Genomic DNA, 113,766 nt, shown 5'->3' on the forward strand with positions numbered 1-113,766 from the left:
CCCCGCCGCCCCGCCCGGTGGGGTTTTTGGGGGGGCGCCCGCCGGCCCGGCCGGGCGGGGGGCACGCGGGGGGGGGGCCCCGCCGCGCGGCCCCCCCCCACAGGAGCGTCGAAGCCGGTCGGTTCAGCCGAAGACGGCGAGGCTCTTGGCCTTGCCCCGCTGGTCCTCGACCAGCGCGAGCAGCTTCCCTTCAGGACCGAAGACGGCGACCGGCCCCGCCGGGTACTCCGGCATCTCCAGGCGGACGCCGTTGAGCAGCAGCTTGGCCCGCTTCTCGTCGACGTCCCACCGGGGGAACGCCGCCGTGGCCGCGTCGGCGACCGGCATGACCGTGAGCTCCTCCTGGAGCTGGTCGAGCGTCTTCGCCGAGTCCAGCTTGTACGGGCCGACCCGGGTGCGGCGCAGCGCGGTCAGGTGTCCGCCCACACCGAGCCCGGCGCCGAGGTCCCGGGCGAGCGCCCGGATGTACGTACCGGAGGAACAGACGACGGAGACGACGAGGTCGACGACGGGGGTGCCGTCCTCGGCGGTCGCCTCGCGGACGTCGTACACCTGGAAGGAGGAGACGGTGACCGGACGGGCCGGGATCTCGAACTCCTCGCCGCCACGCACCCGCGCGTACGACCTCTTGCCGTCGATCTTGATGGCCGAGACCTTCGACGGGACCTGCATGATCGCGCCGGTGAGCTCGGCGACGCCCGCGTCGATGCCCTCACGGGTGACCTTCGAAGCGTCGACCGACGCCGTGATCTCGCCCTCGGCGTCGTCGGTGATCGTCGTCTGGCCCAGCCGGATGGTGCCCAGGTACTCCTTCTCGGTCAGCGCGAGGTGACCGAGAAGCTTGGTCGCCCGCTCCACGCCGAGAACGAGGACGCCGGTGGCCATGGGGTCGAGCGTGCCGGCGTGGCCGACGCGGCGGGTCCTGGCGATCCCGCGCATCTTGGCCACGACGTCGTGCGAGGTGAAGCCCGACGGCTTGTCGACGATGACAAGTCCGTCGGGGGTCTTTGCTGCGTTGCTCATTCGGCGGCTTCGTCCTCGCCCGGCTTCTTGTAGGGGTCGGCCTCGCCCGCGAAGGTGGCGCCCGAGGACGCCTCCCGCACCTGGGCGTCGGAGGCTCGCGCCTTGTCGAGGAGGTTCTCGATGGTCTTGGCGTTCTCCGGGAGGGCGTCGGCCACGAAGGCGAGCGTCGGGGTGAACTTGGTCCCGGCCGCGCGGCCCACGGCCGAACGGAGGATGCCCTTGGCGCTCTCCAGGCCGGCGGCGGCGCTGGCCCGCTCCTCGTCGTCGCCGTAGACCGTGTAGAAGACCGTGGCCTCCCGCAGGTCGCCGGTGACGCGGGTGTCCGTGATGGTCACGTGCGTACCCAGGCGGGGGTCCTTGATGCCGCGCTGCAGCTTCTCGGCGACCACCTCCCGGATGAGGTCTGCCAGCTTCTTCGCCCGCGCGTTGTCGGCCACTGGTCCTTCTCCTTCTTTGCCTTGCTCAAATCAGTCTTCATCAGTGTGGAGCCTGCGGCGCACCGACAACAGCTCCACCTCGGGGCGGGCGGCGACGAGCCGCTCGCACCGGTCCAGTACGTCGCTGAGGTGCCCCGGTTCTCCCGACACCATCGCGACGCCGATCTCGACCCGCCGGTGGAGGTTCTGGCCGCTGACCTCCGCCACGCTCACCGCGAACTTCCGCTGGAGTTCGGCGACGATCGGCTTGACCACAGAACGTTTCTCCTTCAACGAACGTACGTCGCCGAGGAGCAGATCGAAGGACAGTGTCCCCACATACATGTGTGTCCGGATGTCCCGCCGGTTCGGGTTCGGTGTGCCCGCCGACCACTCGGCGGGGACACCGGAAACCGTACACGCAACGGCCGGGGCCGATCGACGGAATACTTTCCGCCGACCGGCCCCGGCTCACGCTGACGATCGGACGCGATCAGGCGCGCGGCTTCTCGCGCATCTCGTACGTCGCGATGACGTCGTCGATCTTGATGTCGTTGAAGTTTCCGAGGTTGATACCGCCCTCGAAGCCTTCGCGGATCTCGGTGACGTCGTCCTTGAAGCGGCGCAGACCGTGGATCGTGAGGTCCTCGGCGACGACCTTGCCGTCGCGGATGAGGCGCGCCTTGGTGTTGCGCTTGACCTCGCCGGAGCGGATGAGAACACCGGCGATGTTGCCCAGCTTGGACGAGCGGAAGACCTCGCGGATCTCCGCCGTACCGAGCTCGACCTCTTCGTACTCCGGCTTGAGGAGACCCTTCAGGGCCGCCTCGATCTCCTCGATGGCCTGGTAGATCACCGAGTAGTACCGGACGTCGACGCCCTCGCGCTCCGCCATCTGCGCGGCACGGCCGGCCGCACGGACGTTGTAGCCGATGACGATGGCGTCGGAGCCCATCGCCAGGTCGATGTCGGACTCGGTGACCGCACCCACACCGCGGTGCAGGACACGGATGTCGACCTCTTCGCCGACGTCGAGCTGGAGCAGCGAGGCCTCCAGGGCCTCGACCGCACCGGACGCGTCGCCCTTGATGATGAGGTTGAGTTCCTGGACGAGACCGGCCTTGAGCACCTTGTCGAGGTCCTCGAGGGACACCCGGCGGACGCGCTTGGCGAAGGCGGCGTTGCGCTCACGCGCAGCGCGCTTCTCGGCGATCTGACGCGCCGTACGGTCCTCGTCGACCACCAGGAGGTTGTCGCCGGCACCCGGCACGTTGGTGAGACCGAGCACCAGGACGGGAGTCGACGGGGTCGCCTCCTCGACGTTGTTGCCCTTGTCGTCGAGCATCGCCCGGACGCGGCCGTACGCGTCGCCGACCACCACGGTGTCGCCGATGCGCAGCGTTCCGCGCTGGACCAGGACGGTCGAGACGGCACCACGACCACGGTCGAGGTGGGACTCGATCGCGATGCCCTGCGCGTCCTGGTTCGGGTTGGCCCGCAGGTCGAGCGAGGCGTCGGCGGTGAGGACGACGGCCTCGAGCAGGGAGTCGATGTGCAGACCCTGCTTGGCGGAGATGTCGACGAACATCGTGTCGCCGCCGTACTCCTCGGCCACCAGACCGAACTCGGTCAGCTGACCGCGGACCTTGGTCGGGTCCGCACCCTCGACGTCGATCTTGTTGACCGCGACGACGATCGGGACGCCGGCGGCCTTGGCGTGGTTGAGCGCCTCGATCGTCTGCGGCATGACGCCGTCGTTGGCCGCGACCACGAGGATCGCGATGTCGGTCGACTTCGCACCACGGGCACGCATGGCGGTGAACGCCTCGTGACCCGGGGTGTCGATGAAGGTGATGCGACGCTCTTCGCCGTTGACCTCGGTACCGACCTGGTAGGCACCGATGTGCTGGGTGATGCCACCGGCCTCGCCCGCGACGACGTTCGTCTTGCGGATCGCGTCGAGCAGTCGGGTCTTACCGTGGTCGACGTGACCCATGACGGTGACGACCGGCGGACGGGAGACCAGAGCCTCTTCGCCGCCCTCGTCCTCGCCGAACTCGATGTCGAAGGACTCGAGGAGCTCGCGGTCCTCTTCCTCCGGCGAGACGATCTGAACGGTGTAGTTCATCTCCTCGCCGAGCATCGTCAGCGTGTCGTCGGAGACGGACTGCGTGGCCGTGACCATCTCACCGAGGTTCATCATCACCGCGACGAGCGACGCCGGGTTGGCGCCGATCTTCTCGGCGAAGTCGGTGAGGGAAGCACCGCGCGACAGACGAATGACCTCGCCGCCACCGCGGGGAAGCATCACGCCGCCCACGGACGGGGCCTGCATGGCCTCGTACTCCTGGCGCCTCTGACGCTTCGACTTGCGACCACGACGCGCGGGACCGCCGGGACGACCGAAGGCGCCCTGCGTGCCACCACGTCCACCGGGACCGCCGGGACGGCCACCGAAGCCACCGGGACGACCGCCGAAGCCGCCGCCACCGCCGCCGGGACCACCCGGACGACCGCCGCCGCCACCGGGACCACCGGGACGGCCGGCGAAGCCGCCGCCGCCACCGCCGGGACCGGCCGGACGACCGGCGAAGCCGGGACGACCGCCGCCGCCACCGCCGGGACCACCCGGACGGCCACCGGGGCCGCCGGGACCACGGCCACCGCCGCCAGGACCGGGACGCGGGCCGGCAGCGGGACGCTGCGGCATCATGCCCGGGTTGGGACGGTTACCGCCGGGCGCACCGCCGGGGCGGGGAGCCTGCGGACGGGGCATGCCACCGGGGGTGGGGCGAGCGCCGCCCTGACCCTGCGGGCGCGGGGCGCCGCCGGGGCCACCCTGCGGACGCGGAGCGCCGGGGACGGCGCCGGGGCCGCCCTGCGGACGCGGGGCGCCGCCACCGGGGCGGGGCGACTGCGGTCGCGCCATGCCGGTGGAGCCACCCGAGGTGAACGGGTTGTTGCCGGGACGCGGACCGGCCGGACGGGCACCGCCCGGACGGGGAGCGCCCTGACCCTGCGGACGCGGAGCACCCTGACCCTGCGGGCGGGGAGCCTGCTGACCCGGACGGGCGGGACGCTCGCCGGTGGGGCGGGGACCCTGGGCGGCGCCACCGGAGCGCTGACCGGCGGCCGGAGCCGACGGAGGCGCGGTGAACTCGGGGGCGGCCGGAGCCGGCGTGACCGGCTTGGGCGCGGGCTTCGGGCCCGGGCGGGGGCCCGAGGCGGCCGGAGCCTGAGAGGGGGTGCTGCTCGCGGGCGCGGCCGGAGTGACCGGGGCCGGCGCCGCAGGCGCGGCGGGGGCCGGCTTGGGGGCCGGGGCGCCGGGCTTCGGAGCAGCGGGACGTGCTGCGGCGGCCGGAGACGGCGCCGCGGGGGAGGGCGCCGCCTTGCGGGGCGCGCCAGGCTTGGCAGGGGACTTGCCGGCGTTGCCACCGGGGCCCTGCAAAGCGTCAGTCAACTTGCGCACGACCGGCGCCTCGATCGTCGAGGACGCCGAACGGACGAATTCACCGAGTTCTTGGAGCTTGGCCATGACGACCTTGCTCTCCACACCGAACTCCTTGGCGAGTTCGTATACCCGGACCTTAGCCACTTTGCTCCTTTGTGAGGTCCGGTTACCGCCGGACCGTCGCTACTTCATGGGCGTACTCATCGCGTACTCATCGAGTGCTCATCGCAATCTCGACCTACTTCCAACTCGCGAGGTACCTGACCGCACGGTGTTCCGTGCCGTACTTCTTGTTCACTGCGGCGCCGGCCGCTCGACGTGGTGACGCAGTTCCGTCGTGTCGAGCGGGCCCTGGACCTTGAAGGCCCTCGGCAACGCCCGGCGACGGACCGCCAGGTCGAGACAGACCACGGCGGGGTGCAGGTACGCACCCCGGCCGGGCAGCGTACCGCGATGATCAGGAACACACTCGCCCTTGATCATCACGATCCGCAGCAGATCGCTCTTGGCCGCTCGCTCCCGGCATCCCACACAGGTTCGCTCAGGGCACGCGCAGGCATGCGTCCGGCCAGACACTATTAAGTCTACCTCCCCGTGCCGACCTCACCCGTTCGGGGCAAGAATCGAACACTTGATGGCCAAAAACGGTCTCAGTCCTCCGGACCGCTCGGCTCCGTGTCCGGCCGGATGTCGATCCGCCAGCCGGTGAGACGCGCGGCGAGACGGGCGTTCTGCCCCTCCTTGCCGATCGCGAGCGACAGCTGGTAGTCCGGCACCGTCACCCGCGCGGAGCGGGCGGCCATGTCGACGATCTCGACCCGGGAGACCCGCGCCGGGGACAGCGCGTTCGCCACCATCTCGGCCGGGTCGTCCGACCAGTCGACGATGTCGATCTTCTCGCCGAGCAGCTCCGCCATCACGTTCCGGACACGGCTGCCCATCGGGCCGATGCAGGCGCCCTTGGGGTTCAGACCCGAACGGGTGGAGCGGACGGCGATCTTCGTACGGTGACCGGCCTCACGGGCGATGGCCGAGATCTCGACCGAGCCGTCAGCGATCTCCGGCACCTCGAGGGCGAAAAGCTTCTTCACCAGATTGGGGTGGGTGCGCGAAAGGGTGACGGACGGACCGCGGACACCCTTCGCCACCCGGACGACGTACGTCCGCAGCCGCAGACCGTGCGTGTAGTCCTCGCCCGGCACCTGCTCCTGCACCGGCAGGATGGCCTCCAGCTTGTCGTCCAGGCGGACCAGGACGTTCTTCGGGTCCTTGCCCTGCTGCACCACACCGGCGACGACATCGCCCTCACGGCGCGCGTACTCACCGAACGTCACGTCGTTCTCGGCGTCGCGCAGCCGCTGCTGGATGACCTGGCGGGCGGTGCTCGCCGCGATCCGGCCGAAGTCGGACGGGGTGTCGTCGAAGTCCTTGGGCTCCTGGCCCTCCTCCAGATCGGAGGGGTCTTCCTTCGCCCACACCGTCACGTGACCGGTGGCCCGGTCCAGCTCCACGCGCGCGTGGCGGCGGGCGTCGGGGGTGCGGTGGTAGGCGATGAGGAGGGCCGACTCGATCGCCTCGACCAGCAGGTCGAAGGAGATCTCCTTCTCATGCGCCAAGCCCTTGAGCAGCTTCACGTCGATGTCCACGGCTACGCCTCCTCTTCCTTCTTGTCCTTGCGGTTGAACTCGATCTCGACACGCGCCTTGACGATGTCGGCGAACGCGACCCGGCGGGCGGTGGGCTTGCGCCCCTTCACGCCCGGCACTTCGAGGTCGAGGCCGTCCTCGTCCACGGCGAGGATCCGCGCGACCAGCTCTTCGGCGGCGCCGTCGGCGGTCAGCTGGAGCTTGACCAGCCGGCCGGTGGCGCGCTCGTAGTGGCGGGTCTGCGTCAGGGGGCGGTCCGCGCCGGGGGAGCTGACTTCGAGGACGTACTCGCCCTCGCCCATCGCGTCGGTCTCGTCGAGCTTCTCGGAGATCGCGCGGCTCAGCTCGGCACAGGCGTCCAGCTCCACGCCCTCGTCCGAATCGACGACGATCCTCAGCAGTCCGCGGCGGCCGGCCCGGGAGACCTCGATCTCTTCCAGATCCAGGCCCTTCGCGTGGACCAGCGGTTCCACGAGTCCGCGCAGCCTGTCGCTCTGGGTGGTGCTCATCCGGGTGACTCCTCGGCCGCGTGTGCTGTTGTGTGTTCGTCGCGTGTCAGACCAAAGGGTATCCGGTCCCGGAGGGTGTTGCCGTCCATCGCCCCGGGGCCCGCGGGTACGCTCGCCTGCGGTGATCCGACGATCTTCGACGACATACCACGGCTGAGGGAGAGAGCGTGACGACGACGGGCAGGCGCGCCCTCCTGACGGCGGGCGTCTCGGCCGCCGCCGCGGCGGCCCTCGCGGGCTGCACCTCCGAGGATCCCGGGCCCCGGAAGCCGAGCGCGGCCGAACGGGAGGCCGAACGGGTGGCGCGCGCCGAGGCGGCGCTGCGGCTCCGTTCGGTGACCGCCTCCCGGACCCTGCTGGAACGTTACGACGCGGTGCTCGCCGCCCATCCCGCCCTGGCGCCCCGGCTGACGCCGCTGCGGCGCTCGGTGGCGGCACACGCGAAGGCCCTCGGCGAGGGCGGTACGACGGTGAGGCCCGCGACGGCCTCCCCGACCGCCACTCCGGCGACGACCACCCCCTCCCCCGCGCCCGTACCCGTCGCGGCCGACCCCGGGGCCGCGCTCAAGGAGCTCGCGGCGGCCGAGCGCACCGCCTCCGACGCGCACACCGCCGCCCTGCTCACCGCCCCGCCCGAGTACGCCCGGCTGCTCGCCTCCGTCGCCGCCGCCGGCGCGGCGCACGCCTATCTGCTGACCGAAGGAGCACGGGCATGAGCGCCCTCGACGCGACCCAGGCCGCGCTGGCCGCCGAGCACGCGGCGGTGTACGGGTACGGGGTGGTCGGCGGCCGGATCGGTACGGAACGGCGGGCCGAGGCCACCGCCGCGTACGAGGCCCACCGGGCACGCCGGGACGCGCTGCGCAGGGCCGTGCGCGATCTCGGCGGCACGCCGGTGGTGGCCGCGGCCGCGTACGGGCTGCCCTTCCGGGTCGCGGACGCGGCCGGTGCGGCGCGTCTCGCGGCCGTCCTCGAGGACCGGGTGGCCGGGGTGTACTCCGACCTGGTCAGGGCCTCCGAGGGCCCGCGAAGGCGCGAGGCGGCCGCCGCGCTGAGGGAGGCGGCGGTACGGGCCGTCCGCTGGCGCGGCAGCGACGTAACCTTTCCTGGGCTCGCCGAGCGGGCATGAGCCCCGCCCCCGACCGAAGGAACAACGCACGTATGGGTTTCGAACCGCCGCAGCGACTGACGAAGGCGCTCGGTGAGACGTACGGGGACGCCGCCGCCACCGAGTGGCTCGGGACACTGCCCGCCCTCGCCGACCAGGTGCTCGACCGCGCGTCCCTCGCCGCCGAGCGGGTGATGGCGCCCGGCGGGCGGAGCAGCCTCGTCGTGCTCGTCCGGCGGTCCGACGGCACCCCGGCGGCCCTCAAGATCGCACCCTCGTTCGCCCGGCCGGACCGGGAACGGGAGGCGCTCGCGCACTGGAACGGCTGGGGCGCGGTCCAGCTCCTCGGCGAGGCCGGGGAGGGCGCGCTCGTCCTCGAACGGCTGCATCCCGAGGTCTCGCTGCGCTCGCTGCCGGAGGCCAAGGCGCTGCTGGAGGCGGCGGGGACCGTACGCAAGCTGTGGGTCGAGCCGCCGGGGGCGGGGCACGGCTTCGAGACGGTGGCCGAGCGGACCGCCCGGCAGGCCTCTGCGATGGAGTCCCACCTGGGCGACGGTGGGACCGGGGGCCTGACGGCGGCGGCGCTCGCGGCACGCGGGGAGCTGGTGGCCGGTACCTCCGAGACGGTGCTGCTGCACGGGAACTTCCGGCAGGGCAAGGTCCTGGCCGGGGACCGGGCGCCCTGGCTGGCCGTCGGCCCGGAGCCGCTGGTGGGCGAGCGGGCGTACGACCTGGCCCGGCTCGTACGGGACCGGGTCGAGGACCTGGTGGCCGCCTCCTCGGGCGCCTCGGCGGCCCGGCGCCGGGTCAACAAGCTGGCCGACTCCCTGGACCTGGACCGGGAGCGGCTGCGCGGCTGGACCCTGTTCCGCGCGGTCGAGTCGGGCACGCGGGCGCTGACGGCGGGGCGTCGGCAGGACGCCGAGCTCCTCCTGGAGTTCGCGAGCTGGCTGTAGGGGAATACCCTTTTTGTACCGTTCGCCGGTTCGCGGCGTTCGGCGGCTCGACTCCAGGGGGCCGTGATGATCGAAGAGCTGCTGATGGCGGCGGCCGGCGCGGGCGCGGCGATCGCGGTCTACGTGGGCGCCGCGATGCGCGTGGTGAAGCAGTACGAGCGCGGGGTGGTCTTCCGCTTCGGCCGGCTGCGTGACGACGTGCGCGCTCCCGGCCTCACGATGATCGTTCCCGCGGTGGACCGCCTGCACAAGGTGAACATGCAGATCGTGACGATGCCCGTGCCCGCGCAGGAGGGCATCACCCGGGACAACGTGACGGTCCGGGTCGACGCCGTCGTCTACTTCAAGGTCGTCGACGCGGCCGAGGCGCTCGTCCGGGTCGAGGACTACAAGTTCGCCGTCTCGCAGATGGCGCAGACCTCGCTGCGCTCGATCATCGGCAAGAGCGACCTCGACGACCTGCTGTCCAACCGGGAGAAGCTCAACCAGGGGCTCGAACTGATGCTTGACTCCCCCGCCATCGGCTGGGGCGTGCAGATCGACCGGGTCGAGATCAAGGACGTGTCCCTGCCGGAGACGATGAAGCGCTCGATGGCCCGGCAGGCGGAGGCGGACCGGGAGCGGCGGGCGCGGGTGATCAACGCGGACGCCGAGCTGCAGGCGTCGAAGAAGCTGTCGGAGGCGGCGGAGGTCATGTCCGAGCAGCCGGCGGCGCTCCAGCTGCGGCTGCTGCAGACGGTGATGGCGGTGTCGGCCGAGAAGAACTCGACGCTGGTGCTCCCGATCCCGGTCGAGCTGCTCCGCTTCCTGGAGCGGGCGACACCGGGGGCGGCGGCCGGGGGGCATGCCGAGATGATGCCGCCCCACGCGATGCCGCCGCCGGTGCCGCCGAGGTCCGCGGCCTATCTGGCGGGGCGGGCGGACGCGGAGGACGCGATCGAGGACCTGACGGGGACGTCGGTGGAACCGTCGACGCACCGGGAGGACGAGGGCTGAGCGCGCACGTGGCGCACGTCCAGGCCCTGGAGCCTGGGCCCGGCAAGGGGCGCCGTCCCGTGGTGCCCACCCGTTCCGCCCCGGCGGAACGAATGCCCATGACGGGGGCGCAGCCTACGACGGGGGCGGTACGGCGACGCGCGGGGCGCGGGGGGCTGAGCCCCCGCGCCCGCGTGGTGTCACGCCGTCAGGCGGGCGATCGCCTCGTCGACCGTGAGCTCCTCGCGCTCGCCCGTCCGGCGGTCCTTCAGCTCCAGGACGCCCTCGGCCGCGCGGCGGCCCGCCACCAGGATCTGCGGGACGCCCATGAGCTCCGAGTCGGTGAACTTGACGCCCGGGGAGACGCCCGCGCGGTCGTCGACCAGGACACGGAGCCCGGCGGCGGCCAGCTTGTCGGAGACCTCCAGGGCCAGCTCGGTCTGGAGCGCCTTGCCGGCGGCGACGACGTGGACGTCGGCCGGGGCGACCTCGGCCGGCCAGCACAGGCCCTTCTCGTCGGCGGTCTGCTCGGCGAGCGCCGCCACCGCGCGCGAGACGCCGATGCCGTACGAGCCCATGGTCACGCGGACCGGCTTGCCGTTCTGGCCGAGGACGTCGAGCTTGAGGGCGTCGGCGTACTTGCGGCCCAGCTGGAAGATGTGGCCGATCTCGATGGCGCGGTCCAGCTTCAGGCCGGTGCCGCACTTCGGGCACGGGTCGCCCTCCTGGACGACGACGACGTCGACGTACTCGGAGACCTCGAAGTCACGGCCCGCGACGACGTTCTTCGCGTGCATGCCCTCCTTGTTGGCGCCCGTGATCCACGCCGTGCCCGGGGCCACCCGGGGGTCGGCGATGTACGTGACCTTGTCCAGGCCCTGCGGACCGACGTAGCCCCGGACCAGGTCCGCGCGCTCGGCGAAGTCCTCCTCCGTCACCAGCTCGACGGTGGCCGTCGGTCCGAAGTGCTCCTCGACCTTGCCCATGTCGACCTCGCGGTCGCCCGGGACGCCGATGGCGACGATCTCGCCGTCGACCTTCACCAGAAGGTTCTTCAGGGTGGCGGAGGCGGGCACGCCCAGCGAGGCGGCGAGCGTCTCGATGGTGGGGGTGTCGGGGGTCGGGATCTCCTCGGCGGCGGGGACCCCGGCGGCGTCGACCGGCTTCACCGCCTGGTGCACGGCCTCGGTGTTCGCCGCGAAGTCGCAGTTCGGGCAGTCGGCGAAGGTGTCCTCGCCGGCCTCGGCCGGGGCCAGGAACTCCTCGGACTTGGAGCCGCCCATGGCGCCGGCGGTGGCGGCGACGATGCGGTAGTCGAGGCCGAGGCGCTCGAAGACCCGCTGGTAGGCCTGGCGGTGCAGGGCGTACGACTGGGCGAGGCCCTCGTCCTCCGTGTCGAAGGAGTACGAGTCCTTCATCAGGAACTCGCGGCCGCGCAGGATGCCGGCGCGGGGGCGGGCCTCGTCACGGAACTTGTTCTGGATCTGGTACAGGATGACCGGCAGGTCCTTGTACGACGAGCACTGGTCCTTGACCAGGAGCGTGAAGATCTCCTCGTGCGTCGGGCCGAGGAGGTAGTCGCCGCCCTTGCGGTCCTGGAGACGGAAGAGCTCGGCGCCGTACTCGTCCCAGCGGCCCGTCGCCTCGTACGGCTCGCGGGGCAGCAGCGCGGGGAGGGTGACCTCCTGGGCGCCGATCGCGTCCATCTCCTCGCGGACGATGCGCTCGATGTTGGAGAGGACCTTCTTGCCGAGGGGCAGCCAGCTCCAGATGCCGGCGGCGGTGCGGCGCACGTAACCGGCGCGGACGAGGAGCTTGTGGCTGAGGACCTCGGCGTCGGCCGGATCGTCGCGCAGCGTCTTCGCCATCAACTGGGACATGCGCTGGACCGGTGCGTTGGCCATGGTTCTCGTACTCCTGCTGGGCTGGGGGTCCCCCCTGCTCGAACGGAGCCGAGAGCTTGGGGGAGGGTGATGGCTAGGAGGTTAGCCGGGCGGCACGGGCGACGAGAAATCAGTTCCGGCGCTTGAGCGGCAGGGGCGCGCCCATCACGGCGTACGGGCGGGCGGCGCTCGGGAAGTGCACCTGGCGTGCGAGGTCGGTGTAGCCGAGGGACCGGTAGAGGCCGCGGGCCGGGCTGTCCGTGTCGATCGCGGAGAGGATCGAGCGCGGCTCGGCCGCCGTGTCGGTGATGGCGGTGATCAGTTCGCGGCCGATGCCGCGCCCCTGGTGGGCCGGGTGGACGTGCAGTTCCGTGATGACGAAGGAGTCGTCGAGCCAGTCGGCGGTGCCGGTGGCGCGGAGGTACGTCTCGACGACGGTGGACCACCAGTGGGTGCGGTCGTTGGGCATCCCGTACACGAATCCGGCGAGCGTCCCCTCGGGGGTGGTGGCCCCGTAGGCGCGGGCGCCCGGGCTGAGCAGGTGGCGCAGCACGATGTGGCGGCGTACGGCGATCTCGTCCTCGTCCAGGCCGAAGGCGAGCGCCTGCACGGCGAGGGCCTCGTCCACCCGGGCGGCGAGATTGACCGGCCCGATCATGACCTCTGCGTCATCCATGCGGCGCACCCTACAAGCGGCCGGGGCCTCAGAACAGCACGCTCATGAAGGCGCCGGTCTCCCGGAAGCCGACGCGGCGGTACGCGGCCCTCGCGGGGGTGTTGTAGTCGTTCACGTACAAGCTGGCGACGGGTGCGATGTCGGCCAGGGCGTACTGGAGGACGGCGGCCATGCCCGTCTCCGACAGGCCCTTGCCTCGGTGCTCGGGGGCGACCCAGACGCCCTGGATCTGGCAGGCCTGGCGCGTCGCGGCGCCGATCTCGGCCTTGAAGACGACCTTGCCGTCCTCGATGCGGGCGAAGGAGCGGCCGGCGCCGACGAGTTCGGCGACCCGGGCCTGGTAGAGCAGGCCGCCGTCGTTGGCGAGCGGGGAGATGCCGACCTCCTCGGTGAACATGGCCACGCAGGCGGGCATGATCACGTCCATCTCGTCCCTGCGGACGCGGCGGACCAGCGGGTCGGGCGTGACGGTGCCGGAGGGCTCCTCCGCGACCATCAGCGGCTGGTGGGCGCGGACGTCCCGCGCGGGGCCCCAGCTGGGCTCCAGGAGCCGCCACAGCTCGCTGGTGGGCTCGGCGGGGCCGACGATCGAGGAGCAGCGGCGGCCGGTCCTGCGGGCCCGGTCGGCGAAGGCGCGGACGGCCTCGGGAGTGGCGCACAGGGGCACCAGGTTGGCGCCGGAGTAGCAGAGGGAACGCAGCCGGCCCTCGCTGTACCAGCCCCACATCTCGCCGCCGAGACGCCAGGGGTCGAGTCCGGCGACCTGGACGCGGGCCGCCACGAAGGCGTTCTCGACGGGGGCGCTCTCCAGGACGGCGAGTGCGGCGCCGAGGTCGGCGGGTTCGAGGACCCGGGTGGCGGGGTGTGTCAACACGAGGGGGCCTCACCGTGCGGTTCTGCTGATTCCCGCACTGTACCCGGAGGGTTCGGGAGCACGCCTCCGGCAGCACGACGCCCCGCCACCCGGAGCGGGCGGCGGGGCGTGCGAGAACCGGAACCGGGCCCGGCGGGACCTGCCTCAGCCGGCGACGGCGACCGACGGCTCGCCGCTGGCGACGCCGTCCTTCTCCATCTGCTCGGCGATCTTCAGCGCCTCTTCGATGAGCGTCTCGACGATCTTCGACTCGGGGACGGTCTTGATGACCTCGCCCTTCACGAAGATCTGGCCCTTGCCGTTGCCGGAGGCGACGCCGAGGTCGGCCTCACGGGCCTCGCCGGGGCCGTTGACGACGCAGCCCATGACGGCCACGCGCAGCGGGACGGTCATGCCGTCGAGGCCGGCGGTGACCTCCTCGGCGAGCTTGTAGACGTCGACCTGGGCGCGGCCGCAGGACGGGCAGGAGACGATCTCCAGGCGCCGCTGGCGCAGGTTGAGCGACTCCAGGATCTGCATGCCGACCTTGATCTCCTCGGCCGGCGGCGCGGAGAGCGAGACGCGGATGGTGTCGCCGATGCCCTGGGAGAGCAGGGCGCCGAAGGCGACGGCCGACTTGATGGTGCCCTGGAAGGCCGGGCCCGCCTCGGTGACGCCGAGGTGCAGCGGGTAGTCGCACTGGGCGGCGAGCTGGCGGTAGGCCTCGACCATGACGACCGGGTCGTTGTGCTTGACCGAGATCTTGATGTCGCGGAAGCCGTGCTCCTCGAAGAGGGAGGCCTCCCAGAGGGCGGACTCGACGAGCGCCTCGGGGGTGGCCCTGCCGTACTTCTTCAGGAGCCGGGCGTCGAGCGAGCCGGCGTTGACGCCGATCCGGATCGGCGTCCGGGCGTCGGAGGCCGCCTTGGCGATCTCCTTGACCTTGTCGTCGAACTGCTTGATGTTGCCGGGGTTGACGCGTACGGCGGCGCAGCCGGCGTCGATCGCGGCGAAGACGTACTTCGGCTGGAAGTGGATGTCGGCGATCACGGGGATCTGCGACTTCCGGGCGATCGTCGCGAGGGCGTCGGCGTCGTCCTGCGTCGGGCAGGCCACGCGAACGATCTGGCAGCCGGAGGCGGTCAGCTCGGCGATCTGCTGGAGCGTCGCGCCGATGTCGGAGGTGCGGGTCGTGGTCATCGACTGCACGGAGACGGGCGCGTCACCGCCGACGGCGACACTGCCCACCTGGATCTGGCGGCTCTTGCGCCGCTCGGCGAGCCGGGTGGGAACGGTCGGGATACCGAGAGCAATCGCGGTCATCTTCTGTGCAACCTCAAGGTTGTGCGTCGGCGGGCTCAGGTCTCCGAGGTTACCGCCCTGGGGGCGGGAGGCCGGACACCACCGGGTCCGGCCTCCCCTGGAGCTACGTCAGTTTCACCGGGTTGACGATGTCGGCGGCGAGGACGAGCAGGGTGAAGCAGACGAAGACACCGGCCACCACGTAGGCGGCGGGCATCAGCTTGGCCACGTCGAACGGGCCGGGGTCGGGGCGCCGGAAGATCCGGGCCGTGTGACGGCGTACGGACTCCCACAGGGCGCCCGCGATGTGGCCGCCGTCGAGCGGCAGCAGCGGGAGCATGTTGAACAGGAACAGCGAGACGTTGAACATCACCAGGATGTTCATGAACCACACGAGGATCCGCTCGGGCGGGGCCTCGACGTTCATCAGCTCGCCGGTGAGCCGGGCGGCACCGAGGACGCCGACCGGGGAGTCGTCCGCGCGCTCGCCGTCACCGAAGGTGGCGTCCCAGAGGCCGGGGATCTTGCCCGGGAGGGCGATGACCGAGTGGACGCCGTTCTCCAGGAGATCACCCATGCGGTCGGTGGTCTCGACGAAGGTGAGGGGCGCGACCTCGGTCTTGGAGGCGAAGCCGAGGTAGCCGGCGTGGCCGTAGGCGACGGGCTGGACGACCTTGCCGTCCTCGTCCTTGAGCGGCACCTCGTTGGAGACGAGGGTGGGGTGCAGGTCGAGGCGCTGTCCGGCGCGCTCGACTGTGACCGTGGCGGGGCCGATGGTGTCGCGGATGCGGTCGGAGAGGGTGTCCCAGTCGTTGACAGGTGTGCCGTTGAAGGCGACGATCCGGTCGCCCTCCTTCAGACCGGCCTTGAACGCCGGGGAGACGGCGTCGCCCGCCGCGCACTTCTCGCGCTTCTCGCTCTGCTTGATGACGCACTTCTGGACGCCGGCGACCTGGGTCGTCTGGCCCTCGATGCCGAGGGTCATCATCGAGCCGAAGAACAGCGCGGCCGCGAGGACCAGGTTCATGAACGGTCCGGCGAACATCACGATCACGCGCTTCCACGGCTTGCGCGTGTAGAAGAGCCGGGTCTCGTCGCCGGGCTTGAGCTCCTCGTACGAGGCCTCGCGGGCGTCCTCGATCATCGAGCGCCAGGGCGAGGTGGAGCGGGCCTCGATGCGGCCGTCGTCGCCCGGCGGGAACATGCCGATCATGCGGATGTAGCCGCCGGCCGGGATGGCCTTGATGCCGTACTCGGTCTCGCCGCGCTTCTTCGACCAGATCGTGGGGCCGAAGCCGACCATGTACTGCGGCACGCGGATGCCGAAGAGCTTGGCCGTGGAGAGGTGGCCGAGCTCGTGCCAGGCGATGGAGACGAGCAGACCGAGGGCGAACAGCACGATGCCCAGGGCGTACAGGAGCATTTCGGTCATGCGCGGGCCTCCGCTGTTGCCTTCGCTGCGAGCTCTCGGGCCCGGGCGCGCGCCCAGGTCTCCGCTTCGAGGACGTCCGGCACGGTGAGCGAGGTTCCCGTACCGGGAACGCCGTGCTCGGTGACGACCGCTGTGACCGTATCCATGATTCCGTTGAACGGCAGCCGTCCGGCGAGGAACGCCTCCACGCACTCCTCGTTCGCCGCGTTGAAGACGGCGGGGGCGGTGCCGCCGAGTTCGCCGACGTGCCGGGCGAGCCCGACGGACGGGAACGCCTCGGTGTCGAGGGGGAAGAACTCCCAGGTGGAGGCCTTGGTCCAGTCGAAGGCGGGGGCCGCGTCGGGGACCCGCTCGGGCCAGCCGATGCCGATGGCGATCGGACCGCGCATGTCCGGCGGGGTGGCCTGGGCGAGCGTGGAACCGTCCGTGAACTCGACCATCGAGTGCACGTACGACTGGGGGTGGACGACGACCTCGATGCGGTCGAAGGGGATGTCGTAGAGGAGATGCGCCTCGATGACCTCCAGGCCCTTGTTCACCAGGGTCGCGCTGTTCACCGTGATCACCGGGCCCATGGCCCAGGTGGGGTGGGCGAGGGCGTCCTCGCGGGTCACGTCGGCGAGCTGCTCCCGCGTACGGCCGCGGAAGGGGCCGCCGGAGGCGGTGACGACCAGCTTGCGGACGTCCGCGCGGGTGCCGGCGGCGAGCGCCTGGAAGAGAGCCGCGTGCTCGGAGTCCACCGGGATGATCTGGCCCGGCTTGGCGAGCGCCTTCACCAGGGGGCCGCCGACGATCAGCGACTCCTTGTTGGCGAGGGCGAGCGTACGGCCGGCTTCCAGGGCGGCCAGGGTCGGCGCGAGGCCGATGGAGCCGGTGATGCCGTTGAGGACGGTGTGGCACGGCGAGGCGGCGAGCTGCGTGGCGGCGTCGGGGCCCGCCAGGAGCTCGGGCAGCGGCTCGGAGCCGTACAGCGCCTTCAGCGCGTCACGCAGCTCCGGCAGCACCTCCTCGCGGGCCACGGCGACCGCGGCGACCTTCAGCCGGTGCGCCTGCTCGGCGAGCAGCCCGACCCGGCCGCCCGAGGCGGCCAGGGCGGTGACCCGGAAGCGGTCGGGGTTGCGCAGCACCAGGTCGATGGCCTGGGTGCCGATCGACCCGGTCGAGCCGAGGACGACGATGTCCCGGCGTCCTGCGTCCACATCCACGGGGGAGAAGACGCTATGGGGATCGGCGAGAGGAGAGGGGCGGTCGCTCATGCCCCCATTCTCACCGCAAACACCGGGCGCTCTTCACGGGGTGTGGACGAACGTGTCGAACACCCGGTGGAAGTCGGGGAACGTCTTCTTGACGCAGCCGGGGTCGTCGAAGGTGATGCCGGGGGTGCGCAGGGCGGTGACCGCGAAGGACATGACGATCCGGTGGTCGCCGTGGGTGGCGATCTCGGCCGGTCCGGTGGGGGCGCCGGGCTGGATCTCGATCCAGTCGGGGCCGGTGGTGACGGTGACGCCGAGGCGGCGGAGGTTCTCGGCGCAGGCGTCGAGACGGTCGCACTCCTTGACGCGGGTGTTGGCGACGTCCTCGATGCGGACCGGCCCGTCGGCGAAGGGCGCGATGGCGGCGAGGGTCGGCATGGTGTCGGAGATGTCCCGCATGTTGACGGTGAGGCCGCGGAGCCGGCCGGTGGAGCGGACGGTCGTCCCGGTGGCGGTGATCTCGACGTCGGCGCCCATGCGGCGCAGTACGTCGACGAAGGCCAGGTCGCCCTGGAGGGCGCCGGTGCCGAGGCCGGGGACGGTGACGGAGCGGCCCGGTTCGAGCGCGGCCGCGGCGAAGAAGTAGCTGGCGGTGGAGGCGTCGGGCTCGATGTCGTACGTGCGGGCGCGGTAGCCGGTGGGCGCGACCCGGTACGTGCGGCCATCCTGCCGGACCTCGGCGCCGAAGGCCCGCATCATCGCGAGGGTGATCTCGACGTACGGCTCCGAGACCAGGTCGGTGACGGTGATGTCGAGGCCCTCGGCGGTGAGCGGGCCCAGCATGAGCAGGGCCGTCAGGTACTGGGAGGACTGCCCGGCGTCCAGGGTGAGCGCGCCGCCCTTCACGCCGTGGGCGTGGACGGCGAGAGGGTGGTGGCCCTCCTTCCCGCCATGCCGCAGATCGACGCCGAGGGCGCGCAGCGCGGTGGTGAGCGGGCCGAGGGGACGTCGCCTCATCTGGGCGGAGGCGTCGAAGCGGTACGTGCCGTGGCCCGCGGCGGCGAGGGTGGGCAGGAAGCGGGCGGTGGTGGCGCCGTCGCGGCAGTAGACCTCGGCGGTGTCCGCGCCGGGCCCCGCGGGGCGGCCCTCGATGTGCCAGGCGCCGGTCTCGCGGCGGACGCCGTAGCCGAGGGCGGTGAGGCCCTCGGCGAAGCCCTCGGTGTCGTCGGAGACGAGGGGCCTGAGGAGGGTGGTGGTGCCCTCCGCGGCGGCGGCGAGGAAGAGCGCGCGGGCGGTGACGGACTTGGAGCCGGGGATGTTCATGACGGTCACGGGTCCATGGTGCCGTGGGCGACGGTACTGTCGCGGCCCGGTCCGCCACGTGGACGGGGCGTCGGCGGGGGGCCCTGGGGCCTCGGCCCGGCCGACGGTCCGCCACGTGGACGGGGCGTCGGCGGGGGGCGGTGGGGCCTTGACCCGGCCGGGGCCTGTGCCCGGGCCCCGTGCGGGCCTTGCGCCCCGGCCCGCGTGGGCCTGGCCCGGCCGAAGCCTGTGCCCAGACCCGTGCGGGCCTTGCGCCCCGGCCGGTGGGGGCGTGCGCCCCGGCCCGTGTGGGCCTTGGCCCGGCCGGGGTGGGCCTGCACCCCCCGGCCCTGGTCGGCGTGCGCCCCGGCCCACCCCCGGTGCGGCCTACGCCGCGGCCCACCCCCGTGTGGCCTGCACCCCGACCCCCACCGCCGTGTGGGCAATCGTCCCGCTGGGGCGGGACGGGTGGACACACGGGACGGCGCCCTTCGGCGGGCGCCTCCGCCCCCTGTGCCTGGACCCGCCACCGACTTGTGCGGCGCACGACGGGTGCGGGTTCAGGCCCGGAAGCCTGGGCCCGGCAAGGGGCGCCGTCCGTTGTGCCCACCCGTTCCGCCCCAGCGGAACAGATGCCCACAACGGGGGTGGGCGGCGGCCGCACGGGTGGGGCCCGCCCCGGCGGAACAGGTGCCCACAGCGGGGCAGGCGGGGACAGCAGGGGTGGGGCCACCTCGGCGGAACAGATGCCCACAACGCGGGTGGCGGGCGGCGGCAAGGGTGGGGCCCGCCCCAGCGGAACAGGTGCCCACAGCGGGGCAGGCGGGGACAGCAGGGGCGGGCCACCTCGGCGGAACAGATGCCCACAACGGGGGTGGCGGGCGGCGGCAAGGGTGGGGCCCGCCCCAGCGGAACAGGTGCCCACAGCGGGGTGGGCGGGGCAGCAGGGGTGGGGGCCGCCCCAGTCGAACAGATGCCCACAACGAGGGGCGGCGGAGGTCGACGGGGTGGGTGAAGGCGTCGGGGTGGGTGGGGGTTATCGGATTTCGCGGTGGACGTCGGGGTGCGGCGACGGGCCCGGGGTCGCGTCGGCGATCCAGGGGCCCTCGCCGCTCGGGTCGACGATCCCCGCCTCCAGCCATGTGTACCGGCCGGTGAGGACCCCGTCGACGACCCGCCGGTCGAGGTCGTCCGTGTTGGACCAGAGGCGCCCGAACAGCTCCTCGATCCGCAGCCTGGCCTGCCGGCAGAACGCGTCCGCGAGCTGGTGGGCCTCGCGGCCGTGCTCGCCGGTGGTGCGGAGGAGTTCGGCCCGTACGCAGGCGGCGCTCATCGCGAAGAGCTCGGCGCCGATGTCGACGATCCGCCCGAGGAAGGCCTGCTTGAGCTCCATGCGGCCCTGCCAGCGGGACATCGCGTAGAAGGTGGAGCGGGCGAGTTTGCGGGAGGTCCGTTCCACGTACCGGAGGTGGGCCGCGAGCTCGCCGAACTCCGCGTACGCCCCCGGCCGCTGTCCCGGTCCCGTGACGAGGCCGGGCAGCCAGCGGGCGTAGAAGCCGCCGGCCCGCGCACCGGCCCGCGCCTTGTCGGCGAGCGACTTCCCGGGGTCGATGAGGTCACCGGCGACGGACAGATGGGCGTCGACGGCCTCGCGGGCGATCAGCAGGTGCATGATCTCGGTCGAGCCTTCGAAGATCCGGTTGATCCGCAGGTCGCGCAGGAGCTGCTCGGCGGGGACGGCGCGTTCGCCGCGGGCGGCCAGCGAGTCGGCGGTCTCGTATCCGCGGCCGCCCCGGATCTGGACCAGTTCGTCGGCGACGCGCCAGGCCATCTCGGAGCCGTACAGCTTGGCCAGGGCGGCTTCGATGCGGATGTCGTTGCGGTCCTCGTCGGCCATCTGGGAGGCGAGGTCGACGACGGCCTCCAGGGCGAAGGTGGTGGCCGCGATGAAGGAGATCTTGGTGCCGACGGCCTCGTGCCGGCCGACGGGCCCACCCCACTGTTCGCGGACGCCCGCCCATTCGCGGGCGATCTTCAGACACCACTTGCCCGCCCCCGCGCAGGCCGCGGGGAGCGAGAGCCGGCCGGTGTTGAGGGTGGTGAGGGCGATCTTGAGGCCGGCTCCCTCGGGGCCGATCCGGTGCGCGGCGGGGACGCGGACGCGGTGGAAGCGGGTGACGCCGTTCTCCAGGCCGCGCAGGCCCATGAAGGCGTTGCGGTGCTCGACGGTGATGCCCGGCGAGTCGGCCTCGACGACGAAGGCGGTGATGCCGCCGTGGTGCCCCTCGGAGACGGGGACGCGGGCCATGACGACGAGCAGGTCGGCGACGACCCCGTTGGTGGTCCAGAGCTTGACGCCGTCGAGGACGTACGTGTCCCCGTCGGGTACGGCCGTGGTGGCGAGGCGTGCCGGGTCGGAGCCGACGTCCGGCTCGGTGAGCAGGAAGGCGGAGAGGTCGGTCCTGGCGAGCCGGGGCAGGAAGGCGTCCTTCTGTTCCTGGGTGCCGAAGAGTTTCAGCGGCTGCGGTACGCCGATCGACTGATGCGCGGAAAGCAGGGCGCCGACGGCGGGGCTCGCGGAGCCGACGAGGGCGAGGGCGCGGTTGTAGTACAGCTGGGTGAGGCCGAGGCCTCCGTACTTCCGGTCGATCTTCATCCCGAGCGCGCCGATCTCCTTGAGGCCGGTGATCGTCTCGTCGGGGATGCGGGCCTCGCGTTCGATGCGGGCGCCGTCGATCCGGGTCTCGCAGAAGTCGCGGAGGGTCGCGAGGAAGGCCTCGCCGCGGCGGGCGTCCTCCTCGGCGGGGAGCGGGTGGGGATGGATGAGATCCAGGCGGAACCGGCCGAGGAAGAGCTCCTTGGCGAAGCTGGGTTTGTGCCAGTCCCGCTCCCGTGCGGCCTCGGCGGTCTGCCGGGCTTCGTGTGCGGTGACCTTGGGCTGCCGGGTGGGCGCGGACATGGAACCTCCTGGGTCTCTTTGTCCGTCGTACCCGATTTCCGGAGGTCCGGAAAGACGAGAAGACGGCCTGAGCCCCCGCACAGTGGGCTCAGGCCGCCTGGTCTCGTGGACCCGTACCGGCGGGGGTACGGGTTACAGGGCGAGGCCCGTCAGGACGAGGACGCGCTCGTAGGTGTAGTCGTCCATCGCGTACTTGACGCCCTCGCGGCCGACGCCGGAGCGCTTGGCACCGCCGTACGGCATCTGGTCGGCGCGGTACGACGGGACGTCGCCGACGATCACGCCGCCGACCTCGAGGGCGCGGTGGGCGCGGAAGGCGGTCTGCAGGTCGTGGGTGAAGACACCGGCCTGGAGGCCGAAGTCCGAGTCGTTGACCGCGGCGAAGGCCTCGGCCTCGCCGTCGACCTTGGTGATGGTCAGGACCGGGCCGAAGACCTCGGCGCGGGCCAGGGTGACGTCGGCCGGGAGGTCGGTGAGGACGGTCGGGGCGTAGGTCGCGCCCTCGCGCTTGCCGCCGGCGAGGAGCTTGGCGCCGGCCGCGACGGCCTCGTCGACCCAGGACTCGACGCGCTGGGCGGCGGCCTCGTCGACGAGCGGGCCGACGTCGGTGGCGTCGTCCGCGGGGTCACCGGTGACCTGGGCCTCCACGGCTGCGACGATCTTCGGCACCAGGCGGTCGTAGACGGAGGCGTCGGCGATCACGCGCTGCACGGAGATGCAGGACTGGCCGCCCTGGTAGTTGGAGAAGGTGGCGATGCGGCTCGCGGCCCAGTCCAGGTCGGCCTCGGAGGACCAGTCGGGGAGGACGACGGCCGCGGCGTTGCCGCCGAGCTCCAGGGTGCAGTGCTTGTGCGGCACCGACTGCTGGATGGCGTAGCCGACCTTGTCGGAACCGGTGAAGGAGATGACGGGGAGGCGCTCGTCCTGTACGAGGGCGGGCATCCGGTCGTTCGGCACGGTGAGGATCGACCAGGAGCCGGCCGGCAGGTCGGTCTCGGCCAGGATCTCGCCCAGGATCAGGGAGGAGATCGGCGTCGACGGGGCCGGCTTGAGGATGATCGGGGCGCCGACCGCGATGGCCGGGGCGACCTTGTGGGCGCTGAGGTTCAGCGGGAAGTTGAACGGCGCGATGCCGAGGACGACGCCCGTGGGGATGCGGCGGGTGAGGGCGAGGCGGCCCGCGCCGCCGGCCTCGGTGTCCAGGCGCTGGGCCTCGCCGGCGTTCCAGCGGCGGGCCTCCTCGGCGGCGAAACGGAAGACGGAGACGGCACGGCCGACCTCGCCGCGGGCCCACTTGATGGGCTTGCCGTTCTCGGCGGAGATCAGCTGGGCGATCTCCTCGGTGCGCTCGGCGAGCCGCTTCGACACGTGGTCGAGGGCGGCGGCGCGGACGTGCGCGGGGGTCGCGGCGAACTCGTCGACGACCGCGTGGGCGGCGGCGACGGCTTCCTCGACCTGGGCCTCGGTGGGCACGCTGACCTTGCCGACCAGACGTCCGTCGTACGAGTTCGTGACGTCGAAGGTGGCGTCGCCGGTGGCCTCGCGGCCGGCGAGCCAGAAGGCGTGGGTGGTCGTCATTGCGTACCGGCCCTTTCCGTTTCGGGGGGTGGTGCGAGGGGGTGCTCTCGCGCTCTCGTGACACGTTAGGGCGAAGCGGGCGGGCGGTCGCTTGTCCGCCGTGGAGTGGTGGGCGGGGACTCCTGTCCGCCTTGGCTGAAAGGGCCGGGCAGGAGCGCTCGCGGAGCCACGCCGATCCCGGAAGGGGCCGAGCTCAGCGTGACGCGCTGCCTCAGCCGCGCCGCCGGGCGACGCGCCGCCGGATGGTGCGCTGCCTCAGCCGCGCCGCCGCGTGGCGACGCGCTCGCTCATCCCCGCCGCTCGGTGGAGACGATCAGACAGACGCCGCCGACGACGATCGCGCCGCCGAGGACGATCGGCCACGACAGGGCCTCGTTCAGGACCAGGGCGCCGAGGGCGACCGCGACGACGGGGTTGACGTACGCGTAGGTGGCGACGAGCGAGAGGGGCGCGGCCTGGAGGAGCCAGGCGTACGCGGTGAAGGCGATCAGGGAGCCGAAGACGATCAGGTAGGCGAGGGCGGCCCAGGAACGGGTGGAGACGTCCGCGAGGTCGAGGCCGTGCTGTTCGCCCCTGACCAGGCCGACGGCCAGACCGCCGAGACCGCCCGCGATCATCTCGTACGCGCTGGCCGTGAAGGGGTTGGCGGGCATCGGGAGACGGCCGGAGGAGAACGAGCCGAGGGACCACAGGAAGGTGGCCACGACGACGAGGACCACTCCGGCGGCCTTCACGTCGCCGCTGAGCCCGGGCAGGGTGAGCACGGCGAGCCCCGCGAGGCCCAGGAGCACACCGGCGAGACCGCCGGCGCTCGGCCGCAGGCCCGTGGCGGCCTTGAGGACCACGACCCAGGCCGGGACGACGGAGATGAGCAGCGCGGCGAGACCGGACGGGATGGACGTCTCGGCGAGGACGACGAGGCCGTTGCCGCCGAGGATCAGGAGCAGGCCGACGAGTACGGCCGAACCGAGCTGCCGGCGGGTGACCTTGAGGGCTGCGGGGCCCTGGCGCCAGGCGATGATCCCGGCGAGGAGCAGACCGGCGGTGACGAAACGGGTGCCGGCGGAGAGGAACGGCGGCATCGTCTCGACGGCGATCCGGATACCGAGGTAGGTGGAGCCCCAGACGACGTACACGATGCCGAGCGCGACCCATACGGCGCCGGTGATGCGGCGGGAGGGGCCGGCGGCGGTCACGGGGACGGCGGTACGGGACCCGGGGGCGGCCTGGCGTGCCTCGGGGGCCGGATCGACGGCGGGGCGTGTCATGAGCAGGAGAGTAGGGAGCATGAGGCCCGATGACCAAGAAAATTGCCCGTTTTCGGGCAGGGGTAGCGGGATTCGGACGGCGGGACGAGGGTTTAGGGGGATCCCGGGGGCCGTTTCTCAGGGGTGACAGGATGGCCGCGACCGCAACGAAGGAGGGGGAAGAACATGATCGTTCTCGCCTTGACGGGAGTCCTGGTGCTGGCCGTCGGAGGGTGCGTCTGCGTGGTGTGGGCGGCGAGGGGCGGCCCGCCCGTGGTCCGCGCGGTGGCCGCGGTGACGCTGGCGGCGGGGCAACTGGTGCGCGGCAGCGGGCGACGGAGTGGCGGGCGGGGCGGCGGGGACGGGGGCGGCGGGGACGGGGAGGGCTAGGGGCGCGAGAAGCGGCGTGTGTGGGCGGACGCGGGCCCGGGCGGAGGCCGGGCCCGGCCTCCGGTTACGCCCGGCTGGGCAGGCACGGCTAGGCGGGCACGGCGGGGCGGGCACGGCGGGCGGCGGTTCTCCGCCGCCCTCCCCCTACACCGTGCCCTCCCCCGTCGCCTTCAGGGCCAGCCACAGTTCCATCCGTACGTCCGGATCGTCCAGGGAGCGGCCGAGGATCTCCTCCACCCGCCGCATCCGGTAGCGCAGGGTGTGCCGGTGGACGCCCAGGTCCGCCGCCGCCGCGTCCCACTGACCGTGCCGGGAGAGCCAGGCCCGCAGGGAGGCGACCAGGTCGCCGCGGCCCGTGGCGTCGTGGTCCCTGAGCGCGCGGAGCATCCCGTCGGCGAACGCGCGTACGGCGTCGTCAGCGAGGAGCGGCAGGACCGAGCCCGCCGCGAGGTCCTCGTGCTCGACGAGCGCCTTCCCCCGCCTCCTGGCCACCGAGAGCGCCTGCTCGGCCTGCTTGTACGCCGCGGCGGCCACGATCGGTCCGGCCGGGGCCGACAGGCCGATGGCGACACCGGCCTCCTCGGCGTCCCGCTCCGCGTACCGCTCGCAGGCGGCGACGACCGCGCCGCCGTCCGCGGCGAGGACGACGAGCCGCTGCTCGCTCTCGGAAACGGCGAGCACCGCCTCGCCGGCGCGAGCGGCGGCCGCCTCCAGGGACTCGGCGAGCACCGGCAGGGGCGGTTCGCCGGCCGGTTCGCCCCCGGCGGGCTCCGCGACGATCAGCCGGAAGGGGGCGTCGAGCAGCCCGCCGTACACGTCACCGGCCACCGCGCGCGCGTGGTCGGGCTGACCCGCGAGCAACATCCGGAGGACCGCCGCGCCCAGTCGCTGTTCGGCGGCCTGGAGAGAACGGGAGCGTTCCGTCGTGAGGGTGAGGAGGGCGATCGCCGAGTGCACCGCGTACCGCTCGGCCGTCCCGAGGGGTGCGCCCGTGCCGACCGCGAGGGCGCCCCGCACCCGCCGGCCGGTCCCCAGCGACTGGAGCTCGACGCGGTCGTCCGTACCACCGACCACCGCGCTCGCGGGCGCCGGCCTGTCGCGCAGCCGCTCCACGTCGGGGGTGAGCCGGGCGGCCCTGCGCGCCGCCCAGTCCGGCGAGACGGCGACGACCGTGCCGGAGGTGTCGTAGAGCGCGGCCCAGCCGTCGACGTGCGCGGCGAGCCGGGCGACGACGGCCTCGGGACCCTCGGCGAGCGCCGCCCTGGTCAGCTCGCGCTGGGCCTCGAAGCCGGCCGTGACGGCCCGGTACTGGTCGGCGGAGATGGCCGCCGACACCGCCTTGCTGATGGCGAGGAAGGGGGTGCGGCGGGGCACTTCGAGGAGCGGCAGATGCTCCTCGCGGGCCGCTTCGAGCAACGCCGGCGGGATCTCCTCGTAGTTGACGCCGACGGCGAAGCCGAGCCCGACGACCCCCGCGCCGAGCAGCCGCCGCGCGTAGCGGCGCATCGCCTCCAGGTCCTCCGCGTCGAGCGTGAGCGCGGTGGTGAGGAGGAGTTCACCGCCCTCCATGTACGGGACGGGGTCGGCGAGCTCGCTGACGTGCGCCCAGCGGACGGGGGTGTCGAGGCGGTCCTCACCGGCGCGGACGACGAGCTTCAGGGAGGAGTGCTGGACGAGCGAGGCGAGGGTGGGCGGCATTGGGGACCGTCGGACCTTTGAGCGAGGGGGCGCCGCTCAGCCGAGCGGCGTCCCCGATTGTGCCAGGGCCGATGGATGCCCGCTCCGCCGCGCGAGCCGACCGGAGGCAGACCGCCGCCTCGGTGACCCGCGGCCGCTCAGCCGCGCAGGTCGACGAGCAGGGGCGGCGCGTGTTCTCCACGCACATGGGTGAGGGAGACGACGGCGTGCCCCGGCGGTACGGCGTGTGCGAGGTCGGAGGGCGACCACCGCTGCCGCTCCGTCTCGCGCACGGTGACGGCCTCAGTGGTCACGGCCTTGCCGGTCACCAACTTGCGCAGGGCGTGGAAGGCCCGGGTCATCGGTTGATCGGCGAAGACGGTGTGATGGGCCACCTCCGTGGTCTCGACCCGTTCGGTACCCCACGCCTCGGCGAAGGCGCGACCGTCCCAGGTGGGCAGTCCGGCGAACGCCATCCGGCAGCCGACCCCCGCGAGGAGCGGCCCGTGGAGGGCCTCGGGCACCTCGGCGAGGGTACGGACGGCGAACACGACCGCCGCCTTCTGGGCACGCAGCCGCTGGAGCGCCCGGACCGTCCCGTGCGTCAGTGCGCTCGCCGCGTCGTCGAGCACCAGGAAGGCGACGTGGCCGCGCCCGGTACGGTCCCGGGTGACGGACTGGAACTGGGCCAGGAGCAGCCGGTTCAGGAGCCGGGCGGCCTCCTCGTGGCCGCCCTCCGGCAGGCTGATCCGCACCCGCATCGGGTGCTGGGCCACGGCTGCCAGGGAGAAGGGGCGGCTGTCGCGGCCGCCGCCGAAGAAGTCCGCGAAGACGGGCCGGTCGAGAGCGGCCAGCCGGTCGGCGAGCACCGGTCCCAGGTCGGTCGCGGCGCCGACCTGGCGGATCCGGGAGTCCAGCTCGCGACGCATGGCCTGCGCGCTGTCGGCCGGCAGCAGGTCCAGCAGGTCCCGGAGGCTCTCCGCACGGGCTTCGAGCAGCTCCCGCAGGACCGGAACAGTCGGAAAGCATCCGTACGCCGTCCGGTAAGGGCCGATGAGCTGGGCGAGGACGGTGGCGGCGCGCCGGGTCTCCACACCGTCCAGGTCACCGACGAGCCCCTCGGCGAGGAAGCCGGCGGCCTCGTCCGGGTCGGTGGCCCCGGCGTACAGGTCGAGGTCGAAGCGGGAGGCGGGGTCGCCGAGCCGGACGACGACGTCGTACGCCTCGTCGGCACCCAGGGGTGCCGAGGCCGCTCCGACGGCGACGACTGCGCAGGTGCCCGTGAGCGCCTGCAGGGTGAGTGCTTCGACGACGGGCGCGATGAGGGCGCGGGTCTTCCCGGCGCCGGAAGGGCCGACCGCGAGGAGGGAGGTTCCGAGAAGTCCGGGGTCGAGTGCGAGACCGGCGCCGTGGTAGGCGTGCGGTGTGCGCTCGGCGGGCACGTACCGGCCGATCCGGACCTGGTCGAGGAGCAGGTCGTGCATGAAGGAGCGGTGGGGCAGGTCGCGGTCGCCCGACGGGTGGGCGCCGGCGGCGGCGCCCTGCTCGATCAGGCTTCTGACGACGGCGACGCGGCGGTCGGCGTCCCGTTCGCTGTCCCGCCAGGCCCGGCGGACACGGGCGCAGTCGACGTCGTTCATCCGGCCCGTGACCAGTTCGCCGACGAGCCGCTCGGCCGCGCGGTGCTGACCGGCTTCCCGCAGCTCGGGCCACTGGGAGCGGGGGACACCCGGGGCGGCGGGAGCCGGGACAGTGGCGCCGGCGGCAGAGCGGGCGCGCCAGGCGCGGTAGAGGCTCGCCCATGCTCCGACGCGGGCGAAGGGCCATACGACGATCGCGGTGACGAGCGCGTACAGCGGATATACCAGGAGCGGGGCCTCGAGAACGTCGTAGCCGCCTCCGACGAGGGAGACGAGGGAGAGAACGGGCGAGGCCACGGGCAGCGGGTCCCAGACGAGCCCGAAGGCCTCGGGCCAGACGAACGACAGGGCGATCAGGGCTCCGGCGCCCGCGAGCGCGGCGCGGACGGGTGCGCGGAACCGGCCGAGATAATGGCGGACGATCCTGCCCCAGGCGCCGAGCGCGGCGATCGCGCAGACGAGCCCGACGAAGACGACACCGCCGAAGACGTCGTGCGCCGCGGCCCCGTGCCAGTCCCGTGGCGCGGTGGTGCCGTGGTACCACCAGTCGCCCGGGGTCAGGGTCTGGAGCACCGCGTACATGTACGGGAGCGTCCCGCGCCGGTAGGCCGACCAGATGAGCAGGCCGACGGCCACCGGGATCAGCATCCCGGCGACGGTGGCGGGGGCCAGTCGCACGGGCGCGCCGGGCGGCGGCGGGACGTGCCGGAACCGCCAGATGCCGAGACCGGCCGTAGGGCGCGGGGCGTCGAGCCACTCGACAACGGGGTGTCGCACCCCGGCGGCGCCGGTCGGCCGAGGCAGGTCGGTCGGGGCCGGTGCCGGGGTAGGTGCGGAGGCTGCCGGATCCGGGTTGTGCGTGGGTGCGCCGGGGGCCGGGCTGTGGGTGGGGACGGGTGGGAGCCCCGCCCCCTGCGGAACGGAGGGCGGTGAAACGTTCGGCGGCCCCGTTGGGCGGCGAACCGGCGGGACCGGGGGCGCCGGCGGGAAGCCCCTCGAGGGGGGTGGTGCCGCGCCGCCGAACGTGTCGCGTGACTCGTACGTGCCGTCGGTCTCCATGAACCCCTGCCCCCTGACCAGCCAGGTCGCCGTCTCTGTGCCACCGTCAATCTAGTGGCCCCGGGGCGCCCCGGAGGGGTTTCGACCAGCCGTGTGGCCGGGCGACGCCGCGGCGGCCCCGGGGCGCCGAAACGGGGGTGCTCTGTCCAACGCGGACAACGACACGCCGCCACCACTCCCGATCGGCGCATGCCTCCGGCCCTCCGCCCCGCCTAGCCTGCGGAGGAAACCCGCAAGTGCGTCCAGAACACCCCCAGGAGCCCCGCATGAACGCTGTCCCGCAGGAGCGGCGCGTCGTCACCGCCATCCCCGGTCCGAAGTCGCTGGAGCTTCAGGCCCGCCGTCTCGACACGGTCGCCGGCGGCGTCGGCTCGACGCTTCCCGTCTTCACCAAGCGGGCCGGCGGCGGCATCATCGAGGACGTCGACGGCAACCGTCTGATCGACTTCGGCTCCGGCATCGCCGTGACCTCGGTCGGCGCCTCCGCCGAGGCCGTCGTGCGCCGCGCCTCCGCGCAGCTCCAGGACTTCACCCACACCTGTTTCATGGTGACGCCGTACGAGGGTTACGTGGAAGTCTGCGAGGCCCTCGCCGAGCTGACCCCGGGTGACCACGCCAAGAAGTCCGCGCTGTTCAACTCGGGCGCCGAGGCCGTCGAGAACGCGGTCAAGATCGCCCGTTCGTACACCAAGCGCCAGGCCGTCGTCGTCTTCGACCACGGCTACCACGGCCGTACGAACCTCACGATGGCGCTGACCTCGAAGAACATGCCGTACAAGCAGGGCTTCGGTCCGTTCGCGCCCGAGGTCTACCGTGTGCCGGTGGCGTACGGCTACCGCTGGCCCACCGGTGCCGAGAACTGCGGTCCCGAGGCCGCCGCCCAGGCGATCGACCAGATCAGCAAGCAGATCGGTGCCGACAACGTCGCCGCGATCATCATCGAGCCGGTCCTCGGTGAGGGTGGCTTCATCGAGCCGGCCAAGGGCTTCCTGCCGGCGATCGTGAAGTTCGCCAACGACAACGGCATCGTCTTCGTCGCCGACGAGATCCAGTCCGGCTTCTGCCGTACCGGCCAGTGGTTCGCGTGCGAGGACGAGGGCATCGTCCCGGACCTCATCACCACCGCCAAGGGCATCGCGGGCGGTCTGCCGCTCGCCGCCGTGACGGGCCGCGCCGAGATCATGGACTCCGTCCACGGCGGCGGTCTCGGCGGCACCTACGGCGGCAACCCGGTGGCGTGTGCCGGTGCGCTCGGCTCCATCGAGACGATGAAGGAGCTCGACCTCAACGCCAAGGCGAAGAACATCGAGTCCGTCATGAAGACCCGCCTGGCCGCGATGGCCGAGAAGTTCGACGCCATCGGTGACATCCGTGGCCGCGGCGCCATGATCGCCATCGAGCTCGTCAAGGACCGCGCGACCAAGGAGCCGAACCCGGAGGCCGCCGGCGCCCTGGCGAAGGCCTGCCACGCCGAAGGCGTGCTGGTCCTGACCTGTGGCACCTACGGCAACGTGCTGCGCTTCCTGCCGCCGCTGGTCATCGGCGAGGACCTGCTGAACGAGGGCCTCGACGTCATCGAGAACGCGTTCGCCCAGATCTGACGCCCCGTGAGGGTCGCGGTGTGAAGACTCTGTGGGGGGCCGATGGCGGGATGCGTTTCCCGCTGTCGGTCCCCTCTTCTCTGCCGTACGGTTTCTGCAGATGAGAGAAACACCCCGGGCGGAGCCTCCCCAGCCCCGCCCACACCGTGCCGTCGCGCACACCACTGGAGCCTCGTGCTCCGGAACTCCTCACCGATCGGATGGCCGCCCGCCCCACACCCCCCGGGGCGTGCGGCAGCCCGATCCCCTCGGCCGCCCTGGAACCACCCCCCCTGTTCCAGGGCGGCCGGCTCTCTTCTCGGCGCTCGTCGCCCTCGCCGTCGTGACCTGGCAGGTGCTCGTCCACGGCCCCTTGGCCAGGCTCGACGAGCGGGTGTCCCGGGCCCTGGTGGACACGGTCCCCCGGCCCCTCTCCGAACTCGGCGCCGACCTCGGCAACATGACCGTCGCCCTCCCCGTCCTCGCCTGCGCGATGGCGTACGCGGTGTGGCGCGGCCGACGGATCGCCGCCCTGTACGCGGGGCTCGCCATGGCCCTCGTACCGCTCCTGGTGATTCCGCTGAAGGAGTGGACGGCCCGCCCCGGCCCCCTTGAGCCGTGGGCGCAGGGCTACTACCCCTCGGGGCACACGGCGACGGCCGCGGTCGCCTACTTCGGCGCGGCCTTCCTCGTCTCGAACCGCCTGGTCCCCGTCGCCGCCGTACTGACGGCGGTGACGGGGACCGGACTGATCCTGCGGGGCTACCACTGGCCGCTGGACGTGCTTGCCAGCCTCTGCCTCTCGTCGCTGGTCCTGGCCGTCAGCTCCATGTGTACGCGTCGAAGTTCCGGCTGAACTCCCAGGCGTTGTAGCGGTCCCAGTTGATCGACCAGGTCATCAGGCCGCGCAGGGCGGGCCAGGTGCCGTGGGTCCGGTACGTGCCGCAGTCGACCTTCTTCGTCAGGCAGTCCAGCGCCTTGTTCACCTCGGCGGGGCTCGTGTGGCCGTTGCCCGCCTGGGTGGAGGCGGGGAGGCCGATCGCGACCTGGTCGGCGCGGAGGGCCGGGAAGAAGCGGTCCGTGTTGCCGGCGACGGGGAAGCCGGTGAGGAGCATGTCGGTCATGGCGATGTGGAAGTCGGCGCCGCCCATGGAGTGGTACTGGTTGTCGAGGCCCATGATGGAGCCCGAGTTGTAGTCCTGGACGTGGAGCAGGGTGAGGTCGTCGCGCAGGGCGTGGATGACCGGCAGGTAGGCGCCGGCGCGCGGGTCCTGGCCGCCCCAGGGGCCGGAGCCGTAGTACTGGTATCCGAGCTGGACGAAGAAGGTCTCCGGAGCCATCGTCAGGACGAAGTCGGAGCCGTACTTCGCCTTGAGGGTCTTCAGCGCCGAGATCAGGTTGACGATGACCGGTGAGGTCGGGTTGCGGAAGTCCGTGTCGCCGGTCTGCAGCGACAGGGAGTGGCCCTCGAAGTCGATGTCGAGGCCGTCGAGGCCGTACTCGTCGATGATCTTCGAGACGGAGGAGACGAAGGTGTCGCGGGCGGCGGTGGTGGAGAGCTGGACCTGCCCGTTCTGGCCGCCGATGGAGATGAGGACCTTCTTGCCGACGGCCTGCTTCGCCTTGATCGCCGCCTTGAAGTCCGCGAGGGACTCGACGTTCGGGCACTCCGTCGCCGGGCAGAGGCTGAAGCGGATGTCGCCGGAGGTCACCGAGGTCGGTTCGCCGAAGGCGAGGTTGATGACGTCCCAGGAGGCGGGGACGTCGGCCATCCGGGTGTAGCCGGAGCCGTTGGCGAAGCTGGAGTGGAGGTAGCCGACGAGGGCGTGCGCGGGGAGGCCCGGGTTGCCGCCGCCATCGCTGGTCGTCGTCGCCGTCACGGCGGCCGACTTCGGGGACTCGCCCGCGCTGTTCGCCGCGGAGACCTGGAAGGTGTGGGACGTGGCAGGGGCGAGGCCGGTGGCGGTGTACGAGGTGCCGGTCACGGTCGTGAGGAGTGCGCCGCCCTTGTAGACCTTGTACGAGGTGGCTCCCGGGACCGCGGCCCAGGTCAGCGGTACGGAGGTGGAGGTCGGGGAGCCCGCGGCGAGGCCGGTGGGGGTGGCGGGGAGCTGCACGGGGTCGCCGCCGGGGCCGTACAGGGAGAGGTCGTCGGCCTGGTAGGCGGGGGTGCCGTACCAGCCGTGGGTGTAGATCGTGACGGAGGTGGTGGAGGCGCCCGTGGTGAAACCGGTGCTGAGCTTCTGCCAGTCGGGGGCGGAGCCCGTCCAGGTGGAGACGTCGGTGGTGCCGGTGCCGGTGGCGCCGAGGTAGACGTAGCTGCCCCGCACCCAGCCGCTGAGCGTGTACGTGGAGTTGGGCTTGACGGTCACGGTCTGGGAGCAGCGGGCGTTGTCGCTCCCGGCGGGGGTGGCCTGGAGCGCCTTCGTACCGCTGCGCACAGGCGAGGAGACGGTGGCGCCGCTGCCGGCCGTGCAGGTCCAGCCGTCGAGGCCGGCCTCGAAGCCGCCGTTGCGGGCGAGTTCGGTGTCGGCGGCCCGGGCCGCGGGGGTGAGCGCGGTGAGTCCGCCGACGGCGAGGGCGCCCGCGAGGAGCAGGGTGAGAGGTCTGGCGCGTTCCACAACTGCCTCCGGGGGCGGGGGAATCGAGGTGCGAGCGCGCCACAGCATGGTCCAGACCAATCAAGTGGTCAAGACCTCTGCGCGAACCTCGCCTCCACTCAGCCCCCGTCGGCTCCCCGCTCCCTGGCGAGTCGCCCGGCCGCCTCGTGCATCGCCAGTTCGAGGAGGGCCGCGTCGGTGAGGGTTCCCGTCCCGTCGGGGGCGACCAGCCAGCGGGCCGCGCCGGCCCTCCGCCCCGGGTACGGGACCACGATCCAGGTCCCGGCACCCGCCCCGCGCACTCCGGTGCCGAGCCAGCGGGTGGCGGTGCCGGGCGGGACGAAGAAGCCGACGCGGGCGTCGCCGAAGTCGGCCAGTACCGGGCCCGGCCGGTCGACCAGGCGGATCAGTACGTCGAGCGTGGGGCAGCCGAGCTCCGCCGGCAGGATCAGGACGTCCCAGCGCCTGCCGGCGGGCAGCAGCGCGACCCCGTGCGGATTGCGCTCCCACTCCCACCGGCAGGCGTCGGGATCGGGCGCGACCGAGACCAGCCACTCCACCGCGCTCCTGGCGCCCGAGGTCCCCGTACCAGCCATCACAACGGTCTCCTTCCGTAGGACACGATGTCCGTACGGAGAGAGCGCGGACGGCGCCTGCTCTTACGCGGTTTCAGCTACCCGCCAATTGTGACCTGCATCACATTGGCGGTTCAGCTGTCGAAGCCGAGGCCCATCCGATCCATGGCCTTCAGCCACAGGTTGCGCCGCCCACCGCGCTCGTCGGCACGCGCCATCGACCACTTGGTGATGCCGATGCCGGCCCAGGCGATCGGCTCGGGCGGGAACGGCAGGGGCTTGGAGCGGACCATCTCCAGGTCGGTGCGCTCGGTGCGCTCCCCCGCGAGCAGGTCGAGCATCACGTCCCCGCCGAAGCGGGTGGCGCCGACGCCGAGGCCGGTGAACCCGGCCGCGTACGCCACCTTGCCCTGGTACGCCGTACCGAAGAAGGCCGAGAAGCGGGAGCAGGTGTCGATCGCGCCGCCCCAGGCGTGACTGAAGCGCAGGCCCTCCAGCTGCGGGAAGCAGCGGAAGAAGTGCTCGGCGAGCTTGAGGTAGGTCTCCGGGCGGTGGTCCATCTCGGCGTTCAGCCTGCCGCCGAAGGGATAGACCGCGTCGTAGCCGCCCCAGAGGATCCGGTGGTCGGCGGTGATCCGGAAGTAGTGGAACTGGTTGGCGGAGTCGCCGAGTCCCTGCCGGTTCTTCCAGCCGACGGAGGAGAGCTGCTCGGGGCTGAGCGGCTCGGTCATCAGGGCGTAGTCGTAGACCGGCACGGTGTACGGGCGGACCCGCTTGACCAGCGAGGGGAAGACGTTGGTGCCGAGGGCGACCCGGCGGGCGACGACCCGGCCGTACGGGGTGCGGACGCCCATGCCGGCGCCGACGGAGACGAGTTCCAGCCCGGGGGTGTTCTCGAAGATCCGTACACCCAGGTCGAGGCAGACCCGCTTGAGGCCCCAGGCCAGCTTGGCCGGGTTCAGCATGGCGACGCCCCGGCGGTCCCAGAGGCCGCCGAGGAAGGTCGGGGAGTCGACCTCGGCGCGGACGGCGTCCCGGTCGAGGAGTTCGATGCCGTCGGCGAGCCCGAGCCGGTCGATCTCCTCGTACATCCCGGTCAGTTCCTCGACCTGGTACGGCTCGGTGGCGACGTCGATCTCGCCGGTGCGCTCGAAGTCGCAGTCGAGGGAGTAGCGGGCGACCGCCTCCTCGATGGCGTCGAGGTTGCGCTCGCCGAGCTCCTCGAGCTTCGGCAGCTCGCCCGGCCAGCGGGCGAGCCCGTTGCCGAAGCCGTGCGTGAGGGAGGCGGCGCAGAAGCCTCCGTTGCGGCCCGAGGCGGCCCAGCCCACCTCGCGGCCTTCGATCAGTACGACATCCCGGGCGGGGTCGCGCTCCTTGGCGAGGAGCGCGGTCCACAGTCCGCTGTAACCGCCACCGACGACGAGGAGATCGCACTTCTCCGTGCCGGTGAGGGCGGGCAGGGTGCCCGGCTTGCCCGGGTCTTCCAGCCAGAAGGGGACGGGCTGGGCGTCGGAGAGAGATCGTGCAGCGAGACGCATGGCGACTGGGGCCATGGTTTCCAACTCCTTCGGTGCCTGAGCTGCCTTTTGCTCAGGCCGTTGCTGTTTTCTTGCGCCGGTTCGTGATGATCTGGCCGGCCATGACCATCAGTACCGCGAGGACGAACATCGCGGTGCCGATGACGTTGATCTGAACGGGCGTTCCGCGCTGCGCCGAGCCCCAGACGAACATGGGGAAGGTGACGGTGGAGCCCGCGTTGAAGTTGGTGATGATGAAGTCGTCGAATGAGAGCGCGAAGGCGAGCAGCGCGCCGGCGGCGATGCCGGGTGCGGCGATCGGCAGGGTCACGCGCAGGAAGGTCTGCGTGGGCCCGGCGTAGAGGTCGCGCGCCGCCTCTTCCAGGCGCGGGTCCATGGACATGATCCTGGCCTTGACCGCCGTCACGACGAACGAGAGACAGAACATGATGTGGGCGATGAGGACCGTCCAGAAGCCCAGCTCGATCCCCATGTTCAGGAAGAGGGTGAGCAGCGAGGCGGCCATGACGACCTCGGGCATCGCCATCGGCAGGAAGATCAGCGAATTGATCGCGCCGCGCGCCCGGAAGCGGTAGCGGACCAGGGCGAAGGCGATCATCGTGCCGAGGACGACCGCGCCGACCGTCGCCCAGGCGGCGAGCTGGAGCGAGAGCGACAGCGACTCGCACAGGTCGGCGACGCCGCAGGGGTCCTTCCAGGCGTCGAGCGAGAACTCCTGCCAGGAGTAGTTGAAGCGTCCCTTCGGCTTGTTGAAGGAGAACGCCATCACCACGAGGTTCGGCAGGATCATGTACGCGAGCGTCAGCAGGCCCGCGATGACGACGAGGTTGCGTCGTATCCAGCGCATCAGACCAGATCCTCCGTTCCCGCTCGGCGGATGTAGACGGTGACCATGGCAAGCACGACCGCCATGAGGATGAAGGAGAGCGCGGCGGCCGTCGGGTAGTCGAGGACCCGCAGGAACTGCGACTGGATGACGTTGCCGACCATCTTGGTGTCGGTGGAGCCGAGGAGTTCGGCGTTGACGTAGTCGCCGCTCGCCGGGATGAAGGTGAGCAGGGTGCCGGAGACGACGCCGGGCATCGACAGCGGGAAGGTCACCTTGCGGAAGGTGGTCGCCGGGGAGGCGTACAGGTCCTGCGCGGCCTCGTGCAGCCGTCCGTCGATCCGCTCCAGGGAGGTGTAGAGGGGCAGGATCATGAAGGGCAGGAAGTTGTAGGTGAGACCGGCGACGACGGCCATCGGGGTGGCGAGGACGCGGTCGCCCTCGGTCCAGCCGATCCAGCTGGTCACGTCGAGGACGTGGAGGGCGTTCAGTACGTCCACGACGACGCTGTCGTCCGCGAGGATCGTCTTCCAGGCCAGGGTCCGGATGAGGAAGCTGGTGAAGAAGGGCGCGATGACGAGGACGAGGAGCAGGTTGCGCCAGCGGCCGGCCTTGAAGGCGATCAGATACGCCAGCGGGTAGCCGAGCAGCAGGCAGAGCAGGGTCGCGGTCCCGGCGTACAGCAGGGAGCGGACGAACTGCGGCCAGTACTCCTTGAAGGCGTCCCAGTAGGTCTGGAAGTGCCAGGTGACCTCGAAGCCCTTCTCCAGGGAGCCGGTCTGCACCGAGGTCGAGGCCTGGTAGACGAGCGGCAGCGCGAAGAAGACGAGCAGCCAGATGATGCCGGGGAGCAGCAGCCAGTAGGGGACGAGCCGCTTGCGGGCGGAGGGCTTGCGCAGAATCGGTTCGTCGACCGATTCGGGAGCCTCCTTCGCCACGGTGGAAGCACTCATCCGGCGTCCTCCACCGTCTCCACGCCCGCGGAGCCCACTGTCCCGGCAAGCAGGGACTGGGCCGCGTCGAGACCGAAGGTGTGCGCCGGATTCCAGTGCAGGACCACCTCGGCGCCCGGGAGGAGACCCGCGCGCCTCTCGACGTTCTGCTCGTACACCTGGAGTTCGGCCCCCGCCGGGCTGTTCACCACGTACTGCGTGGAGACCCCGATGAACGAGGAGTCGACGATGCGGCCGGTGACCCGGTTGCGGCCGTCGGCGATCTGTCCCGCGTCGTCGGCGTGCGCGAGCGAGATCTTCTCGGGCCGGACGCCCACGAGCACCTTGCCGCCCTGGCGGACGGCGGAGGTACAGCGGTCGCCGGGGACGCGGAGCGTGCCGCCGCCCGCCGTCACCACCACGTCGGCGCCGGTCGCGACGACCTCGGCCTCGATGAGGTTCGAGGTGCCGAGGAAGTTCGCGACGAAGGTGGTCTGCGGGTTCTCGTACAGGTCGGCGGGGGCTCCGAGCTGCTCGACCCGGCCGCCGTTCATCACCGCGACCTGGTCGGCCATCGTCATGGCCTCCTCCTGATCGTGGGTGACGTGCACGAAGGTGATGCCGACCTCGGTCTGGATCCGCTTGAGCTCCAGCTGCATCTGTCGGCGCAGTTTGAGGTCGAGGGCGCCGAGCGGCTCGTCGAGGAGCAGCACCTGCGGGTGGTTGATGAGCGCGCGGGCCACGGCGACGCGCTGCTGCTGGCCGCCGGAGAGCTGGTGCGGCTTGTGCCGGGCCTTGTCGCCGAGCTGGACGAGCTCCAGCATGTCGTCGACCTGCTTCTTCACCGACTTGATGCCGCGCCGGCGCAGCCCGAAGGCGATGTTCTCGGTGATGTCCATGTGCGGGAAGAGCGCGTAGGACTGGAAGACGGTGTTGACCGGCCGCTTGTACGGCGGGAGGTCGGTGACGTCCGTGTCGCCGAGGAAGACGGTGCCGGTGCTGGGGTCCTCCAGGCCGGCGATCATGCGCAGCGTGGTGGTCTTGCCGCAGCCGGAGGCGCCGAGGAGGGCGAAGAAGGAGCCCTGCGGGACGGTGAGGTCGAGCGGGTGGACGGCGGTGAAGGAGCCGTACGTCTTGCTGATCCCGGTGAGACGGACGTCGCCGCCGCCCGTGTTCTTTCCAGTGTGAGCAGTCTTGTCAGTCATGGGTTCTGATCCCAGGGGAGTGAGAGAGGTGGACGAAGGGGGCCTCAGGCGCCGATGAGCTTGGCGAACTTCTCCTCGTACGCCGTCTCCTCCGCGCTGGTGAGCGAGCGGAAGGCGTGCGACTTCTTGGCCATGGCCTTGTCCGGGAGGATCAGCGTGTTGTTCGCGAGCTCCGGGTCGATCTTGGCGAGTTCGTCCTTCACCCCGTCGACGGGACAGACGTAGTTGATGTACGCGGCGAGCTGGGCGGCGACGGGAAGCTCGTAGTAGTAGTCGATGAGCTTCTCGGCGTTCGTCTTGTGCCGGGCCTGGGCGGGGACGAGCAGGTTGTCGCTCGAGGTGATGTAACCGGCGGACGGGATGGCGAACTTGATGTCCGGGTTGTCCACCTGGAGCTGGATGATGTCTCCGGCCCAGGCGAGGCAGGCCGCGATGTCGCCCTTGTCGAGGTCCGAGGTGTAGTCGTTGCCGGTGAAGCGGCGGATCTGGTTCTTGTCGACGCCCTTCTGGAGGCGTCCGATCGCCGCGTCGTAGTCGGCGTCGGTGAAGTTCCCCGGGTCCTTGCCCATGTCGAGCAGGGTCATGCCGACGGAGTCGCGCATCTCGGTGAGGAAACCGACGCGGCCCTTGAGGGCGGGGTCGTCCAGGAGCTGGGTGACCGAGTCGACCTTCTTCCCGCCGGTCGCCTTCGCGTTGTACGCGATGACGGTGGAGATGCCGGTCCACGGGTACGAGTAGGACCGGCCCGGGTCCCAGTCGGGGCGGCGGAACTGGCTGGAGAGGTTCGCGTACGCGTTGGGGAGGTTGGCCGGGTCGAGCTTCTGCGCCCAGCCGAGCCGGATCATGCGGGCGGCGAGCCAGTCGGTGACGCATATCAGGTCACGGCCGGTGTCCTGGCCGGCCGCGAGCTGCGGCTTGATCTTGCCGAAGAACTCGACGTTGTCGTTGATGTCCTCGGTGTACTTGATCGTGATCCCGGTGCGTTTCGTGAACGCCTCCAGGGTGGGGCGGGTCTTCTCGTCCTCGCTGACGTCCATGTACTCGGTCCAGTTGGAGAAGGCGATGCTCTTCTCCTTGGCCGAGTCGTCGATCGAGGCGGTGCCCTGGCCCTCCCGCTTGGCCGGCGGGATGCCGCAGGCGGTCAGACCGGCGAGGCCGCCGACCGTGAGCGCTCCGACGCCGCCCGCGCGCAGCACCGAACGGCGGGTGAGGGCGCCGCGGCCGCTCGTCATGCTGCGCCGTATCGCCGCCAGCTGCGCGGCGGACAGGCTTTCGGGCTCGTACTGCTCCATGCGCTGTGCCCTTTCGGGATGGTTCGCCGCTGGTCGGGCGACGGTCTGCTATCGGTCCCCGAAGATCGTGCGGTGCCAATCCTTCGCGGCGACCGCCGTGTTGTCGAACATCACGTGCTTGACCTGCGTGTACTCCTCGAAGGAGTACGCGGACATGTCCTTTCCGTAACCCGAGGCCTTGGTGCCGCCGTGGGGCATCTCGCTGATGATCGGGATGTGGTCGTTGACCCAGACGCACCCGGCCTTGATCTCCCTGGTGGCGCGGCCCGCCCGGTAGACGTCACGGCTCCAGGCCGAGGCGGCCAGGCCGTAGGGGGTGTCGTTGGCGAACCGGATGCCCTCGTCGTCGCTGTCGAAGGGCAGGGCCACCAGGACCGGGCCGAAGATCTCCGACTGCACGACCTCACTGTCCTGCGCGGCGCCGGTGATCAGGGTCGGACGGTAGTAGGCACCGTCCTTGAGGTCACCGCCAGGAGCTTCGCCGCCGGTGACGACGGTGGCGTAGCCGCGGGCGCGCTCGACGAAGGCGGCGACGCTGTCGCGGTGGCGGTGGCTGACGAGGGGGCCGAGGTCGGTGGTCGGCTCGAAGGGGTCGCCGATGCGGACGGTCTCCATGAGTTCGGCGACGCGCGCGACGAAGGCGTCGAAGAGCGGGCGCTGGACGTACGCGCGCGTGGCGGCGGTGCAGTCCTGGCCGCTGTTGATGAGGGAGGCGGCGACGGCGCCGTGGGCCGCGGCCTCCAGGTCGGCGTCGTCGAAGACGACGAACGGGGCCTTGCCGCCGAGTTCGAGGTGGAGGCGCTTCACGGTGGCGGTGGCGATCTCCGCGACCCGCTTGCCGACCGGGGTGGAGCCGGTGAAGGAGGTCATGACGACGTCGGGGTGGCCGACGAGGTGTTCGCCGACGGTCCGGCCGGCGCCGTTGACGATGTTGATGACGCCGTCGGGGATGCCGGCGTCCGTCGCGGCCTGCGCGAACATCAGGGAGGTCAGCGGGGTGAGTTCGGCGGGCTTGAGGACGATCGTGTTGCCGGCGGCGATGGCCGGGAGGATCTTCCAGGCGGCCATCTGGAGCGGGTAGTTCCAGGGGGCGATGGACCCGACGACACCGATCGGTTCGCGCCGGATGTACGAGGTGTGGTCGCCGCTGTACTCGCCGGCCGACTGGCCCTGGAGGTGGCGGGCGGCCCCCGCGAAGAAGGCGGTGTTGTCGACGGTGCCGGGCACGTCGAACTCGGTGGTGAGCTTGAGCGGCTTGCCGCACTGGAGGGACTCCACGCGGGCGAAGTCATCGGCGCGTTCGGCGAGGACGGCGGCGAAGCGGTGCAGCGCGTCGGAGCGCTCGCCGGGGGTGGCGCCCGCCCAGCCGGGGAACGCGGCCTTGGCGGCGGCGACGGCCGCGTCGACGTCGGCGGTGGAGGCGAGCGTGTACGTGCAGACGCTCTCCCCGGTCGCCGGGTCGATCACCTGGTGTTCCTGATCTGACGTTCCGGCGCGGAGCCGACCGCCGATGTACTGTGCGCCGTCCGCGAAGCGGTCCGTCACCTGGAAGCGGTTGCCCATGACGCTCTCCGTTGTTCCAGCTCGAATTGAGTGCCGATCCTGACAGAGGTATGGCATGCCAACAAGGGATTCCGTTGTTGCCTTTTGGTTACGCGACGGAATCGGTCGACCATGTGTCGAGGCGCCCCGAATATCTCCGTACGGTGTGTCCGTGGCGGCTGTCAGACTCGCATGCATGAGCAAGATCGAGGAGCTGACGCAGCAGGTCAACAGGGGTGACAAGGTGAAGTGGCTGCACTTCTGGGGCCACCGCCCGCACCCCGGGGGACAGCTCTCCGCGAGCTGTCTGAGCCAGTGGTGGCCCTCGCCCTTCGTGGTCGACGGCGTCCCCTACGCGACGGCGGAGCACTGGATGATGGCGGCCAAGGCCCGCCTCTTCGGGGACCCGGACGCCGAGCGGGCCGCGCTGACCGCGCGCACCCCCGCCGAGGCCAAGAACGCCGGGCGCCTTGTGCGGGACTTCGACGCGACGGTGTGGGAACGGGAGCGCTTCGCGATCGTCGTCGAGGGCAGCGTCCACAAGTTCTCCTCGGACGAGGCCCTGCGCGGCTACCTCCTGGGCACCGGCACCCGCGTCCTGGTGGAGGCGAGCCCCGTGGACCGTGTCTGGGGGATCGGCCTCGCGGCCGGCGACCCCGGCGCCCACGACCCCGCCCGGTGGCGCGGCCTCAACCTCCTGGGCTTCGCCCTCATGGAGGCGCGGGAGCGGCTGCGGGGCGCGTGAGACGCGGAGGCCCCGCACCGGAACCGGTGCGGGGCCTCCGCGTCGCCTGACCCGGGGGCGTCGTGCTGATCAGGCCGGACACCCCCGGGCGCACGGTCTCAGCGGTCGCTCTCGACCACCAGGCTCGACGCGAACGGGTCCTCGGACCCCGAGTCGTCGAAGGACGAGGACTCCTGCGTCACCGCCCAGATGACGAAGCCCAGGAAGACGGCGCTGACCAGGGTGCCGATGGCACCGAGGATGACGCCCGCGAGCGCCATGCCCCGGTTGGTGGCCTCGCCCCGGCCCGCCTTCTTCAGGCCGATAATGCCGAAGATCAGCGCCAGGATGCCGAGGATCGCCCCCAGGCCGTACAGGCAGAAACCCGCCACCGCGACGATGCCGAGCACCATCGAGGCCGTCCCCATGCCGTTGGACGGGGACTGCTGCCAGCCGGGCTGGCCTCCGTACGACGACGGGTATCCGGGATAGCCGTACCCGGAGGACGCCGCGGTGACCGGCGGCGTCGGGGCCGCCGGGTAGCCGTACCCGCCGGACGTGCCCCCCGCCGGGTAGCCGTACGCGCCGGGCGTGGCAGCGGGGCCGCCGGGTGCCACCGGCGGCGGTGGCACCGCGCCCGTGTCGGGCGTGAGCGGCATGGACGTGACGGTCTGCTGGTCGTGCACCGGCGACGGCGTCACCGGCTTGCTCAGTTCCACCCCGTCGCGGTTCGGCGGAGCCCACGGGTCCGTCGGGTCGTACCCGTCCCGCGACTGGTCTCGATTGTCAGACATGGGCCTCCCCCATCATGGTCCCGCCATGCTAAGGCCTCACCCCTCGGGGGGAACCGTCCGGCCTACGATGATCCGATGACCGACCTCCATCCCTTCATCGCGGGCCTGCCCAAGGCCGAGCTGCACGTCCACCACGTGGGCTCCGCCTCGCCCCGTATCGTCGCCGAGCTGGCGGCACGGCACCCCGACTCCAAGGTCCCCACGGATCCGGAGGCGCTGACCGACTACTTCACGTTCACGGACTTCGCGCACTTCATCGACGTGTACCTGTCGGTCGTCGACCTGGTCCGCACCCCGGAGGACGTCCGGCTGCTCACCTTCGAGGTCGCCCGTGACATGGCCCGGCAGAACATCCGGTACGCCGAGCTGACCATCACCCCCTACTCCTCCACCCGCCGGGGCATCGACGAGCGTGCCTTCATGGCGGCGATCGAGGACGCCCGCAAGTCCGCCGAGGCCGAGTTCGGCACCGTGCTCCGCTGGTGCTTCGACATCCCGGGCGAGGCAGGCCTGGTCTCCGCCGAGGAGACCGCGCGCCTCGCCACGACCGACGGCCTGCGCCCCGAGGGCCTGGTCTCCTTCGGTCTCGGCGGCCCGGAGATCGGGGTGCCGCGCCCGCAGTTCAAGCCGTACTTCGACCTGGCGCGGGCGGCCGGTCTGCACTCCGTGCCGCACGCGGGCGAGACAACCGGCCCGCAGACGGTCTGGGACGCGATCCACGACCTGGGCGCCGAGCGCATCGGCCACGGCACGAGCTCGGTCCAGGACCCGGCGCTCCTGGCGTACCTGGCGGAGCACCGCATCGCCCTGGAGGTCTGCCCGACCTCGAACATCGCCACGCGCGCCGTCGCCACCCTGGACGAGCACCCGATCCGGCAGATGGTGGACGCCGGCGTCCTCGTCACGGTCAACAGCGACGACCCGCCGATGTTCGGCACGGACCTCAACACCGAGTACGCGGTCGCGGCCCGTCTCCTCGGTCTCGACGAGCGCGGGGTCGCCGCCCTCGCGAAGAACGCGGTGGAGGCCTCGTTCCTCGACGCGGCCGGCAAGGCCCGGATCGCCGCCGAGATCGACACGTACACCGACGACTGGCTCGGACGCTGACGGCGACGAGAATGGGGGCCATGGACTCCGACACCGCCATGGACCCGACCGCCGCCCGGGAAGCCCTGGAAGCCCGGGAAGCGAGGGAGACCGAGGAGGCCCGGGAGGCCAGGCAGGCGTCGGGGCGGCCGCCCGTCGTCGTCGTGGGCCATCGCGGCGACCCGTACCGCGTCCGTGAGAACACCCTCCGCTCGATCGCCTCGGCGATCGAGCGGGGGGCGGGCGCGGTCGAGGTCGACGTCCGGCTGACGAAGGACGGGGTGCCCGTCCTCCTCCACGACGACACGCTGAAGCGCCTCTGGCGCCACGACCGGCCGCTCGCCTCGCTCACGTACGAGCAGGTCCGCGAGCTGACGTACGGCGGCGTGCCGACCCTGCGCGAGGCGCTGCTGACCGCCGGGGAGCGCCGCCTGATGCTCGACCTGCCGGGCGGCGACGAGAACTCGGTCCGCACCATCGTGGGCACGGTCCGTGAGTGCGGCGCCGGGGAGCGGGTGTACTACTGCGCGGGGGCCGTCGCCATGCTCCAGGTGCGCGCCGCGGACCCGGCCGCCGAGATCGCCCTGACATGGACCTCGCTCGCGCCGCCCCGGCCTGTGCTGCTCGACGCGGTACGGCCGCGGTGGCTCAACTACCGTTTCGGGCTTGTCAGTCGGGAGCTGAACGAGCGGGTGCACCGGGATGGGCTGCTCGTCTCGGCCTGGACGGCGGACACGACCCGCACCATGCGTAAGCTGATCATGAACGGTGTCGACTCCGTCACCACGAACCGGGTCGACACACTCGCCGACGTCCTGCGAAAGGCCCGCGCGTGAACGACCGGATCCGGACCGACATCGCCCACAACGCCCGCGTGTGGAACTACTGGCTGGGCGGCAAGGACAACTACCCGGTGGACCGCGCCGTCGGCGACCAGGTCACCGCCTTCTACCCGAGCATCGGTGAAGTGGCGCGCGCCGACCGGGCGTTCCTCGGACGCGCGGTGACCCATCTGGCCGCCGAGGCCGGCGTACGCCAGTTCCTCGACATCGGTACGGGCCTGCCGACCGCCGACAACACCCACGAGGTGGCCCAGCGGGCCGCCCCCGACGCCCGGATCGTCTACGTCGACAACGACCCGATCGTCCTCACCCACGCCCGCGCGCTCCTGACGAGCGCGCCGGAGGGCGTCACCGAGTACGTGGACGCCGACGCCCACGATCCGGAGCGGATCCTGGCGGCGGCCGGAGCGACGCTCGACCTCTCCCGTCCGGTCGCGGTGATGATGCTCGGCATCCTCAACTTCGTCCTCGACACCGACGAGGCCCGGTCGATCGTGCGGGCCCTGATGGACGCCGTCCCCTCCGGCAGCTTCCTGGTCCTTACGCATCCCACCCTGGAGCCGGAGCTCGGCGGCGAGGGGAACAAGGCCGCGATGGCCTTCTGGAACGAGAACGCGACACCGCCGATCACCGCCCGCGACCGCACCGAGTTCGCCTCCTTCCTCGACGGCCTCGACGTCCTGGAGCCCGGCATCGTCTCCTGCGCGCGCTGGCGCCACGCCGCCTCGGAGGCGTACACCGTCGCACAGTTCGGCGCCGTGGGCCGCAAGCCGTAATGGGCATACGGGGGGAGTTGCGCGTCCGGTGGGAGCATGCGCGGACCTGGGGCGCGGCGAACCCGTGGGCGGTGGACCTCGGGATCGCGCTGCTCGTGCAGGCGGCGATGACCATGCCGTTCGTGGTGCCGCGCCCGCCCGGGCTCGAACCGGCGACCTGGGCCGCGTACGGGCTCACGACGCTCACCGTGCTGCCGCTGGTCTGGCGGCGGCGTGCGCCCTTCGCCGTCCTCCTGGCGATCATGGCGGCGAGCGCGCTGTACAAGCTGGCCGTGGAGGGGCCGGGGCAGCCGCTGCCGTACACCGGGCTCGTCATCGTCTACACGATCGCGCTCCTGTCTCCGCCGTGGAAGCGGCTCGTGGCGGCGGGGCTCCTGGTGGTCGCGGTGCCGGTCTCGGTCTGGCTCAACACGCGGTCGGCGCGTGAACTGACCTTCTCGCTCTTCGTGTTCGGCGCCGCCCATGTCTTCGGCCGGCTCCAGGACGCCCGGCAGCGGGCCCACCGGGCCGACGCCGAGCGGGCCGCGGCGCGCGAACGGGCGAGGATCGCGCGGGAGATGCACGACATCCTGTCCCACGCGGTGAGCCTGATGATCGTGCAGGCGGAGGCAGGGCCGGTGGCGGTACGGACGGCGCCCGAGCGCGCGGAGGCCGCGTTCGAGGCGATCTCGGAGACCGGCCGAGAGGCGATGGACCAGCTGCGGCAGATGCTGGGGCTGCTGCGCGAGGGCTCCGAGACTGCCTCTCCCCGGGAGCCGCAGCCGGACCTCGCCGGGCTCCCCTCGCTCGTGGAGCGGGTCCGGAGCAGCGGTCTGGCCGTCGCGTACACGACGGAGGGCGGAGTACGGGCCCTGCCGGCCGCGACCGGCGCGCACGTCTACCGGATCGTGCAGGAGGCGCTGACGAACGTCGTCAAGCATGCGGACGCCCGCACGGTCGAGGTCCGGCTCGCCCGTGCCGACGACGTTCTGCACGTCACCGTGACCGACGACGGGCGCGGCCCGCAGGGCGGTTCGGGCGGCCACGGCCTCGCCGGCATCAGGGAGCGGGCCGCCGCGCACGGCGGGACGGCGGCCGCGGGGCCGGGACCGGGCGGCCGCGGGTTCGAGGTGCGGGTGCTGCTCCCCGTACCCTCCACGGCGGAGGTGGGGGCATGACGATCCGGGTGGTGGTCGCGGACGACCAGGAACTGGTCCGCAGCGGCTTCGCGATGATCCTCGACGCGCAGCCGGGCATCGAGGTGGTGGCGGAGGCCGGGGACGGGGCGGAGGCCGTCGAGGCGGTGCGTCGGCTCTCGCCGGACGTGGCGCTGCTCGACATCCGGATGCCCGGGACCGACGGCATCGAGGCCTGCCGGGCGATCAGCGCCCTGGGGTCCGGCTGCCGGACGGTGATCCTGACGACCTTCGACACCGACGCGTACGTGTACGAGGCGCTGCACGCGGGCGCGAGCGGCTTCCTCCTGAAGGACGTACGGCGGGACGACCTGGTGCACGCGGTGCGGGTGGTGGCGGCGGGCGACTCGCTGCTCGCGCCCTCGGTGGCCCGGCGGCTCGTGGAGCAGTACACGGCGGGCGGCCAGCGCCGGGCGTCCGTGGGCCCGGACCCGCGGCTCGACGTCCTGACGGGCCGGGAGCGGGAGACGCTGCTGCTGCTCGCGCGCGGTCTGTCCAACGCGGAGATCGCGGCGGAGCTGGTCGTCAGCGACCACACGGTGAAGACGCACGTGGGGAACGTGCTCGCCAAACTGGGGCTGCGCGACCGGATCCAGGCGGTGATCTGCGCGTACGAGACGGGCCTGGTGGCCGCGGGGTCTCCCCCGCCCGGGGGAGACGGAGGGCCCGGCCCCTCCCCCGCGTCGGCGAGGAAGTGACCGGCGGAAGACCGCCTGTGCGGGTGATCCGCTCGATCGTGCCCGGTCAGCAGGATGGAGCCATCGAGAACGAGGGCTCACACCACGGAGTTGACCATGAGGAATTCCACCCGCACGCTGCTCGCCGCGGCCCTGGTCCTGGGCGTCGCCGCAGGACCGGTACTGACCCCGGCCTTCGCGGGTGCCCCGGCGCCGACGGCCGTGTCCCGGACGACGAACCCTGATCTGAGCGCGGTGATCGCGGGTCTGCCCCGTGCCGACGCCACGGCCGCGCTCGTCCAGATCGGCGGCACCGAGGGCTCCTGGCGGGGCAGTTCGGGGGTCCACGACCTGGAGACGAGGGCTCCCGCGGACCCGGCCGGCCGTTTCAGGGCCGGTTCGGTGACGAAGGTGTTCACGGCGGCGACCGTCCTCCAGCTCGCCGCCGAGGGCCGCATCGACCTGGACCGCACGGCCCGCTCGTATCTACCGGAGCTCATCCCCGGCCGCTACGCGACGGTGACCGTGCGCCAGCTCCTGAACCACACCCATGGCATCCCGGCCCCCGACTTCCCGGGCGACACGGTGGAGGAGTGGTACGCGCGCCGCTTCGACGTCCACGACCCGAGGGACATGGTCCGCTCGGCGACGGCGAAGCCGCGCGAGTTCCGCCCGGGCACCCGGCAGCACTACCTCAACATCGGCTACACGATCGCCGGCCTGATCGTGGAGCGGGTGACGGGCGACTCGTACGAGCACCAGGTGGAGCGTCGGGTCCTGCGCCCGCTCGGCCTCCGGGACACCTACCTTCCGGGCACGGCCGCCGAGATCACCGGCCCGTACAACCACGGCTACCAGACGATGCGGCTCGACGACGGGACGACCGGGCTGCGCGACGTCTCGGTGTGGCGGTCGACGGACGGCTGGGCGGCCGGTGACCTGGTGTCGACCACCGCCGACCTGGAGCGGTTCACCCGGGAGCTGTTCGCGGGCCGGGTGGTGCGCGGGCCGCTCCTGGAGGAGATGTTCACGCTGCCGAGGGTGCCGGACGCGAAGACCGGCGACCCGGCCGCGTACTCCGCGGGGCTGTCGATGAAGCGGCTCGGCGGGCGCGAGGTGTGGGGCAAGACGGGCGGCCGCTGGGGGTACAACGCGGCCGTCGCCTCGACCCGCGACGGCGCGCGCACCCTCGTCTACAGCGTGAACTCGACCGACGCGAAGGGCCAGGACATGAACAGGACCGCCCTGGACATCATGGTGGCGACGTACGGCCTCCCGGACTAGGCGGCCACCGGCTCCGCGGTCGTCGCCGGCTCCAGCCGCTTGATCAGCCGGCGTACGTGGAGCAGCGGCAGGATCCCGATGACGCCGAAGGACATGTCGATGACCGACCACCAGAAGGGGATGCCCCGGACGGGTCCGCTGATCAGGGCGAGCGGGATGATGCCGACGCAGGCGATCATGCCGAACTCGACGACCCAGATGTTGCGGACGGGGTCGCGGTAGGCGCCGTAGAAGGCGACGGCGATGACGAGGTGGGCGAAGGCCAGCCAGTCGGTGCCGTAGAGCAGGTACGGCGACTGCTCGTCGGCGGCTTCGAGACCACCGCGGACGCGGTCGATCCACTCGGCGAGCCCCGGCAGGAGCTCGGCCACGGGCGCGGCCCAGCCGTCGAGCGAGGCGTCGAGGTACCGGAGTTCGGTGACGAGCGGGAAGGCGGTGACGCCGCTCAGGACCAGACAGACGACGAAGACGATCAGCCAGACGCGGATGCGCTTGAGAAGGGCTCTCGGCCCGTTCGTGTCGCTCATGACCGCAGCGTACGCCTCTTTATGAACGTGTTCAAAAGCAGGGGCTCCGGACCTCTCACAGCCCCACGGTCGCGTTCCACCTCTTCGCGAACGGCTGCCGCTCCTCGGGGGCGATGTCCCGGGCGAAGGACCGCGGCCCCGACACCCTGTCGATCAAGGTGCCGGGGCCGCGTGAGGAGCCGAGGGGGGTCAGCCCAGGGAGGTCATGACGTGCTTGATGCGCGTGTAGTCCTCGAAGCCGTAGGCGGAGAGGTCCTTGCCGTAGCCGGACTTCTTGTAGCCGCCGTGGGGCATCTCGGCGACGAGCGGGATGTGGGTGTTGATCCACACACAGCCGAAGTCGAGCGCCTTGGACATGCGCATCGCGCGCGCGTGGTCCTTGGTCCAGACGGAGGAGGCGAGGGCGTACTCGATGTCGTTGGCGTACGAGAGGGCCTGGGCCTCGTCCGTGAAGGACTGGACGGTGATGACCGGACCGAAGACCTCGTTCTGCACGATCTCGTCGTCCTGCTTGAGGCCGGAGACGACGGTCGGGGCGTAGAAGTAGCCCTTGTCGCCGACGCGGTGACCGCCGGCCTCGACCTTGGCGTGGGCCGGGAGGCGGTCGATGAAGCCGGAGACCTGCTTCAGCTGGTTGGCGTTGTTGAGCGGGCCGTAGAGCACGTCCTCGTCGTCCGGCCGACCGGTCTTCGTCTCGGCGGCGGCCTTGGCGAGGGCGGCGACGAACTCGTCGTGGATGGACTCGTGCACGAGGACGCGGGTGGCGGCGGTGCAGTCCTGACCGGCGTTGAAGAAGCCGGCGACGGAGATGTCCTCGACGGCCTTGTCGATGTCGGTGTCCTCGAAGACCACGACGGGGGCCTTGCCGCCCAGCTCCAGGTGGACGCGCTTGACGTCCTTGGCCGCCGACTCGGCGACCTGCATGCCGGCGCGGACGGAGCCGGTGATGGAGGCCATCGCCGGGGTCGGGTGCTCGACCATGGTCTTGCCCGTCTCGCGGTCGCCGCAGATGACGTTGAAGACGCCCTTGGGGACGATCTGCCCGATGATCTCGGCCATCAGGACGGTCGACGCGGGGGTCGTGTCCGAGGGCTTGAGGACGACGGTGTTGCCCGCGGCGAGGGCCGGGGCGAACTTCCACACAGCCATCATCATCGGGTAGTTCCACGGCGCGACCTGGGCGCAGACGCCCACCGGCTCGCGGCGGATCATGGAGGTCATGCCCTCCATGTACTCGCCGGCCGAGCGGCCTTCGAGCATCCGGGCGGCACCCGCGAAGAAGCGGATCTGGTCCAGCATCGGCGGCACCTCCTCGCTCGCGACGAGGGCGGTCGGCTTGCCGGTGTTCTGCACCTCGGCGGCGATGAGGTCCTCGGCGCGCTCCTCGAAGGCGTCCGCGATCTTGAGGAGCACCTTCTGGCGCTCGGCCGGGGTGCTGTCACGCCAGGCGGGGAAGGCGGCCGCGGCGGCCTCCATGGCGGCGTCGACGTCGGCCTGTCCGGAAAGCGGGGAGGTGGCGTACACCTCACCGTCGACCGGGTTGACCACGTCGATGGTGCGGCCGTCGGCCGCGTCGCGGAACTCCCCGTTGATGTAGTTACGCAGCCGGCGCAGCTCGGTGGTCACTTGGCCACCCCTCCTGTCACGTTCTGTCGTCGCACGTCCTTGTGCGCGTCCCGATGGGCGAGACACCCCAGAGTAGTCGCTCGGCAGACGCTTTCAACAGCCCCGACCCCTCTCAACTTCGGATTCGGTGAGATTGAGAGCGTCTCACAACGAATTACATCGCTCCGGGGTTGCACGACGGACAATCTCGGTGCACAGTGAAGTCGTGGCCAGTCGAAGCACAGACTCCAGAACCGGAACCGGTTCGTCCCCGACGATCGACGCCGTCTCCCTGGCGATCATCGAACAGCTCCAGCAGGACGGTCGCCGCCCCTACGCGTCGATCGGAAAGGCCGTCGGCCTCTCCGAAGCCGCCGTGAGGCAGCGCGTCCAGAAGCTGCTCGACCAGGGCGTCATGCAGATCGTCGCCGTCACCGACCCGCTCACCGTGGGTTTCCGACGGCAGGCGATGGTCGGCATCAACGTCGAGGGCGACCTCGATCCGGTCGCGGAGGCGCTGACGGCCATGGCCGAATGCGAGTACGTGGTGATGACCGCGGGCTCGTTCGACCTGATGGTGGAGGTCGTCTGTGAGGACGACGACCACCTGCTGGATGTGATCAACAAGCGCATCCGCACCCTCCCCGGCGTGCGCTCCACGGAGAGCTTCGTCTACCTCAAGCTCAAGAAGCAGACCTATATGTGGGGAACTCGATAACCGTGACCCAGTCCCGAAGCGACCTGTCAAAGTCCGCCTACGACCACCTGTGGATGCACTTCACCCGCATGTCGTCGTACGAGAACTCGCCTGTTCCCACCATCGTGCGTGGTGAGGGCACCTACATCTTCGACGACAAGGGCAAGCGCTACCTCGACGGTCTCGCGGGTCTCTTCGTCGTCAACGCCGGACACGGCCGCGAGGAGCTGGCCGAGGTCGCGTACAAGCAGGCCAAGGAGCTCGCGTTCTTCCCCGTGTGGTCGTACGCGCACCCCAAGGCCGTCGAGCTCGCCGAGCGTCTCGCCGACTACGCCCCGGGCGACCTCAACAAGGTGTTCTTCACCACCGGTGGCGGCGAGGCCGTCGAGACCGCGTGGAAGCTCGCCAAGCAGTACTTCAAGCTGCAGGGCAAGCCCACCAAGTACAAGGTCATCTCGCGTGCGGTCGCCTACCACGGCACCCCGCAGGGCGCCCTGTCCATCACCGGCCTGCCGGCCCTGAAGGCCCCCTTCGAGCCGCTGGTCCCCGGCGCGCACAAGGTGCCGAACACCAACATCTACCGCGCCCCGATCCACGGCGACGACCCCGAGGCCTTCGGCCGCTGGGCCGCCGACCAGATCGAGCAGGAGATCCTCTTCGAGGGTGCCGACACCGTCGCGGCCGTCTTCCTCGAGCCGGTGCAGAACGCCGGCGGCTGCTTCCCGCCGCCGCCCGGGTACTTCCAGCGGGTCCGCGAGATCTGCGACCAGTACGACGTGCTGCTCGTCTCCGACGAGACGATCTGCGCCTTCGGCCGCCTCGGCACGATGTTCGCCTGTGACAAGTTCGGCTACGTGCCCGACATGATCACCTGCGCCAAGGGCATGACCTCGGGTTACTCCCCGATCGGTGCCTGCATCGTCTCGGACCGCATCGCGGAGCCGTTCTACAAGGGCGACAACACCTTCCTCCACGGCTACACCTTCGGTGGCCACCCGGTGTCCTCGGCGGTCGCGATCGCCAACCTCGACATCTTCGACAAGGAAGGCCTGAACCAGCACGTCCTCGACCAGGAGGGCAACTTCTTCAACACCCTGAAGAAGCTGCACGACCTCCCGATCGTCGGCGACGTCCGCGGCAACGGCTTCTTCTACGGCATCGAGCTCGTCAAGGACAAGGTCACCAAGGAGTCCTTCACGGACGAGGAGACCGAGCGCGTCCTGTACGGCTTCCTCTCCAAGGCGCTCTTCGAGAACGGCCTGTACTGCCGTGCCGACGACCGTGGCGACCCGGTCATCCAGCTGGCCCCGCCGCTGATCGCCGACCAGGGCACCTTCGACGAGATCGAAGGCATCCTGCGCTCGGTGCTCACCGAGGCGTGGACCAAGCTGTAAGGGTCCCCAGCAGGTCAGAGGTCCCCCAGCATCACGCCGCCCTCACGGCGTGACTACCGGCCCGGGCATGCCGCCATCCGAGTGGATGGCGGCGGCCCGGGCCGTGTGCTGTCCGTACAAGCGGATCTGAATCCTTACGGTGCTTCCCTGTCCGTGCCCTGGATCCTCCCGGAGCCAGTGACCGACAGGCCCGTCTCTTCGTTCCCCCGCACGGGGGAACACAGATCGGATCCGACATCGAGGTGTACGCGATGGCCCCACCGGACAACGACGTGCTCTGGGCGCGTTCCCTGCACTGTGCCCTGGGCGGTTCGGACGCGCTCAGCGGCGTCTCCCTCGGCGTCCGCGAAGGCGAGATCCTCGCCCTCGTGGGCCCGCGCGGCAGCGGCAAGACCACCCTCATGCGCTGCCTGTCCGGCCAGCTCGTCGCCCAGCAGGGCGAGGTCTGGTTCAACAGCGGCCCCGTGCACACCCTCGGCCCCGCCGACCGCGAGCGGCTCCGGCGCGACCGCTTCGGCTGGATCGACCCCGAGCCCGGCCTCGTCCCCGAGCTCACCGGCTGGGAGAACGCGGCCCTGCCCCTGCTGCTCCGCGGGCTCTCCCACCGGGCCGCGAAGACCACCGCCCTGGAATGGCTGGAGCGCCTCGACATCGGCGCCTGCGCGCGGCAGCGCCCGCACGCCCTCACCCAGTCCCAGCGCCAGCGGATCGCCACCGCCCGCGCCCTCGTCACCACGCCCTCGGTGCTGTTCGCGGACGAACCCACCGCCACCCTGCACCGCGCCGACGGCGCCCAGCTCCTGCGCACCCTCGCGGCCGCCGCCCGCTCCCACGGCATCACCGTGCTCCTCGCCACCCACGACGCCGAGGTCGTGGCGCTCGCCGACCGCACGGTCGCACTCCTCGACGGACGCCGGGTCAACGCCGTACCCCCGGCGTCAGGGGCGGAGGGCGTCGCCGCGTGCTCGCTCTCCGTCTAGCCCGCGGGGCCCACCCCCTCGTCCTGGCCCGCCGGCTCCTCGTCGCCGCGGCGGCCGCGGGGGTGGGCTTCCTCCTGCTCTGCACCCTGGGATACGCCGTCGGTCACCCGGAGCACTCCTCGGCGTCCGTACTGCGCCTGCTCTGGTGCGCCCTGCCGCTCGCCGCGACCGTCCAGTTCGCCGTCGCCGTGGCCCGCACCGACCCCAGCACCCGCCCCCGTCCCGGGCTCTCCGCGGTCGGCCTCGGCCCCGCCCGCCTCACGGCCATCGCCGCCGCCTCGACCGCGGTCGCCTGCACCCTCGGCTCCACGGTCGCGCTGCTGTTCTACCTCCACCTGCGCGGCGACATCACCGGACTCCCCTTCGACGGCGCCGCCGCGGAACTCCTCGCCGCCGACCAGCCGATCCCGCTCGCGGCGGCCCTCACCCTGCTCGCGGTGCTGCCCGTCTCGGCCACAGCGGCCGCGGGAATCGCGCTGCGGCCGCGCTCCGCGCCTCCCCGGGCCGAGGGAGCGGAGCGGGCCGTGCCGTCCGGGCTGCCGTGGGGCGTCGCCCTGATCGCGGTCGGCCTGGCGGTCGAGACGTACGCGGGCCGGGACGGAGGCGGCGGCGGGCTCCCGCTGCCGGGCCGCTTCGACGGCAGCCCGGCGGGCGTCCTGGCCGGCTGGGTCCTCACGGCGGTCGGCCTCGCGGTGGCCGGCCCCGGCATCGTCCACGGCTGCGGGCGTCTCCTCCAGGCGGTCAGGCCGGGCGCCACCCGGCTGCTCGCGGGCCGTGTCCTGATGGACGAGTCCCGCCGTATCGGCCGCCCCCTCGGCGTCGTGTGCGCGGTGCTCTCCGGAATCCTCGCCGCGGCGGCACTGCACCGGACGGGCACGGACTCCGGCTCCTTCGGCCCCCTCACCGGCCTGGGCGCCACCCTCGTCCTGGCCTGCACCACCGCCACCCTGCTGACCGCGGCCCTGGAGTCCAAGCAGAGCCGCGCCCACACCACCGAGGCCCTCCTCCGCGTCGGCGCCCCGCCGACGGCCCTCCGCACGGCCGCCCTGATGCGCGCCGGCATCCTGGTCGCGGTCTTCCTGCCGCTGACCTGGGCCGTGGCGGAACTCGCGGCGCTGCCGCTCACCGGCTGAACCCCGCGCCGGGGCCGTTCGGCCCGCACTGCCCCTCTCGTGGACCCGTCGTACCGCTCCTGTCGCAGACGCGCGGGCCCCGTCTCCCCCGCGCGGCGGACCGGGACCCGACCCCGGGCCGACGTCCGCCGGGGCGCTGCCCGGGAGGCTCGGAGCATGACTCCGATGAGCCCCCTCGCCACCCTGCCGCTCCGGTCGGACAGGCCCGCCCGGGCGGGCCGCGCCGCTCTCCTCTGGTCGCTGCTGTACGCCACGGGTGCGGCCGTCGCCGCCGTCACCGGGCCCGCGTTCGGCTACGCGCTCCTCGGCAGGGGGACGGGCACGACCGCCGAGGCGATCGCGGCCGTGCTGTACGGGGCCGCCGCCCTCCTCGCGTATCTCCTCCTCCGCCGCCCGCACGCGCGGTGGCCCTCCACGGCGGCGTGGGCGGTCGTCGGGCTCTGTCTGACCTCGGGCTTCCCCGCCCTCCTCAGCCCGCTCCACCTGCTGTCCTTCCTCTCCCGTGGCCAGCCGCCGGTCGACGGGGCGGCCCTGGCCAACCAGGGCCTCGCCGTGCTCGGCGCGGTCCTGTGGGGGTACGCGGCCCTCACCCACCGGCGCGGGGCCCTCGGCACCTGCCCGTACTGCGGTGGACACGCCCCCGCGCCGACCGGGCGCCCCGCCACCCGCGCCGGCCTCGTCGCGGTCGCCGCCCTCGTCCCGTACACGGTCCTCAAGACAGCCTGGGCGCTGGGCCTCACCGTCGGCTTCACGGGCACGGGCCGCCCCGGCGCCGACCCGGAGTACACCAGTGACCTGGGGCTCTGGCTGTACGACCACGGGGTCGACGTCACCGCGGTCCTCGCCGTCCTCGGCATGGTCCTGGCCCTCGCACTGACTCGCCCCTGGGGGCGGCGACTGCCCCGGCTGCCGATGCTCGCGCTCGGCTGGGCGGGGGCGGGCGCGCTCGCGCCGTTCGGAGCCCTCCTGGCGGCCTTCGGCGTGCTGGCCTGGACGGGCGCGATCTCCGCCGGCCTGGAGGACCACGCCCCCTGGGTGGTCGCCGTCGCCTACGGCGGCTTCTCCTGCTACGGCCTCGCCCTGGCCCGGGCGACCCGCGACTACCAGCGCGCGACCCGCCGGGACTGCGAACGGTGCTAGGGGGTGTCTGACAATTCGCGCCGGCAAGAGTCCGGCCCGCTCACTTCCGCCAGAAGACGTGGTGCGTCACCCCGCCCCGGGGGCTGGGCACCACATCGCGGTGGAACCGGTCGAGCAGTTCGTCGGGCGACTCCCAGAGGCGCACCCCGGACCCGAGCTTCACCGGCGCGACCGCGACGTGCAGGGTGTCGACGAGGTCCGCTTCGAGGAACTCCCGGATCGTGGTGGCCCCGCCGCCGAGGCGGACGTCCTTGCCGCGCGCCGCCTCCCGCGCCCGGGCGAGCACCGTGGCCGGATCGGCGTCGACGAAGTGGAACGTGGTGTCGGAGAGCGTGAACGAGGGCCGCGGATGGTGGGTCAGGACGAACACCGGGGTCCCGAACGGCGGCTCGTCGCCCCACCAGCCCTGCCACTCGTGGTCCTGCCAGGGCCCGCGCTGCGGCCCGAACTTGTTGCGGCCCATGATCTCGGCCCCGATGTTCCGGGCGAAGTCCCGCGTGAAGTAGTCGTCGAGGCCACGGCTTCCTCCGGGCTCGGTACGCCTGGGCCAGCTCGCCGTGGCACCCGCCCAGGCGAACAGCTCCCCCGGATCCGCGTGGCCGAACGGCCTCTCCAGGCTCTGGCCCTCACCGGCACCGAACCCGTCGGACGAGACCATGAAGTTCTGGACTCTGAGCAGCTGGCTCACGGCTTTCCTCCTGCGCGATCGACGAAGAGACGACTCGAAGGAGACTCCCCCGGCGGGAGGAACTCATCGCAGGCGCCGGGGGCTGTCACCGCTACGGCGTGTCGTCGCCGAGCACCACCACGTCCTCCGCCCGGAAGGCCACCCCCGTCCGGGCGCCCTCCTCGGGCACCTCCCGCAGCGGGAACTCCGCCTCCAGCGAGGGCCCGTCCGCCGGGCGGAGCCGTACGGCCACCCGGCTGCCCCGGAACGTCCGGGACTCCACGGTCCAGACCCGCCCGTCCTCCGCCGGTACGAGACGCACCCCGCCCGGCCTGACGAGGAGCCGGCGCTCGCCCTGCGGCGAGCCCTCCGGCACCGGGACCCTCCCCCACACGGTGTCCGCGACGGTCCCGCTCACCCGGGCCGCCACCACGTTGTCGAAGCCCAGGAAGCGGGCCACGAACTCCGAGGCCGGCCGGGACCAGACCTCGACGGGCGCACCCGACTGGGCGATCCGTCCGTCCCGCATGACCACCACCCGGTCCGCGAGGGCGAACGCCTCGCCCTGGTCGTGGGTGACCGCGAGGACCGTCGTCCCGAGCCGGCCGAACAGCTGCCGCAGCTCCACGACGAGCCGCTCCCGCAGCCCCCGGTCGAGCTGGCCGAGCGGTTCGTCCAGCATGAGCAGCCGTGGCCGGGGCGCGAGCGCCCGGGCCAGCGCCACCCGCTGCTGTTCGCCGCCGGAGAGCGCGGCGACGGACCGCCGCCCGGCCCCCGGCAGACCGACGAGGTCGAGCAGCTCAGCGACCCGTGCGCTCTGTTCGGCGCGGCCCGCCCCCCGCATCCGGAGGCCGAAGGCGACGTTTCCGGTGACGTCCCGCTGCGGGAACAGCTGGTGGTCCTGGAACATCAGGCCGACACCGCGCCGGTGCACCGGCACCCCGCCCTGGTCGGCGCCGCCGAGCAGCACCCGGCCGCCGTGGAGCGGCTGGAGCCCGGCGACGGCCCGCAGCAGCGTGGACTTGCCGCTGCCGCTCGGACCGAGCACGCACACGATCTCGTGGTCGGCGACCTCCAGGTCCACGGCGTCGAGCGCGGTCCGCTCCCCGAACCGTACGGTCGCGCCGTCCAGTCTCAGCATCAGAACTCTCCCGAGGTGCGTTCGGTCCGGAGCCGTTCGAGCAGCAGCAGGGACACCGCGCACACCACCATCAGGATCGTCGAGAGGGCCATGGCCTGGCCGTAGTTGAGTTCGCCGGGCCGGCCGAGGAGCCGGGCGACGGCCACCGGGAGCGTCGGGCTGTCGGGCCGGGCGATGAAGACCGTCGCGCCGAACTCGCCGAGCGAGACGGCGAAGGCGAACCCTGCGGCGATGAGCAGCGCCCGCCGCACCAGCGGCAGGTCCACCTCCCGCCAGGCCCGCCACGGCGAGGCGCCGAGCACGGCCGCCGCCTCCCGCAGCCGCTCGTCCACCGCGCGGAGCACCGGCAGCATGGTCCGTACGACGAAGGGCACGCCGACCAGGGCCTGCGCGAGCGGCACCAGGATCCAGCTGGCCCGCAGGTCGAACGGCGGCTCGTCGAGGGTGATGAGGAAACCGAAGCCGACGGTCACGGCGGACACCCCGAGCGGCAGCATGAGCAGCGCGTCGAAGCCCCGTACGAGCCGCCCGGCGCGCCTGGTCAGGGCGGCCGCCGCGAGTCCGCCGATGACGAGGGCGATCAGGGTGGCGACGACGGCGTACCGGAGCGAGTTCCCGATCGTGTCGAGGAGGGGCACGAGGAAGGTGCCCGAGGGGTCCGGGGTCCGCAGGGCCCGGTAGTAGTCGAGCCCGTATCCGCCGGAGGTGGCGAAGGACCTCTCGACGAGCACACCGAGCGGCAGCACGATCAGCAGCGCCACGGACAGCAGGACGGCCGCGAACAGCGCCCACTGACCGGCGCCCCGGGGCCGGCGCGCGTTCTGTTCGGGCGCGACCAGCTTCAGGGCGGTCTCCCGCCGGCGGACCGTCCGGGCGTGCACGGCGAGCACGACGCCGACGGCGACGAACTGCACCGTCGTGAGGACGGCGGCCGTCGTCAGATCGAAGCGGATGACGGTCTGCCGGTAGATCTCCGTCTCCAGGGTCGAGTACGTCGATCCGCCGAGGATCTGGACGACGGCGAAGGAGCTCGCGGTGAAGAGGAACACCATGAGGGCGGCCGCTGCGACGGACGGGGCGAGCGCCGGCAGGGTCACGGTCCGCCACGCGGTCCAGCGGGACGCGCCGAGGACCCGGGCGGCCTCCTCCTGGCGCGGGTCGAGCTGCGCCCACAGACCGCCGACGGTCCGCACGACGACGGCGTAGTTGAAGAACACATGGGCGATCAGGATCGCCCAGATGGTGGTGTCGAGCCGGACGCCCCACAGCTCGTCGAGGAGCCCGCCGCGCCCGACGAGCGCCAGGAAGGCCGTGCCGACCATGACGGTCGGCATCACGAAGGGCACGGTGACGACGGCGCGCAGCAGTCCCTTGCCGGGAAAGTCGAAGCGCGCGAAGACATACGCGCCGGGCAGCACGATCAGCAGGGTGAGACCGGTGGAGGCGAGTGCCTGCCAGAGCGTGAACCACAGGACGTCGAGAATCTCCGGCCGGCTCAGCGTCTCGCCGAACCGGCCGAACCGCCACGCCCCCTCGACCCGCAGCCCGCGCTCGACGATCGAGAGGACGGGCCAGGCGAAGAAGAGCGCGAAGAAGGCGACGGGCACGACCATCAGGCCGAGCCGCGCCGCGCTTCCCCTGCGGTCGGGGATTACTTCAGAACGAGCGACGACCACTGCTGGATCCACGCCTCGCGCTTCTCGGCGATCTTCTCGGGCGCCATCGTCCCCGGCTTGTCGACGACCGCCCCGTGCTTCGTGAAGAGCTCCGGCAGTGCGGCGTCCTTCACCACCGGGTTGACGAACATCTGGAGCGGCATGTCCTCCTGGAACTTCTTCGAGATCAGGAAGTCGATCAGCGCCTTGCCGCCCTCGGGGTTCTTCGCCCCGTTCAGCAGGCCCACGAACTCGGTCTGCCGGAAGCAGGTGCCGGTGGAGACGCCGGTGGGCGCCACCTTCGGCTGCGGCTCGCCGTAGAGCACCTCGGCCGGCGGGCTGGAGGCGTACGACACGACGAGCGGCCGGTCGCCCTTGGCCTGCCTGCCGCCGGCCGAGCCGGAGAACTCCTGGTTGTAGGCGAGCTCCCAGCTGTCGACGGTCTTCACACCGTTGGCCTTGAGCTTCGTCCAGTAGTCCTGCCAGCCGTCGTCGCCGTACTCCGCGGCCGTACCGAGGAGGAATCCGAGGCCGGGGGACGAGCGCTCGGGGTTCTCGACGACGAGCAGGTTCCTGTACGCGGGCTCCGTCAGGTCGTCGAAGGTCACCGGCGGCGCCAGCTTCTTGTCGGCGAAGTACTTCTTGTCGTAGTTGACGCAGATGTCGCCGGAGTCGACCGGCGTGACCCGGTGCTCCTTGTCGAGGCGGTACTCCGCCGGGACGCGGTCCACGCCCTTCGCCTCGTACGGGACGAAGATCCCGTTGTCGAGGGCGCGGGAGAGCAGCGTGTTGTCGACGCCGAAGAAGACATCGCCCTGCGGGGAGCCCTTGGTCAGGATCTCCTTGTTGACGGCCTCGCCGGCGTCGCCGCTCTTCAGCACCTTGACGGTGAAGCCGGTCTGCTTCGTGAACTCGGCCAGCACCTCCTTGGAGGCGTTGAACGAGTCGTGACTCACGAGGGTCACGGTCTTCGGCGCGGGCGCGCCGGACTTGCCGGCGCCCTCGCGTACGTCATCCGTGCCGCAGGCGGCGAGGGTGGTGACGCCCAGCGCCGCGACGAGCGCGGCGGCGGCGGCCTTCTTGATGCTCACCGGATTGGTGCTCACTGAGATTCCTCCTGGGTATGACCAGGAAGAGACGCGGCCCTGCCCGCGACCGGCGGAACCGGTCGCGGGCAGGGCGCAACAGCTTGAGTTAACGACCGAACTTCCTACCCAGAATGACCTGGGCAAGGTTCAGAGGGTCTGCGGTCCTACGGTGACCGCACTCTCAGCGCTGTGGCGCTCCCCTGTCGGAATATGGAGATGTGTTCGAGCTCAGAGTACAAGGTCAGCGTTCGGCGGCGGCCAGCTGTCCACAGGCGCCGTCGATCTCCTGGCCCCGGGTGTCCCGGACGGTCACCGGCACACCGTGGCGCGCGATGGCCTCGACGAAGGCCTTCTCGTCCTCGGGGCGGGAGGCCGTCCACTTCGAACCGGGCGTCGGGTTCAGCGGGATCAGGTTGACGTGCACCCGACGGCCCTTGAGGAGCCGGCCGAGGAGGTCACCGCGCCAGGCCTGGTCGTTGATGTCCCGGATGAGCGCGTACTCGATGGAGATCCGGCGCCCGGACTTCTCCGCGTACTCCCAGGCGGCGTCGAGGACCTCTCGCACCTTCCAGCGCGTGTTCACCGGCACCAGGGTGTCGCGCAGCTCGTCGTCCGGGGCGTGCAGCGAGACCGCGAGCCGGCACTTGAAGCCCTCGTCGGCGAAGCGGAGCATCGCCGGCACCAGGCCCACCGTGGAGACCGTGATCCCGCGCTGGGAGAGGCCGAGACCGTCCGGCTCGGGGTCGGTGAGGCGCCGGATCGCACCGACGACCCGCTTGTAGTTCGCGAGCGGCTCGCCCATGCCCATGAACACGATGTTGGAGAGGCGCGCCGGCCCGCCGGGCACCTCCCCGTCCCGCAGGGACCGCATGCCGTCCACGATCTGGTGCACGATCTCGGCGGTCGACAGGTTCCGGTCGAGCCCGGCCTGGCCCGTCGCGCAGAACGGGCAGTTCATCCCGCAGCCCGCCTGCGAGGAGATGCACATGGTCACCCGGTCCGGGTAGCGCATGAGCACCGACTCGACGAGCGTGCCGTCGTGGAGCCGCCACAGGGTCTTACGGGTGGTGTCGTCGTCGCACGAGATGTGCCGCACCACTGACATCAGGTCGGGCAGCAGCTCCCCGGCCAGCTTCTCGCGCGAGGCGGCCGGGATGTCCGTCCACTCGGCGGGATCGTGCGCGTACCGCGCGAAGTAGTGCGTGGACAGCTGCTTGGCGCGGAAGGGCTTCTCGCCGATCGCGGCGACGGCCTCCTTCCGCTCGGCGGGCGTGAGGTCGGCCAGGTGCCGCGGCGGCAGCTTGGCTCCGCGGGGGGCGACGAAAGTGAGTTCTCCGGGCACTGGACGGGCCACGATCGGGTGTCTCCTCAGACGGCACGAGGTCTGGCATCCCCGGGAAGACGGGGACCGCGGCATCACGATGCCGGAGCCAGGAGACCTCACTGGAACATCCCCGCAGCGGCGAGGACGACGGAAGGGCCCGCGGCACGCGCCACGAGCCCTTCCAGAGTACCCGGTGTCCGTCAAGCCGTTCCGACGAACAGAGCGAGCAGCAGCCACACCACCGGCGCCGTCGGCAGCAGCGAGTCGAGGCGGTCCATGATGCCGCCGTGGCCCGGCAGCAGCGTGCCCATGTCCTTGATGCCCAGGTCACGCTTGATCATCGACTCGCCGAGGTCACCAAGCGTCGCGCTCGCCGCCACCGCGAGGCCGATGATCAGCCCCTGCCACCAGACGCCCTCGTCGATCAGGAACTCCATGCACAGCGCGCCCGCCGCCATCGCGAACGTCACCGCGCCGACCAGTCCCTCGCGGGTCTTGCCGGGGCTGATCCTCGGGGCCAGCTTGTGCTTGCCGAAGCGCCAGCCGACCGCGTACGCCCCGGTGTCGCTGACCACGGTCAGGAGCAGGAAGGTCAGCACCCGCTGCGGGCCGTCGTCGGCGGCCAGCAGGAGCGCCACGAAGGTCGCGAGGAACGGCACGTAGAACGCGGCGAACACGCCCGCCGTGACGTCCTTCAGATAGCCCTCGGGAGGCTCCGTCATCCGCCAGACGAGCACCGCGAGCGCCGTCAGCGCCATCGCCACCCAGGCGCCCTCGGCGCCCCTGACGTAGCCGGCGACGACCATCGCCGCGCCGCCGACCGCGAGCGGGACCAGCGGCGCCTTGATCGCCTTGCGCTCCTGGAGGCGGGAGGTGAGCTCCCAGAGCCCGACCACCACGGCGACCGCTATCACCCCGATGAACGCCGGCTTCCAGATGAACAGCGAGGCGATGATGACCGCGCCGAGCCCGACCCCGACCCCTATGGCCGCGCCCAGGTCACGCCCCGCGCTCTTCTTCTGCCGTGGCGCCGTCGGCGCGGGCGGCGGAGGCGGGGCGGGGTTGTGCATGGGCTCCTGCGGGTGCTCGTGCGGCGTCTCGTCACGGAACAGGGGACCGCTCTGGTGAGCGGCCCCCCGGCCGTGACCGTCCTGGAATCCGCCGGCGGGAACGTCGGGCACGATGGGCATGGGCCGAGTCTGCGCCGCCTGATGCCGATCGTATGCGGGACCCGCCGGGACGGGCCCCTGGTCGGGTCCCCTACGGCCGGAACCGGCCGGGGCCCCCCAGGAAGAGTCGTTCATCAGACCTCGAGCAGCTCGGCTTCCTTGTGCTTGAGCAGCTCGTCCACCTGCGCGACGTACTTCGCGGTGGTGTCGTCGAGCTCCTTCTCGGCGCGGCGGCCCTCGTCCTCGCCGACCTCGCCGTCCTTGACGAACTTGTCGATGGTCTCCTTGGCCTTGCGGCGCACCGAGCGGATCGAGATCTTCGAGTCCTCGGCCTTGCCCTTGGCGACCTTGATGTACTCCCGACGGCGCTCCTCGGTCAGCTCGGGGAACACCACCCGGATGATGTTGCCGTCGTTGCTCGGGTTGACGCCGAGGTCCGAGTCGCGGATGGCCTGCTCGATGTTGCGCAGCGCGCTCTTGTCGAACGGGGTCACCACAGCCATGCGCGGCTCCGGAACGGAGAACGACGCGAGCTGGTTGATGGGGGTGATGGCGCCGTAGTAGTCCGCCACGATCTTGTTGAACATCGCCGGGTGCGCACGGCCGGTGCGGATCGCGGCGAAGTCCTCCTTGGCGACCACGACGGCCTTCTCCATCTTCTCCTCGGCCTCGAGGAGGGTCTCTTCGATCACCACATGCTCCTGCGTGTCGTCGCGTTGTGTCCTGCACGGTGTACGACCGGCAGGGCTCTGTCCATCCCCTTGCGGGGCGGTTCCCCGGTTCGGGTCAGGCCCGGGTGCCCTGGTCGCTCACGAGCGTGCCGATCTTCTCACCCTTCACCGCGCGAGCGATATTGCCCTCGGTGAGCAGTTCGAAGACGAGGATCGGGAGGTTGTTGTCCCGGCACAGGGTGATGGCGGTGGCGTCGGCGACCTTGAGGTCGCGGGAGAGCACCTCGCCGTACTCGAGCGCGTCGAACCTGACCGCGTCGGGGTTGCTCTTGGGGTCGGAGTCGTAGACGCCGTCCACGCCGTTCTTGCCCATGAGCAGGGCCTCGGCGTCGATCTCCAGCGCACGCTGGGCCGCCGTGGTGTCGGTGGAGAAGTACGGCATGCCCATGCCCGCACCGAAGATGACCACGCGGCCCTTCTCCAGGTGGCGCACGGCGCGCAGCGGGATGTACGGCTCGGCGACCTGGCCCATGGTGATGGCGGTCTGGACGCGCGAGTCGATGCCCTCCTTCTCCAGGAAGTCCTGGAGGGCGAGGCAGTTCATCACCGTTCCGAGCATGCCCATGTAGTCGGACCGGGCCCGGTCCATGCCGCGCTGCTGGAGCTCGGCGCCACGGAAGAAGTTGCCGCCGCCGATCACCACCGCGATCTCCGCGCCGTCGCGGACGACCGCCGCGATCTCACGCGCGATGGCGTGCACGACGTTGGGGTCGACACCCAGGCCGGTACCGCCGGAGAAGGCCTCTCCGGACAGCTTCAGCATGTAGCGCCCGGCCGTCCTGCCGTTGTTGTCGTCGCCCTGTACGGCGCCCTGGTTCATGGAGATCTCCTCGTGCACATACGAAGGAGGCCATTGCCTTGGGTCCTCGCGGTTTCCCGTACGGCAATGGCCTCCTGTCAGATCTGCGGTCGTCCTGCGCGTGCGCGGACGACTGCCTCAGACCCTACCGGGGGGTCCGACGTCCGTCGCGTTCGCGTACGGACTCAGATGCCGACCTTGATGCGGGTGAAGCGCTTCAGGGTGACACCGGCCTCGTCCAGGATCTGCTGGACGGACTTCTTGTTGTCAAGGGCGTACGGCTGACCGAGCAGCGTCGCGTCCTTGAAGAAGCCGTTCACGCGACCCTCGACGATCTTCGGGAGCGCGGCCTCGGGCTTGCCCTCGGCGCGGGTGGTCTCCTCGGCGACGCGACGCTCGGTCTCGACGACCTCGGCCGGAACGTCCTCACGGGTGAGGTACTTCGGCGCGAAGGCGGCGATGTGCTGGGCGACACCCTTGGCGACGGCGGCGTCGGCCTTGTCGAACTCGACGAGGACACCGATCTGCGGCGGGAGGTCCGGCATCGTGCGGTGCATGTACGCGAAGACGAAGCCGTCGGCGTACTGCGCGAAGCGGTCCAGGACGATCTTCTCGCCGAGGTTGGCGTTGGCCTCGTCGACGAACGCCTGCACGGTCTTGCCGGCCTCGATCTCGGAGGCGAGCAGCGCGTCCAGGTCGGCCGGGGAGGTGGCGGCGACGTGAGCGGCGAGCTTGTCGGCGACGGCCTGGAACTTGTCACCCTTGGCGACGAAGTCCGTCTCGCACTTCAGCTCGACGAGGACACCGGAGGTGTTGTCGTCGGCGATGAGGGAGACCACGGCGCCGTTCTCGGCGGAGCGGCCCTCACGCTTGGCGACACCCTTCTGGCCCTTGATGCGCAGCGCCTCGACGGCCTTGTCGACGTTGCCGTCGGCCTCGTCCAGGGCCTTCTTGCAGTCCATCATGCCGGCGCCGGTGAGCTCGCGGAGCTTCTTGACGTCAGCGGCGGTGTAGTTCGCCATGAGTCTGTTTCTCTCTCGAAGTCTGAAAGATCGGGCGGGTCCACGGGTGGACGGCGGGGGCTTTGTGGGCCCCCGCCGTCGTCACCCGAAGGTCCTGAAGGGTCAGGCCTGCTCGGCGTCCGCGGCCGGGGCCTCGGTGGCCTCGGCAGCGGCCTCGGCCGGAGCCTCGACGGTCTCGGCGGCAGCCTCGGCCGGGGCCTCGGCGGCGGGGGCCTCGACGGTCTCGTCGGCCTTCTTCTCACCCTCGAGCAGGTCGCGCTCCCACTCGGCGAGGGGCTCGCCGGCGGCCTTCTCGCCCGGCTTCGAGTCGCCGGTCGCGGCGCCGGAGCGGGCGATGAGGCCCTCGGCGACGGCGTCGGCGATCACGCGGGTGAGCAGGGTGACGGAGCGGATCGCGTCGTCGTTGCCCGGGATCTTGTAGTCGACCTCGTCGGGGTCGCAGTTGGTGTCGAGGATCGCGACGACCGGGATGTGGAGCTTGCGCGCCTCACCGACGGCGATGTGCTCCTTCTTGGTGTCGACGATCCAGACGGCGCTCGGCACCTTCTGCATCTCGCGGATACCACCGAGGGTCTTCTCCAGCTTGGCCTTCTCGCGGGAGAGGACCAGGAGCTCCTTCTTGGTGAGGCCGGAGGCGGCCACATCCTCGAAGTCGATCTGCTCGAGCTCCTTGAGGCGCTGCAGACGCTTGTAGACGGTGGAGAAGTTGGTGAGCATGCCACCGAGCCAACGCTGGTTGACGTACGGCATGCCGACACGCGTCGCCTGCTCGGCGATGGCCTCCTGGGCCTGCTTCTTCGTACCGACGAACATGATGGAGCCGCCGTGCGCGACGGTCTCCTTGACGAACTCGTAGGCGCGGTCGATGTACGACAGCGACTGGAGCAGGTCGATGATGTAGATGCCGTTGCGCTCGGTGAAGATGAAGCGCTTCATCTTCGGGTTCCAGCGACGGGTCTGGTGACCGAAGTGGACGCCGCTCTCCAGCAGCTCCCGCATCGTGACGACGGCCATGGCCGTATCTCCTTGGGTTTCTCGGTTATGTCCTGACGCCCCGACGCGCCGTGCCACAAGGGACCGAAAAGGCGCTGCCATCGACCGGTGAGGGCCGGGTGGCGGGGCGTGCGAAGTCGACCCGGTGACCCGGGTCGCCATAGGAAGTGTACGGGACCCCGGGAGCGCCGGGTGACGGCACTGTCCACAACCGGCGAGCAGTCCACAGAAACCGTCCGTGACCGGTCCGGAACGGTCGTCGCGGGGAGCCTTTCGCCATGCGTCTCATGGCACTGATCCTCACCCTCGGGCTGCTGTGGCCCGTGGGTCCACCGCCCCCCGTGGTCGTCCGCGGCTGGCGGCCGCCGGCCGGGCCGTACGCCGCCGGGCACCGCGGCGTCGATCTGGCCGCCCCGCCGGACACCCCGGTCCTGGCCCCGGCCGCGGGCACGGTCACCTTCGCGGGCCCGGTCGGCGGCCGCGGGGTCGTCACCCTCACCCTCCCGGGCACGGGCACTCCCCCGCTCCGGACGACCTTCTCCCCGGTGACTCCGCTGGTGGCGACGGGCACACCGGTCCGTGCGGGCACCCCGATCGCCCGGGTCGCCGCCGGCTCCCACTGCGCGGAGTCCTGCCTCCACTGGGGGCTGCTCCGCGGCGAGGTCTATCTGAACCCCTTGGTCCTGACCGGGAGAGCCCCCTCACGCCTGCTGCCGACGGGCGGACGAGCAGGGGGGAGCGAGGACGTCAGGCCGGGGTTCCGTTGACGCCGTGGAGGGCCATCGTGACGGCCGCCTCGGCGATCTCGGCGGGATCCTCGGCGGCGCCGAGCTCGATACGGCGGACGGCCGCGTCGACGACGCCCTGGAGGAGCATGGCGCCGAGCCGTGGCCGGGGCTGGCCCAGCTCGGCGAGGGCTTCGACGATCATGGCGACGAGACCGCCGTGGGCGGCGCGGATCTTCTCGCGGGCGCCGTCGTCGAGCTCGCTCGCCGAGATGGCGACGACCGCGCGGTGACGCCGGTCCCCGACCAGCTCCAGCTGCTTGCGGACGTACGCCTCGACCCTGCCCTGAGGGGTCCCGGCCCCGTCCATGGCGACTTCGACCTCGGCGGCCCAGACGGGGAAGTCGACGGCGCACAGTTCTTCGACGACGGCCGCGCGCGACCGGAAGTACTCGTACACGGAGGAACGGGCGAGGCCCGTGCGCTCGGCGAGTGCGGGGAAGGTCAGCGCCTCCGTCCCGCCCTCGGACAGCAGGGAACGCGCGGCGTCCAGGAGGGCGCCGCGCTGCATCGTCCGGTGCTCGGCCACGGAGGCCGCTCGAATCCTGGGCACGGCTCCACTGTACGACCGGCTCGCACCGTGTCAGCGTCCGACGTCGGCCAGCTTCGCGCGGAGCTGGAGGACGGACTTGGTGTGGATCTGGCTGACGCGGCTCTCGGTGACGCCGAGGACGTGGCCGATCTCGGCGAGCGTGAGGCCCTCGTAGTAGTAGAGCGTGACGACGGTCTTCTCCCGCTCGGGGAGCGTGTTGATGGCGCGGGCGAGGAGCCGGCGCAGCTCGCGGTCCTCGGCGACCTCGACGGGGTTGTCGGCGGCGGTGTCCTCGAGGGTGTCCATCAGGGAGAGCCGGTCGCCGCCCTCGCCGCCGACGTGCAGCAGCTCTTCCAGGGCGACCACGTTCGCCAGGGACAACTGGCTGAAAACAGCGTGCAGTTCCTCCAGCGTGACGTCCATCTCCGCGGCCACCTCGCTCTCGGAGGGCGTGCGCCGGAGCTGGGCCTCGAGGGTCGCGTAGGCGCGTTCGACGTTGCGCGCCTTCTGGCGGACGGAGCGGGGGATCCAGTCGAGGGCGCGGAGCTCGTCGATCATGGCGCCGCGGATGCGGGTGATGGCGTACGTCTCGAACTTGATGGCCCGCTCGACGTCGAACTTCTCGATGGCGTCGATGAGGCCGAAGACGCCGGAGGAGACGAAGTCGGCCTGTTCCACATTGGACGGCAGCCCGACGCTGACGCGCCCGGCGACGTATTTGACGAGCGGCGAGTAGTGCAGGATCAGCTGCTCCCGCAGCCGCTCGTCGCCCGTGTCCTTGTACGACCGCCACAGTTCGTCGAGGGAGGTCGGTGCGGGTGGTCGCACGGCGCCCCGGGCTGCTGGGGGCACCGCAGCGCGGTCAGACCCGGAGGTGTGCTGGGGCATGCGTTGCCTTGAGCCGTTCTGCTGTCGGGTGTGTCGGTGGGAGTGTCCTGGACGGAATTCTGGTGAGCGTAGCGTGAGTGCGCGGTCGCGGTGCGCGAACATCGGCGGATGACGCCGCTCCGGGTGGACGCCGTCGGCCACATCTTCGAACCCGGGCCGTGGCGCGCGTCGGCCCCTCGGGCGCGGCCGAGAGAACTCGGTTGTTCATCGCCATCACCCTTTCACCCGAATGCTCCAGGTCAAGTACCGCCTCGCCGCGCGTTCGACGCCGACGTGGCCTCCTTCGTCAACTGCCAGCCCTCGCTGTGCCGTTCGACGAAACCTAGGGAGTGGAGTTCGTACAGCTTGGCGAGGGTGTCGTCGGGGGTGGTACCGGCGCGACGGGCGATGCCTGTCGTGGGGGTCGGGCCCCGGGCGGGGACCGCCTCCAGGACCTGGGCCGTCGCGGGGGCGAGGAGATCACGGGGAAGGACCGGCCCCCGGCGCGCCGGGGCGAGGTCGCCCATGTCGCCGACGAGTTCGACGATCTCGTCGGCGTCGGTGACGAGGGTCGCGTCGCCCCGCAGGAGTTCATGGACGCCCGCGGAGAGTGCGCTGGTGACGGGTCCGGGGACGCCCATGATGTGGCGGCCGAGGCGCGCGGCGGCGCGGGCGGTGACGAGGGAGCCGCTGCGGTGCTGGGCCTCGATGACGACCGTTCCCCGGGTGAGGGCGGCGATGACGCGGTTGCGCAGGATGAAGCGGCTGGGTGTGGGGTGACTGTCGGGCGGCAACTCGCCTACCACGAGCCCCTGTTCGGCGATGCGTCGGATGAGCTGGTCATGGCCTCGGGGGTACGGGGTGTCGACCCCGCAGGCGAGGACGGCGACGGTGGCTCCGGCTGCCGCGAGCGCGCCGCGGTGGGCGGCGCCGTCGATGCCGTAGGCGGCTCCGGAGACGACGACCCAGCCCCGGCGGGCCAGACCGGTGGCGAGGTCGGCCGCGGTGTGCGCGCCGTACGGGGTGCAGGCGCGGGCGCCGACGAGGGCGACGGAGCGGAGGGCCCAGGTGCGCAGGTCGGCCGGGCCTCTGACCCAGAGGCCGAGGGGGCGGGCGTCTCCGAGGTCGTCGAGTTGACGGGGCCATTCGGTGTCACCGGGGATGAGGAACCGGCCACCGAGTTCGTGGATGGCGGCGAGGTCGCGCTCGGGGTCCGCCGCGGTGGCGCGCAGCCGCCAGGAGGTGACGCGCTTCTGTCCCGTACCGGGAAAGGGATCGCCCCCGCCGGAACCACCGGAGCCGCCGGAATCAGTGGCGTCGGCGGGGTGGAGCAGTCGGTCGAGGAAGCCGGTGGCTCCGTAGCGGTGGAGCCAGCGGCCCGCGTGTTCGTCACCGGGTTCGACGGCCCGGCTGAGTGTGGCGCGGGCCCGCCGTTCGACGAGGCGGGTGGGGGCGGTCATGCGCGCTCCCCCGCTCCGACGGGCACACCCCGGGTGATGCCGGTGCGCAGTTCGAGGGCGAGGGCGATGTCCTGGCTGTCGGGACGGTCGTGTCCGGCGAGGTCGGCGACGCTCCAGGCGACCCGGAGCACGCGGTCGAGGCCACGGGCGGTGAGAAGGCCGCGTTCGATGTCGCGTTCGGCGGTCGCGAGGGCTCCGGGTGCGGCGAGGTACCGGGTACGGAGTTCGTGGCCGGGGATCTCGCTGTTGACGCTCCAGGGGGTGCCGGCGAGGCGGGCGGCGGCGCGGGCCCGGGCCTCGCGAACGCGGGCGGCGACGGTGGCGCTGGTCTCGCCCCGGCCGCCCTGGCCGAGGAGGTCGGCGCGGGTGACGGGTTCGACCTCCACGCGCAGGTCGACGCGGTCGAGGAGGGGGCCGGAGAGGCGTGCCTGGTATCGGCGGACGAGCGCGGCCGGGCATTCGCAGCCCGCGCCCTGCTGGGTGTGCCGGCCGCAGGGGCAGGGGTTGGCGGCGAGGGCGAGGAGGAAGCGGGCGGGGAGCCGTACGACTCCGGCGGCGCGGGCGATGACGACGTGCCCGGATTCGAGGGGCTGGCGGAGCGCGTCGAGGACCTTCCCCGAGAACTCGGGGGCTTCGTCGAGGAAGAGGATCCCCCGGTGGGCCAGGGAGACGGCGCCGGGCCTGGGGAGGCCGTTCCCGCCGCCGACGAGTGACTGCATGGTGGCGGAGTGGTGGGGCGCGCAGTAGGGGGCGCGGCGGACGAGGGGTTCGCCGGGCGGGAGGATGCCGGCGACCGAGTGGACGGCGGTGACTTCGAGGGATTCTTGTCGGGTGAGGGGCGGGAGGATGCCGGGGAGGCGCTCGGCCAGCATGGTCTTTCCGGCGCCGGGTGGGCCGGAGAGCAGCAGGTGGTGGCTGCCGGCGGCGGCCACTTCCAGGGCGCGGCGGGCGCGGTGCTGGCCGGCGACGTCGGCCAGATCGGGGCCTCCGGTGGGGTCGGCGGGGTCGGGGGCGAGCCCGGTGCCGATGCCGGCTCCGGGGACGAGGAGTCCCGCGAGCATGGCGTCGGGTCGGCCTTCCTCCGTCGGCTCCTCCTCGGGGACGGGTTCGTCGGTGAGGACGGCGATGAGCTGCCGGAGACTGCGGACGCCGAGGACGGAGACTCCGGGGACGAGCGCGGCTTCGCCGGCGGTCTGTTCGGGGACGACGACCTGGTGGTATCCGGCGTCGGCGGCGGCGAGGACGGCGGGCAGGATGCCGCGGACGGGCCGCACCCGTCCGTCGAGGCCGAGTTCACCGATGAGGACGAGGTCGGCGATGGCGCGCGGGTCGATCCGCTCGGCGGCTCCGAGCACCGCCGCGGCGACGGCCAGGTCGAAGCCCGAGCCGCCCTTGGGTACGGACGCCGGGCTGAGTCCGACGGTGAGCTTCTTCTGGGGCCATTCGGCGCCGGAGTTGACGATGGCGGCACGGACCCGGTCGCGGCTCTCGGTGAGGCTCTTGTCGGGGAGGCCGACGAGGGTGAAGGCGGCGACGCCGGGTTCGAGGTCGGCCTGGACCTCGACGACGACGCCTTCGACGCCGACGAGGGCGACGGAGCAGGTACGGGCGAATCCCATCTCAGGCCACCCCCTGGGCGTGGGTGAGGACGGGGGCGCCGCGGCGGGGCAGGACGATGCCGACGAGGTCGATACGGACGCCGCCGGGGGGTGCCGGATCGCCGTTGCGGTCGAGCCAGCAGGCGGCGAGGCGGCGGAGCCGGTCGGCCTTGCCCGGGGTGACGGCGGCCATCGGGTGTTCGTAGGAGCCGAGCCGTCGGGTCTTGACCTCGCAGACGACGAGGGTGTCGCCGTCGCGGGCGACGATGTCGATCTCGCCGGTGCGGCCGCAGCGCCAGTTGCGGGCGAGGATCTGCATGCCGGTCGCGGTGAGCCGACGGGCGGCGAGCTCTTCGCCGTACCGTCCGAGTGCCTGGGTCTTGTTCATGCGGTACCACCTCCGTCACTGACTGTGACGGAGCGGGGCGGATCGCGTGCGGCGCTGTGGACGGCGGGGGTGCTGTGAAGAACGGCCTCACCCGTGAGGGTGAGGCCGCGTTCACCGGTGTCAGCTGCCGGGTAGTTCGAGGTCGCTCTTGTTGAGCTCCTCGATGTTCACGTCCTTGAAGGTGAGGACCCGCACCTGCTTGACGAACCTGGCCGGTCTGTACATGTCCCAGACCCAGGCATCAGCCATGCTGACCTCGAAGAAAACCTCACCCTGCACCGAGTGCACCTGCATCTCGTAGTCATTGGTGAGGTAGAAGCGCCGCTCGGTCTCGATCACGTATTTGAACAGGCCGACGACATCGCGGTACTCCCGGTAGAGCTTCAGCTCCATCTCGGTCTCGTACTTCTCGAGGTCCTCGGCGCTCATGGCATGTTCCCCTTCAGCCGTGCGTCCCCCTATTGTGCGCCAGTCGAACGCGCCCCTAAACGATTTCCGGGGCGAGAACCAACGGTGCACTCGGAGGTCCCTCGTCGAGCAGCGTGCGGAGCAGCTCGGCGAGTCTGGTCGGGTACACCGTCTCACGCGCCGCCGACAGTTCCGCGGAGGTCCACCATCTCAGGCCGCCGAGACTGCGGTTCTCCAGCTCGGTGAGGGCCCGCGGGCGGGGCGCCGCCCCGGTTCCGCGCGTGCGGGCGAGGTAGTACCACTCGTCCTGGTCCCAGCGGCGACCGTCGAAGGGGAAGGAGCAGTACCGCTTCCAGAGCACCGGTCCGAGGTCGACATCGGTGATGCCGGTCTCCTCGGCGAGCTCGCGCAGCGCCGCCTCCTCGCGGGTCTCGCCGCCTTCGAGGCCGCCGCCGGGGGTGAACCACCAGGAGTCGGCCGGGTCGTCCGGCTCGTGTCCGTGAAGGAGCAGCACGCGGTCGTCGGGGTCGAGGAGCACGACCCGCGCGACCCGCCGCCGGACGTGCGCCGGGTCCGGGTTCGCCGGAGGCCGCGCGGAGGAATGCGTCATGTACCCACCTTCTCCCGCCGTCCGGTCCTGGGCCCCGCCGGGCGGCGCTTCGCGAGGAAGCCCGCCACCGGGCCGTACGCGGCTCCGGCCAGCACCAGGAAGGCTCCGGCGGCGACGGCGGTGAGGAGGGGGCGTACGGGCCCGGGTTCGGAGATGCCGCCGGGGAGTCCCGCGAAGCCGGCGGGGCGTTCCAGGAGGCCCTTGGCGGGCCAGACGACCGCGTCGACCCGGGCGACGACGGTGGAGCGGGGCACGGAGCCCTGGCCGGCCTCCTCGATGTGCGTACGGGAGTCGAGCGAGGTGTGCCGCTCGTCGCCGAGGAGGAAGAGGTTGCCCTCCGGGACGGTGACGGAGAACTCCTGTCCGGAGGCGACGGTCCGGCCGCCGGGTCCCGGCCTCAGGTAGGGCTCGTGGACGGGCGTGCCGTCGATGGTGAGGCGGCCGTTCCGGTCGCAGCAGGCGACGGTGTCGCCTCCGACGGCGGCGACCCGCTTCACCATGGGCGAGTTGCCCCAGAGCGGGTCGGTGAAGACGACGACGTCGCCGCGCCGGACCTCTTCGCCGTCGACGCGCTGGGCGAGGATCTTGGACCCGGTCTCGAGGGTGGGGGTCATGGAGTCGGTGGGGACGGAGTACGGCTGGTAGAGCAGGGCTCCCCAGACGAAGCCGCCGAGGAAGAGCACACAGCCGACGGCCACGGCCAGCCCCGACAGCGTGCTGCCGAGGCGGCCGTGGCCGCTCTGGGTCCGTATGTTTCCGCTCATGTGCGCACCCCGTAGGTCTGTCGACGGACCGTGGGTCTGTCGACGGTCCGGGACGGCACCCTACCCGCGGGTCACTATGCGGCGGTATGCCGCGCGGCGAGCTTCTTCCTGCGCCACAGCACCAGCGGGAGCGCTCCGGCGAGGCCTGCCGCGCCGACGGGGGCGGCGGTCATGGCCTGGCCCAGGCCGGGCTGGTCGAAGACGTCGGGGACGGGGAGGGTCGCCCAGCGGGTGACGGGCCAGGCGATCACGACGGCGCGGCCGACGACCTCGTCGTTGGAGACGGTGCCGCCGCCCGGGAGCTGCTGGTGGAAGCGGGAGTCCAGGGAGTTCTGGCGGTTGTCGCCCATGACCCAGATCCGGTTCTCGGGGACCTTGATCGGTCCGAACGAGTCCTGGCAGGGCAGGGAGCCGGGGTAGAGGTAGCCGGTCTCGTCCAGCGTCTTGCCGTTGAGGACGACCTTGCCGCCCTCCTTGCAGGACACGGTGTCCCCGCCGACGGCGATGACGCGCTTGATGAGGTCCTTCTCCTCGGCGGACGGCATGAGGCCGATGAAGCTGAGGAACTTCTGCACGACGTTGGGCGTGGGCGTCTTCTGGCCTTCGAGCCAGCCGCCCGGGTCGTGGAAGACGACAACCTCGCCGCGCTCGGGCTCGGAGCCGAACCAGGGGGTGAGCTTGTCGACGAGGACGCGGTCGCCCTTCTGGAGGGTGTTCATCATCGATTCCGAGGGGATCGAGAACGCCTGCACCAGGAAGGTCTTGATCAGCAGGGCGAGCACCAGGGCGATGCCGACGAGGAGGGGCAGTTCCTTCCAGAAGGAACGCTGCTTCCTGGGGCCCCTGCCGGAGCCGCCCGCCGTGTCGTCGTCGCCACCGCCCGGCACACCGCCACCCGGCGGTCGCGCCTGCTCGTCACCCGTCACGTCGTCACCCGCACTGTCATCGCCGAAGGCCCCGCCGGCCCTTTTGTCGGGCTCATCGTGTCCGGATCGTGCGCCGACGGCCAAATCCCCCACATCCACTCCTCAGTCCGTGCGAACGCCTGCCCCGGGTCAGGGACAGGCCCACCACTCCCATAACGAGCAGAAGTTCCGCAGGGGTCGGGAGCCCGGTGAATCCGTTCAGATTCCGCTGGGACACACTATGCGACAGACCGAGCGCGGACTCGGAACCCGTACGGGCGTCCGGTACGGCGGCGAAGGTGTCCCGCTCCTCGAGGCCGCGCCAGTGCCCGATCGGCCAGGCGATCACCACGGCACGTCCCACGACCTGCTTCTCCGAGACGGTTCCCTGGTCCTTCTCGTCGAGGTGGAAGCGGGAGTCCGCCGAATCGGAGCGGTGGTCACCGAGGACGAAGATCCGGCCCTGCGGGACCTTCACCTCGAAGGGGATGGTGGACGGCTCGTTCCCCGGGTGCAGGTACGGCTCGTCGAGCGGTACGCCGTTGACGGTGATCCGCCCGTCCGCGCCGCAGCAGCGGACGGTGTCTCCGCCGACGGCGACGACCCTCTTGATGAGGTCCCGGTCATCGGCGGAGGGCAGCAGCCCGATGAAGGTCAGGGCCTGCTTGGCCTGCTTGATGCCGACCGGGTCGTCGGCGGGCGGCGTGGCCTCCTGCTGGAGCCAGTTGCCGGGGTCCTTGAAGACGACGACGTCGCCGCGCTGCGGGCGGGAGCCGAACCAGGGGGTGAGCTTGTCGACGAGGACCCGGTCGGAGATCCGGATCGTCTGTTCCATGGAACCGGACGGGATGACGAAGGCCTGGACCAGGAACGTCTTGAGGACGAGCGCGATGAGGACGGCCACCGTGACGAGGATCGGGATCTCGCGGATCGCGGACCGCTGTCGGCGTCGCTTGACCTTGCGGGCGAGCCTGCGCCGCTCCGCCCGTCCCGGCAGGGCGGCGCCCTGGCCGGTGCCCTGCTCGCCGTCGTGACGCGGTCCGCCCGGGGGCCGGCCTCGGCTACCCATGGCCCCCCGTCCCGTGTCCGCCGGCCGGCGCGGCCGGTACGGCGTCGAAGGCGTCCGTGGCGGCGACGCCGGACCAGCGCCCGAAGGGCCAGGCGATCCAGTCGGCGCGTCCGACGACCCTGTCGACGGGGACCATTCCGCCGCCGGGGCTGCCCAGGTGGTCCCGGGAGTCGCTGGACTGGCTGCGGTGGTCGCCCATGACCCAGAGCCTGTCCTGCGGGACGACGATGTCGAAGGGCACGCTGGAGGGCTGGTCCCCGGGCATCAGGTACCGCTCCTCGACGGTGACGCCGTTGACGGTGAGCCGGCCGCCCTTGTCGCAGCAGACCACCCGGTCGCCGCCGATGCCGACGACCCGCTTCACGAAGTCGGTCTCGTCGGGTTCCGCGAGTCCGAGGGCGGCCGCGCCGTCGTGGAGCACTCCGGTCACCGGATTGCCCTGCGCCTGCTCGCGTACGAAGGATCCCGTGCCGTCGAAGACGATGACATCGCCCCGGCCCGGCTCGCTGCCGAAACGGTACGCCAGCTTGTTCACGAGGATCCGGTCGCCGACCTGGAGCGTCGGCTCCATCGAGCCGCTCGGGATGAGGAAGGGCTGCAGCACGAAATGGCTCAGGAGCAGCAGGAAGGTCACACAGACGCCGCCCAGAAAGGCCGTCCGCCGCCAGGAGGGCGCGGTCCCGCCGGACGTGGCCGCGTCCGGCACCGTCGCGTCCGGCGTGGTCCCGCCGGACGTGGTCGCGTCCGGCGTGGTCCCGCCGTCCTCGGAAACGCGCGCGGAGCGCGACCCGTCCTCCGTACCGGAAGAGGGGTCGCGCTCCGTGTGCTGTGCTTCGTTGTCCATCGGGGGCAGAGCCTATCCGGCCTGCCTGTGCGAGGGCTCGGAAGCGTCGAGCGTGCCGGGAGCCGAGGCTCAGCGGTCGCGCTTCTCCTTGATCTTGGCAGCCTTGCCGCGCAGCTCACGCAGGTAGTAGAGCTTGGCGCGACGGACGTCACCGCGGGTCACGAGCTCGATCTTCTCGAAGATCGGGCTGTTCACCGGGAAGGTGCGCTCGACGCCGACGGAGAACGAGACCTTGCGGACCGTGAAGGTCTCGCTGACGCCCGAGCCCTGGCGGCGGATGACGACACCCTTGAACTGCTGGATACGCGAGCGGTTGCCTTCGATGACGCGCACGTGGACGTTCACGGTGTCGCCGGGGCGGAAGGCGGGGAGGTCGGAGCGGAGCGAACCCGCGTTGACCTGGTCGAGCAGGGAGGCCATGGAGGTCTCTTTCCTCGCTGATGCCACAGGTCATCAGCGGTACGTTCGAAGATGATTCGGAGCGTCGTCCGCTCCTGGCGGCGTCGTTCCCCCTGTGGCAGGGGCGCGCGCCGGACGGACGACAGCGGCCTATTCTTCCACGTCTTCGCGCCTGCGCCAAAACCGGCCGCCGGGCTCCGGTGCCCACCCCATCATCGAGAGGATCTCGCGGTCCTTCTTGTCGAAGGCCGCGGGGTCGCAGCGCTCGATGAGGTCGGGGCGGTGGGCGGCGGTGCGCCGGAAGGCCTCGTCGCGCCGCCAGCGGGCGATCTTGCCGTGGTGCCCGCTGAGCAGGACGTCGGGGATGCCCCGGCCGCGCCACTCGGGGGGCTTGGTGTAGACGGGGCCCTCCAGGAGGTTGGCCATGGCCCCGGGGGCGAAGGAGTCGTCCCGGTGGGACTCGGCGTTGCCGAGGACACCCGGCAGGAGCCGGGCGACGGCCTCGGTGACGACGAGGACCGCGGCCTCTCCGCCGGCGAGGACGTAGTCGCCGATGGAGACCTCGTAGACCGGCATCCGGGTCGCGTACTCGTCCACCACGCGGCGGTCGATGCCCTCGTAGCGGGCGGGCGTGAAGATCAGCCAGGGCCGCTCGGAGAGCTCGACGGCCAGCTCCTGGGTGAAGGGGCGGCCGCTGGGGGTGGGGACGACGAGGACCGGGCCGTGGGCACCGCCCTCGTAGCCGTCGGCGAGCGTCTGGTCGAGCGCGTCGCCCCAGGGGTCGGTCTTCATGACCATGCCGGGACCGCCGCCGTACGGGGTGTCGTCGACGGTGTTGTGCCGGTCGTAGGTCCAGTCGCGCAGGTCGTGGACGTGGACGTCCAACTGTCCGCGCGCGCGTGCCTTGCCGACCAGCGAGACGTTCAGCGGTTCGAGGTACTCCGGGAAGATCGTGACGACGTCGAGCCTCATGCGTCGTCACCCGGTTCGTCGTCCCGGGAGGAGACGATCTCGGCGCGGTCGTCGATCAGGCCGGGCGGCGGGTCGATGACGGCCCGCTGCTCCTCCAGGTCGATCTCGGTGACGATCTCGCCGACGAAGGGGATCATCAGCTCGGTGCCGTCGGGCCGCTCGACGATGAAGAGGTCCTGGGACGGCAGGTGGGAGATCTCGGTGATCCGGCCGATCTCGGTGCCGTCGGCGAGGACCACGTCGAGGTCCATCAGCTGATGGTCGTAGTACTCGTCCTCCTCCTCGGGCAGCTCCGTGGGGTCGACCTCGGCGATGAGAAGGGTGTTGCGCAGGGCCTCGGCGGCGTTGCGGTCGTTGACGCCCACGAAGCGCAGCAACAGCTTGCCGCTGTGCACCTTGCCGGTCTCGATGGTCAGCGGCCCGGCGGAGGCCGGGTCGGTGAGCAGTACGGCACCGGGGCCGAGCCGCAGCTCGGGCTCGTCCGTCCGCACCTCGACGGTGACCTCGCCCTTGATGCCGTGGGCGCGGCCGATCCGCGCGACTACCAACTGCACTGCTCCACACTCTCCTGTCACACAGCTCGTACGACGAAAACGACAACGGGCCGGGGTGGGCTCGTAAGCCCTCCCCGGCCCGTGCCGGCACATCATTCAACCGATGCGGCCGACTTCTTCAGCGGACCTGGTCCACGTCGACGAGGTCGACCCGGATCCCACGGCCGCCGATGGCGCCCACGACGGTACGCAGCGCACGCGCGGTGCGGCCGTTGCGGCCGATCACCTTGCCGAGGTCTTCCGGGTGGACCCGGACCTCCAGCACGCGGCCACGGCGCAGGTTGCGCGAGGCGACCTGCACATCGTCGGGGTTGTCGACGATGCCCTTCACGAGGTGCTCGAGAGCCTCCTCGAGCATGATCAGGCCTCGGTCGACTCGGTCGACGCGGCCTCGGCCTCGTCAGCCTTCTTGTCGGCCTTCTTGGCCTTCGGGGTGATGGCCTCACCCTTGTCGTCGCCGGACTCGAGGGTCTTCGCGAACTCGTCGAACGAGGCGCGCTTCGCCTCCTTCGTCGCAGGGACGAGCAGGGCCTTCTCGGGGGCCGGGAGGCCCTTGGCCTTCTGCCAGTCGCCCGTGAGCTTCAGGATGGCGAGAACCGGCTCGGTCGGCTGGGCGCCGACGGACAGCCAGTACTGCGCACGCTCGGAGTCGACCTCGATACGCGACGGGTTGTACGTCGGGTGGTAGAGGCCGATCTCCTCGATCGCGCGACCGTCCCGGCGGGTGCGGGAGTCGGCGACGACGATGCGGTAGTGGGGCTGACGGATCTTACCGAGGCGCTTGAGCTTGATCTTGACTGCCACTGAAGTGGTGTCTCCTGGTCTTGACGTGGTTGGGCACTTTGAGATGCCACGTGGGGTTGCGGTACTCGGATGCCCGATGGACGCGTCAGCCGGAGGAGAGAGGGGTCCTGTGCGACTGTCGAGTACAGCTAGCCATTGTGCCACACGCCGCCGGCTCAGCTGGCGGCGCCCACCGTCTCCGGGATGCGGAACGGCTTGCCGCAGCCGCCGCAGACGATCGGGGCCTGGGCGAGCACCGAGGGCACCACACGCACGTTCCGCCCGCAGTCGCAGACGGCCTTGACGCGCACGCCGCCACCCGAGGAGCCGTGCCGGGCGGCCGGTCCGCGGAAGGAGCGCTTGGTGTCGGCCGCCGTGGCGACCATGTGGGCCTTCAGGGCGCGCTGGAGCCGCTCGATGGTGGGCCGGTAGCGCCGCCTCGCCTCGGGGTTGAGCGTGACCAGGGAGAAGCCGCTGCTGGCGTGTGGCTCCTCGGGGTGGTCGAGGCCCATCTCCTCGGCGATCGCGAGGAATCTGCGGTTGTGGTAGCGGCCGGCGCGGGAGGTGTCGCGGACACCTCGGGCGGCGGCGATGCCGTGGACTGCCTCGTGGAGCAGCCGTTCGAAGGAGAGCTCGGCGCCGCAGGCGGACGAGGACTCTCCGATCAGGGACTCGGGCGCGGCAAGGTCGGGCAGCTCGGGGTGGTGCCGCTGAATGTCGGCCCACGCCTGTGCCAGCTCTGCGGCGAGAACAGGTGGTGTCGTGCTCACGTCGGGTACAACGAGCCGGATCGCCTCCGGGTTCCATTCCGGGGCATCCCAAATATTTTGCACGTACCCGTCAGTTGCCGTTCATGCGTCCTGACGAGGGCCAGTGCGCCGATCTGCGGAGAAGCCGCGCAGCGGGCGTCAAGCTGGTGCGTAGTGGCGCATACGCCCCGGCGCGCGGCGAGGGCGCGTGCGCCCCGGGAGAACGTTCCCTCAGCGGACCGGGAAGCGTTGCACGGACATTACCGGGTCCGCGCGCGCGGTCGCGCGGCACCCCTCCCCCGGTTCCCGCTCCCTCACGCTTCCGGACGAATCGGTGCGGCGCGAGCACTGGACGCGGCCCGGGATGCGCAGTTCCCTGGCTACGGGGGCTGTCGTCCGAGCACGGATTGGGGCACTTTTCCATGACACCTACGCTCGTCCCGCACCACCCCGCGCGCGACTGGGCCGAGATCCAGGAACGCATGCTCGTTCCGCTCTACGAGGCGGTGTACGACCGCCTCGACGTGGGCGCCGGCTCGCGGGTCCTCGGCCTGGGCTGCGGCTCCGGCCTGGCTCTGCTGATGGCGGCCGCGCGGGGCGCACGGGTGGCCGGCGCGGACCGGGACCACGCACGCGTGGAGCTGGCCAGAGAGCGACTGCCGGAGGACGTCCCGGTCACGGAGGAGCCTCCGGAGGCCGGTCCGTACGGCGTGATCACGGCCTTCCACGCCACCGAAGGGCTCCTCCCCCAGCTGGTGGCGCTCACCCGTACGGCGCAACGGGGCGCCACGGTCGTGCTCGCGGGGTGGGGGCCGTCGGAGCGCTGCGCCACGGAACCGGTGCTGCGGGTCGCGGCCCGGCTCGCGGACCGCCGGCCCCGGATCCGCGCGGACCTGGACGGGCTGGTGGCGGCGGCAGGGCTGCGGCCGGACGGGTCGGGGCGGGTGGCCTGCCCCTTCGGGTACGCGAACGAGGGCAGCGCGGTACGCGGTCTGCTGTCGACGGGCGCGTTCGACCAGGCGGTCCTGGCGACGGATCCCTCGCAGGTGGCGAAGGAGATCGAGGAGGCGCTCGCCCCGCACGTGCGCGCGGACGGGACGGTGTGGATGCCGAACGTCTTCCGGTACGTGCTCGCCAGGGTGCCGTAGAACCGAGGCGGTCGGCTCGCCCGGGTGCCGTGGAGCCCGGGCATCGGTCCGCGTACCCGGGAGGCCCCTCCGGGGTGTCAGTCCTCCCGGCCCGCGCGGGGGATGCCCGCCGCCCGGTAGGCCTCGGCCTCCTCCAGGGTCTCGTTCTCCAGGAGCGCCGTGGCGAGGGCGTCCAGCCGGTCGCGATGCTCGCCCAGCAGGCGTACCGCGCTCTCGTAGCACTCCTCGACGATGCGGCGCATCTCCGCGTCGACGGCGTCGAGGGTCGCCGGGGCCGCCGCGAGGCCGTACGCCTGCTGGGCGTCGCCGGGGATCGCCGTGAGGCGGCCGACGCGCTCGCTCATGCCCCAGCGCCCCACCATGCCCCGGGCGATGCCGGTGACCTGTTCCAGATCGCTCTCGGCGCCGGTGGTGACGACGCCGAACACGACCTCCTCGGCGGCCATGCCGCCGAGGGCTCCGATGATCCGTCCCCGCAGGTAGTCCTCGGTGAAGGCGTACTTGTCGGAGTCGGGGGTGGAGAGGGTGACGCCGAGGGCCCGGCCGCGGGGGACGATGGTGATCTTGCGGACCGGGTCGGCCCCGGGCTGCAGCATGCCGAGGAGGGCGTGTCCGCTCTCGTGGTACGCGGTCCGGCGCCGCTCGTCGGCGGGCATCACGAGCGGGCGTTCCGCGCCGAGCTGGACCTTCTCCAGGGCGTCGGAGAGGTCCGACTGCGTGACGGCCCTCTGGTCGCGCTTGACCGCGAGCAGGGCGGCCTCGTTGGCGAGGTTGGCGAGTTCGGCGCCGGTCATCCCGGGGGTCGTCCGGGCCACGTGCTCCAGGTCGACGTCCTTGGCGAGCGGGATCTCCCGGGTGTGGATCCTGAGGATGGCCTCGCGGCCGCCCCGGTCCGGCGGGTTGACGTGCACGATCCGGTCGAAGCGGCCGGGCCGGGTGAGAGCGGGGTCGAGGACGTCGGCGCGGTTGGTGGCGGCGAGGACGATGACGCCCTCGGAGCCGGTGAAACCGTCCATCTCGGTGAGGATCTGATTGAGGGTCTGCTCGCGCTCGTCGTGCCCGCCCATGCCGGAACCGCCGCCCCTGGCCCGGCCGATGGTGTCGATCTCGTCGATGAAGATGATCGCGGGGGCGACCTTGCGGGCCTCGGCGAACAGCTCCCGCACCCGGGAGGCGCCGACACCCACGATCATCTCGATGAACTCCGACGCGGAGGCGGAGAAGAACGGCACCCCGGCCTCGCCCGCGACGGCGCGGGCGAGGAGGGTCTTTCCGGTGCCGGGCGGACCGGCGAGGAGCACACCGCGGGGCATCTTGGCGCCCATCGCGCGGTAGGCCCCCGGGTTCTTGAGGAAGTCGACGACGTCGTTGAGCTCGCCCTCGACCTCGTCGATGCCGGCGACGTCGGCGAAGGTGGTGCGCTGTTCGCCGGCCAGCTCCACGGGCTTGGGCGGGGTCTTGCGGCCGAGCATCCCGCCGGCGCCGCCCATGCCCGCGCTCATGCGGCGGGCGATGAACACCCACAGGAGGACGAGCAGCAGCATCGGCGCGAGCGAGATGAGGAGGTTGGCGAGGAAGCTGCGTTCGCGCACGACCGGCTCGGCCGTGACGGTGACGTTCTGCTTGGTCAGCTGCGCCCACAGATCGTCGTCGGCGAAGGCGGGGCGCTGGGTCTGGAACGTGCTGTAGTCGCCCTTGCCGTCGGGGACGGGCCGCTTGTCCTTCAGCTGTCCCTGGATCGCGTCACCCTTGGAGTAGATCTTGGTGACATTCCCGGCGGCGACCTGCTTGCTGAACTCGGTGTACGAGACGGTCGGCCCGTCGCCCTCGTTGAAGAACGACAGGACGATGTTGGTGATCAGGTAGACGACGAGCGCGGTGAGGATGAGGCTGCCCCAGCCGCCCGGCATCCTCCGCTTCGGCGGCGGGGGCGGCGGAGCCCCTTCCGAGCGCCAGGGCTGATCGGTCCGATCGCGCGGGGGTACGGGATTGGCCACGTGGCTCTCCTCGGGGCGGCAGTGGCCCCAGTATCGAAGAGCGGGAGGAACCCGGCATCGCGGGCGGCCCGGAGGGGTGAGAAGGGGCCCGGGGCGGTTCCGCACCGCTCAGGGCCCCTTCTCACGAGGTGACCGTGGTCAGCTCATGAACTTCTTGAACTCGTCCGGCAGCTCGAAGTCCTTGGGGGTCTGACCGGCCGCCGGGAGGCCGAAGGCGCCGCCCGCCTGCGTCTGCTCGCGGCGCTCGGCCGCGGCCTGCTCCTCGGCCTTCCGCTTCATCGGGTTGCCGCTCTTGCGCTTGCCCTTGGCCTGCTTGATCTGCTTCTTCTGCCGGCCGGGGCCACCACCCATGCCGGGCATGCCCGGCATGCCCGGGAGGCCGCCGCCCTGGGCCATGCGGGACATCATCTTGCGGGCCTCGAAGAACCGCTCGACGAGGCCCTTGACGGCGCTGACCTCGACGCCGGAGCCCTTGGCGATACGGGCACGGCGGGAGCCGTTGATGATGGTGGGGTCGTGGCGCTCGCCCGGGGTCATCGACTTGATGATGGCGGCCGTACGGTCGACGTCCCGCTCGTCGATGTTGGCGATCTGCTCCTTCATCTGGCCCATGCCGGGGAGCATCCCGAGCAGCTTCGAGATGGAGCCCATCTTGCGGACCTGCTCCATCTGCGCCAGGAAGTCGTCGAGCGTGAACTCCTGGCCCTTCTTCGACGCGAGCTTGGAGGCCATCTTGGCGGCCTCTTCCTCGTCGAAGGTCTGCTGGGCCTTCTCGATGAGGGAGAGCATGTCGCCCATGCCGAGGATGCGGGACGCCATGCGGTCCGGGTGGAACGCGTCGAACTCGTCCAGCTTCTCGCCGTTGGAGGCGAACATGATCTGCTTGCCGGTGACGTGCGCGATGGAGAGCGCGGCACCACCGCGGGCGTCGCCGTCGAGCTTGGAGAGCACGACGCCGTCGAAGCCGACGCCGTCGCGGAAGGCCTCGGCGGTGTTGACCGCGTCCTGACCGATCATGGCGTCGACGACGAAGAGGACCTCGTCGGGCGAGACCGCGTCACGGATGTCCGCGGCCTGCTGCATCAGCTCCTGGTCGATGCCGAGGCGGCCGGCGGTGTCGACGATGACGACGTCGTACATCTTGGTCCGCGCGTACTCGATCGAGTCCTTCGCGACCTGGACCGGGTCACCGACGCCGTTGCCCGGCTGGGGGCCGTAGAAGGCCACCCCGGCGCGGTCGGCGACGACACCGAGCTGCGTGACGGCGTTCGGGCGCTGGAGGTCGCAGGCGACCAGCAGCGGGGAGTGGCCCTGGCCCTTGAGCCAGAGACCGAGCTTTCCGGCGAGGGTGGTCTTACCGGCACCCTGGAGACCGGCCAGCATGATCACGGTGGGCGCGGTCTTGGCGAACCGCAGGCGCCGGGTCTCGCCACCGAGGATGGAGACGAGCTCCTCGTTGACGATCTTGATGACCTGCTGGGCGGGGTTCAGGGCCTGGGAGACCTCGACGCCGGTGGCGCGCTCCTTGACCTGCTTGATGAAGGACCGGACGACCGGCAGGGCGACATCCGCTTCGAGCAGGGCGATACGGATCTCGCGCGCGGTGGCGTCGATGTCCGCCTCGGACAGACGGCCCTTGCCGCGGAGGTTCTTGAAGGTCGCTGCAAGGCGGTCGGAGAGGGTATCGAACACGGCGGTCGCGGATCCTCAGGTGTCGGGGGCGGTCGGACTGCCCTCCAGGGTATCGGGCCGCTCGAAGTGTGTGCCCCCGCCCGCCGGATCCGGCGGGCGGGGGCGGGTCGGTACGGAGGTCAGCGGAGCGCCGACTCCAGGGTCCGGGCCAGGTCGATCGCCTCCTCGTCCGGCAGCAGGGCGCCGTCCGGGCGGGTCACGTACAGGGTGTCGACGGCGTTGGCGCCGAGCGTGGAGACATGGGCGCTGCGGACGCGGACCTCGGCGCCCTCCAGGGCGCGGCCGATGCGGTGGAGGAGGCCCGGGGCGTCCTGGGCGCGGACCTCGATGACGGTGGCGAGGCGGGAGTCGGCGGCGGCGACGGTGACGCGGGGCGGCGGGGCGGTGAGGCCGCGGCGGCGGGGGTAGGCGGCCTCGCGTTCGGCGAGGCGGGCGGGGATGTCGAGGGAGCCGTCGAGGGCGCGCACGAGGTCGGCGCGGAGCCGGGCGGCCTCGGGGAGGGAGCCGTACTCGGCGGCGACCCGCCAGTCGAGGACGAGGACGGGTCCCGTTCCGGTGCCGAGTCCGGTGGGGAGGTCGACGGCGCGCAGGTCGGCGGCGCGGACGGTGAGCCGGTGCAGGGCGAGGACGCCGGCGACTGCGGGGAGGACGCCGGGCTGGTCGGGCAGGGCGATGACGAGTTCGACGCCGACGGGTTCGGGTTCCTCGGGTTCCGCCGCGACCGGTTCGGTGTGGAGGGCGAGGACGGGTTCGCCGGTGCGCAGCGCCTCGATGGCGAGGCGTTCCTGTTCGGCGCTGGGGGCGGCGGCCTCGGGGTCGGGCGGGGTCTCGCCCGCGAGGACGCCCGCGACCCGTTTGACCAGGTCGGCGACGAGGGAGGCGCGCCAGGAGGACCAGGCTGCGGGGCCGGTGGCGAGGGCGTCGGCCTCGGTGAGGGCGTGGAGGAGTTCGAGGGTGCCGACGGTGCCGACGGCGGTGGCGACGGAGCGGACGGTGGCGGGGTCGTCGAGGTCGCGCCGGGTGGCGGTCTCGACGAGGAGCAGGTGGTGGCGGACGGCGGTGGCGACGGTGGCGACGTCGGCGCGGTCGAAGCCGATGCGGGTGGCGAGGTCGCGGGCGATGGTCTCGCCCGCGACGGAGTGGTCGCCCGGCCAGCCCTTGCCGATGTCGTGGAGGAGGGCGGCGACGAGGAGGAGGTCGGGGCGGCCGACGCGGCGGGTGAGCGAGGAGGCCCGTACGGCGGTCTCGACGAGGTGGCGGTCGACGGTCCAGGTGTGGACGGGGTTGCGCTGGGGCCGGCAGCGGACGCGTTCCCAGTCGGGGAGCAGCTGGGTGATCAGCCCTTCCGCTTCCAGGGCCTCCCAGACGGGGATCGTGGCCTCGCCCGCGCCGAGCAGGGTGACGAGCTCCTCGCGGGCCTCGGCGGGCCAGGGCACGGGCAGCGGCTTCGCGGTGGCGGCGAGGCGGCGTACGGCGTGCAGGGAGATCGGCAGGGCGGACTGGGCGGCCGCGGCGGCGGCCCGCAGGGGCAGCACGGGGTCGCGTTCGGGGCGGGCGGTGCGGGCGAGGACGACCTCGCCGTCCATCTCGACGACGCCTTCGGCGAGCGGGGTGCGCTCGACGGGCGGTTTCGCGACGCCCGTACGGCCCGTCAGGAGGGCCCGGAGCCGGGGCCGGGCCGAGCGGGCCTTGAGGACGCGGTTGACCTCCCGCCAGGTGACGTCGGTGGCGTACGAGATGGTCCGGGCGGCCTCGTACACCTCGCGGAGCAGGGTGTCGGCGTCGAGGAGGCCGAGTTCGGCGGCGACGGCGTCCTGTTCCTGGAGGGCGAGCCGATCGGTGGCGCGGCCGGTGGTGAGGTGGAGGGCGTCGCGGGCGTCGAGGAGGCGGCGGCGGGCGGCGTCGAGGCCTTCGCGGGGGGCGTCGGCGAGCCAGGAGGCGGCGACGGCGCGGAGGACCTGGGCGTCGCGGAGTCCGCCTCTGGCCTCCTTGAGGTCGGGTTCGAGGAGGAACTGCAGTTCGCCCATGCGCTCGGCGCGTTCCCTGCAGAGTTCGTCGAGTTCGGGGAGGCGCCGGGGAGCCTGGTTGCGCCAGTCCGCGAGGATCGTGGTGCGCAGGGCGGCGACGAGTCCGTGGTCTCCGGCGAGGGGCCGGGCGTCGAGGAGTCCGAGGTGGACCTTGAGGTCCTCGCGGGCGGTGGCGCGGGCTTCGGCGGGGGTGCGGACGGAGTGGTCGAGGGCGAGCCCGAGGTCCCAGACGGGGTACCAGATCCGGTCGGCGAGGGCGGCGACGGCGGCCTTGTCGGCGCTGCCGTCGTGGAGCAGGAGGAGGTCGAGGTCGCTGCGGGGGGAGAGTTCGGCGCGGCCGTAGCCACCGACGGCGACGAGGGCGACGCCCCGGGGCGGTGCGGCGGCCGTGAAGAGTCCGGCCAGCCAGTCGTCGGTGAGCCGGGCGAGGGCGGTACGGCGCGGCGGCCCGGACCGCTCCTTCTCGTGGAGGAGGAGCAGCCGGGCCGCCGCGTAACCGCCGGGTCCCGAATCTTCGGTCTCTTCGCTGACTTCGAGGCTCGTCACCCGGCGGCTCCTTCGTGTGCTTACAGTGCGTCCGGACCGCGCTCGCCGGTGCGGACCCGTACGGCGGTCTCGACCGGCACGCTCCACACCTTGCCGTCTCCGATCTTGCCGGTTCGGGCGGCCTTGACGACGACGTCGATGAGCTGTTCGGCGTCCTCGTCCTCGACGAGGACCTCGATGCGGATCTTGGGGACCAGGTCGACGGTGTACTCGGCGCCCCGGTAGACCTCGGTGTGGCCGCGCTGGCGGCCGTAGCCGCTGGCCTCGGTGACGGTGAGGCCGTGCACGCCGAACGCCTGGAGGGCCTCCTTGATCTCGTCGAGCCGGTGCGGCTTCACGACCGCGGTGATGAGCTTCATGCGTCCACCTTCTTGTTCTCCGTGACGGCCGGGGCGGGGGCGGCGGTGGAGCGCGAGGACGTGCCGCCGCCGGCTCCGCTGAAGTCGTACGCGGTCTCGGCGTGCTCGACCTGGTCGATGCCGGAGACCTCGTCGTCCTCGCTGACCCGCATCCCCATCGTCTTGTCGATGATCAGGGCGAGGATCGCGGAGGCGATCAGAGAGTAGGCGAGGACCGCGAAGACACCGATCGCCTGCTTGCCGAGCTGGTCGAGGCCGCCGCCGTAGAAGAGGCCCTTGGCGTCGGACTGGACGCCGCCGGTGGCGAAGAAGCCGACGAGGAGGGAGCCGATGACACCGCCGACGAGGTGGACACCGATGACGTCGAGGGAGTCGTCGTAGCCGAACTTGTACTTGAGACCGACGGCCATGGCGCAGACGAGACCGGCGATGACGCCGACGGCGATCGCGCCGAGCGGGCTGACGGAACCGCCGGCCGGGGTGATGGCGACGAGGCCGGCGACCGCGCCGGAGGCGGCGCCGAGGGTGGTGAAGGAGCCGTGGCGGATCTTCTCGTACGCGAGCCAGGCGAGCATGGCGGCGGCGGTGGCGACCTGCGTGTTGACGAACATCACGGCGCCGACGCCGTCGTCGTTGCCGAGCCAGGAGCCGGCGTTGAAGCCGAACCAGCCGAACCAGAGGAGACCGGCGCCGAGCATCACGAGCGGGAGGCTGTGCGGGCGCATCGGGTCCTTCTTGAAGCCGACGCGCTTGCCGATGACGAGGATCACGCCGAGGGCGGCGGCGCCGGCGTTGATGTGGACGGCCGTGCCGCCGGCGAAGTCGATGACGCCCATCTCGAAGAGCCAGCCGCCCGCGCCCCAGACCCAGTGGGCGACGGGGAAGTAGACGACGGTGACCCAGAGGGTGATGAAGAGGGCCCAGGCGGTGAACTTGACGCGGTCCGCGAGGGCGCCGCTGATCAGGGCCGGGGTGAGGATCGCGAACATCAGCTGGAAGACCGCGAAGACGTACACCGGGATGGTGTAGCCGTCCCACAGTTCGGTGACGCCGATGCCGCTGAGGCCGACGTACTCGGAGGACCAGCCGACGATCGAGCCGATGTCGGTGCCGAAGGCGAGGCTGAAGCCGAAGAGCACCCACAGGATCGTGACGATCCCCAGGCTGATGAAGCTCATCATCAGCATGTTGAGGGTGGACTTGACGCGGACCATGCCTCCGTAGAAGAAGGCGAGGGCCGGGGTCATCAGCATGACCAGGGCGGAGCAGATGAGCATGAACCCGGTGTTGGCGGCGGACAGCTCGGGGGCGTCTGCTGCCAGGGTCATGATGGCTGGTGCCATCGGCGTCTCCTCGTCGTCGGTACGGCCGTGCGGGGCGGGGCCGGAGAGAGCGGCCGGCCGTGAGGGTGGCCGGTTATGGGCCAGAGATTCGCGCAGCGCGGTTTCCGCCGATGCCGCTCGATGTTTCGGAGCGGTGACGAAGGGGTGGGGCGTGTTACGTGGCCGTGAACGCCCGGATCACAGGCGAGTAACGCCCTCACACATGCGGAGTCCCGCCCCGGACGGCCGCAACCGTCAATGGACGAGCCACGACGGCGGTCAGCCACGTCCGCGAGTGGGGGTCCCCCGGACGGAGTCCGGGGGAGGCGCCGTTTCAGGCGCGGAAAGGGGACCGGCCGCGCCGGGCGTCCGTGTGTCCTGGCGGCGGGGGAGCCGAGTCGGGCAGTACGGGACGTCCGGCGCGGCCGGAGTACGGGGGCTCGCGGGGCCCGGGGTCAGACCGCTTCGGCGGTCTCGGGCAGCAGCTCGGTGAGCCGGTCGGTGAGCTGGACGACCTCGGCGACGTCGCTGTAGTTGCGGGCCGCGTGGTCGACGGTCTTGCGCAGCCGGGTGTTGACCCGCTCGGAGCGGATGCTCCTGGCCACGCCGAGGGCCTTCCCCGCGAGGACGACGGACTGCTCGGGCTCGCGCTTGAGGAGGTGGACGGTGGCCATGCCGATGAGGTTGAGCGCGTACGACCGCTGGTGGTCGGGGTCCTTCTCGAAGAGCTGGACGGCCCGCTCCATGACGGGTTCGGCGAGCGAGGCGTACGTCGGGGAGCGCCCCGCGACGTAGGCGAGGTCGCGGTAGGAGTGGGAGTTCTCGCCGTTGAGCTCGGCCTCGGAGAAGAAGCCGATCCAGTCGGGCTCGGGCTCGCCGTCGAGGCCGACGTCCGCGAAGGTGTCCTCGGCCATCCGGACGGCCCGCTTGCACTTGGAGGGCTGGCCCATGTTGGCGTAGGCGCGGGCCTCCATCGCATACAGCATGGCCTGGGTGCGCGGGGTGGCGCAGTCTCGACTGCCGTACTGGGCGAGGTGGATGAGTTCGAGGGCGTCGTCGGGCCGGCCGAGGTGGATCATCTGGCGGCTCATCGAGGAGAGGATGTACGAGCCGAGGGGCTTGTCGCCGGCTTCCTTGGCGGCGTGCAGGGCCAGGACGAAGTACTTCTGGGCGGTGGGCTGGAGGCCCACGTCGTAGCTCATCCACCCGGCCAGTTCGGCGAGTTCGGCGGCGCAGGTGAAGAGGCGCTTGGCGGTGGCGGCGGGCTGGGGCTCCTGGAGGAGGTCCGTGACCTCGTGGAGCTGGCCGACGACGGCCTTGCGGCGCAGTCCGCCGCCGCACTGGGCGTCCCACTTGCGGAACATGGCGGTGGTGGACTCCAGGAGGTCGAGTTCGACCTCGGAGAGCCGGTTGGGACGGCGGGCGTCGGCGAGAGCGTCGGGCCGCTCGATGTCGCCGACGGGGGTGGGGACGAGCCAGCGCTGCATCGGTTCGATGAGGGCGGGTCCGGCGGCGAGCGACAGGGAGGAGCCGAGGAAGCCCCGGCGGGCGAGCATGAGGTCGCTGCGGGAGAACTCGCTGAGCAGGGCAACCGTCTGGGGGCCGGCCCAGGGCAGGTCGACTCCGGAGACGGAGGGCGACTGGTGGGCGGTGCGCAGGCCGAGGTCCTCGACGGCGACGACGGAGCCGAAGCGCTCGGAGAACAGCTCGGAGAGGATGCGCGGGATGGGCTCGCGCGGCTGCTCGCCGTCGAGCCAGCGGCGCACCCGCGAGGTGTCGGTGGAGATGTGGTGCGCGCCCATCTGGCGTGCCCGGCGGTTCACCTGCCGTGCCAGTTCGCCCTTCGACCAGCCGCTGCGCACGAACCACGAGCCCAGCTGCTCGTTCGGGCGCTTGCCGGCAGTCGTACCCTCTGTGCCGTTGCCGCCCACTGGAACGCCCCCATCCACCTGATTGCCTGTCCTGCGAACCCCTATCAGAATGCCGCCTCTTGCGGCACCCGTCCGGCGTTCGCTCTCCTTCGAACTGGAAACCGGGTTGCCTCCGGCATACCCGCGTGCGCAAGCGCCTCCTGGTTTCGAGTACCGAAAGTAATCCTACGATCACCCGTCTACGAGCCCGATTCAAGAAACGCCACCATTCGCCACCCCATCGAATGAACCCGCCGCCCGTGGAACGCGATTCACTTGACATGCGACGAACCGGAGTCGGCGGACGGATGCGCGGAGAGGCGCGCGCCCCGGCCCGCACCACCCTTCGCACGACCGCGCTGCACATTCCGCGACGGAACGTGACGAAGGGTGACGACGATGCTCCGGGTCGTAACCACCGGCGCGCTCGACCCGTTGGAGGGGGCATGGGTTTCACGATCGGCGGCATTCGTGAGATGCGGTCCGGCGTACGCCGCCGCGTACGCACCACGGAGTGCACAGCGGTGGCCGAGTACACCGGCCTGTGGGGCTGGGACGTCGTCCCCGGCGCTCGGGCCGTCTCCGGCCAGTGCTCCTGCGGTGATCCCGCGTGTACGGCCCCGGGCGCGCACCCCCTCTCCTTCGCGGAGCCGGTCCCGGCGGGCGCCGGCCTCGACGACGCGGCCAAGGCGTGGTCGGAGTACCCGGGCGCGGCACTGCTGCTGCCGGTGGGCAGGGCCTTCGACGTGATCGAGGTCGCCGAGGCGGCGGGCCGCCGGGCGCTCGTCCGTCTCGAGCGCATGGGGCTGCCGCTCGGCCCGGTGTGCGCGACGCCGACGGGGCGGGCCCGGTTCTTCGTGGCCCCGGGGGCGGCGGCGGAGCTTCCGCAGCTGCTGTACCGGATGGGCTGGGACGACGCCGATCTGGACCTGCACGGACTGGGGCCGGGGAGCCACATCACCGCTCCCCCGTCGGACCTGGGCGGGCTCGGTCCGGTGTGCTGGCTGAGGCCCCCGACGCTGGATACGGCGGGCGCGCCGCCGCAGGCGCGGCTGCTGCTCGGCACCCTGGCGTACATCTGCCACCGCACGCACTTCTAGGGCATACGTGAGGGCCCCCGCCGATCCACGGCGGGGGCCCTCACGCTTGCGCTTCGACCGCGGGTCAGTCGCCGATCAGGGCGTCGACGAAGGCGCCCGGCTCGAAGGGGGCCAGGTCGTCGGGGCCCTCGCCCAGGCCGACCAGCTTGACCGGGACGCCGAGCTCGCGCTGGACGGCGACGACGATGCCGCCCTTGGCGGTGCCGTCGAGCTTGGTGAGCACGATGCCGGTGATGTCGACGACCTCGGCGAAGACGCGGGCCTGGATCAGACCGTTCTGACCGGTGGTGGCGTCGAGGACGAGGAGGATCTCGTCGAGCGGGCCGTGCTTCTCGACGACGCGCTTGACCTTGCCGAGCTCGTCCATGAGCCCGGTCTTGGTGTGGAGCCGGCCCGCGGTGTCGATGAGGACGACGTCGGCGCCCTCCGCGATGCCCTCCTTGACGGCGTCGTAGGCGATCGACGCCGGGTCGCCGCCCTCCGGGCCGCGGACGGTCCGGGCGCCGACGCGCTCGCCCCAGGTCTGCAGCTGGTCGGCCGCGGCGGCGCGGAAGGTGTCGGCGGCGCCGAGGACGACGGACTTGCCGTCGGCGACGAGGACGCGGGCCAGCTTGCCGGTGGTGGTGGTCTTGCCGGTGCCGTTGACACCGACGACCATGACCACGCCCGGGACGTCGGTGGGGCTCTCGGTGTGCACCGTGCGGTCGAGGTCGGGCCCGAGCAGGGCGACGAGCTCCTCGCGGAGCAGGCCGCGCAGCTCCTCCGGGGTGCGGGTGCCGAGCACACGGACCCGCTCGCGCAGGCGCTCGACGAGTTCCTGGGTGGGGGCGACGCCGACGTCGGCGGTGAGGAGGGTCTCCTCGATCTCCTCCCAGGTGTCCTCGTCGAGGTGCTCGCGGGACAGGAGCGTGAGCAGCCCCTTGCCGAGCGAGTTCTGCGAGCGGGCGAGCCGGGCGCGGAGCCGTACGAGACGGCCTGCGGTGGGCTCGGGCACCTCGATCTCGGGGGCCGCGGGCTCCGCGACGACGGGGTCCTCGACGGCGGCCGGCGTCTCGACGGCCTCCTCGGCGGGGAGAGTGACCTCCTCGACCGTGCGGCGTGGTTCCTCCCGGAGGGTCTCCGCCTCGTCGCCGACATGCGGCTCGGCGGGCGGAGCGGTGATGGTCGGGGTGGTGGACGGCGGCTCCGCCGGCGGCAGCTGCTTCTTCTTGCGGCTGCCGATCACGAGCCCGCTGGTCACACCCACCACGACGACGGCGATGACGACGGCAAGGATGAGGATTTCGATTCCCATAACCCCACCAGTATCGGCCACGAAGCCGCCGGAGACGGAGCACGTACGCTGGGTGGGTCCCCCACATGTGTACGGAGTACCCCCATGCCCCACGACGCCTCCGAAGCCGCAGGCGCGACGCACGACGGCGCCATGGAGACCCGCGGTCTCGAACCCGTCCCCGACGCCGAGCGGACCGGCCGGGTCCGCGAGCTCTTCCCGACCTGGGTCGCCGCCAACATCAGTGTGCTGTTGCTCACGATGGGCGCCGGTCTGATCGTCTTCAACGGCCTGAACTTCTGGCAGGTCCTGGCCGTGGCGGTCGCCGCGCCCGTCCTCTCGTACGGGATCGTCGGCCTGATATCGATCGCGGGGAAGCGGGGCGGGGCGCCGGGGATGGCGCTGTCGCGGGCCGTGTTCGGCCAGCGAGGAAACCTTTTCCCGGGTGCGCTGATCTGGGTGGCCCGCTGGGGCTGGGAGACCATCAACGCGGTGACCGGTGCCTACGCGGTGCTGACCGTGCTCGACCTGCTCTTCGGGGTGAAGTCGAACACGCTCCTCATCGTGGTGACGCTGCTGCTCTTCGTCACCTGCACCTTCCTGGTCTCGGGTCTCGGCATCAACGCCCTGCGGGTGTGCAGCAAGTGGTCCACGTACCTCTTCGGCGCCTTCTCGGTGCTGGTCCTGGTCTATCTGGTGGCGAACACGGACTGGTCGGCGGTCTTCGCCAAGCCGGCCGGTTCGACGGCCATGATGATCGCGGGCATCGGCACGATCGCGGCCGGTGGCATCAGCTGGGTGCCCTCGGGCCCCGACTTCACCCGCTATCTGCCGCGCGCGGCCTCCTCGAAGGCGATGGTGGGCTCGACGGTCGGCGGCGCCGGGATCGTCGTCCTGCCCATGGTCCTGATGGGCGCGGTGATGGCGGTGTCGACGCCGGACCTGGCCTCGGCGCAGGACCCGGTCTCGTTCATCGGTGAGCTGCTGCCGATGTGGATCTCGGTGCCGTATCTGGTGATCGCCCTGATCGGGATGCTGCTGATCAACTCGATGTCGATGTACTCGGCCGGGTTCACGGCGCAGACCCTCGGCATCAAGGTGTCGCGGGCGGCGGCGGTCAGTGTGAACGCGGTGATCAGCCTGGTCTTCGGCTTCCTGCTGATGGTGGTGGCGACCAGCTTCATCGGCTCGTTCATCTCCTTCCTGACGCTGCTCGCGGTGGCGTTCTCGGCGTGGATCGGGGTCTTCGGCGTGGACATGCTGCGGCGCCGGTCGTACGACGCGGTGGCGCTCATGGACACCACGCGGACCAGCGCCTACTGGTACCGGGCCGGTTTCGCCTGGCAGGCCATGACGGCCTGGGCCGTGGCGCTGCTCGCGGGCCTCCTGTTCACGAAGGTCGACTGGTTCGCCGGTCCGCTCGCCTCGTCCTGGATCGGCGAGAACGGTCTGGGCTGGGCGGCGACGATCGTGGTGGCGGGCGTGCTCTACGCGGTGCTGCCGCGGACCCCCGCGCGGGCCGCGGCGGAACCGGCCGCCGAGGTCCACGAGACCGTTTCCATCTGACGCTCCGTCAGCTACTGTCCCCCTTCCGCGCACCTGCGAAGGGGGACTTCCCATGCCGTTCAGCGTCGTACGGTTCAACCTCGTCGATCCGCGCGCGACCCCGGACTCCCTCTCCGCGCGCTACCGGGCCGCGCTCGCCATGGCCGCGTACGCCGACGAGCACGGGGTCGACACCGTGCAGACCGAGGAGCACCACGGCGTCGAGAACAACTGGCTGCCCTCCCCCTTCGCCTTCGCGGGCGCGGTCTTCGGCGCGACCCGCAAGATCGCCGTCACGGTCTCGGCGATCATCGGGCCGCTGCACGATCCGCTGCGGCTGGCCGAGGACATCGCGGTCCTGGACCTGCTGAGCGGGGGCCGTCTGGTGACGGTGGCGGGGATCGGCTACCGCCCGGAGGAGTACGAGGAGCGCGGGGTCGACTGGGGGCGGCGGGGCAAGCTGCAGGACCTGCTCCTGGAGACCCTGCTCACGGCCTGGACCGGGGAGCCGTTCACGTACCGGGGTCGTACGGTACGGGTCACCCCGCGGCCCTTCACCCGGCCGCATCCGCTGCTGCTCGTGGGCGGTTCGTCGCGGGCGGCGGCCCGACGCGCGGCCCGGCTCGGGCTGCCGTTCTTCCCGAGCGCGCATCTGCCGGAGCTCGACGCCTACTACCGGGAGCGGTGCGCGGAGTACGGCACCGAGGGCTGGACGATGATGCCGGCGGAGGAGACCCCGCTGCTGCATCTGTCGGAGGACCCGGACCGGACCTGGGCGGAGCACGGGGAGCACTTCCTGCACGAGGCGCGGACGTACGCGTCGTGGCAGTCGAAGGACATCCGCTCGGCGGTGCGGTCGGCGGCGACGACGGTGGCGGAGCTGCGGGCGGAGGGGGTCTACCGGGTCGTCACCCCGGAGGAGTGCCTGGCGCTCGGCCTGGAGAGCCTGGTGCTGCATCCGCTGTGCGGCGGGATGCCGGTGGAGGAGGGGTGGCGGAGCCTGCGGCTGTTCTGCGAGGGCGTGGTGCCGCGGCTCGACGGGTGAGCGTGGTGCCGCGGTTCGGCGCGTGACGGCTCGGCGCCGCGGCTCGACGGGTGACGGAGACCGCCCCGGCCGAAGGCGGAGGCCTCGGCCGGGGCGGTCTCCGTGGGTGAGGAGAGGGGCAGCGGGGGTTAGCCCATCTCCTCCAACGCCTTGCCCTTGGTCTCCTTGACGTACCGGAGCACGAAGGGGATCGAGAGCACGGCGAAGATCGTGTAGATCACGTACGTGCCGGAGAGGTTCCAGTCCGCGAGGGACGGGAAGCTCGCGGTGATGGCCCAGTTGGCGATCCACTGGGCGGAGGCGGCGACACCGAGGGCCGCGGCGCGGATCCGGTTGGGGAACATCTCGCCGAGGAAGACCCAGACCACCACGCCCCACGAGAGGGCGAAGAACAGCACGAACACATGGGCGGCGACGAGTGCCACGACGCCCTGGGTCTCGGGCAGCTTGCCGTCGACGAGGTCGGCGGAGAAGGCCCAGGCCTCGAAGGCGAGGGCGACGGCCATGCCGATGGAGCCGACGAGCGCGAGCGGCTTGCGGCCCACCCGGTCGACCAGGACCATCGCGATCACCGTGCCGACGATGTTGATGATCGACGTGGTGAACGAGTAGAAGAACGAGCTCGACGGGTCGATGCCGACGGACTGCCAGAGGGTCGCCGAGTAGTAGAAGGCGACGTTGATGCCGACGAGCTGCTGGAAGACCGAGAGTCCGATGCCGACCCAGACGATGGGCAGCAGCTTGAAACGGCCGCCGGCCACGAGCAGGTCCTTGAAGGTCGACTTGTGCTCGCTGCGCATCGCCCGGTCGATCTCGGCGACGCGGAGGTCGAGGTCGACGCCGTGGCCCTCGACCTCGGCGAGGACCTCCTTGGCGCGGGCGACCTTGCCGACGGAGATCAGGAAGCGCGGGGACTCGGGGATGGCGAAGGAGAGCATGCCGTAGAGCAGGGCGGGGACGACCATCACGCCGAGCATCCACTGCCAGGCCTCCAGGCCGCCGATCTCGCCGCGCTGGTCGCCGTCGGCGAGCTGGAGGATGCCGTAGTTGACCAGCTGGGAGATGGCGATGCCGATGACGATCGCGGCCTGCTGGAAGGAGCCGAGGCGGCCGCGGTAGGCGGCGGGGGCGACCTCGGCGATGTAGGCGGGGCCGATCACCGAGGCCATGCCGATGGCGAAGCCGCCGACGACCCGCCAGAGCGCCAGGTCCCAGAGGGCGAAGGGCAGGGCGGAGCCCACGGCGCTGACGGCGAAGAGCACCGCGGAGATCTGCATGCAGCGGATGCGGCCGATGCGGTCGGCGATCCGGCCGGCGGTGGCGGCGCCGATGGCGCAGCCGATCAGGGCGATCGCGATGACCTGGGCGAGGGTGCCGGAGCCGATGTCGTAGCGGTGGCGGATCGCCTCGACGGCGCCGTTGATGACGGAGCTGTCGTATCCGAAGAGGAATCCGCCCATCGCGGCGGAGGCCGTGATGAAGATGACGTGGCCGAGGTGGTCCGGGTGGGCGGCTCGGCCTTCGGAAGGCGGCGGCGTGGGCGCCTGCGCGGTGTTGGTCACATGGACTCCTCGGTGGGGGGAAGCCCTTCCAGTGGCGCACAACTTCACGCCGCCCACCACGTGAAGGTAAAAGCAACGTTGCAGAGACTATGCCTTCAAGTTTCGAAGTCAATAGTCGATGTCGTGTGACTTTTAGAGCAGACCAGACCCTCACTAGTTCAATACTTGAACGAACGCTTAGCGGAGTCGCTGGCTGATGACCTTCGAGACGCCGTCACCCTGCATGGATACGCCGTACAGCGCGTCCGCGACCTCCATCGTCCGCTTCTGGTGGGTGATCACGATCAGCTGCGAGGACTCCTGGAGCTCCCGCATGATCCGGATCAGTCGCTGGAGGTTGGTGTCGTCGAGCGCCGCCTCGACCTCGTCCATCACGTAGAACGGGCTGGGCCGCGCCTTGAAGATCGAGACGAGCAGCGCCACGGCCGTGAGCGAGCGCTCGCCGCCCGAGAGCAGCGAGAGCCGCTTGACCTTCTTGCCCGGAGGGCGGGCCTCCACGTCGACGCCCGTGGTGAGCATGTTGTCCGGGTCGGTGAGGACCAGCCGGCCCTCGCCGCCCGGGAAGAGCCGCGAGAAGACGCCCTCGAACTCACGGGCCGTGTCCCGGTACGCCTCGGTGAAGACCTGCTCGACCCGCAGGTCGACCTCCTTCACGACCTGAAGCAGGTCGGTCCTGGTCTTCCTCAGGTCCTCCAGCTGCTCCGAGAGGAACTGGTGCCGCTCCTCCAGGGCCGCGAACTCCTCCAGGGCCAGGGGATTGACCTTGCCCAGCTGGTGGTACGCCCGTTCGGCGGCCTTGAGCCGCTTCTCCTGCTCCGAACGGACGAACGGGCGCGGTCGGGCCGCGTCATCGCCGTCCGTCTCCTCCCCCTCGACCCCGGGCGGCGGCGGCACGGGCTGGTCCGGGCCGTACTCGGCGACCAGGTCGGTCGCCTCCACGCCGAACTCCTCCAGGGCCTTCGCCTCCAGCTGCTCGATCCGCAGCCGCTTCTCCGCGCCCAGCACCTCGCCCCGGTGGACGGAGTCGGTCAGCTTGTCGAGCTCGGCCTTGAGCTCCCGGCCACGGGCCCGGGCGGCCGTCAGACCCTGCTCCCGGTCGGCGCGTGCCGTCTGGGCCGCCGCACGCTCCCGCTCGGCGCGGACCAGCGAGACCTCGACATGGGCCAGGAGCCCCCGTGCGCCCGCGGCGACCGCGCCCGCGACCCGCTCCTCGTGGCGCAGCCTGGCCCTGCGCTGCTCGGCACGCGCGCATGCCTCCCGTTCGGCCCGTGCGGCCCGGTCGAGGGAGTCGGCCCGCCCGGCGAGCCCCTTGACCCGCTCCTCGTGGGTACGGACCTGGAGCCGCGCCTCCATCTCGGTCTGGCGCGCGTGGGAGCCGTCGCTCGCGAGCCGGTCGCGGGTGGCGGTGTCGGGTTCGTCGTCCCCGGAGCCCTCCGCGCCCCCGAGGTCGGCGTCCTCCTGGGCGACCAGGAGCCGTTCGGCGAGCTCTTCCGCCTCCTCGGTCGCCTTCTCCAGGGCCTCCTGGGCGCGGGCGGCCGCCGCCACGGTCCGCTCGGCCTCCCCCGCCGCTGCCCTGGCCTGCCCGGCGAGCCGCCCGAGCTCCTTGGAGACGGCGGACTTCTCGCGCTCGGCGGTACGGCGGCGGGCGTCGAGTTCCTCGACGAGTGCGGCGGCGGTACGGCGCCGCTCGTCGGCCTCCCGCTGGGCCGTCGCCGACTCCGCGCAGTGAACGGCCAGTTCTTCGAGTTCGGCGGCGGCCTCGGCGACCGAGGCCTGGACTTCGAGGAGGCTGGGGGCTCCCGCGGAGCCTCCTTGCGCGAAGTGGGCCCCGAGCAGGTCGCCCTCGGCGGTGACGGCGGTCAGCGCGGGCCGGGACCTGACCAGTTCCGCGGCCTCGTCCAGATCTCCGACGACCACGACTCCGGCCAGCAAGCGGCGTACGGCCGCCATGAGTTCAGGGGGTCCGTGCACGAGGTCGGCGGCGTACGGGCGACCGTCGGACGCCGGTACGGGGTCCGGTTCCGGGGCTCCGGTCAGGACCAGGGAGACACGGCCGGCGTCCTGCTTGCGCAGCAGTCGGAGGGCTTCGGCGGCCGCGGAGGGCCCGGTGGCCGCGACGGCGTCGGCGGCGGCGCCGAGTGCGGCGGAGACCGGGATCTCGTATCCCGGGGTGACGGTGAGGAGTTCGGCCGCCGGGCCGAGGAGTCCGTCGAGTCCCGCGGCGAGCAGCGCGCCCGTGCCGTCCTTGCGGCGCAGGCCGAGGGCGAGCGTCTCGTGCCGGGCCCGGGTGGCGGCGCGGCGGCGTTCGGCGGCGCCCGCGGCCTCGCGGGCGGCGCTCAACTGGGCTTCAGCCTCGGCCAGTTCCCGTCGGGCGGCCTCATGACGCTCGCCGTGTTCGGTGTCCGCCGCGTCGAGTCCCTCGACCTCCGCCCGGAGCTGCTCGTACTCCTCCTGGGCGGTGGCCGCCCGCTCCACCGCCTCGTCGCGGGCGGCGGCGAGGCGGTCGATCTCGGCCTGCGCGGAGGCGGCGCGCGAGCGGGCCGCGTTGACCTGGCCGTGCAGGCGGGCGAGGCCCTCGCGCCGGTCGGCGAGGGCGCGGGCCAGGTCTTTGAGGCGTCGTTCCTCGGCCGCCAGCGCCTGTTCGAGCTCGGCGCGGCGGGCGATGGTGTCCTCAAGGGCCCGCTCGGCCGCCTCCAGGGCGGCTGCCAGCTCCGCCTCCTGCTCGCGGACGCGGGCCGCCTCCCGCTCCAGGTCCTCCGGGTCGCGGCCGCGGCGCTCGTCCGGGGGCGCCGTGGTGGCGCTCTTCACGCGCGCGTCGGCGAGGGAGACGGTGCCGCGGACGCGTTCGGCGAGCTGGGAGAGGGCGTACCAGTTCTGCTGGGCCCGCTCCAGGCGGGGCACGAGGGCGCGGGCCTCCGCTTCGAGCTCCGCCTCACGGGCGAGCGCGTCGCGCAGCGCGGTCTCGGTGGCCTCCTTGCGGGCGAGCAGGGCCGCCTCGTCGGCGACCTCGGCCGTGAGGGCCCGCTGGAGGTGGACGAGGTCGTCGGCGAGGAGGCGGAGCCGTGCGTCGCGCAGGTCGGCCTGGATGACGACGGCGCGGCGGGCGACGGCGGCCTGCCGGCCGAGGGGCTTGAGCTGCCGGCGGAGTTCGTCGGTGAGGTCCTGCACGCGCGCGAGGTTGGCCTGCATCGCGTCGAGCTTCCGCAGCGCCTTCTCCTTGCGCTTGCGGTGTTTGAGGACGCCGGCCGCCTCCTCGATGAAGGCGCGGCGGCCCATCGGGTCGGCGTGCAGCACGGAGTCGAGCTGCCCCTGGCCGACGATGACGTGCATCTCGCGTCCGATGCCGGAGTCGGAGAGCAGGTCCTGGAAGTCGAGCAGCCGGCAGGTGTCGCCGTTGATCTGGTACTCGCTGCTGCCGCCCCGGAACATGATCCGGGTCAGGGTGACCTCGGCGTAGTCGATGGGCAGGGCGCCGTCGGAGTTGTCGATGGTGAGCGAGACCTCGGCGCGGCCGAGCGGGGGACGCCCGGTCGTGCCGGCGAAGATGACGTCCTCCATCTTGCCGCCGCGCAGCGACTTCGCGCCCTGCTCGCCCATGACCCAGGAGAGGGCGTCCACGACGTTGGACTTGCCCGATCCGTTGGGGCCCACGACACAGGTGATTCCCGGCTCGAACCGCAGGGTGGTGGCCGAGGCGAACGACTTGAATCCGCGGAGGGTCAGGGCCTTGAGGTGCACCCCGGGGACTCTACCGGGGCCCGTGCGTTTCACCCGCGAAGGTGCAGGGCAGATCCTCGGATGAGAAGAGGGGGACGAGGGGGAAACAGTGGGTGAAGCGGGGGGAAAGAGAGAAGGGACGCCGAAGCGCCCCTTGCATGTCCAGCTGTACCGACGTGGTTGCCCAGTCGGCCGTGCCGGCGTGAGTGTTTCCCACCTGGCCCCTCGGGGCTGGGTTGTCAGGTGAGCGCAGGCTCCGCCTGGGGTACGTCGAGGTCGATGCTGTTCAGCAGCGATTCTCCCTGGTGATGAGCGGCGGCAGCGGCGAGCGAGTCGTTCTCGGACTGGATCCGTACCAGCTCGGATTCGAGGTCCTGGACGCGCTGCTGAAGCCGTCGCATCTCGGCGAGGAGTCGCGGGTCGGAGCCGCCGACGTAACCGAGAAGCGCCTTTGCCATGATGGATGGTCCTCCACAATGAGTGACCGACCGAAGCGGTTGGGTCGTGAGGGATTCGCACCCGCGGTGCTCGGCAGTACTGCTTGTCGTGCCGGTTCCACTGCCAAACAGCTAAGGTGCGCGGGGCTTCCAGAGTCTCACCAAAAAGTTTGACGGTCAACACGATCACGCCCCGTGCGAAGGGGCGACCGAGGAGTCCAGGGCCGCCCGACGGGCGGCGGGGCCTCGCAGACTCGGTGCCTCAGGGCGTCGCGATCATCCTTACCCGGCAGCCTTCCACGACGGGCGCTTCTTGGCAACCACCAGGGACTTTCCCCCGTCACGCACCTGTTACCGCGCGTCCGCCCGGCACCCCTCCGGGTCACCGGGCGGGGCGCCGGCGCGGAGGTCTCAGCGGATGGCGAACGTGTCGTAGCCGCCGCGTGGCGTGGCCCAGATCTCAGTGACTCCGTCCACGCGCCCGGGTGTGTCGTCCGAGCGGAGCCAGGCCAGCAGACGGTGGCAATTCTCACGCGACCCCTCGGCCACGACCTGCACACGGCCGTCATCGAGGTTCAGGGCGAAGCCGAGCAGGCCGCCGATCTCCAAAGCGTTTGCCCTGGTGAACCAGCGGAAGCCCACTCCCTGTACCCGGCCGCGCACCCAGGCGGTCATCCGTACGTCATCACTCATGACTGCACGCTAGCGGGCGGATTGCCAGATCAGCACGTCGCCCCGGACGCCCATGGACTACAGTCCCGACCGAACACGCCTCACCCGTTCGGGCGCGCACTGTTCGGCTGACGACCCGCAACGGTGCCGACAGCAAAGATCAGCAAAGCCCAACTGAACCAGCAGAGGAAGGCAGAGCAGATGGGACGCCACCGTCGCGCCGGAGCCGCACCCGCCGCAGAAGAGTACGCGGCCGGTACGGACCACCAGCACCGGGGTGCCCGCCGCAAGCGGCTCGGCACACCCGTGCGCACCGGCCTGCTCGGCGCCTCCGCGGCGGTCGCGATGGGCGCCGTCGCCGTGGCCTCCGGCCTGCTGCCGGGCGGGGACACGTTCACGGTCGGCAGCATCGGCACGAGCGAGCGCCCGAGCCTTGCCCGGCAGGCCCCGGAACTGACGACGCAGGGCGGGGCCACCCAGACCCCTGCGGGCGACTCGGGCTCCACCGACGGCCCGCGTACGGGATCGGGTACGGGCAGCGGCAAGGCGGCCTCGCCTTCGGCCACCCCGTCCACGAAGCCGAGCCCGAAGGCGACGCCGACGAAGCCGGCGGCTCCCAAGCCCCCCCAGGCGGCCCCGAAGCCCACGAAGCCCAAGAAGACCGCGAAGCCCGCGCCCACGACGCCGAGGATCACGGTCGCGCCCTCCACCAAGGCCCCCGCGCCGCCGAAGCCCGCCCCGACTACCGAGGCACCGGTCGAGAAGACCAGGGCCCCCTCCACCGCCGACCGGGTCGAGGCCGCCGAGGCCGAGGTCCTGCGTCTGGTCAACGCCGAGCGCGCCCAGGTGGGCTGCACCCCGGTGAACAGGGACGCGCGGCTCGCCGCACTGGCCGGGGCGTTCAGCGCGGACATGGCGTCCCGGGGCTTCTTCGACCACACGGACCCGGACGGGGCAACGCCGTGGGTGCGCGCGGAGAAGGCGGGCATCTCGGGCCTGGGCGGCGAGAACATCGCCCGCGGCCAGGCGGACGCGGCGGCCGTGATGGAGTCCTGGATGAACAGCGACGGCCACCGCGCCAACATCCTGAACTGCGACTTCACGACCGTCGGCGTCGGCGTCCACTTCGGCGACGGCGGCCCCTGGTGGACGCAGAACTTCGGCTACTGAGCCGCCTGAGCACTGTCTTTCCGACAGCGCATGCCGATGGGCAGCGCCCCCATGGTGGTGAGCGCTGCGCGGGAGTACGGTGGACGTCATGAGTGACGACCTCGCCTACGACGTCTTCGCGCGGGCCTGTCCCTCGCGGGGGACGCTCGAGCACGTGACGGGCCGCTGGGGGAGCCTGACGCTGGGCGCGCTGCACGAGGGCTCGTTCCGCTTCAACGAACTGCGGCGACGGGTCGACGGCGTGAGCGAGAAGATGCTGTCGCAGACCCTGCAGGCCTTGGAGCGCGACGGCCTCGTCCATCGCGAGGCACAGCCCACCAACCCGCCGCGGGTCGACTACCGGCTCACCCCGCTCGGCCGTGAGATCGCGGAGCGGCTGATCGGCCTGATCGAACTGGTGGAGGGGCGGATGCCCCAGGTCGAGGCGGCCCGGGAGAACTACGACGCGGAGCGCGTGGCTCCGGCGACCGCCTGAAGCACGAGCTCCCTGTCCGTCCGAGACACGCGCTCACCGCCTGCCCGGAGCGCGAGCTCCGGACTGCTTACGCCGTCACGCGCGGCGGACGCTGGCAGCGGGGGCAGAAGTAGCTGGAGCGGTTCATCCACGCGCGCCGTCTCATCGGCGTACCGCAGCGGCGGCACGGCTCGTCCTCGCGCCCGTAGGCGTCGAGGGAGCGGTCGAAGTAGCCGGATTCGCCGTTGACGTTCACGTACAGACTGTCGAAGCTGGTGCCGCCGACGGCGAGCGCCGCGTTCATCACGTCTCTGACGTGTCCGAGGAGTTCGGCCGTGCGCGGGCGCGTCAGGGTGGCGGTCGGCCGGTCGTAGTGCAGCCGGGACCGCCAGAGCGCCTCGTCGGCGTAGATGTTTCCGACTCCGCTGATCAGCGACTGGTCGAGGAGCGCCCGCTTGACGGTCGTACGGCGCAGCCGCAGCGCGCTCTGGAAGACGGCGTCGTCGAAGTCGGGATCCAGCGGGTCGCGGGCGATGTGCCCGATGACGTCGGGCAGCCCGTCGGGGGTCTGGTCGTGGAGCGAGAGCCCGCCGAAGGTGCGCTGGTCCACGAAGCGGAGCTCGGTGCCGGCGGAGTCGGCGAAGCGGATCCGGATCCGGAGGTGCTTCTCGTCGGCGGCGTCCTCGGGCTGCACGAGCAGCTGCCCGCTCATGCCGAGGTGTCCGAGGACGGATGTCCCCGTGTCGGCCAGCGGCAGCCAGAGGTACTTGCCGCGTCGCCTGGCCACCTCGAACCGCTGCCCCTTCAGCCGGGCCGCGAAGTCCTCGCCGCCCGCCGGATGACGCCGTACGGCCCTCGGGTGCAGCACCTCGACCTCGGTCACGGTCCGCCCGGCGACCCAGCGCTCCAGACCGCGTCGTACGACCTCGACCTCGGGCAGCTCGGGCACGGGACTCCTCCGGACGGACGACTTCGACTGCGCTTCAACCCTACCGGGGGCGGGTACCCGGAAAAGCGAGAACCCCGCCCTGGGGCGGGGTTCTCGGGAAGCGGTGGGTGCGGGCCGTCAGGCCGTCGCCCGGTGGACGGTCGGAGAGGGGTCGGCGACCTCTCCCGTTCCCGCCTCGGCCGCGGCCTTCGCCGCTGCCGTGCGTTCGTCCGCGGCCGCGCGAATCGCGCGCCACGCGGACTCCGCCGCCTGCTGTTCCGCTTCCTTCTTGCTGCGGCCGGTGCCGGTGCCGTACGAGACACCACCGACGCGGGCGGCAGCAGTGAAGATCTTCTCGTGGTCGGGGCCCTCTTCGGAGACGAGGTACTCCGGCACACCCAGACCCTCGGCCGCGGTGAGTTCCTGGAGACTGGTCTTCCAGTCCAGGCCCGCACCGAGGTTCGAGGACTTCTCGATCAGCGGGTCGAAGAGCCGGTGCACCAGCTCGGACGCCGCGTCGAGGCCCTGGTCGAGATAGACCGCGCCGATCACCGCTTCAAGGGTGTCGGCGAGGATGGACGCCTTGTCCCGGCCACCCGTGCCCTCTTCGCCCCGGCCGAGCCGGATGAAGGAGCCGAGTTCGAGTTCGCGCCCCACGTCCGCCAGCGCACGCGAGTTGACCACCGCGGCCCGCAGTTTGGCCAGCTGGCCTTCCGGCAGGTCGGGGTGGGTCCGGTACAGCGTGTCCGTGACCACCAGGCCGAGCACGGAGTCCCCGAGGAACTCGAGACGCTCGTTGGTGGGCAGACCGCCGTTCTCGTACGCGTACGAACGATGGGTCAGCGCACGCACCAGAAGGGCGGACTCGAGCTTGTAGCCGAGCCGCCCTTCCAGAAGCGTGTGGGACGAGGCATGGTCCGTCTTGTCGTCCGTCTTGCGGGACTCAGACATTGCGCCTCTCACCAGCCCAATCAGACCGAGAGGACCTGGCGCTTGTTGTAGGTGCCGCAGCTCGGGCACGCGATGTGCTGCAGCTTCGGCTCCTGGCAACGCTCACACGAAACCAGGGTGGGGACCGCAGCCTTCCACTGCGACCGGCGGTGGCGCGTGTTGCTGCGCGACATCTTCCGCTTCGGAACAGCCACGGCTACTTCTCCTGCTTCTCGGCGGCGCTTCGGACGTCCCCGTCAGAGGCTTTGCCGCTCATGTTGTCCTTCTCATCGGTTCCCAGCGAACCGGCGAGTCCCTGCAATGCCGCCCAACGAGCGTCGACGGCGTCGTGGTGGTGGTCCGGGTTCTCGTTCAGGTTGGCTCCACATTCGGAGCACAGGCCTGCACAGTCCTCCCGGCACACCGGCTGCATCGGCAGTGCGAGCACCACCGCATCACGCAGCACGGGTTCGAGGTCGAACATGCCGTCCTCGAGGGGGATCATGTCCTCGTCGGCCTCGGCTTCGTCGTCCGCGGCCGCCTTGGAGCGGCCCCGGTCGTCGGAGTCGGGGTACGAGAACATCTCCTGGAAGTCCACGTCGAGCTCCAGCTCGACGGGCTCCAGACACCTTACGCACTCCCCCTCGGCCGATGCACGGGCGGTGCCTGTGACAAGCACCCCTTCCATGACCGACTCAAGACGGAGATCGATTTCCACCGGAGCGCCCTCGGGCACTCCGATCACTCCTTCGACGCCCAGGGCCGTGGGGGCCTCGATCGAACGCGAGATCCGCTGGAGGGCACCAGGACGCCGCCCCAGCTCGTGCGTGTCGAACACGAGGGGGTTGCGGTGGTCGAGGCGCGTGCTCAGGGCTCTTCCTGCTTTCGATTCGTTCTGCGTCGTGGGGAGGCTGCCTGACGTGGGCAGCAAGGATCGCGGGCATACGCGCGACCGAAGAGCCAGGATACTGGACGCTTCGCTCAGGGCCCAATCCGGGCCTTGAGACCCCTACTGTCCCTGTTCGTACCGGCGGAGCTGCTCCAGGTCGATCATGCTCGTGTCGAAGAAGCTGGTCTCGTCGAGCGCGGCGCCCTGCTGCGGCTGGACGGGCTGCTGGTACGCGTACGGGTCCTGCTGCTGGTATCCGTACGGGTCGGCGTGCTGCGGCTGCTGGTAGCCGGCATCGAGGTCGGGCTGCTGCTCAACCTGCTGGTAGCCGGCATAGGGGTCGGGCTGCTGCTGGACCTGCTGGTAGCCGGCGTACGGGTCGGGCTGCTGCTGGACCTGCTGGTACGCGGCGTACGGGTCGGGCTGGGGCTGCTGCGGGGCCGGGATCCGCGCCGGCTCGGGGTCGGACAGCTCCGCGAGGCCCGCGAGGTAGTCGGCGTCGCTGGTGTGCACGGGGCCGCCGAGACCGTCCTGGGCGGCCATGTGCTCACCGAGGGCGTCCGAGGCGATCCGGCCGTGCAGCTTCTGCCGGCCGCGCCCGACGGCCTCCAGGGTCTTGCTGAGCACGGCCTCGAAGGCGCCGAGCTTGGCGTCGACGTACTCGTCGGCCCGGCTGATCAGGGTCCCGGGGTCGGAGCTGTACTCCGGGGCGTCCGGGTCGGCGTAGCCGTCCTGGTCGAGGCCCGGACCGCGGCCGAGGAGCTTCTCGCGGCCCCGGTCGACGGAGCCGATCGTCTTGTTGAGGACGACCTCGAAGTTGGCGAGCTTGGAGTCGACGTAGTCGTCGGCCTCCGCGCGGACCTCCTCCGCCTCCCGGCGGGCCTCGGAGAGGATCCGGTCGGCCTCCTCCTGGGACTGCCGGGCCACCTGGGTGTCGGAGACGATCGAGCCCCGCTCGGCGTGGGCGGCCTCGATGATCCGCTCGGCCTCCTGGCGGGCCTGCTCGACCAGCTGCTCCCGGCCGCCGATCAGCTCCTGGGCCTGGGCGAGAGAGCCGGGCAGGGCTCCCCGTACCTCTTCGAGCAGGGCGAGCAGCTCGGCCCGGTTGACCACGCAGGATGCCGACATGGGCATGGAGCGTGCGCCCTGCACGGTCGCGACGATCTCGTCGAGCTTCTTCTGTACGTCCACCGGGTGCTCGCCACTCTCTACAGCTGGATGGAGACGGACGGGACGACTGTAAGGGCAGTCGGTGCCCGTCCGACACCAGGTGACGGAGTGTCAGCAGCGGTGGCCGGGCGTCACTTCCGCGCCAGGCGCTCGGTCAGCCGGGGAAGGACCGTCGGGGGGACCAGGTGGGAGACGTCGCCGCCCCAGGCGGCCACCTCCTTGACCAGCGAGGAGGAGAGGAAGCTGTAGGTCGGGTTGGTGGGGACGAACAGGGTCTCCACGCCCGTGAGGCCGTTGTTCATCTGGGCCATCTGCAGCTCGTAGTCGAAGTCGCTGACCGCGCGCAGCCCCTTGACGATGGCGGGGATGTCTCGCTGCTTGCAGAAGTCGACGAGCAGCCCGTGGAAGGACTCCACCTCGACGTTGCCGAAGTCGGCGGTCACCTCGCGGATCAGCTCGATCCGCTCCTCGACGGTGAACAGGCCCTTCTTCGACTGGTTGATCATCACCGCGACGTGTACGACGTCGTACAGCTTGGAGGCTCGGGCGATGATGTCGAGGTGTCCGTTGGTGATGGGGTCGAATGACCCCGGACAGACGGCGCGGCGCAACTTGGGTCCCTCGCTCTCCGGTCCGGTCATCGTGCGTCTTCGCACGTAGAGGCGGCGCGACCGTACCAAAACGTTCCCTCGCCGTAACGACGGGCCCGCAGTGGTTCGAAACCGGCCGGCCAGCCGAATTCTCCGCCTCTGGTGCTGCGCTCCACGGTGACGAGGGCATCGTCGCTCAGCCAGCCCCCTGAGCGCAGTGTGAGGAGTATCTCGCGAAGATCCTCGTCCCCCACGGCGTACGGCGGATCGAGAAAGACCAGGTCGTACGGGTCGGTCGGCGCCGGTCCCGTCACGATCTGCTCCGCTTTGCCGGTACGGAGTTCGGCGCCGGGCAGGCCGATCGACCGGATGTTGTCCCGGATCGTCTTCGCGGCGCGCGGGTCCGACTCCACGAGCAGGGCGTGGGCGGCGCCACGGGAGAGCGCCTCCAGGCCGACGGCGCCGGAGCCCGCGTACAGGTCGGCGACGCGCGAGCCGGCGAGGCCGTGGAACGCCTCCCAGGTGGAGAAGAGGCCCTCGCGCGCCCGGTCGGATGTGGGGCGGGTGCCGTTGCCGGGCGGCACGGCCAGGCGGCGCCCGCCGGCCGTTCCGGCGATCACGCGGGTCATCGGTGTCCTCGTTCTCCGTAAACGATTGCGTACGCAATAGCTTATGGCGGCTGGTGACGGCTCGCGGTCAGCCCTTCTCCAGGTACTCCTCCCGGTCCTTGTCGAGCAGCGCGTCGAGCGCCGTGCGGAGCCCCGGGTGGGCGGTGAGGTCCGGGTCGGCGAGGACGAGGGCGGTGGCCTCCTCGCGGGCGGCGGTGATGACCTCCTCGTCCTCGATGACGGTGAGTACCCGCAGGGAGGAGCGGACACCGGACTGGGCCTGGCCGAGGACGTCGCCCTCGCGTCGCTGTTCGAGGTCGATACGGGAGAGTTCGAAGCCGTCGAGGGTGGCGGCGACGGCGTTGAGCCGCTGCCGGGCGGGGCTCGCCTCGGGCATCTCGCTGACGAGGAGGCAGAGACCGGGGGCCGAGCCACGGCCGACGCGGCCGCGGAGCTGGTGGAGCTGGGAGACGCCGAAGCGGTCCGCGTCCATGATCACCATGGCGGTGGCGTTGGGAACGTTGACGCCGACCTCGATGACGGTGGTTGCGACGAGGACGTCGAGCTCGCCCGCGGCGAAGCGGCGCATCACGTCGTCCTTGTCGTCGGGGTGCATACGGCCGTGCAGGACGGCGATCCGGAGACCGGTGAGAGGGCCGGTGCGGAGCTTCTCGGCGACGTCGAGGACCGCGAGCGGCGGGCGCTTCTCCGCCTCGTCCTCCGCGGACGCCTTGGCCTTCTTCTTCTGGTCCTCCTCGTCGCCGATGCGCGGACAGACCACGTACGCCTGGTGCCCCTTCCCGACCTCCTCGCGCACGCGCTCCCACGCGCGCGTGAGGAAGTGGGGCTTGTCGGCGGCGGGGACGACATGGCTGGCGATCGGCGAGCGTCCGGCGGGCAGCTGGTCGAGGACGGAGGTCTCCAGGTCGCCGAAGACCGTCATGGCGACGGTGCGCGGGATGGGCGTGGCGGTCATCACCAGGAGGTGCGGGGGCTGCTTGCCCTTGCCCCGGAGGGCGTCGCGCTGCTCGACGCCGAAGCGGTGCTGCTCGTCGACGACGACCAGGCCCAGGTCATGGAACTGGACCTTGTCCTCGATGAGCGCGTGCGTGCCGATGACGAGGCCCGCCTCCCCGGTGACCAGGTCGAGGAGGGCCTGCCGGCGGGCGGCGACTCCCATGGAGCCGGTGAGCAGGACGACCTTGGTGGCCCGCTCGGCGCCGCCGAGCATGCCTCCCTCGGCGAGCTCGCCCATCATCTCGGTGACCGAGCGGTGGTGCTGCTGGGCGAGGACCTCGGTGGGGGCGAGCATGGCGGCCTGGCCCCCGGAGTCGACGACGGCGAGCATGGCGCGCAGGGCGACCATGGTCTTTCCGCTGCCGACCTCGCCCTGGAGGAGGCGGTGCATGGGGTGTTCGGTGGCGAGGTCGTCGAAGATCTCCTTGGAGACCTTCTTCTGGCCGTCGGTGAGGGTGAAGGGCAGTGTGGCGTCGAAGGCGTCGAGGATGCCGTCGGGGACCGGACGGCGGGCCACGGCGGGCAGTTGGGTGTCGGCGTGCCTGCGGCGGGCGAGGGCGACCTGGAGGACGAAGGCCTCGTCCCATTTGAGGCGCTCGCGGGCGGTGGCGACGTCGGCCTTGGTACGGGGCCGGTGGATGAGCCGGAGGGCTTCGGGGAGTTCGGCGAGGCCGCGGCCCTCGCGCAGGGCGTCGGGGAGCGGGTCGACGGCGTCGACGGCGCTCGGCAGGACGGCGTCGACGGCCTTGGCGATCTTCCAGGACTCCAGCTTGGTGGTGGCCGGGTAGATCGGGATGAGGGCGCCGGCCCAGGTGTCCACGGCCTCCCCGTCGTCGCCGCGCAGGAGTTCGTACGCGGGATGGGCGAGCTGGAGACGCCGGTTGAAGAGCGAGACCTTGCCGGAGAACATCGCCCGGGTGCCGGGCAGCAGGTCCTTGTGCGGCTTGTGCACGCCCTTGCCGAAGAAGACCAGCTGCAGGCGGCCGCTGCCGTCGGTGATGGTCACTTCGAGGCGCTGGCCGCGCCCCTTGGCGCCGTTGAAGGTGAGCACACGGGCGTCGGCGACCTGCGCGACGACCGTGACGTGCTCGTCGAGCGGCAGGTCGGAGAGGGTGGTCAGCTCCCCCCGCTCGGCGTACCGGCGGGGGTAGTGGTGGAGCAGGTCGCCGACCGTGTGCAGGTCGAGTGCCTCGGCCATGACCTTGGCGGTGGCGGGGCCGAGGGACTTCTTGAGTGGTTCGTCGAGCGCGGGCACGCGTTCCATTCCACACCAAGGGACCGACAGTCGCGCAGAACCCTGTGGACAACCGCCGGGAACGGGCCCTATTCCACCCCGATGAGCAGCGGCGGGGCCCCCGCGCCCGCGTGGTAGGTCGTCGTGTCGACGGCCAGGTAGCCGCGCCTGACATGGCGTTCCAGGTCGGCGGCGAGCCCGGGCGGTGTGTCGTCGGCGACGACGAGGGTGACGAGTTCGCCGCCGGCCGAGAGCATCCGGTCGAGAACCGTGCGGGCCGTCTCGGTGAGGTCCTTGCCGATGACGGCGACGTCGCCCTCGATGAGGCCGAGGACGTCACCGGCCTGGCAGACGCCGGCGGAGGTGAAGGACTGGCGTTCGGCGACGGCGAGTTCGGCGTAGCGGGTGGCGCCCGCGGCGGCCGTCATGGCGACGACGTCCTCGTCGAAACGGCGGTCCGGTTCGTGGACGGCGAGGGCGGCGATGCCCTGGACGGCGGCCCGGGTGGGGATGAGGGCGACGCGGATGCCCTCGGCCCTGGCGCGTTCGGCGGCGGCCGTGGCGGTCTGCCGCAGCTCGGTGTCGTTGGGCAGGAGGACGACCTCGCGCGCGTGGGCGCGGCGGATCGCGTCGAGGAGTTCGTCGCCGGCGGGCGGTTCGCCGGGCCGGGTCCGTACGGTGGTCGCGCCCGCCTCGGCGCAGAGGCCGGCGAGGCCCTCGCCGGGGACGACGGCGACGACCGCGCGCTGGGCTCGTTCCGCGCTGCCCCCGTCGGCGGCCGCGTCGGCCGCGAAGTGGGTGATCCGGATGCGGTGGGGCCGTCCGGCCTCGATGCCGGCCTCGACGGCGGCACCGGCGTCGTCGACGTGCACGTGGACGTTCCAGAGTCCGTCGCCGCCGACGACGACGAGGGACTCCCCCAGCGCGTCGAGCCGGGCCCGCAGCAGGTCCACTGCCGTGTCGTCCGCCTCCAGGAGGTAGATCACCTCGTAGCCGGGCCCGCCCTCCGCGGGGCATTCCTCACGGGGGGCCGGCATGACCGCCGCCGTACCGGCGGGTGGCGGGGCCTGGCCGGTCACGGTCTCCAGGAGGGCGCCCAGGACCGTCACAAGGCCCCGCCCGCCCGCGTCGACGACTCCGGCGCGTGCCAGGACGTCGAGCTGCCCCGAGGTGGCCGCGAGGGCGGCCCTGGCCCCTTCGTGGGCGTTCCTCGCCACCTCGACGAGTCCCCCGCCCGCGGCGCAGGCCACGGCCGCGGCGCCCGCCACCGTGAGGATGGTGCCCTCCACGGGATGGGCGACGGCCCGTCGCGCCGCGCTCGCGGCCTCGGCGAGGGCGCGGGCGAGGTGATCACCGTCACAGCCGTCGGTGAGCACCCCGGCCATGCCGCGCAGGAGCTGGGAGAGGATCGTTCCCGAGTTCCCCCGGGCGCCGAGCAGGGCGCCGTGGGCCATGGCCCGTACGGTCTCGGCGGTGTCGGGCGCGGAGGCGGCGAAGACGGCCTCGACGGCCTGGTGGGCGGCTTCCGCCGTCAGGTACAGATTGGTGCCGGTGTCCCCGTCTGCGACGGGGTAGACGTTGATCGCGTCGATCTCCTCGCGCTCCCGGCCGAGGGCGTCCAGCGTCCGCGCGGACCAGGAGCGGACCGCTTCGGCGTCGAGCTCGACGAGCTCCTCGAAGGGCTGAAGGGCTCGCGACAACGGGGGTCCTCCTTCTGCGGTGAGCTCACCGCAGGGTAGACGCAGGGTGTCCCTCCCCCAAGCTCTCGGCTTCGCTCGAGCAGGGGGACCGCCAGTGACCTGGCCCCGGGGCGAGGTCCGCGGAGACCGTGGTAGTTTCGTTCCACCGAGGCAGGCGTTGTATGCTGCTTCGGTTGCCCGGTTCACGCCGGGCCTTCCCCCGGCAAGCCACTTCAGACTCCTGATTCCGGTGCGCCGGAATTCACTGTA

103 protein-coding genes and 1 riboswitch are annotated in these 113,766 nt (G+C 71.7%); of the genes, 26 read left to right on the plus strand and 77 right to left on the minus strand.

Features of this window, described 5'->3' with window-relative positions; genetic code table 11:
• Window positions 1-123: 123 nt before the first annotated feature.
• The 7 genes from truB to rimP form a co-directional block, all read right to left on the minus strand.
• A complete protein-coding gene (gene truB, locus ACFVYX_RS27000; RefSeq protein WP_389684096.1) occupies window positions 124-1,023 on the minus strand; it encodes a tRNA pseudouridine(55) synthase TruB in 900 nt (299 codons plus the stop codon).
• The gene (gene rbfA / locus ACFVYX_RS27005) at window positions 1,020-1,460 is read right to left on the minus strand and encodes a 30S ribosome-binding factor RbfA (RefSeq protein ID WP_389684097.1); all 441 of its coding nucleotides are present in this window, start codon (window positions 1,458-1,460) and stop codon (window positions 1,020-1,022) included. Before rbfA ends, truB begins: the two co-directional genes overlap by 4 nt.
• 30 nt (window positions 1,461-1,490) lie before the next feature.
• Window positions 1,491-1,784 (minus strand): DUF503 domain-containing protein, encoded by a 294-nt coding sequence (locus ACFVYX_RS27010; protein WP_389684098.1) that lies wholly within the window; start codon window positions 1,782-1,784, stop codon window positions 1,491-1,493.
• Between the two features lie 148 nt (window positions 1,785-1,932).
• A complete protein-coding gene (gene infB, locus ACFVYX_RS27015) occupies window positions 1,933-5,034 on the minus strand; it encodes a translation initiation factor IF-2 (RefSeq protein WP_389684099.1) in 3,102 nt (1,033 codons plus the stop codon).
• Between the two features lie 150 nt (window positions 5,035-5,184).
• Entirely contained in the window at window positions 5,185-5,466 is a 282-nt protein-coding gene (locus ACFVYX_RS27020; protein ID WP_389684100.1) for a YlxR family protein, read from the minus strand.
• Between the two features lie 74 nt (window positions 5,467-5,540).
• Entirely contained in the window at window positions 5,541-6,536 is a 996-nt protein-coding gene (gene nusA / locus ACFVYX_RS27025) for a transcription termination factor NusA (protein ID WP_030206586.1), read from the minus strand.
• Window positions 6,537-6,538: 2 nt separating this feature from the next.
• Window positions 6,539-7,045 carry a ribosome maturation factor RimP gene (gene rimP, locus ACFVYX_RS27030; protein ID WP_389684101.1) on the minus strand — a complete coding sequence of 169 codons (507 nt, stop codon included), beginning with the start codon at window positions 7,043-7,045 and terminating at the stop codon, window positions 6,539-6,541.
• A 167-nt stretch (window positions 7,046-7,212) separates the two neighbouring features.
• On the opposite strand from rimP, the gene ACFVYX_RS27035 reads away from it, so the two are divergent.
• The 4 genes from ACFVYX_RS27035 (at window position 7,213) to ACFVYX_RS27050 (ending at window position 10,105) form a co-directional block, all read left to right on the plus strand.
• A complete protein-coding gene (locus ACFVYX_RS27035; protein WP_389684102.1) occupies window positions 7,213-7,761 on the plus strand; it encodes a hypothetical protein in 549 nt (182 codons plus the stop codon).
• A complete protein-coding gene (locus ACFVYX_RS27040; protein WP_389684103.1) occupies window positions 7,758-8,174 on the plus strand; it encodes a DUF4439 domain-containing protein in 417 nt (138 codons plus the stop codon). Before ACFVYX_RS27035 ends, ACFVYX_RS27040 begins: the two co-directional genes overlap by 4 nt.
• Before the next feature lie 32 nt (window positions 8,175-8,206).
• The gene (locus tag ACFVYX_RS27045; protein ID WP_389684104.1) at window positions 8,207-9,109 is read left to right on the plus strand and encodes an aminoglycoside phosphotransferase family protein; all 903 of its coding nucleotides are present in this window, start codon (window positions 8,207-8,209) and stop codon (window positions 9,107-9,109) included.
• Window positions 9,110-9,175: 66 nt separating this feature from the next.
• Window positions 9,176-10,105: a slipin family protein gene (locus tag ACFVYX_RS27050; protein ID WP_389684105.1), complete on the plus strand. Its 930-nt coding sequence runs from the start codon at window positions 9,176-9,178 to the stop codon at window positions 10,103-10,105.
• 179 nt (window positions 10,106-10,284) lie between these two features.
• Here the strand turns inward: ACFVYX_RS27050 and ACFVYX_RS27055 are convergent, their stop codons facing one another.
• The 10 genes from ACFVYX_RS27055 to ACFVYX_RS27100 all read right to left on the minus strand — a co-directional run bounded on the left by ACFVYX_RS27055 (window position 10,285) and on the right by ACFVYX_RS27100 (window position 24,530).
• On the minus strand, window positions 10,285-11,988 hold the full coding sequence (locus ACFVYX_RS27055) for a proline--tRNA ligase (RefSeq protein ID WP_389684106.1): 1,704 nt from the start codon (window positions 11,986-11,988) through the stop codon (window positions 10,285-10,287).
• A gap of 109 nt (window positions 11,989-12,097) precedes the next feature.
• Entirely contained in the window at window positions 12,098-12,643 is a 546-nt protein-coding gene (locus ACFVYX_RS27060; RefSeq protein WP_389684107.1) for a GNAT family N-acetyltransferase, read from the minus strand.
• Window positions 12,644-12,671: 28 nt separating this feature from the next.
• Window positions 12,672-13,517 carry a GNAT family N-acetyltransferase gene (locus ACFVYX_RS27065; RefSeq protein WP_389684108.1) on the minus strand — a complete coding sequence of 282 codons (846 nt, stop codon included), beginning with the start codon at window positions 13,515-13,517 and terminating at the stop codon, window positions 12,672-12,674.
• A gap of 144 nt (window positions 13,518-13,661) precedes the next feature.
• Window positions 13,662-14,819: a flavodoxin-dependent (E)-4-hydroxy-3-methylbut-2-enyl-diphosphate synthase gene (gene ispG, locus ACFVYX_RS27070; protein WP_389684109.1), complete on the minus strand. Its 1,158-nt coding sequence runs from the start codon at window positions 14,817-14,819 to the stop codon at window positions 13,662-13,664.
• A 103-nt stretch (window positions 14,820-14,922) separates the two neighbouring features.
• A complete protein-coding gene (locus tag ACFVYX_RS27075) occupies window positions 14,923-16,230 on the minus strand; it encodes a M50 family metallopeptidase (RefSeq protein ID WP_389684110.1) in 1,308 nt (435 codons plus the stop codon).
• A complete protein-coding gene (gene dxr, locus ACFVYX_RS27080; protein ID WP_389684111.1) occupies window positions 16,227-17,486 on the minus strand; it encodes a 1-deoxy-D-xylulose-5-phosphate reductoisomerase in 1,260 nt (419 codons plus the stop codon). Before dxr ends, ACFVYX_RS27075 begins: the two co-directional genes overlap by 4 nt.
• Window positions 17,487-17,519: 33 nt before the next feature.
• Window positions 17,520-18,755, minus strand: a complete 1,236-nt coding sequence (gene aroA / locus ACFVYX_RS27085) for a 3-phosphoshikimate 1-carboxyvinyltransferase (RefSeq protein WP_389684112.1) — start codon at window positions 18,753-18,755, stop codon at window positions 17,520-17,522.
• 1,006 nt (window positions 18,756-19,761) lie between these two features.
• Window positions 19,762-21,684 (minus strand): acyl-CoA dehydrogenase family protein, encoded by a 1,923-nt coding sequence (locus ACFVYX_RS27090; protein ID WP_389684113.1) that lies wholly within the window; start codon window positions 21,682-21,684, stop codon window positions 19,762-19,764.
• Between the two features lie 132 nt (window positions 21,685-21,816).
• Entirely contained in the window at window positions 21,817-23,262 is a 1,446-nt protein-coding gene (locus ACFVYX_RS27095; protein WP_389684114.1) for an aldehyde dehydrogenase family protein, read from the minus strand.
• A gap of 287 nt (window positions 23,263-23,549) precedes the next feature.
• Entirely contained in the window at window positions 23,550-24,530 is a 981-nt protein-coding gene (locus ACFVYX_RS27100; RefSeq protein WP_389684115.1) for an EamA family transporter, read from the minus strand.
• 165 nt (window positions 24,531-24,695) lie between these two features.
• Between ACFVYX_RS27100 and ACFVYX_RS27105 the strand changes: the two genes are divergently transcribed.
• Window positions 24,696-24,899, plus strand: coding sequence for a hypothetical protein (locus tag ACFVYX_RS27105; RefSeq protein WP_389684116.1), 204 nt, complete (start codon window positions 24,696-24,698; stop codon window positions 24,897-24,899).
• A gap of 144 nt (window positions 24,900-25,043) precedes the next feature.
• Here ACFVYX_RS27105 and ACFVYX_RS27110 read toward each other — a convergent pair whose 3' ends face one another.
• Together ACFVYX_RS27110 and ACFVYX_RS27115 are read right to left on the minus strand one after the other, a co-directional pair.
• Complete coding sequence (locus ACFVYX_RS27110) at window positions 25,044-26,597, minus strand: PucR family transcriptional regulator (protein ID WP_389684117.1); 1,554 nt, start codon at window positions 26,595-26,597, stop codon at window positions 25,044-25,046.
• A 137-nt stretch (window positions 26,598-26,734) separates the two neighbouring features.
• Complete coding sequence (locus ACFVYX_RS27115; protein WP_389684118.1) at window positions 26,735-28,993, minus strand: ATP/GTP-binding protein; 2,259 nt, start codon at window positions 28,991-28,993, stop codon at window positions 26,735-26,737.
• Between the two features lie 548 nt (window positions 28,994-29,541).
• Between ACFVYX_RS27115 and gabT the strand changes: the two genes are divergently transcribed.
• Entirely contained in the window at window positions 29,542-30,876 is a 1,335-nt protein-coding gene (gene gabT / locus ACFVYX_RS27120) for a 4-aminobutyrate--2-oxoglutarate transaminase (protein WP_389684119.1), read from the plus strand.
• A gap of 100 nt (window positions 30,877-30,976) precedes the next feature.
• Entirely contained in the window at window positions 30,977-31,711 is a 735-nt protein-coding gene (locus tag ACFVYX_RS27125; RefSeq protein WP_389684120.1) for a phosphatase PAP2 family protein, read from the plus strand.
• Here ACFVYX_RS27125 and ACFVYX_RS27130 read toward each other — a convergent pair.
• The 8 genes from ACFVYX_RS27130 to ACFVYX_RS27165 form a co-directional block, all read right to left on the minus strand.
• The gene (locus tag ACFVYX_RS27130; RefSeq protein ID WP_389684121.1) at window positions 31,677-33,476 is read right to left on the minus strand and encodes a chitinase; all 1,800 of its coding nucleotides are present in this window, start codon (window positions 33,474-33,476) and stop codon (window positions 31,677-31,679) included. The genes ACFVYX_RS27125 and ACFVYX_RS27130 overlap by 35 nt on opposite strands.
• A gap of 98 nt (window positions 33,477-33,574) precedes the next feature.
• Window positions 33,575-34,051, minus strand: a complete 477-nt coding sequence (locus ACFVYX_RS27135) for a hypothetical protein (RefSeq protein ID WP_389684122.1) — start codon at window positions 34,049-34,051, stop codon at window positions 33,575-33,577.
• 113 nt (window positions 34,052-34,164) lie between these two features.
• Window positions 34,165-35,583 carry an NAD(P)/FAD-dependent oxidoreductase gene (locus tag ACFVYX_RS27140; protein ID WP_389684123.1) on the minus strand — a complete coding sequence of 473 codons (1,419 nt, stop codon included), beginning with the start codon at window positions 35,581-35,583 and terminating at the stop codon, window positions 34,165-34,167.
• Window positions 35,584-35,620: 37 nt separating this feature from the next.
• The gene (locus ACFVYX_RS27145) at window positions 35,621-36,415 is read right to left on the minus strand and encodes an ABC transporter permease (protein ID WP_389684124.1); all 795 of its coding nucleotides are present in this window, start codon (window positions 36,413-36,415) and stop codon (window positions 35,621-35,623) included.
• Entirely contained in the window at window positions 36,415-37,347 is a 933-nt protein-coding gene (locus ACFVYX_RS27150) for an ABC transporter permease (RefSeq protein ID WP_389684125.1), read from the minus strand. The genes ACFVYX_RS27145 and ACFVYX_RS27150 overlap by 1 nt, the downstream gene beginning before the upstream one ends.
• Complete coding sequence (locus tag ACFVYX_RS27155; RefSeq protein WP_389684126.1) at window positions 37,344-38,531, minus strand: ABC transporter ATP-binding protein; 1,188 nt, start codon at window positions 38,529-38,531, stop codon at window positions 37,344-37,346. Before ACFVYX_RS27155 ends, ACFVYX_RS27150 begins: the two co-directional genes overlap by 4 nt.
• Before the next feature lie 44 nt (window positions 38,532-38,575).
• A complete protein-coding gene (locus ACFVYX_RS27160; RefSeq protein ID WP_389684127.1) occupies window positions 38,576-39,823 on the minus strand; it encodes a spermidine/putrescine ABC transporter substrate-binding protein in 1,248 nt (415 codons plus the stop codon).
• A 48-nt stretch (window positions 39,824-39,871) separates the two neighbouring features.
• Window positions 39,872-41,386 (minus strand): gamma-aminobutyraldehyde dehydrogenase, encoded by a 1,515-nt coding sequence (locus ACFVYX_RS27165; protein ID WP_389684128.1) that lies wholly within the window; start codon window positions 41,384-41,386, stop codon window positions 39,872-39,874.
• Window positions 41,387-41,561: 175 nt separating this feature from the next.
• On the opposite strand from ACFVYX_RS27165, the gene ACFVYX_RS27170 reads away from it, so the two are divergent.
• Window positions 41,562-42,110, plus strand: coding sequence for an NADAR family protein (locus ACFVYX_RS27170; RefSeq protein ID WP_389684129.1), 549 nt, complete (start codon window positions 41,562-41,564; stop codon window positions 42,108-42,110).
• Between the two features lie 98 nt (window positions 42,111-42,208).
• Here ACFVYX_RS27170 and ACFVYX_RS27175 read toward each other — a convergent pair whose 3' ends face one another.
• A complete protein-coding gene (locus tag ACFVYX_RS27175; RefSeq protein WP_389684130.1) occupies window positions 42,209-42,883 on the minus strand; it encodes a DUF4190 domain-containing protein in 675 nt (224 codons plus the stop codon).
• Window positions 42,884-42,958: 75 nt separating this feature from the next.
• On the opposite strand from ACFVYX_RS27175, the gene ACFVYX_RS27180 reads away from it, so the two are divergent.
• The 6 genes from ACFVYX_RS27180 (at window position 42,959) to ACFVYX_RS27205 (ending at window position 48,723) form a co-directional block, all read left to right on the plus strand.
• Window positions 42,959-43,990, plus strand: a complete 1,032-nt coding sequence (locus tag ACFVYX_RS27180; RefSeq protein WP_389684131.1) for an adenosine deaminase — start codon at window positions 42,959-42,961, stop codon at window positions 43,988-43,990.
• Between the two features lie 20 nt (window positions 43,991-44,010).
• Window positions 44,011-44,805, plus strand: a complete 795-nt coding sequence (locus ACFVYX_RS27185) for a glycerophosphodiester phosphodiesterase (RefSeq protein WP_389684132.1) — start codon at window positions 44,011-44,013, stop codon at window positions 44,803-44,805.
• Complete coding sequence (locus tag ACFVYX_RS27190; RefSeq protein WP_389684133.1) at window positions 44,802-45,587, plus strand: SAM-dependent methyltransferase; 786 nt, start codon at window positions 44,802-44,804, stop codon at window positions 45,585-45,587. The genes ACFVYX_RS27185 and ACFVYX_RS27190 overlap by 4 nt, the downstream gene beginning before the upstream one ends.
• Window positions 45,587-46,744, plus strand: a complete 1,158-nt coding sequence (locus ACFVYX_RS27195; protein WP_389684134.1) for a sensor histidine kinase — start codon at window positions 45,587-45,589, stop codon at window positions 46,742-46,744. Before ACFVYX_RS27190 ends, ACFVYX_RS27195 begins: the two co-directional genes overlap by 1 nt.
• Window positions 46,741-47,460 (plus strand): response regulator, encoded by a 720-nt coding sequence (locus ACFVYX_RS27200; protein WP_389684135.1) that lies wholly within the window; start codon window positions 46,741-46,743, stop codon window positions 47,458-47,460. Before ACFVYX_RS27195 ends, ACFVYX_RS27200 begins: the two co-directional genes overlap by 4 nt.
• 96 nt (window positions 47,461-47,556) lie before the next feature.
• Window positions 47,557-48,723 carry a serine hydrolase domain-containing protein gene (locus tag ACFVYX_RS27205; protein WP_389684136.1) on the plus strand — a complete coding sequence of 389 codons (1,167 nt, stop codon included), beginning with the start codon at window positions 47,557-47,559 and terminating at the stop codon, window positions 48,721-48,723.
• On the opposite strand, the gene ACFVYX_RS27210 is transcribed toward ACFVYX_RS27205, so the two are convergent.
• A complete protein-coding gene (locus ACFVYX_RS27210; protein ID WP_389684137.1) occupies window positions 48,720-49,250 on the minus strand; it encodes a hypothetical protein in 531 nt (176 codons plus the stop codon). The two genes, ACFVYX_RS27205 and ACFVYX_RS27210, sit on opposite strands and share 4 nt — an antisense overlap.
• Before the next feature lie 189 nt (window positions 49,251-49,439).
• Entirely contained in the window at window positions 49,440-50,876 is a 1,437-nt protein-coding gene (locus tag ACFVYX_RS27215; protein WP_389684138.1) for a gamma-aminobutyraldehyde dehydrogenase, read from the minus strand.
• 190 nt (window positions 50,877-51,066) lie between these two features.
• Here ACFVYX_RS27215 and ACFVYX_RS27220 point away from each other — a divergent pair, with 190 nt between their 5' ends.
• The 5 genes from ACFVYX_RS27220 to ACFVYX_RS27240 all read left to right on the plus strand — a co-directional run bounded on the left by ACFVYX_RS27220 (window position 51,067) and on the right by ACFVYX_RS27240 (window position 56,199).
• Window positions 51,067-51,573 carry an Lrp/AsnC family transcriptional regulator gene (locus tag ACFVYX_RS27220; RefSeq protein ID WP_389684139.1) on the plus strand — a complete coding sequence of 169 codons (507 nt, stop codon included), beginning with the start codon at window positions 51,067-51,069 and terminating at the stop codon, window positions 51,571-51,573.
• Between the two features lie 2 nt (window positions 51,574-51,575).
• Window positions 51,576-52,946 carry an aspartate aminotransferase family protein gene (locus tag ACFVYX_RS27225; protein WP_389684140.1) on the plus strand — a complete coding sequence of 457 codons (1,371 nt, stop codon included), beginning with the start codon at window positions 51,576-51,578 and terminating at the stop codon, window positions 52,944-52,946.
• 251 nt (window positions 52,947-53,197) lie between these two features.
• Entirely contained in the window at window positions 53,198-53,926 is a 729-nt protein-coding gene (locus ACFVYX_RS27230; RefSeq protein WP_389684141.1) for an ABC transporter ATP-binding protein, read from the plus strand.
• Window positions 53,908-55,059: a hypothetical protein gene (locus tag ACFVYX_RS27235; protein ID WP_389684142.1), complete on the plus strand. Its 1,152-nt coding sequence runs from the start codon at window positions 53,908-53,910 to the stop codon at window positions 55,057-55,059. The genes ACFVYX_RS27230 and ACFVYX_RS27235 overlap by 19 nt, the downstream gene beginning before the upstream one ends.
• Window positions 55,060-55,215: 156 nt before the next feature.
• A complete protein-coding gene (locus ACFVYX_RS27240; RefSeq protein ID WP_389684143.1) occupies window positions 55,216-56,199 on the plus strand; it encodes a hypothetical protein in 984 nt (327 codons plus the stop codon).
• Window positions 56,200-56,239: 40 nt separating this feature from the next.
• Here the strand turns inward: ACFVYX_RS27240 and ACFVYX_RS27245 are convergent, their stop codons facing one another.
• The 10 genes from ACFVYX_RS27245 to rpsB all read right to left on the minus strand — a co-directional run bounded on the left by ACFVYX_RS27245 (window position 56,240) and on the right by rpsB (window position 66,809).
• Window positions 56,240-56,887: a dihydrofolate reductase family protein gene (locus ACFVYX_RS27245; protein ID WP_389684144.1), complete on the minus strand. Its 648-nt coding sequence runs from the start codon at window positions 56,885-56,887 to the stop codon at window positions 56,240-56,242.
• A 91-nt stretch (window positions 56,888-56,978) separates the two neighbouring features.
• Window positions 56,979-58,007, minus strand: coding sequence for an ABC transporter ATP-binding protein (locus ACFVYX_RS27250; protein ID WP_389684145.1), 1,029 nt, complete (start codon window positions 58,005-58,007; stop codon window positions 56,979-56,981).
• The gene (locus tag ACFVYX_RS27255; protein WP_389684198.1) at window positions 58,007-59,620 is read right to left on the minus strand and encodes an ABC transporter permease; all 1,614 of its coding nucleotides are present in this window, start codon (window positions 59,618-59,620) and stop codon (window positions 58,007-58,009) included. Before ACFVYX_RS27255 ends, ACFVYX_RS27250 begins: the two co-directional genes overlap by 1 nt.
• Before the next feature lie 38 nt (window positions 59,621-59,658).
• Window positions 59,659-60,753 carry a thiamine ABC transporter substrate binding subunit gene (locus ACFVYX_RS27260; protein ID WP_389684199.1) on the minus strand — a complete coding sequence of 365 codons (1,095 nt, stop codon included), beginning with the start codon at window positions 60,751-60,753 and terminating at the stop codon, window positions 59,659-59,661.
• Window positions 60,754-60,851: 98 nt separating this feature from the next.
• Window positions 60,852-60,962: riboswitch (TPP riboswitch) on the minus strand.
• A 29-nt stretch (window positions 60,963-60,991) separates the two neighbouring features.
• Entirely contained in the window at window positions 60,992-62,104 is a 1,113-nt protein-coding gene (gene rlmN, locus ACFVYX_RS27265; RefSeq protein ID WP_389684146.1) for a 23S rRNA (adenine(2503)-C(2))-methyltransferase RlmN, read from the minus strand.
• 170 nt (window positions 62,105-62,274) lie between these two features.
• The gene (locus tag ACFVYX_RS27270) at window positions 62,275-63,378 is read right to left on the minus strand and encodes a phosphatidate cytidylyltransferase (RefSeq protein ID WP_389684147.1); all 1,104 of its coding nucleotides are present in this window, start codon (window positions 63,376-63,378) and stop codon (window positions 62,275-62,277) included.
• Window positions 63,378-63,935, minus strand: a complete 558-nt coding sequence (gene frr, locus ACFVYX_RS27275) for a ribosome recycling factor (protein ID WP_030690629.1) — start codon at window positions 63,933-63,935, stop codon at window positions 63,378-63,380. The genes ACFVYX_RS27270 and frr overlap by 1 nt, the downstream gene beginning before the upstream one ends.
• Before the next feature lie 94 nt (window positions 63,936-64,029).
• Window positions 64,030-64,794 carry a UMP kinase gene (gene pyrH, locus ACFVYX_RS27280; RefSeq protein ID WP_389684148.1) on the minus strand — a complete coding sequence of 255 codons (765 nt, stop codon included), beginning with the start codon at window positions 64,792-64,794 and terminating at the stop codon, window positions 64,030-64,032.
• Window positions 64,795-64,958: 164 nt separating this feature from the next.
• Window positions 64,959-65,795, minus strand: a complete 837-nt coding sequence (tsf, locus tag ACFVYX_RS27285; RefSeq protein ID WP_030206425.1) for a translation elongation factor Ts — start codon at window positions 65,793-65,795, stop codon at window positions 64,959-64,961.
• 102 nt (window positions 65,796-65,897) lie between these two features.
• Entirely contained in the window at window positions 65,898-66,809 is a 912-nt protein-coding gene (rpsB, locus tag ACFVYX_RS27290; protein WP_389684149.1) for a 30S ribosomal protein S2, read from the minus strand.
• A gap of 257 nt (window positions 66,810-67,066) precedes the next feature.
• Here rpsB and ACFVYX_RS27295 point away from each other — a divergent pair, with 257 nt between their 5' ends.
• On the plus strand, window positions 67,067-67,555 hold the full coding sequence (locus ACFVYX_RS27295) for a M23 family metallopeptidase (RefSeq protein WP_389684150.1): 489 nt from the start codon (window positions 67,067-67,069) through the stop codon (window positions 67,553-67,555).
• On the opposite strand, the gene ACFVYX_RS27300 is transcribed toward ACFVYX_RS27295, so the two are convergent.
• The 17 genes from ACFVYX_RS27300 to ACFVYX_RS27380 all read right to left on the minus strand — a co-directional run bounded on the left by ACFVYX_RS27300 (window position 67,536) and on the right by ACFVYX_RS27380 (window position 80,496).
• Entirely contained in the window at window positions 67,536-68,102 is a 567-nt protein-coding gene (locus tag ACFVYX_RS27300; RefSeq protein WP_389684200.1) for a TetR/AcrR family transcriptional regulator, read from the minus strand. The two genes, ACFVYX_RS27295 and ACFVYX_RS27300, sit on opposite strands and share 20 nt — an antisense overlap.
• A gap of 54 nt (window positions 68,103-68,156) precedes the next feature.
• Window positions 68,157-68,993 (minus strand): RNA polymerase sigma factor WhiG, encoded by an 837-nt coding sequence (gene whiG / locus ACFVYX_RS27305; protein ID WP_150265653.1) that lies wholly within the window; start codon window positions 68,991-68,993, stop codon window positions 68,157-68,159.
• Window positions 68,994-69,232: 239 nt separating this feature from the next.
• Window positions 69,233-70,432 (minus strand): DNA-processing protein DprA, encoded by a 1,200-nt coding sequence (dprA, locus tag ACFVYX_RS27310; RefSeq protein WP_389684151.1) that lies wholly within the window; start codon window positions 70,430-70,432, stop codon window positions 69,233-69,235.
• A complete protein-coding gene (locus tag ACFVYX_RS27315) occupies window positions 70,429-72,051 on the minus strand; it encodes a YifB family Mg chelatase-like AAA ATPase (RefSeq protein ID WP_389684152.1) in 1,623 nt (540 codons plus the stop codon). Before ACFVYX_RS27315 ends, dprA begins: the two co-directional genes overlap by 4 nt.
• Before the next feature lies 1 nt (window position 72,052).
• A complete protein-coding gene (locus ACFVYX_RS27320; RefSeq protein WP_389684153.1) occupies window positions 72,053-72,418 on the minus strand; it encodes a YraN family protein in 366 nt (121 codons plus the stop codon).
• A gap of 120 nt (window positions 72,419-72,538) precedes the next feature.
• Window positions 72,539-72,847, minus strand: coding sequence for a DUF2469 domain-containing protein (locus ACFVYX_RS27325; RefSeq protein ID WP_005311352.1), 309 nt, complete (start codon window positions 72,845-72,847; stop codon window positions 72,539-72,541).
• A 55-nt stretch (window positions 72,848-72,902) separates the two neighbouring features.
• Window positions 72,903-73,436, minus strand: coding sequence for an NUDIX hydrolase (locus ACFVYX_RS27330; protein WP_389684154.1), 534 nt, complete (start codon window positions 73,434-73,436; stop codon window positions 72,903-72,905).
• Window positions 73,433-74,200 carry a signal peptidase I gene (lepB, locus tag ACFVYX_RS27335; protein WP_389684155.1) on the minus strand — a complete coding sequence of 256 codons (768 nt, stop codon included), beginning with the start codon at window positions 74,198-74,200 and terminating at the stop codon, window positions 73,433-73,435. Before lepB (ACFVYX_RS27335) ends, ACFVYX_RS27330 begins: the two co-directional genes overlap by 4 nt.
• 74 nt (window positions 74,201-74,274) lie before the next feature.
• The gene (gene lepB / locus ACFVYX_RS27340) at window positions 74,275-75,210 is read right to left on the minus strand and encodes a signal peptidase I (RefSeq protein ID WP_389684201.1); all 936 of its coding nucleotides are present in this window, start codon (window positions 75,208-75,210) and stop codon (window positions 74,275-74,277) included.
• Window positions 75,179-76,174 (minus strand): signal peptidase I, encoded by a 996-nt coding sequence (gene lepB, locus ACFVYX_RS27345; RefSeq protein ID WP_389684156.1) that lies wholly within the window; start codon window positions 76,172-76,174, stop codon window positions 75,179-75,181. Before lepB (ACFVYX_RS27345) ends, lepB (ACFVYX_RS27340) begins: the two co-directional genes overlap by 32 nt.
• On the minus strand, window positions 76,167-77,018 hold the full coding sequence (gene lepB, locus ACFVYX_RS27350; protein ID WP_389684157.1) for a signal peptidase I: 852 nt from the start codon (window positions 77,016-77,018) through the stop codon (window positions 76,167-76,169). The genes lepB (ACFVYX_RS27345) and lepB (ACFVYX_RS27350) overlap by 8 nt, the downstream gene beginning before the upstream one ends.
• A gap of 69 nt (window positions 77,019-77,087) precedes the next feature.
• Window positions 77,088-77,438: a 50S ribosomal protein L19 gene (rplS, locus tag ACFVYX_RS27355; protein WP_015036473.1), complete on the minus strand. Its 351-nt coding sequence runs from the start codon at window positions 77,436-77,438 to the stop codon at window positions 77,088-77,090.
• A 129-nt stretch (window positions 77,439-77,567) separates the two neighbouring features.
• Window positions 77,568-78,389, minus strand: a complete 822-nt coding sequence (trmD, locus tag ACFVYX_RS27360; protein ID WP_389684158.1) for a tRNA (guanosine(37)-N1)-methyltransferase TrmD — start codon at window positions 78,387-78,389, stop codon at window positions 77,568-77,570.
• Window positions 78,386-78,943 (minus strand): ribosome maturation factor RimM, encoded by a 558-nt coding sequence (gene rimM, locus ACFVYX_RS27365; protein WP_389684159.1) that lies wholly within the window; start codon window positions 78,941-78,943, stop codon window positions 78,386-78,388. Before rimM ends, trmD begins: the two co-directional genes overlap by 4 nt.
• Before the next feature lie 118 nt (window positions 78,944-79,061).
• On the minus strand, window positions 79,062-79,301 hold the full coding sequence (locus tag ACFVYX_RS27370) for an RNA-binding protein (RefSeq protein ID WP_030206382.1): 240 nt from the start codon (window positions 79,299-79,301) through the stop codon (window positions 79,062-79,064).
• Window positions 79,302-79,303: 2 nt separating this feature from the next.
• Window positions 79,304-79,747: a 30S ribosomal protein S16 gene (gene rpsP, locus ACFVYX_RS27375; protein ID WP_030206380.1), complete on the minus strand. Its 444-nt coding sequence runs from the start codon at window positions 79,745-79,747 to the stop codon at window positions 79,304-79,306.
• Between the two features lie 155 nt (window positions 79,748-79,902).
• Window positions 79,903-80,496 carry a hypothetical protein gene (locus ACFVYX_RS27380; RefSeq protein ID WP_319319829.1) on the minus strand — a complete coding sequence of 198 codons (594 nt, stop codon included), beginning with the start codon at window positions 80,494-80,496 and terminating at the stop codon, window positions 79,903-79,905.
• Window positions 80,497-80,897: 401 nt separating this feature from the next.
• Between ACFVYX_RS27380 and ACFVYX_RS27385 the strand changes: the two genes are divergently transcribed.
• A complete protein-coding gene (locus tag ACFVYX_RS27385; RefSeq protein ID WP_389684160.1) occupies window positions 80,898-81,623 on the plus strand; it encodes a methyltransferase domain-containing protein in 726 nt (241 codons plus the stop codon).
• A 77-nt stretch (window positions 81,624-81,700) separates the two neighbouring features.
• Here ACFVYX_RS27385 and ftsH read toward each other — a convergent pair whose 3' ends face one another.
• The 6 genes from ftsH to ACFVYX_RS27415 form a co-directional block, all read right to left on the minus strand.
• Entirely contained in the window at window positions 81,701-83,620 is a 1,920-nt protein-coding gene (gene ftsH / locus ACFVYX_RS27390; RefSeq protein WP_389684161.1) for an ATP-dependent zinc metalloprotease FtsH, read from the minus strand.
• Window positions 83,621-83,758: 138 nt separating this feature from the next.
• Entirely contained in the window at window positions 83,759-85,312 is a 1,554-nt protein-coding gene (gene ffh, locus ACFVYX_RS27395) for a signal recognition particle protein (protein ID WP_389684162.1), read from the minus strand.
• 119 nt (window positions 85,313-85,431) lie between these two features.
• A complete protein-coding gene (locus tag ACFVYX_RS27400) occupies window positions 85,432-87,885 on the minus strand; it encodes a [protein-PII] uridylyltransferase (protein WP_389684163.1) in 2,454 nt (817 codons plus the stop codon).
• Between the two features lie 20 nt (window positions 87,886-87,905).
• Window positions 87,906-88,244, minus strand: a complete 339-nt coding sequence (locus ACFVYX_RS27405) for a P-II family nitrogen regulator (protein WP_015036464.1) — start codon at window positions 88,242-88,244, stop codon at window positions 87,906-87,908.
• Entirely contained in the window at window positions 88,241-89,587 is a 1,347-nt protein-coding gene (locus ACFVYX_RS27410; RefSeq protein ID WP_389684164.1) for an ammonium transporter, read from the minus strand. The genes ACFVYX_RS27405 and ACFVYX_RS27410 overlap by 4 nt, the downstream gene beginning before the upstream one ends.
• Window positions 89,588-90,021: 434 nt before the next feature.
• Window positions 90,022-91,515, minus strand: coding sequence for a hypothetical protein (locus ACFVYX_RS27415; RefSeq protein WP_389684165.1), 1,494 nt, complete (start codon window positions 91,513-91,515; stop codon window positions 90,022-90,024).
• Window positions 91,516-91,922: 407 nt separating this feature from the next.
• On the opposite strand from ACFVYX_RS27415, the gene ACFVYX_RS27420 reads away from it, so the two are divergent.
• The gene (locus ACFVYX_RS27420) at window positions 91,923-92,576 is read left to right on the plus strand and encodes a bifunctional DNA primase/polymerase (RefSeq protein ID WP_389684166.1); all 654 of its coding nucleotides are present in this window, start codon (window positions 91,923-91,925) and stop codon (window positions 92,574-92,576) included.
• 64 nt (window positions 92,577-92,640) lie between these two features.
• Here ACFVYX_RS27420 and ftsY read toward each other — a convergent pair whose 3' ends face one another.
• Window positions 92,641-93,864: a signal recognition particle-docking protein FtsY gene (gene ftsY / locus ACFVYX_RS27425; protein WP_389684202.1), complete on the minus strand. Its 1,224-nt coding sequence runs from the start codon at window positions 93,862-93,864 to the stop codon at window positions 92,641-92,643.
• Between the two features lie 90 nt (window positions 93,865-93,954).
• Between ftsY and ACFVYX_RS27430 the strand changes: the two genes are divergently transcribed.
• Window positions 93,955-95,415 carry a cytosine permease gene (locus ACFVYX_RS27430; RefSeq protein WP_389684167.1) on the plus strand — a complete coding sequence of 487 codons (1,461 nt, stop codon included), beginning with the start codon at window positions 93,955-93,957 and terminating at the stop codon, window positions 95,413-95,415.
• Between the two features lie 52 nt (window positions 95,416-95,467).
• On the plus strand, window positions 95,468-96,439 hold the full coding sequence (locus tag ACFVYX_RS27435; protein WP_389684168.1) for an LLM class flavin-dependent oxidoreductase: 972 nt from the start codon (window positions 95,468-95,470) through the stop codon (window positions 96,437-96,439).
• A 128-nt stretch (window positions 96,440-96,567) separates the two neighbouring features.
• Here ACFVYX_RS27435 and ACFVYX_RS27440 read toward each other — a convergent pair whose 3' ends face one another.
• The 4 genes from ACFVYX_RS27440 to ACFVYX_RS27455 form a co-directional block, all read right to left on the minus strand.
• On the minus strand, window positions 96,568-98,001 hold the full coding sequence (locus tag ACFVYX_RS27440) for a sugar porter family MFS transporter (RefSeq protein WP_389684169.1): 1,434 nt from the start codon (window positions 97,999-98,001) through the stop codon (window positions 96,568-96,570).
• A gap of 177 nt (window positions 98,002-98,178) precedes the next feature.
• On the minus strand, window positions 98,179-101,739 hold the full coding sequence (gene smc / locus ACFVYX_RS27445) for a chromosome segregation protein SMC (RefSeq protein WP_389684170.1): 3,561 nt from the start codon (window positions 101,737-101,739) through the stop codon (window positions 98,179-98,181).
• Window positions 101,740-101,957: 218 nt separating this feature from the next.
• Complete coding sequence (locus ACFVYX_RS27450) at window positions 101,958-102,176, minus strand: hypothetical protein (RefSeq protein ID WP_030206333.1); 219 nt, start codon at window positions 102,174-102,176, stop codon at window positions 101,958-101,960.
• A 390-nt stretch (window positions 102,177-102,566) separates the two neighbouring features.
• A complete protein-coding gene (locus tag ACFVYX_RS27455) occupies window positions 102,567-102,848 on the minus strand; it encodes an acylphosphatase (RefSeq protein WP_389684171.1) in 282 nt (93 codons plus the stop codon).
• A gap of 180 nt (window positions 102,849-103,028) precedes the next feature.
• Between ACFVYX_RS27455 and ACFVYX_RS27460 the strand changes: the two genes are divergently transcribed.
• The gene (locus ACFVYX_RS27460) at window positions 103,029-103,997 is read left to right on the plus strand and encodes a CAP domain-containing protein (RefSeq protein ID WP_389684172.1); all 969 of its coding nucleotides are present in this window, start codon (window positions 103,029-103,031) and stop codon (window positions 103,995-103,997) included.
• Window positions 103,998-104,085: 88 nt separating this feature from the next.
• Window positions 104,086-104,472, plus strand: coding sequence for a winged helix-turn-helix transcriptional regulator (locus tag ACFVYX_RS27465; RefSeq protein WP_389684173.1), 387 nt, complete (start codon window positions 104,086-104,088; stop codon window positions 104,470-104,472).
• A gap of 67 nt (window positions 104,473-104,539) precedes the next feature.
• On the opposite strand, the gene mutM is transcribed toward ACFVYX_RS27465, so the two are convergent.
• From mutM to ACFVYX_RS27510, 9 genes are all read right to left on the minus strand, one after another.
• On the minus strand, window positions 104,540-105,400 hold the full coding sequence (mutM, locus tag ACFVYX_RS27470; RefSeq protein WP_389684174.1) for a bifunctional DNA-formamidopyrimidine glycosylase/DNA-(apurinic or apyrimidinic site) lyase: 861 nt from the start codon (window positions 105,398-105,400) through the stop codon (window positions 104,540-104,542).
• 117 nt (window positions 105,401-105,517) lie between these two features.
• Window positions 105,518-106,330: a ribonuclease III gene (rnc, locus tag ACFVYX_RS27475; RefSeq protein WP_389684175.1), complete on the minus strand. Its 813-nt coding sequence runs from the start codon at window positions 106,328-106,330 to the stop codon at window positions 105,518-105,520.
• Between the two features lie 20 nt (window positions 106,331-106,350).
• Window positions 106,351-106,524: a 50S ribosomal protein L32 gene (gene rpmF / locus ACFVYX_RS27480; protein ID WP_015036448.1), complete on the minus strand. Its 174-nt coding sequence runs from the start codon at window positions 106,522-106,524 to the stop codon at window positions 106,351-106,353.
• A gap of 2 nt (window positions 106,525-106,526) precedes the next feature.
• Window positions 106,527-107,180 carry a YceD family protein gene (locus tag ACFVYX_RS27485; RefSeq protein WP_389684203.1) on the minus strand — a complete coding sequence of 218 codons (654 nt, stop codon included), beginning with the start codon at window positions 107,178-107,180 and terminating at the stop codon, window positions 106,527-106,529.
• Between the two features lie 138 nt (window positions 107,181-107,318).
• Window positions 107,319-108,389, minus strand: a complete 1,071-nt coding sequence (locus ACFVYX_RS27490; protein WP_389684176.1) for a cell division initiation protein — start codon at window positions 108,387-108,389, stop codon at window positions 107,319-107,321.
• A 110-nt stretch (window positions 108,390-108,499) separates the two neighbouring features.
• Window positions 108,500-108,979, minus strand: a complete 480-nt coding sequence (gene coaD, locus ACFVYX_RS27495; RefSeq protein ID WP_389684204.1) for a pantetheine-phosphate adenylyltransferase — start codon at window positions 108,977-108,979, stop codon at window positions 108,500-108,502.
• A 26-nt stretch (window positions 108,980-109,005) separates the two neighbouring features.
• Window positions 109,006-109,587 (minus strand): 16S rRNA (guanine(966)-N(2))-methyltransferase RsmD, encoded by a 582-nt coding sequence (gene rsmD / locus ACFVYX_RS27500; protein WP_389684177.1) that lies wholly within the window; start codon window positions 109,585-109,587, stop codon window positions 109,006-109,008.
• A gap of 67 nt (window positions 109,588-109,654) precedes the next feature.
• Window positions 109,655-111,847 carry an ATP-dependent DNA helicase RecG gene (gene recG / locus ACFVYX_RS27505; RefSeq protein ID WP_389684178.1) on the minus strand — a complete coding sequence of 731 codons (2,193 nt, stop codon included), beginning with the start codon at window positions 111,845-111,847 and terminating at the stop codon, window positions 109,655-109,657.
• Between the two features lie 59 nt (window positions 111,848-111,906).
• Window positions 111,907-113,517 carry a DAK2 domain-containing protein gene (locus ACFVYX_RS27510; protein ID WP_389684179.1) on the minus strand — a complete coding sequence of 537 codons (1,611 nt, stop codon included), beginning with the start codon at window positions 113,515-113,517 and terminating at the stop codon, window positions 111,907-111,909.
• Between the last annotated feature and the right edge of the window lie 249 nt (window positions 113,518-113,766).

It is taken from the genome of Streptomyces sp. NPDC058326 (assembly GCF_042879855.1).
Taxonomy (GTDB): Bacteria; Actinomycetota; Actinomycetes; order Streptomycetales; family Streptomycetaceae; genus Streptomyces.

Coding starts and splice junctions, on each gene's coding strand:
- ACFVYX_RS27165 (WP_389684128.1), bottom strand. CDS start 41,386: ATGGGCAACCGCTTCCAGGTGACGGACCGCTTCGCGGACGGCGCACAG.
- ACFVYX_RS27095 (WP_389684114.1), bottom strand. CDS start 23,262: ATGACGACCACCCACGCCTTCTGGCTCGCCGGCCGCGAGGCCACCGGC.
- ACFVYX_RS27170 (WP_389684129.1), top strand. CDS start 41,562: ATGAGCAAGATCGAGGAGCTGACGCAGCAGGTCAACAGGGGTGACAAG.
- ACFVYX_RS27150 (WP_389684125.1), bottom strand. CDS start 37,347: ATGAGTGCTTCCACCGTGGCGAAGGAGGCTCCCGAATCGGTCGACGAA.
- ACFVYX_RS27270 (WP_389684147.1), bottom strand. CDS start 63,378: ATGAACGACTCTTCCTGGGGGGCCCCGGCCGGTTCCGGCCGTAGGGGA.
- ACFVYX_RS27155 (WP_389684126.1), bottom strand. CDS start 38,531: ATGACTGACAAGACTGCTCACACTGGAAAGAACACGGGCGGCGGCGAC.
- dxr (WP_389684111.1), bottom strand. CDS start 17,486: ATGAGCGACCGCCCCTCTCCTCTCGCCGATCCCCATAGCGTCTTCTCC.
- ACFVYX_RS27370 (WP_030206382.1), bottom strand. CDS start 79,301: ATGCTCGAGGAGGCTCTCGAGCACCTCGTGAAGGGCATCGTCGACAAC.
- ACFVYX_RS27230 (WP_389684141.1), top strand. CDS start 53,198: ATGGCCCCACCGGACAACGACGTGCTCTGGGCGCGTTCCCTGCACTGT.
- ispG (WP_389684109.1), bottom strand. CDS start 14,819: ATGACCGCGATTGCTCTCGGTATCCCGACCGTTCCCACCCGGCTCGCC.
- ACFVYX_RS27045 (WP_389684104.1), top strand. CDS start 8,207: ATGGGTTTCGAACCGCCGCAGCGACTGACGAAGGCGCTCGGTGAGACG.
- rsmD (WP_389684177.1), bottom strand. CDS start 109,587: ATGACCCGCGTGATCGCCGGAACGGCCGGCGGGCGCCGCCTGGCCGTG.
- ACFVYX_RS27180 (WP_389684131.1), top strand. CDS start 42,959: ATGACCGACCTCCATCCCTTCATCGCGGGCCTGCCCAAGGCCGAGCTG.
- ACFVYX_RS27325 (WP_005311352.1), bottom strand. CDS start 72,847: ATGAGCGCCGAGGACCTCGAGAAGTACGAGACCGAGATGGAGCTGAAG.
- ACFVYX_RS27465 (WP_389684173.1), top strand. CDS start 104,086: ATGAGTGACGACCTCGCCTACGACGTCTTCGCGCGGGCCTGTCCCTCG.
- ACFVYX_RS27295 (WP_389684150.1), top strand. CDS start 67,067: ATGCGTCTCATGGCACTGATCCTCACCCTCGGGCTGCTGTGGCCCGTG.
- ACFVYX_RS27205 (WP_389684136.1), top strand. CDS start 47,557: ATGAGGAATTCCACCCGCACGCTGCTCGCCGCGGCCCTGGTCCTGGGC.
- rnc (WP_389684175.1), bottom strand. CDS start 106,330: ATGTCTGAGTCCCGCAAGACGGACGACAAGACGGACCATGCCTCGTCC.
- ACFVYX_RS27410 (WP_389684164.1), bottom strand. CDS start 89,587: ATGGCACCAGCCATCATGACCCTGGCAGCAGACGCCCCCGAGCTGTCC.
- gabT (WP_389684119.1), top strand. CDS start 29,542: ATGAACGCTGTCCCGCAGGAGCGGCGCGTCGTCACCGCCATCCCCGGT.
- truB (WP_389684096.1), bottom strand. CDS start 1,023: ATGAGCAACGCAGCAAAGACCCCCGACGGACTTGTCATCGTCGACAAG.
- ACFVYX_RS27455 (WP_389684171.1), bottom strand. CDS start 102,848: ATGAGTGATGACGTACGGATGACCGCCTGGGTGCGCGGCCGGGTACAG.
- ACFVYX_RS27385 (WP_389684160.1), top strand. CDS start 80,898: ATGACACCTACGCTCGTCCCGCACCACCCCGCGCGCGACTGGGCCGAG.
- ACFVYX_RS27175 (WP_389684130.1), bottom strand. CDS start 42,883: ATGTCTGACAATCGAGACCAGTCGCGGGACGGGTACGACCCGACGGAC.
- rplS (WP_015036473.1), bottom strand. CDS start 77,438: ATGGCCTCCCTGCTCGACCAGGTCAACGCGGGTTCGCTCCGCTCCGAC.
- ACFVYX_RS27315 (WP_389684152.1), bottom strand. CDS start 72,051: ATGGGATTCGCCCGTACCTGCTCCGTCGCCCTCGTCGGCGTCGAAGGC.
- ACFVYX_RS27210 (WP_389684137.1), bottom strand. CDS start 49,250: ATGAGCGACACGAACGGGCCGAGAGCCCTTCTCAAGCGCATCCGCGTC.
- ACFVYX_RS27140 (WP_389684123.1), bottom strand. CDS start 35,583: ATGGCCCCAGTCGCCATGCGTCTCGCTGCACGATCTCTCTCCGACGCC.
- lepB (WP_389684155.1), bottom strand. CDS start 74,200: ATGAGCGGAAACATACGGACCCAGAGCGGCCACGGCCGCCTCGGCAGC.
- ACFVYX_RS27010 (WP_389684098.1), bottom strand. CDS start 1,784: ATGTATGTGGGGACACTGTCCTTCGATCTGCTCCTCGGCGACGTACGT.
- ACFVYX_RS27160 (WP_389684127.1), bottom strand. CDS start 39,823: ATGGAGCAGTACGAGCCCGAAAGCCTGTCCGCCGCGCAGCTGGCGGCG.
- ACFVYX_RS27405 (WP_015036464.1), bottom strand. CDS start 88,244: ATGAAGCTCATCACCGCGGTCGTGAAGCCGCACCGGCTCGACGAGATC.
- ACFVYX_RS27135 (WP_389684122.1), bottom strand. CDS start 34,051: ATGGCTGGTACGGGGACCTCGGGCGCCAGGAGCGCGGTGGAGTGGCTG.
- rpsB (WP_389684149.1), bottom strand. CDS start 66,809: ATGGCCGTCGTCACGATGCGGGAGCTGCTGGAGAGCGGCGTCCACTTC.
- recG (WP_389684178.1), bottom strand. CDS start 111,847: ATGGAACGCGTGCCCGCGCTCGACGAACCACTCAAGAAGTCCCTCGGC.
- ACFVYX_RS27435 (WP_389684168.1), top strand. CDS start 95,468: ATGCCGTTCAGCGTCGTACGGTTCAACCTCGTCGATCCGCGCGCGACC.
- ACFVYX_RS27090 (WP_389684113.1), bottom strand. CDS start 21,684: ATGTCCGCGCCCACCCGGCAGCCCAAGGTCACCGCACACGAAGCCCGG.
- ACFVYX_RS27110 (WP_389684117.1), bottom strand. CDS start 26,597: ATGCCGCCCACCCTCGCCTCGCTCGTCCAGCACTCCTCCCTGAAGCTC.
- ACFVYX_RS27460 (WP_389684172.1), top strand. CDS start 103,029: ATGGGACGCCACCGTCGCGCCGGAGCCGCACCCGCCGCAGAAGAGTAC.
- lepB (WP_389684156.1), bottom strand. CDS start 76,174: ATGGGTAGCCGAGGCCGGCCCCCGGGCGGACCGCGTCACGACGGCGAG.
- whiG (WP_150265653.1), bottom strand. CDS start 68,993: ATGCCCCAGCACACCTCCGGGTCTGACCGCGCTGCGGTGCCCCCAGCA.
- rimP (WP_389684101.1), bottom strand. CDS start 7,045: ATGAGCACCACCCAGAGCGACAGGCTGCGCGGACTCGTGGAACCGCTG.
- ACFVYX_RS27125 (WP_389684120.1), top strand. CDS start 30,977: ATGAGAGAAACACCCCGGGCGGAGCCTCCCCAGCCCCGCCCACACCGT.
- dprA (WP_389684151.1), bottom strand. CDS start 70,432: ATGACCGCCCCCACCCGCCTCGTCGAACGGCGGGCCCGCGCCACACTC.
- ACFVYX_RS27145 (WP_389684124.1), bottom strand. CDS start 36,415: ATGCGCTGGATACGACGCAACCTCGTCGTCATCGCGGGCCTGCTGACG.
- ACFVYX_RS27100 (WP_389684115.1), bottom strand. CDS start 24,530: ATGACACGCCCCGCCGTCGATCCGGCCCCCGAGGCACGCCAGGCCGCC.
- ACFVYX_RS27420 (WP_389684166.1), top strand. CDS start 91,923: ATGGGTTTCACGATCGGCGGCATTCGTGAGATGCGGTCCGGCGTACGC.
- ACFVYX_RS27040 (WP_389684103.1), top strand. CDS start 7,758: ATGAGCGCCCTCGACGCGACCCAGGCCGCGCTGGCCGCCGAGCACGCG.
- ACFVYX_RS27450 (WP_030206333.1), bottom strand. CDS start 102,176: ATGGCAAAGGCGCTTCTCGGTTACGTCGGCGGCTCCGACCCGCGACTC.
- ACFVYX_RS27430 (WP_389684167.1), top strand. CDS start 93,955: ATGCCCCACGACGCCTCCGAAGCCGCAGGCGCGACGCACGACGGCGCC.
- tsf (WP_030206425.1), bottom strand. CDS start 65,795: ATGGCGAACTACACCGCCGCTGACGTCAAGAAGCTCCGCGAGCTCACC.
- ACFVYX_RS27060 (WP_389684107.1), bottom strand. CDS start 12,643: ATGGATGACGCAGAGGTCATGATCGGGCCGGTCAATCTCGCCGCCCGG.
- ACFVYX_RS27185 (WP_389684132.1), top strand. CDS start 44,011: ATGGACTCCGACACCGCCATGGACCCGACCGCCGCCCGGGAAGCCCTG.
- ACFVYX_RS27055 (WP_389684106.1), bottom strand. CDS start 11,988: ATGGCCAACGCACCGGTCCAGCGCATGTCCCAGTTGATGGCGAAGACG.
- ACFVYX_RS27050 (WP_389684105.1), top strand. CDS start 9,176: ATGATCGAAGAGCTGCTGATGGCGGCGGCCGGCGCGGGCGCGGCGATC.
- lepB (WP_389684157.1), bottom strand. CDS start 77,018: ATGGACAACGAAGCACAGCACACGGAGCGCGACCCCTCTTCCGGTACG.
- ACFVYX_RS27255 (WP_389684198.1), bottom strand. CDS start 59,620: ATGGTCGTGCCCGTCGCCTTCTTCGCGCTCTTCTTCGCCTGGCCCGTC.
- ACFVYX_RS27195 (WP_389684134.1), top strand. CDS start 45,587: ATGGGCATACGGGGGGAGTTGCGCGTCCGGTGGGAGCATGCGCGGACC.
- trmD (WP_389684158.1), bottom strand. CDS start 78,389: ATGAGGCTCGACGTCGTCACGATCTTCCCGGAGTACCTCGAACCGCTG.
- ACFVYX_RS27105 (WP_389684116.1), top strand. CDS start 24,696: ATGATCGTTCTCGCCTTGACGGGAGTCCTGGTGCTGGCCGTCGGAGGG.
- ACFVYX_RS27075 (WP_389684110.1), bottom strand. CDS start 16,230: ATGACCGAAATGCTCCTGTACGCCCTGGGCATCGTGCTGTTCGCCCTC.
- ACFVYX_RS27240 (WP_389684143.1), top strand. CDS start 55,216: ATGACTCCGATGAGCCCCCTCGCCACCCTGCCGCTCCGGTCGGACAGG.
- ACFVYX_RS27330 (WP_389684154.1), bottom strand. CDS start 73,436: ATGACGCATTCCTCCGCGCGGCCTCCGGCGAACCCGGACCCGGCGCAC.
- ACFVYX_RS27200 (WP_389684135.1), top strand. CDS start 46,741: ATGACGATCCGGGTGGTGGTCGCGGACGACCAGGAACTGGTCCGCAGC.
- ACFVYX_RS27250 (WP_389684145.1), bottom strand. CDS start 58,007: ATGCTGAGACTGGACGGCGCGACCGTACGGTTCGGGGAGCGGACCGCG.
- pyrH (WP_389684148.1), bottom strand. CDS start 64,794: ATGAACCAGGGCGCCGTACAGGGCGACGACAACAACGGCAGGACGGCC.
- ACFVYX_RS27320 (WP_389684153.1), bottom strand. CDS start 72,418: ATGAACAAGACCCAGGCACTCGGACGGTACGGCGAAGAGCTCGCCGCC.